The organism is Cupriavidus sp. 21MJTG02-4, assembly GCF_057798975.1.
The window spans coordinates 1-115,343 of the sequence record NZ_JBYOJP010000019.1 but is presented as its reverse complement, the minus strand read 5'-3'; the positions used below and the strand labels follow the sequence as shown (position 1 = coordinate 115,343).

93 protein-coding genes and 7 pseudogenes are annotated in these 115,343 nt (G+C 59.8%); 56 read left to right on the top strand and 44 right to left on the bottom strand.

Going from position 1 to position 115,343, the window contains the following annotated elements; translation table 11 throughout:
• Window positions 1-353 precede the first annotated feature (353 nt).
• Window positions 354-1,094 (bottom strand): GNAT family N-acetyltransferase, encoded by a 741-nt coding sequence (locus tag AC3FKH_RS29030; protein WP_488679145.1) that lies wholly within the window; start codon window positions 1,092-1,094, stop codon window positions 354-356.
• 507 nt (window positions 1,095-1,601) lie between these two features.
• Here AC3FKH_RS29030 and AC3FKH_RS29025 point away from each other — a divergent pair.
• The 4 genes from AC3FKH_RS29025 (at window position 1,602) to AC3FKH_RS29010 (ending at window position 4,187) form a co-directional block, all read left to right on the top strand.
• Window positions 1,602-2,570: a Bug family tripartite tricarboxylate transporter substrate binding protein gene (locus AC3FKH_RS29025; protein WP_488679144.1), complete on the top strand. Its 969-nt coding sequence runs from the start codon at window positions 1,602-1,604 to the stop codon at window positions 2,568-2,570.
• Window positions 2,571-2,687: 117 nt separating this feature from the next.
• The gene (locus AC3FKH_RS29020; protein WP_488679143.1) at window positions 2,688-3,197 is read left to right on the top strand and encodes an amidohydrolase family protein; all 510 of its coding nucleotides are present in this window, start codon (window positions 2,688-2,690) and stop codon (window positions 3,195-3,197) included.
• A complete protein-coding gene (locus AC3FKH_RS29015; protein WP_488679168.1) occupies window positions 3,089-3,712 on the top strand; it encodes a hypothetical protein in 624 nt (207 codons plus the stop codon). Before AC3FKH_RS29020 ends, AC3FKH_RS29015 begins: the two co-directional genes overlap by 109 nt.
• On the top strand, window positions 3,636-4,187 hold the full coding sequence (locus AC3FKH_RS29010; RefSeq protein ID WP_488679142.1) for an amidohydrolase family protein: 552 nt from the start codon (window positions 3,636-3,638) through the stop codon (window positions 4,185-4,187). The genes AC3FKH_RS29015 and AC3FKH_RS29010 overlap by 77 nt, the downstream gene beginning before the upstream one ends.
• A gap of 538 nt (window positions 4,188-4,725) precedes the next feature.
• On the opposite strand, the gene AC3FKH_RS29005 is transcribed toward AC3FKH_RS29010, so the two are convergent.
• Both AC3FKH_RS29005 and AC3FKH_RS29000 read right to left on the bottom strand, forming a co-directional pair.
• A complete protein-coding gene (locus AC3FKH_RS29005) occupies window positions 4,726-5,163 on the bottom strand; it encodes a pyridoxamine 5'-phosphate oxidase family protein (RefSeq protein ID WP_488679165.1) in 438 nt (145 codons plus the stop codon).
• Window positions 5,164-5,406: 243 nt separating this feature from the next.
• Complete coding sequence (locus AC3FKH_RS29000; RefSeq protein WP_488679167.1) at window positions 5,407-5,706, bottom strand: hypothetical protein; 300 nt, start codon at window positions 5,704-5,706, stop codon at window positions 5,407-5,409.
• A 12-nt stretch (window positions 5,707-5,718) separates the two neighbouring features.
• On the opposite strand from AC3FKH_RS29000, the gene pdxR reads away from it, so the two are divergent.
• Together pdxR and AC3FKH_RS28990 are read left to right on the top strand one after the other, a co-directional pair.
• Window positions 5,719-7,164 (top strand): MocR-like pyridoxine biosynthesis transcription factor PdxR, encoded by a 1,446-nt coding sequence (pdxR, locus tag AC3FKH_RS28995; RefSeq protein WP_488679164.1) that lies wholly within the window; start codon window positions 5,719-5,721, stop codon window positions 7,162-7,164.
• Between the two features lie 255 nt (window positions 7,165-7,419).
• A complete protein-coding gene (locus AC3FKH_RS28990) occupies window positions 7,420-8,178 on the top strand; it encodes a maleate cis-trans isomerase family protein (protein ID WP_488679141.1) in 759 nt (252 codons plus the stop codon).
• Between the two features lie 161 nt (window positions 8,179-8,339).
• Here the strand turns inward: AC3FKH_RS28990 and ilvA are convergent, their stop codons facing one another.
• Both ilvA and AC3FKH_RS28980 read right to left on the bottom strand, forming a co-directional pair.
• Window positions 8,340-9,899, bottom strand: a complete 1,560-nt coding sequence (gene ilvA, locus AC3FKH_RS28985) for a threonine ammonia-lyase, biosynthetic (protein WP_488679140.1) — start codon at window positions 9,897-9,899, stop codon at window positions 8,340-8,342.
• Between the two features lie 122 nt (window positions 9,900-10,021).
• The gene (locus AC3FKH_RS28980; protein WP_488679139.1) at window positions 10,022-10,945 is read right to left on the bottom strand and encodes a nitrilase-related carbon-nitrogen hydrolase; all 924 of its coding nucleotides are present in this window, start codon (window positions 10,943-10,945) and stop codon (window positions 10,022-10,024) included.
• A 387-nt stretch (window positions 10,946-11,332) separates the two neighbouring features.
• Here AC3FKH_RS28980 and proC point away from each other — a divergent pair, with 387 nt between their 5' ends.
• Both proC and AC3FKH_RS28970 read left to right on the top strand, forming a co-directional pair.
• Window positions 11,333-12,166 (top strand): pyrroline-5-carboxylate reductase, encoded by an 834-nt coding sequence (gene proC, locus AC3FKH_RS28975; protein WP_488679138.1) that lies wholly within the window; start codon window positions 11,333-11,335, stop codon window positions 12,164-12,166.
• Between the two features lie 299 nt (window positions 12,167-12,465).
• Window positions 12,466-13,373: pseudogene (locus AC3FKH_RS28970) on the top strand (ABC transporter substrate-binding protein).
• Window positions 13,374-14,742: 1,369 nt separating this feature from the next.
• Here AC3FKH_RS28970 and AC3FKH_RS28965 read toward each other — a convergent pair.
• Genes AC3FKH_RS28965 through AC3FKH_RS28955 form a run of 3 tightly spaced genes read right to left on the bottom strand, consistent with a single transcriptional unit; the run spans window position 14,743 to window position 18,050 of the window.
• On the bottom strand, window positions 14,743-15,729 hold the full coding sequence (locus AC3FKH_RS28965; RefSeq protein ID WP_488679137.1) for a tripartite tricarboxylate transporter substrate-binding protein: 987 nt from the start codon (window positions 15,727-15,729) through the stop codon (window positions 14,743-14,745).
• A gap of 29 nt (window positions 15,730-15,758) precedes the next feature.
• A complete protein-coding gene (locus tag AC3FKH_RS28960; RefSeq protein WP_488679136.1) occupies window positions 15,759-16,937 on the bottom strand; it encodes a M24 family metallopeptidase in 1,179 nt (392 codons plus the stop codon).
• Window positions 16,938-16,976: 39 nt separating this feature from the next.
• Window positions 16,977-18,050 carry a threonine aldolase family protein gene (locus tag AC3FKH_RS28955; protein ID WP_488679135.1) on the bottom strand — a complete coding sequence of 358 codons (1,074 nt, stop codon included), beginning with the start codon at window positions 18,048-18,050 and terminating at the stop codon, window positions 16,977-16,979.
• Window positions 18,051-18,181: 131 nt separating this feature from the next.
• On the opposite strand from AC3FKH_RS28955, the gene AC3FKH_RS28950 reads away from it, so the two are divergent.
• Both AC3FKH_RS28950 and AC3FKH_RS28945 read left to right on the top strand, forming a co-directional pair.
• The gene (locus AC3FKH_RS28950) at window positions 18,182-19,054 is read left to right on the top strand and encodes a LysR family transcriptional regulator (RefSeq protein ID WP_488679134.1); all 873 of its coding nucleotides are present in this window, start codon (window positions 18,182-18,184) and stop codon (window positions 19,052-19,054) included.
• A 1,016-nt stretch (window positions 19,055-20,070) separates the two neighbouring features.
• A complete protein-coding gene (locus AC3FKH_RS28945) occupies window positions 20,071-20,268 on the top strand; it encodes an H-NS family nucleoid-associated regulatory protein (protein WP_488679133.1) in 198 nt (65 codons plus the stop codon).
• A 249-nt stretch (window positions 20,269-20,517) separates the two neighbouring features.
• On the opposite strand, the gene AC3FKH_RS28940 is transcribed toward AC3FKH_RS28945, so the two are convergent.
• On the bottom strand, window positions 20,518-21,195 hold the full coding sequence (locus AC3FKH_RS28940; protein ID WP_488679132.1) for a GntR family transcriptional regulator: 678 nt from the start codon (window positions 21,193-21,195) through the stop codon (window positions 20,518-20,520).
• Window positions 21,196-21,339: 144 nt separating this feature from the next.
• Between AC3FKH_RS28940 and AC3FKH_RS28935 the strand changes: the two genes are divergently transcribed.
• The 5 genes and pseudogenes from AC3FKH_RS28935 to AC3FKH_RS28915 all read left to right on the top strand — a co-directional run.
• Window positions 21,340-21,756, top strand: a complete 417-nt coding sequence (locus AC3FKH_RS28935; protein WP_488679131.1) for a tautomerase family protein — start codon at window positions 21,340-21,342, stop codon at window positions 21,754-21,756.
• A 16-nt stretch (window positions 21,757-21,772) separates the two neighbouring features.
• Complete coding sequence (locus AC3FKH_RS28930; protein ID WP_488679130.1) at window positions 21,773-23,095, top strand: MFS transporter; 1,323 nt, start codon at window positions 21,773-21,775, stop codon at window positions 23,093-23,095.
• Window positions 23,096-23,106: 11 nt separating this feature from the next.
• Window positions 23,107-23,496, top strand: a complete 390-nt coding sequence (locus AC3FKH_RS28925; RefSeq protein WP_488679129.1) for a tautomerase family protein — start codon at window positions 23,107-23,109, stop codon at window positions 23,494-23,496.
• A 78-nt stretch (window positions 23,497-23,574) separates the two neighbouring features.
• Window positions 23,575-24,900: a fumarylacetoacetase gene (gene fahA / locus AC3FKH_RS28920; protein WP_488679128.1), complete on the top strand. Its 1,326-nt coding sequence runs from the start codon at window positions 23,575-23,577 to the stop codon at window positions 24,898-24,900.
• 138 nt (window positions 24,901-25,038) lie between these two features.
• Window positions 25,039-25,257 (top strand): annotated as a pseudogene (locus AC3FKH_RS28915) (IS66 family transposase); the annotation flags it as partial.
• 634 nt (window positions 25,258-25,891) lie between these two features.
• On the opposite strand, the gene AC3FKH_RS28910 reads toward AC3FKH_RS28915, so the two are convergent.
• Window positions 25,892-26,953 (bottom strand): AraC family transcriptional regulator, encoded by a 1,062-nt coding sequence (locus AC3FKH_RS28910; RefSeq protein ID WP_488679163.1) that lies wholly within the window; start codon window positions 26,951-26,953, stop codon window positions 25,892-25,894.
• Between the two features lie 587 nt (window positions 26,954-27,540).
• Between AC3FKH_RS28910 and AC3FKH_RS28905 the strand changes: the two genes are divergently transcribed.
• From AC3FKH_RS28905 to AC3FKH_RS28885, 5 genes are all read left to right on the top strand, one after another.
• Window positions 27,541-28,029: a tautomerase family protein gene (locus AC3FKH_RS28905; RefSeq protein ID WP_039013847.1), complete on the top strand. Its 489-nt coding sequence runs from the start codon at window positions 27,541-27,543 to the stop codon at window positions 28,027-28,029.
• Window positions 28,030-28,318: 289 nt separating this feature from the next.
• Entirely contained in the window at window positions 28,319-29,257 is a 939-nt protein-coding gene (kce, locus tag AC3FKH_RS28900) for a 3,5-dioxohexanoate:acetyl-CoA acetone transferase (protein ID WP_488679127.1), read from the top strand.
• 370 nt (window positions 29,258-29,627) lie between these two features.
• Window positions 29,628-30,536 (top strand): alpha/beta hydrolase, encoded by a 909-nt coding sequence (locus AC3FKH_RS28895; protein ID WP_488679126.1) that lies wholly within the window; start codon window positions 29,628-29,630, stop codon window positions 30,534-30,536.
• A gap of 56 nt (window positions 30,537-30,592) precedes the next feature.
• Window positions 30,593-31,396 (top strand): enoyl-CoA hydratase/isomerase family protein, encoded by an 804-nt coding sequence (locus AC3FKH_RS28890; protein WP_488679125.1) that lies wholly within the window; start codon window positions 30,593-30,595, stop codon window positions 31,394-31,396.
• Between the two features lie 723 nt (window positions 31,397-32,119).
• Window positions 32,120-32,887 (top strand): OmpW/AlkL family protein, encoded by a 768-nt coding sequence (locus AC3FKH_RS28885; protein ID WP_488679124.1) that lies wholly within the window; start codon window positions 32,120-32,122, stop codon window positions 32,885-32,887.
• 341 nt (window positions 32,888-33,228) lie between these two features.
• Here the strand turns inward: AC3FKH_RS28885 and AC3FKH_RS28880 are convergent.
• Together AC3FKH_RS28880 and AC3FKH_RS28875 are read right to left on the bottom strand one after the other, a co-directional pair.
• Window positions 33,229-33,804 (bottom strand): annotated as a pseudogene (locus AC3FKH_RS28880) (IS4 family transposase); the annotation flags it as partial.
• The gene (locus AC3FKH_RS28875) at window positions 33,782-34,864 is read right to left on the bottom strand and encodes an ISL3 family transposase (protein ID WP_488679123.1); all 1,083 of its coding nucleotides are present in this window, start codon (window positions 34,862-34,864) and stop codon (window positions 33,782-33,784) included. The gene AC3FKH_RS28875 and the pseudogene AC3FKH_RS28880, both read right to left, overlap by 23 nt.
• A 107-nt stretch (window positions 34,865-34,971) precedes the next feature.
• Here AC3FKH_RS28875 and AC3FKH_RS28870 point away from each other — a divergent pair.
• Window positions 34,972-35,462: pseudogene (locus AC3FKH_RS28870) on the top strand (ISKra4-like element ISBugl3 family transposase); the annotation flags it as partial.
• 433 nt (window positions 35,463-35,895) lie between these two features.
• On the opposite strand, the gene AC3FKH_RS28865 reads toward AC3FKH_RS28870, so the two are convergent.
• The 12 genes and pseudogenes from AC3FKH_RS28865 to AC3FKH_RS28810 all read right to left on the bottom strand — a co-directional run bounded on the left by AC3FKH_RS28865 (window position 35,896) and on the right by AC3FKH_RS28810 (window position 47,108).
• Window positions 35,896-37,128 (bottom strand): CaiB/BaiF CoA transferase family protein, encoded by a 1,233-nt coding sequence (locus tag AC3FKH_RS28865; protein ID WP_488679122.1) that lies wholly within the window; start codon window positions 37,126-37,128, stop codon window positions 35,896-35,898.
• 120 nt (window positions 37,129-37,248) lie between these two features.
• A complete protein-coding gene (locus tag AC3FKH_RS28860; protein ID WP_488679121.1) occupies window positions 37,249-38,223 on the bottom strand; it encodes a Bug family tripartite tricarboxylate transporter substrate binding protein in 975 nt (324 codons plus the stop codon).
• Between the two features lie 294 nt (window positions 38,224-38,517).
• On the bottom strand, window positions 38,518-39,465 hold the full coding sequence (locus AC3FKH_RS28855) for a LysR substrate-binding domain-containing protein (protein WP_488679120.1): 948 nt from the start codon (window positions 39,463-39,465) through the stop codon (window positions 38,518-38,520).
• Complete coding sequence (gene trxB / locus AC3FKH_RS28850) at window positions 39,425-40,447, bottom strand: thioredoxin-disulfide reductase (protein ID WP_488679119.1); 1,023 nt, start codon at window positions 40,445-40,447, stop codon at window positions 39,425-39,427. Before trxB ends, AC3FKH_RS28855 begins: the two co-directional genes overlap by 41 nt.
• Before the next feature lie 87 nt (window positions 40,448-40,534).
• Window positions 40,535-41,305: a glutaredoxin domain-containing protein gene (locus AC3FKH_RS28845; protein ID WP_488679118.1), complete on the bottom strand. Its 771-nt coding sequence runs from the start codon at window positions 41,303-41,305 to the stop codon at window positions 40,535-40,537.
• A gap of 174 nt (window positions 41,306-41,479) precedes the next feature.
• Window positions 41,480-41,726: pseudogene (locus tag AC3FKH_RS28840) on the bottom strand (transposase); the annotation flags it as partial.
• A 48-nt stretch (window positions 41,727-41,774) separates the two neighbouring features.
• The gene (locus tag AC3FKH_RS28835) at window positions 41,775-42,605 is read right to left on the bottom strand and encodes a Crp/Fnr family transcriptional regulator (RefSeq protein ID WP_488679117.1); all 831 of its coding nucleotides are present in this window, start codon (window positions 42,603-42,605) and stop codon (window positions 41,775-41,777) included.
• Window positions 42,606-42,651: 46 nt separating this feature from the next.
• The gene (locus tag AC3FKH_RS28830; RefSeq protein ID WP_488679116.1) at window positions 42,652-43,026 is read right to left on the bottom strand and encodes a PaaI family thioesterase; all 375 of its coding nucleotides are present in this window, start codon (window positions 43,024-43,026) and stop codon (window positions 42,652-42,654) included.
• Window positions 43,023-43,196 carry a hypothetical protein gene (locus tag AC3FKH_RS28825; RefSeq protein ID WP_488679115.1) on the bottom strand — a complete coding sequence of 58 codons (174 nt, stop codon included), beginning with the start codon at window positions 43,194-43,196 and terminating at the stop codon, window positions 43,023-43,025. The genes AC3FKH_RS28830 and AC3FKH_RS28825 overlap by 4 nt, the downstream gene beginning before the upstream one ends.
• Before the next feature lie 29 nt (window positions 43,197-43,225).
• Window positions 43,226-44,701 (bottom strand): DHA2 family efflux MFS transporter permease subunit, encoded by a 1,476-nt coding sequence (locus AC3FKH_RS28820; protein WP_488679114.1) that lies wholly within the window; start codon window positions 44,699-44,701, stop codon window positions 43,226-43,228.
• Window positions 44,702-44,750: 49 nt separating this feature from the next.
• Entirely contained in the window at window positions 44,751-45,557 is an 807-nt protein-coding gene (locus AC3FKH_RS28815; protein ID WP_488679113.1) for an oxidoreductase, read from the bottom strand.
• A gap of 90 nt (window positions 45,558-45,647) precedes the next feature.
• The gene (locus tag AC3FKH_RS28810) at window positions 45,648-47,108 is read right to left on the bottom strand and encodes an efflux transporter outer membrane subunit (RefSeq protein ID WP_488679112.1); all 1,461 of its coding nucleotides are present in this window, start codon (window positions 47,106-47,108) and stop codon (window positions 45,648-45,650) included.
• 87 nt (window positions 47,109-47,195) lie between these two features.
• Here AC3FKH_RS28810 and AC3FKH_RS28805 point away from each other — a divergent pair, with 87 nt between their 5' ends.
• The 3 genes from AC3FKH_RS28805 (at window position 47,196) to AC3FKH_RS28795 (ending at window position 52,128) form a co-directional block, all read left to right on the top strand.
• On the top strand, window positions 47,196-47,810 hold the full coding sequence (locus AC3FKH_RS28805; RefSeq protein ID WP_488679111.1) for a TetR/AcrR family transcriptional regulator: 615 nt from the start codon (window positions 47,196-47,198) through the stop codon (window positions 47,808-47,810).
• Window positions 47,811-47,896: 86 nt separating this feature from the next.
• On the top strand, window positions 47,897-49,009 hold the full coding sequence (locus tag AC3FKH_RS28800; protein ID WP_488679110.1) for an efflux RND transporter periplasmic adaptor subunit: 1,113 nt from the start codon (window positions 47,897-47,899) through the stop codon (window positions 49,007-49,009).
• Window positions 49,006-52,128, top strand: a complete 3,123-nt coding sequence (locus AC3FKH_RS28795) for an efflux RND transporter permease subunit (RefSeq protein WP_488679109.1) — start codon at window positions 49,006-49,008, stop codon at window positions 52,126-52,128. Before AC3FKH_RS28800 ends, AC3FKH_RS28795 begins: the two co-directional genes overlap by 4 nt.
• Before the next feature lie 344 nt (window positions 52,129-52,472).
• Here the strand turns inward: AC3FKH_RS28795 and AC3FKH_RS28790 are convergent, their stop codons facing one another.
• On the bottom strand, window positions 52,473-53,072 hold the full coding sequence (locus tag AC3FKH_RS28790) for a TetR/AcrR family transcriptional regulator (protein ID WP_488679108.1): 600 nt from the start codon (window positions 53,070-53,072) through the stop codon (window positions 52,473-52,475).
• Between the two features lie 232 nt (window positions 53,073-53,304).
• Between AC3FKH_RS28790 and AC3FKH_RS28785 the strand changes: the two genes are divergently transcribed.
• The 13 genes and pseudogenes from AC3FKH_RS28785 (at window position 53,305) to ltrA (ending at window position 70,026) form a co-directional block, all read left to right on the top strand.
• Window positions 53,305-54,081: an enoyl-CoA hydratase/isomerase family protein gene (locus AC3FKH_RS28785; RefSeq protein WP_488679107.1), complete on the top strand. Its 777-nt coding sequence runs from the start codon at window positions 53,305-53,307 to the stop codon at window positions 54,079-54,081.
• Window positions 54,082-54,094: 13 nt separating this feature from the next.
• Complete coding sequence (locus AC3FKH_RS28780) at window positions 54,095-54,886, top strand: enoyl-CoA hydratase-related protein (protein ID WP_488679106.1); 792 nt, start codon at window positions 54,095-54,097, stop codon at window positions 54,884-54,886.
• Window positions 54,879-56,717, top strand: coding sequence for an acyclic terpene utilization AtuA family protein (locus AC3FKH_RS28775; protein WP_488679105.1), 1,839 nt, complete (start codon window positions 54,879-54,881; stop codon window positions 56,715-56,717). The genes AC3FKH_RS28780 and AC3FKH_RS28775 overlap by 8 nt, the downstream gene beginning before the upstream one ends.
• 5 nt (window positions 56,718-56,722) lie before the next feature.
• Window positions 56,723-58,210: an acetyl-CoA carboxylase biotin carboxylase subunit gene (locus tag AC3FKH_RS28770; RefSeq protein WP_488679104.1), complete on the top strand. Its 1,488-nt coding sequence runs from the start codon at window positions 56,723-56,725 to the stop codon at window positions 58,208-58,210.
• Entirely contained in the window at window positions 58,198-58,707 is a 510-nt protein-coding gene (locus AC3FKH_RS28765) for an acyl-CoA carboxylase biotin carboxyl carrier protein subunit (protein WP_488679162.1), read from the top strand. The genes AC3FKH_RS28770 and AC3FKH_RS28765 overlap by 13 nt, the downstream gene beginning before the upstream one ends.
• 2 nt (window positions 58,708-58,709) lie before the next feature.
• Entirely contained in the window at window positions 58,710-60,311 is a 1,602-nt protein-coding gene (locus tag AC3FKH_RS28760) for an acyl-CoA carboxylase subunit beta (protein ID WP_488679103.1), read from the top strand.
• Window positions 60,312-60,340: 29 nt separating this feature from the next.
• The gene (locus AC3FKH_RS28755) at window positions 60,341-61,528 is read left to right on the top strand and encodes an acyl-CoA dehydrogenase family protein (RefSeq protein ID WP_488679102.1); all 1,188 of its coding nucleotides are present in this window, start codon (window positions 60,341-60,343) and stop codon (window positions 61,526-61,528) included.
• 39 nt (window positions 61,529-61,567) lie between these two features.
• Window positions 61,568-62,389 (top strand): SDR family oxidoreductase, encoded by an 822-nt coding sequence (locus AC3FKH_RS28750; RefSeq protein ID WP_133092956.1) that lies wholly within the window; start codon window positions 61,568-61,570, stop codon window positions 62,387-62,389.
• 45 nt (window positions 62,390-62,434) lie between these two features.
• On the top strand, window positions 62,435-64,099 hold the full coding sequence (locus tag AC3FKH_RS28745) for a class I adenylate-forming enzyme family protein (RefSeq protein ID WP_488679101.1): 1,665 nt from the start codon (window positions 62,435-62,437) through the stop codon (window positions 64,097-64,099).
• A complete protein-coding gene (locus AC3FKH_RS28740; protein ID WP_488679100.1) occupies window positions 64,092-65,678 on the top strand; it encodes a class I adenylate-forming enzyme family protein in 1,587 nt (528 codons plus the stop codon). The genes AC3FKH_RS28745 and AC3FKH_RS28740 overlap by 8 nt, the downstream gene beginning before the upstream one ends.
• 274 nt (window positions 65,679-65,952) lie before the next feature.
• Window positions 65,953-67,582 (top strand): annotated as a pseudogene (locus AC3FKH_RS28735) (ISL3 family transposase).
• A 214-nt stretch (window positions 67,583-67,796) separates the two neighbouring features.
• Window positions 67,797-68,114: a hypothetical protein gene (locus AC3FKH_RS28730; RefSeq protein ID WP_488679099.1), complete on the top strand. Its 318-nt coding sequence runs from the start codon at window positions 67,797-67,799 to the stop codon at window positions 68,112-68,114.
• 565 nt (window positions 68,115-68,679) lie between these two features.
• Window positions 68,680-70,026 (top strand): group II intron reverse transcriptase/maturase, encoded by a 1,347-nt coding sequence (gene ltrA / locus AC3FKH_RS28725; RefSeq protein ID WP_488679098.1) that lies wholly within the window; start codon window positions 68,680-68,682, stop codon window positions 70,024-70,026.
• Window positions 70,027-70,356: 330 nt separating this feature from the next.
• Here the strand turns inward: ltrA and AC3FKH_RS28720 are convergent, their stop codons facing one another.
• The gene (locus tag AC3FKH_RS28720) at window positions 70,357-71,520 is read right to left on the bottom strand and encodes a porin (protein ID WP_488679097.1); all 1,164 of its coding nucleotides are present in this window, start codon (window positions 71,518-71,520) and stop codon (window positions 70,357-70,359) included.
• A gap of 377 nt (window positions 71,521-71,897) precedes the next feature.
• On the opposite strand from AC3FKH_RS28720, the gene AC3FKH_RS28715 reads away from it, so the two are divergent.
• The 7 genes from AC3FKH_RS28715 (at window position 71,898) to AC3FKH_RS28685 (ending at window position 82,502) form a co-directional block, all read left to right on the top strand.
• Window positions 71,898-72,113, top strand: a complete 216-nt coding sequence (locus tag AC3FKH_RS28715) for a hypothetical protein (protein ID WP_488679096.1) — start codon at window positions 71,898-71,900, stop codon at window positions 72,111-72,113.
• A complete protein-coding gene (locus AC3FKH_RS28710; RefSeq protein WP_488679095.1) occupies window positions 72,110-72,907 on the top strand; it encodes an enoyl-CoA hydratase/isomerase family protein in 798 nt (265 codons plus the stop codon). The genes AC3FKH_RS28715 and AC3FKH_RS28710 overlap by 4 nt, the downstream gene beginning before the upstream one ends.
• An 82-nt stretch (window positions 72,908-72,989) precedes the next feature.
• On the top strand, window positions 72,990-74,786 hold the full coding sequence (locus AC3FKH_RS28705) for an acyl-CoA dehydrogenase (RefSeq protein WP_488679094.1): 1,797 nt from the start codon (window positions 72,990-72,992) through the stop codon (window positions 74,784-74,786).
• 43 nt (window positions 74,787-74,829) lie between these two features.
• Window positions 74,830-76,017, top strand: coding sequence for an acetyl-CoA C-acyltransferase (locus AC3FKH_RS28700; RefSeq protein ID WP_488679093.1), 1,188 nt, complete (start codon window positions 74,830-74,832; stop codon window positions 76,015-76,017).
• Window positions 76,014-76,895 (top strand): SDR family oxidoreductase, encoded by an 882-nt coding sequence (locus AC3FKH_RS28695; protein WP_488679092.1) that lies wholly within the window; start codon window positions 76,014-76,016, stop codon window positions 76,893-76,895. The genes AC3FKH_RS28700 and AC3FKH_RS28695 overlap by 4 nt, the downstream gene beginning before the upstream one ends.
• Before the next feature lie 20 nt (window positions 76,896-76,915).
• Entirely contained in the window at window positions 76,916-79,018 is a 2,103-nt protein-coding gene (locus AC3FKH_RS28690; RefSeq protein WP_488679091.1) for a 3-hydroxyacyl-CoA dehydrogenase NAD-binding domain-containing protein, read from the top strand.
• A 730-nt stretch (window positions 79,019-79,748) separates the two neighbouring features.
• Complete coding sequence (locus tag AC3FKH_RS28685) at window positions 79,749-82,502, top strand: winged helix-turn-helix domain-containing protein (RefSeq protein ID WP_488679090.1); 2,754 nt, start codon at window positions 79,749-79,751, stop codon at window positions 82,500-82,502.
• Here AC3FKH_RS28685 and AC3FKH_RS28680 read toward each other — a convergent pair.
• The 12 genes from AC3FKH_RS28680 to AC3FKH_RS28625 all read right to left on the bottom strand — a co-directional run bounded on the left by AC3FKH_RS28680 (window position 82,487) and on the right by AC3FKH_RS28625 (window position 94,543).
• Window positions 82,487-83,536: an MBL fold metallo-hydrolase gene (locus AC3FKH_RS28680; RefSeq protein WP_488679089.1), complete on the bottom strand. Its 1,050-nt coding sequence runs from the start codon at window positions 83,534-83,536 to the stop codon at window positions 82,487-82,489. The two genes, AC3FKH_RS28685 and AC3FKH_RS28680, sit on opposite strands and share 16 nt — an antisense overlap.
• A 5-nt stretch (window positions 83,537-83,541) precedes the next feature.
• The gene (locus AC3FKH_RS28675; RefSeq protein WP_488679088.1) at window positions 83,542-85,122 is read right to left on the bottom strand and encodes an AMP-binding protein; all 1,581 of its coding nucleotides are present in this window, start codon (window positions 85,120-85,122) and stop codon (window positions 83,542-83,544) included.
• Between the two features lie 15 nt (window positions 85,123-85,137).
• A complete protein-coding gene (locus tag AC3FKH_RS28670) occupies window positions 85,138-86,343 on the bottom strand; it encodes an ABC transporter substrate-binding protein (protein ID WP_488679087.1) in 1,206 nt (401 codons plus the stop codon).
• Between the two features lie 75 nt (window positions 86,344-86,418).
• Window positions 86,419-87,426 (bottom strand): branched-chain amino acid ABC transporter permease, encoded by a 1,008-nt coding sequence (locus AC3FKH_RS28665; RefSeq protein ID WP_488679086.1) that lies wholly within the window; start codon window positions 87,424-87,426, stop codon window positions 86,419-86,421.
• A gap of 15 nt (window positions 87,427-87,441) precedes the next feature.
• On the bottom strand, window positions 87,442-88,332 hold the full coding sequence (locus AC3FKH_RS28660; RefSeq protein ID WP_488679085.1) for a branched-chain amino acid ABC transporter permease: 891 nt from the start codon (window positions 88,330-88,332) through the stop codon (window positions 87,442-87,444).
• Between the two features lies 1 nt (window position 88,333).
• Window positions 88,334-89,056 (bottom strand): ABC transporter ATP-binding protein, encoded by a 723-nt coding sequence (locus AC3FKH_RS28655; protein WP_488679084.1) that lies wholly within the window; start codon window positions 89,054-89,056, stop codon window positions 88,334-88,336.
• Complete coding sequence (locus AC3FKH_RS28650) at window positions 89,053-89,832, bottom strand: ABC transporter ATP-binding protein (protein WP_488679083.1); 780 nt, start codon at window positions 89,830-89,832, stop codon at window positions 89,053-89,055. Before AC3FKH_RS28650 ends, AC3FKH_RS28655 begins: the two co-directional genes overlap by 4 nt.
• 18 nt (window positions 89,833-89,850) lie before the next feature.
• Window positions 89,851-90,990, bottom strand: coding sequence for a CaiB/BaiF CoA transferase family protein (locus tag AC3FKH_RS28645; protein WP_488679082.1), 1,140 nt, complete (start codon window positions 90,988-90,990; stop codon window positions 89,851-89,853).
• Window positions 90,991-91,027: 37 nt separating this feature from the next.
• Window positions 91,028-91,819, bottom strand: a complete 792-nt coding sequence (locus tag AC3FKH_RS28640; RefSeq protein WP_488679081.1) for an enoyl-CoA hydratase/isomerase family protein — start codon at window positions 91,817-91,819, stop codon at window positions 91,028-91,030.
• Between the two features lie 2 nt (window positions 91,820-91,821).
• Window positions 91,822-92,298 (bottom strand): Zn-ribbon domain-containing OB-fold protein, encoded by a 477-nt coding sequence (locus AC3FKH_RS28635; RefSeq protein ID WP_488679080.1) that lies wholly within the window; start codon window positions 92,296-92,298, stop codon window positions 91,822-91,824.
• Window positions 92,299-92,318: 20 nt separating this feature from the next.
• Window positions 92,319-93,506, bottom strand: coding sequence for a thiolase family protein (locus tag AC3FKH_RS28630; RefSeq protein ID WP_488679078.1), 1,188 nt, complete (start codon window positions 93,504-93,506; stop codon window positions 92,319-92,321).
• Window positions 93,503-94,543: a thiolase family protein gene (locus AC3FKH_RS28625; RefSeq protein WP_488679077.1), complete on the bottom strand. Its 1,041-nt coding sequence runs from the start codon at window positions 94,541-94,543 to the stop codon at window positions 93,503-93,505. Before AC3FKH_RS28625 ends, AC3FKH_RS28630 begins: the two co-directional genes overlap by 4 nt.
• A 539-nt stretch (window positions 94,544-95,082) precedes the next feature.
• Here AC3FKH_RS28625 and AC3FKH_RS28620 point away from each other — a divergent pair.
• Window positions 95,083-95,832, top strand: a complete 750-nt coding sequence (locus AC3FKH_RS28620; RefSeq protein WP_488679076.1) for a hypothetical protein — start codon at window positions 95,083-95,085, stop codon at window positions 95,830-95,832.
• Window positions 95,833-95,870: 38 nt separating this feature from the next.
• Here AC3FKH_RS28620 and AC3FKH_RS28615 read toward each other — a convergent pair.
• A pseudogene (locus AC3FKH_RS28615) lies at window positions 95,871-97,009 on the bottom strand (IS3 family transposase); the annotation flags it as partial.
• A gap of 202 nt (window positions 97,010-97,211) precedes the next feature.
• On the opposite strand from AC3FKH_RS28615, the gene AC3FKH_RS28610 reads away from it, so the two are divergent.
• On the top strand, window positions 97,212-98,237 hold the full coding sequence (locus tag AC3FKH_RS28610; protein ID WP_488679075.1) for an IS110 family RNA-guided transposase: 1,026 nt from the start codon (window positions 97,212-97,214) through the stop codon (window positions 98,235-98,237).
• Between the two features lie 608 nt (window positions 98,238-98,845).
• Here the strand turns inward: AC3FKH_RS28610 and AC3FKH_RS28605 are convergent.
• A complete protein-coding gene (locus AC3FKH_RS28605; protein ID WP_488679074.1) occupies window positions 98,846-99,208 on the bottom strand; it encodes a DUF3307 domain-containing protein in 363 nt (120 codons plus the stop codon).
• Window positions 99,209-99,677: 469 nt separating this feature from the next.
• On the opposite strand from AC3FKH_RS28605, the gene AC3FKH_RS28600 reads away from it, so the two are divergent.
• Complete coding sequence (locus tag AC3FKH_RS28600; protein WP_488679073.1) at window positions 99,678-100,493, top strand: alpha/beta hydrolase; 816 nt, start codon at window positions 99,678-99,680, stop codon at window positions 100,491-100,493.
• Between the two features lie 119 nt (window positions 100,494-100,612).
• Here the strand turns inward: AC3FKH_RS28600 and AC3FKH_RS28595 are convergent, their stop codons facing one another.
• Window positions 100,613-101,932 (bottom strand): cytochrome P450, encoded by a 1,320-nt coding sequence (locus AC3FKH_RS28595; RefSeq protein ID WP_488679072.1) that lies wholly within the window; start codon window positions 101,930-101,932, stop codon window positions 100,613-100,615.
• A gap of 106 nt (window positions 101,933-102,038) precedes the next feature.
• On the bottom strand, window positions 102,039-103,262 hold the full coding sequence (locus tag AC3FKH_RS28590) for an 8-amino-7-oxononanoate synthase (protein ID WP_488679071.1): 1,224 nt from the start codon (window positions 103,260-103,262) through the stop codon (window positions 102,039-102,041).
• Between the two features lie 336 nt (window positions 103,263-103,598).
• On the opposite strand from AC3FKH_RS28590, the gene AC3FKH_RS28585 reads away from it, so the two are divergent.
• Window positions 103,599-103,727, top strand: coding sequence for a hypothetical protein (locus AC3FKH_RS28585; protein ID WP_488679070.1), 129 nt, complete (start codon window positions 103,599-103,601; stop codon window positions 103,725-103,727).
• Between the two features lie 154 nt (window positions 103,728-103,881).
• Here the strand turns inward: AC3FKH_RS28585 and AC3FKH_RS28580 are convergent, their stop codons facing one another.
• Window positions 103,882-104,028 (bottom strand): hypothetical protein, encoded by a 147-nt coding sequence (locus tag AC3FKH_RS28580; protein WP_488679069.1) that lies wholly within the window; start codon window positions 104,026-104,028, stop codon window positions 103,882-103,884.
• 210 nt (window positions 104,029-104,238) lie between these two features.
• On the opposite strand from AC3FKH_RS28580, the gene AC3FKH_RS28575 reads away from it, so the two are divergent.
• Complete coding sequence (locus AC3FKH_RS28575) at window positions 104,239-104,712, top strand: helix-turn-helix domain-containing protein (protein WP_488679068.1); 474 nt, start codon at window positions 104,239-104,241, stop codon at window positions 104,710-104,712.
• Between the two features lie 203 nt (window positions 104,713-104,915).
• Here the strand turns inward: AC3FKH_RS28575 and AC3FKH_RS28570 are convergent, their stop codons facing one another.
• A complete protein-coding gene (locus AC3FKH_RS28570; protein WP_488679067.1) occupies window positions 104,916-105,530 on the bottom strand; it encodes a TetR/AcrR family transcriptional regulator in 615 nt (204 codons plus the stop codon).
• Window positions 105,531-105,713: 183 nt separating this feature from the next.
• On the opposite strand from AC3FKH_RS28570, the gene AC3FKH_RS28565 reads away from it, so the two are divergent.
• The 7 genes from AC3FKH_RS28565 (at window position 105,714) to AC3FKH_RS28535 (ending at window position 114,760) form a co-directional block, all read left to right on the top strand.
• Window positions 105,714-107,615 (top strand): thiamine pyrophosphate-binding protein, encoded by a 1,902-nt coding sequence (locus AC3FKH_RS28565; protein ID WP_488679066.1) that lies wholly within the window; start codon window positions 105,714-105,716, stop codon window positions 107,613-107,615.
• On the top strand, window positions 107,612-108,406 hold the full coding sequence (locus AC3FKH_RS28560; protein WP_488679065.1) for an enoyl-CoA hydratase/isomerase family protein: 795 nt from the start codon (window positions 107,612-107,614) through the stop codon (window positions 108,404-108,406). The genes AC3FKH_RS28565 and AC3FKH_RS28560 overlap by 4 nt, the downstream gene beginning before the upstream one ends.
• A gap of 160 nt (window positions 108,407-108,566) precedes the next feature.
• Window positions 108,567-109,754 carry an acetyl-CoA C-acyltransferase family protein gene (locus tag AC3FKH_RS28555; protein ID WP_488679064.1) on the top strand — a complete coding sequence of 396 codons (1,188 nt, stop codon included), beginning with the start codon at window positions 108,567-108,569 and terminating at the stop codon, window positions 109,752-109,754.
• Window positions 109,755-109,764: 10 nt separating this feature from the next.
• A complete protein-coding gene (locus AC3FKH_RS28550) occupies window positions 109,765-110,613 on the top strand; it encodes a 3-hydroxybutyryl-CoA dehydrogenase (RefSeq protein ID WP_488679063.1) in 849 nt (282 codons plus the stop codon).
• Window positions 110,614-110,759: 146 nt separating this feature from the next.
• Entirely contained in the window at window positions 110,760-112,397 is a 1,638-nt protein-coding gene (locus AC3FKH_RS28545) for a long-chain fatty acid--CoA ligase (RefSeq protein ID WP_488679062.1), read from the top strand.
• A gap of 47 nt (window positions 112,398-112,444) precedes the next feature.
• The gene (locus AC3FKH_RS28540) at window positions 112,445-113,791 is read left to right on the top strand and encodes an MFS transporter (RefSeq protein ID WP_488679061.1); all 1,347 of its coding nucleotides are present in this window, start codon (window positions 112,445-112,447) and stop codon (window positions 113,789-113,791) included.
• A 672-nt stretch (window positions 113,792-114,463) separates the two neighbouring features.
• Window positions 114,464-114,760 carry a hypothetical protein gene (locus AC3FKH_RS28535; RefSeq protein ID WP_488679166.1) on the top strand — a complete coding sequence of 99 codons (297 nt, stop codon included), beginning with the start codon at window positions 114,464-114,466 and terminating at the stop codon, window positions 114,758-114,760.
• Window positions 114,761-115,343: the final 583 nt, after the last annotated feature.

Genomic DNA, 115,343 nt, shown 5'->3' with positions numbered 1-115,343 from the left:
CTCGCCAGCGAGGGCCATACGGCGCCACTTGAAGACCTGATTCGTGTTGAGGCCGTTGCCAGCGCAATCGCCGAGACCGACGCATTGGGCTGCATGCACCGCGCGGCGACATCGCGCTTGAAAGCCTCGGAGAACCGGCGTCGCTGGATGCGACCCTCCGAAGTAGGACCGGGCAGTGGCTTCATAGGTGTCCGCCTAATTTAAGCGGACGCCTATGCGACCCGCGAAGACACCCGAGCTTGCCTATACCGCCTCAATTGCAGAAGACGGTGCTAGCCGGACCGTTACCGACGTACGTGGGGCGAGGGCGACAAGCTGACGCGGCCGGTTGGCGGCCATGGGCGCGACCCAAGTCACTGCTCAACTGGATCTCCGAATCGGATCTCTTGGGCGATGAGCGTGCGCAGCGTCTCCAATTGATTCCCCTTCCCATCAAAATTGGATGGTGCCAGCCATCGGTCGTACGCCCGGCGTAGGGTCGGGTATTCGCCGTCGACGACGGAATACCATGCGGAATCGCGGTTGCGCCCGCGGGTAACAATAGCCTGGCGGAAAATCCCTTCAAATGTGAGGCCATAGCGCAGGGCGGCTGCGCGGGACGGCGCGTTCAGCGAGTCGCATTTCCACTCGAAACGGCGATAGCCAAGATCTTCAAAAACGTACTTGAGCAAAACCGCCATGGCTTCGGTGGAGAGGCGCGTGCGCTTCATCCGGGGAGAGTACGCAATATTCCCCACTTCAATCACACCGTTCGGCGCATCGATGCGCATGAGGGCGAGAGTGCCGACTGCTTTTCCACTGGCCAAGTCGATCACGGCGTGATGCATTGGATCCGGCAGCGTGGCGACCCCGGTTAGATAGGTGCGGTAACCCTCGAATGTGTCGAACGGGCCCACAAAGAGATAGGTCCAGTCGCGTCCATCAGTAGCGTCTTGGTAAGCCTCATAGAGGTCTGACGCATGCCGCTCAACGTCAATGCGCTCGAGCTTGCAATAGCGCCCCACGAGCCCATGAGCGCCGGGAAGCTGCGCACCTTGCCACCCCGGGAGAGCTGCGCCAATCGGCTGCTGGAATTCATTCAATCTGACTGTCACTGCATTCCCCTGATTGTTGGGTTTCGATTGGTGGCTTGTTCCCCCAAAGATTCTGCAACAAGTATCTCAGGAAGATTCGGAATCTCATACTTACGTCGACCCCCGATCCGGGTACCAGAGTCGTGGCATGGTGCCAGGCAGACGAGGTGACGTCCATCGATGGGGCACTTTCGACACGGGCACGGGTACCGCGCCCATCCGCCGGAATTTGTTGAATGCGCATTATCGCTGATCGCGTTGCTGTTGAGAGCCTGCCCATTGAGGACGCGCTTCACGAGCTCAGTTCGGCATCACGCAGACAGCAAAGCGCAGCGCGACCTCGTCTTCCCACCAATGCACTGCAAACGTGCGCCTATGCACCGGATCCGGCGCCGCAAATGCACTATCCGAGCGCCTCGAAATTCCCTGGTCAACTGGTCTCCGATTTCCATAGAAAGTGGCATACACAACGGCGGATCTTCGCCTGTAGATTTGCTTAATCGCTACAAGAACCTTAAGGAGTCCACCGTGAATCTACGCAAAGTCGTACTCAGCGCTGTCTTGGCTGCTTTCATTCTGCCGGTATCTGCACAACCTAACTATCCAGAGCGACCCATCAGGCTTATCGTGCCTTGGGCCGGTGGAGGTAACACCGATGGTATTGCACGCCTGATGGCCGAAAAGCTCTCCGCGCGGGTTAACCAGCAGGTGGTGGTAGAGAACAAGCCAGGAGCCAACGGTATCCTTGGCTCGACCATGGCCGCTCGTGCGAAGCCTGATGGATACACCCTCCTGCTGGCGCTTCCGGAAACGAATGTGCTCAATCCGTTGGTGTACAAGAACATCAGCTACACCGCCAAGGATTTTGACGCCGTGGCCTTCATCGGCGTGTTGCCGTTTGCGCTTGTCGCCAAGCCCACCTTGAAAGCCAACACGGTACCTGAACTTGTGAGGCTCGCGAAAGACAAGCCAGGTTCAATATCGGCTTTCAGCTGGGGCATCGGGAGCACCGCGCATACGGCAATCGCCCTGATGGAGCAGGCCACGGGTGTGAACCTTTTGCACGTCCCGTACCCCGGAACCGCCCCAGCGCTTGCGCAACTCATTGGCGGTCAGGGTGACCTCATGTTCCTTTCGGCCGAGCGGGCCGTAACGTACGCCAAGCAAGGGCAAATGAAAGTACTGGGCGTTACCTCCGCGAAGCGCATGGACGCGTATCCGGAGATTCCGACGTTCGCGGAGCAGGGACTACCTGAAGTTGATGTCGCGCTCTGGTACGGGATCGTGGCACCGGCAAAGACGCCGGCGGCTATCAAGGACTATTTGGCCAAGGAGATCCAGGCAGTTCTGCAGGATCCGGCTGTGCTGAGTAACTTGCGGACTCGCGGGATGGTGGTCCAGCCGCAATCTCCGACGCAGTTCGCGCAGTTCCTGCGGGACGAAGATGCACGCTGGGCCAAAGTGATCAAATCCAAAAACATTCACGTCGAGAACTGAGGAGAATAACGTTGGATATCGACTTCCTGCTTGTCGGCGGCCAAGTGGTCGCTGGTCACGGCCAGTCAGCACCATTCTTGGGAACTGTGGCGGTAGGTTGCGAACGTAATCCTTTGTGTGGCGCAGGGCATCGTCGATGTGGGCGGTCTGCGCGAGAAGATTGATTGCACCGGACTCATCGTCACGCCCGGCTTCATTGACATCCATACGCACTCGGACGCTGCACTGCTAGAAGACTCGCGTGTCCAGAGCCAGATCAGTCAAGGCGTCACAACCGAGATCACCGGCAACCGCAGCGCCAGCTGCGCACCCTGCAACGACCCCGCATTGCTGCGGACGCACTTGTTTGGCATCCTGGATTCGACAGAGATCACCTGGCGAACATTCCACGAGTACATGGACGCACTCGAGGCCACGCAGCCTGTCATGAACGTCGCGTCGTATGTGGGCATGGCACAGTGCGCCTTGCTGTCAAAGGAACGTCGAGCTCCGCGGCCAGCGCAGACGAATTGGCGACGATGGGTACGTATCTTCGTGATGCCCTCGATGCTGGAACAATCGGCATCTCAACGGGGCTCGAGTACGCGCGCGGAATGTATGCGGGTCCGGCCGAGCTGCTTCAGGTAGGTGCGATCACCGCGGAGTTCGACGCCATCCACGCGACCCATGTCCGCAACCGGGACTGGCTGATCGAGATGGGCATCGGAGAAGCGCTCGGAGTGGCACGAGCGAGCAAGTCGAAACTCCAGCTTTCGCACGCTGCGCGCAAGTACGGTGCGCCACAGGGCGCCACCGATCGCCTTCTCGACATGGTGCGTTGGGCCCGCGAGGACGGCGTCGACGTGGGTTTCGACGTCATTCCACACGAGTGGGGACCTACCAAGGTCATTGCTTCCCTTCCGTCCTTGGCGCTCGAACTGCAGAATCACGAGCTTCGGTCGCGGCTAAAGCCGGGGCCTTCTCGTCAGCGATTGCAGGTCAACGCGTTCCCCCAATTGGAAGCTTCTCACCGATGGCAGATGGGATCTTTTGGTGCTTTACCAGAGCGAGGCAAATCCGACCGACATGGGGAAGACGATCGAGCAGATCGCTGCCCAACGCGGGACATCCCCGTGGGACTGCATTTGCGATCTTCTGTTTGAAGAAGGAGCCGGGTTCTCGAACCTGATGTGGTGCGGCCGGGTATCGCAACGCGCGGATATCGACAAGTTGATCCAGGAACCGGATTGCATGGTGATCTCGGACGGGGTGTCTGTCAGTGAAGACGGGCCGTTGAAGGACTTCCGAATTTCGCCGATCGCGTTTTCCTGGGCAGCATCATTCCTGCAGAGCTACGTACGGGAGCAGCGTGTGCTCGGTGTGGGAGAGGCTATCGGCCGACTGACCTGGACGCCCGCAAGAAGGTTCAACCTCAAGGAGAGGGGAGAACTCAAGGCAGGCTACTTTGCAGACGTGGCGGTTTTCGATCTGGACCGAATCACCAGTCACTGCACGCTGGAAAGTCCGAACGTGAAATCGTCCGGCATGGTTCACGTCTTCGTCAACGGAGCCCTCGTGATGCACGACACAACGCTGACTGACGCCCGCCCCGGCAAAGTCCTACGACGCGGCGCCTGACAGCGTTACCTACAAGCCGTCCGTAGTTTATCCGCACATCGCCCGCTCCGATCCTTAGCCCATGCAATGCCTTGGCTGCTCATTTTAGGTGGAGTCAGTGAAGGGAGCAGCAGGGTTACCACCAACTCGCGTGCTATGGCTGAGTGCCCGCATCCACGCTAAGTGCTCGCACCTGTAGTTCCCAAGGGAAACGGCGCTGCCACGGGGCACCCTTGGAGCAACATGCCGAGCTCCGGGCTATCGTTGCCGCCCTCCAGGCAAATATGGGGGCATGGCCAGGACCCTGGCCATGCCCTCATATCCGGGAAGCTGTCTCGCACGCAACAGCGCCATTCTTTGCTGAGCGATTACAGGCTTACTGAGCGATTACAGGCTGTCCGAGCTGTTGGCGACTGTGTGTGACGCAACTACGGGGTTGACTTCGTAGTCTTTCACGTAATCAGGCGTCGGCACGTCCTGCCGGCCATTCGGGTCCTTGATGGTCCCGGCGCAGACCTGCTTGATCAGCTGCTCACCCGCCCAACACTCCCGATCAAGATCATGGTCGAAATCGGTGGGAGGACCGGAGCGCATTTTCGCAACGGCCTCGGTGATCGATCCGCATTACGGTAGTGCTATTCAGTTCCTTGTCGCTCGGCGGCCGAACGTCCTGAAACCTGCCGGGCAATACATGGCGTGCATAGGCCTCAAAAGAAGCGCACTTTTCGTCTTTGTCCGTAACTTCCTCGGGCCGACCAAAAATCACTACAGACCGATAGTTGACCGAATGATTGTAAAGTGCCCGGGCAAGAACCAAGCCGTCAACGTGAGTAACTAGAACACACACGTCGCCGCTCAACGCCGCCTTCAACATCGTGCTTTGGTTCGAACCGTGGATATAGATGTTGTCGCCAATACGGCCGTGGCCCGTTGGCAGCACGCGGGGCGATCCTTCGTGGATGTACGCCACGTTGCACATATATCCTTGGTCGAGAATGGCAGAATGGCGTCCTTGTCATAAATGCCTCTGTGTGGCCTGCGGGTCCGAGTGGTTCTGGAGGTGGTTTCGTATTTGTCGCTCATCATTGTTTCCAATTTTCAATGAAATTCAGTGTAGAGGGCCAGGACTGTTTCCCTTTGGAAATAGGACCAGTAGGGGATTCGCGAGTGAGCCACTCGGTCCATTGGGAAACGCGCCCTTCCGCCTGACACCATCGCGCTCTCCATTCCGCCATGCCGCTCAAGAGAGAGTGATCGTCTGCAGACGCAGCGCCAGATTCAGGGTTGACAAACCGGCATGCCACTTGCTAGGTTTGTCACGCGACTCGCGGCCAGCCACTTTCTCTAACAATCCGTCGGTCAAGGCCATTTCGAGAGAGAGGAACAGTGCGTGGGTAAGCCACTTGTTGAAGTTGCAGCAAGCCACTTGGAGCAGCAACCGAGAAGCAATCGCAAACCGAGAGCGTCCAAGGCAAGGTTGCTCGACCTGGTCACGGTAGATCGGTCGAACGACTCGACTATCGTTGACCAAATCGTTCACGCTGTCCGCCGCATGATCGCCAGTGGATCGCTGCAGCCGGGCGATCTACTGCCGTCTACCCGGGAGATGTCCCGGACTTTGCACATCGCGAGAACGACGGCTCTGGCGGTCTTCACGCGCCTGGATGAGCAGGGGTTTATCGAGACGCGTGTCGGCTCTGGCGCTCGAGTGCGCGCGAGGCAGTCCGACCATCTGCCAGATTTGAACATGCCAATACGCACTGGCATATCTGCGGCTCGCCCCAAGCTCCATCGTGAGGGGAGCGCATCGGCATATGATTTAAGAGACAAACTTCCCAGGCATGTTCTGATCGGTAACGCTCAGCAAATGAACATGCAAATGCTGTCCAGTGCAACCCCCTTTGCGCCTGGAATGCCGGCGATCGACCAATTCCCCTATCGGGAGTGGAGCGAATACGGCGCGAAGGCCTGGAGGAACGCGACTTCGGCGCTGCTAGAAAGTCGGGATCCCGCTGGTTACCGACCCCTCCGAGAAGCGCTCGCTGCCTATCTGGGAAGTGCTCGGGGCGTCCGATGTACTCCGGACCAAATCATCATCGTTTCGGGGGCTCAGCACGCGTTCGACCTGACTTTACGCGTCCTGACAGAGCCGGGTGACACTGCTTTGATAGAAGACCCCGGCTTTCTCGGGGCGCGAAATGCAATGCTTTCGGCCGGACTCACGCTAAGGGGAATTCCTGTCGATGATCAAGGCGTGATGGTCCCTTCCGACGCGGACTCTGCGGGAGTGCGGTTGCTCTATACAACGCCTTCGCATCAATATCCGATGGGCGTAACCATGAGCGTGCCTCGACGTGCCGCCTTGTTGGACTGGGCGTATCGTCAGCGATGTTTCATTTTCGAAGACGACTACAGTAGTGAGTTCCGGTATGGATGTGCGCCACTGCCAGCGCTCCAGGGCGCGGACGAAGCTTCACAAGTCATCTACGCGGGGACCTTCAACAAAATCATGTTCCCTTCCTTGCGAGTTGGCTACCTGGTAGTGCCTGACCGGCTGATAGACGTCTTTCTGAGTATGCGAACCTGGTCCGACAGTTGTCCCCCAGGTGCCATCCAGGCGGCCATGCTCGAATTCATTGAGCGGGGCACACTCTATTCACACATTCGGCGCATGCGTGAGATCTATGCCGGCCGTCACGCACTGCTGCGGGAGATGATCAGGGGCCGATTTGGATCCTTACTGTCCGTGGTTTCGGACGCTGCCGGACTCAACGTGGCAGCTGTTGCGAAGTGTCCGATAGACGATCTGGCCTTCTTTCGTTGCGCTCTCGATGCAAACATCGTGTGCCCCCCGTTATCGCAGTATTTCCTTGAAGCAGAACCGGTTCGAGGATTCCAGCTCGGATTCGCCGCGAGTAACGAAGCCCAGATGAAGATGGCGATGGACCGCCTTGAGGTTGTCTGGAACCGGAGCGACCTGGGCCAGCCTGCACTCTAGAGTGGTGTGGACATGTTGCTGTAGCTGTCGATGGGAGCGCGATCTGGCGTACGGCGGGAAAGTGAATCCCGGAAACGCCCGGCGCTCGACGCAGCCACAGATTGCACCGTCGAGCCAGGCGGGCATAAGCAAACCGGCTTGCCATGGAGGGGCGATGGGTCGCTGCAAATGGCCTGCACGGTTTGAAGTAACTGGCCCGTCGACCGGTATTCGGATGCCGTATCCTCCAGAGACTCACAACTCAGGATGCGCGCTATGCAGCAGACACGAATCGGATACGAGTTTCGAACCGATATCGAAACAATGGCCAAGCTGGCTCTGATTGTACTCAGGACTGATCGGACGCTCGAAGGCGAGATCCGGAGGAGCTTGCCTCCCAGTCCTGTCGCGCTATACCACAGCCGTATTTTCAACGAGTTCGACATCACGCCAGAGAGCCTGGCGGCAATGGCGGATCATCTGGGTCCCACCGCCGCCCTTTTTCCACGAGATTTCAACGCGCAGGTTGTCGCCTTTGGCTGCACCTCGGGCACCATGGTTCTTGGCGAGAAGAAGGTAGCCGACATCATCCGTAGCGTCCATCCGGAAGCGGCCGTCACGGAACCCGTATCGGCGTGTCTCGCTGCATGTACCGCCCTTCGGATGCGGCGAATCAGACTTGTCACGCCCTATCGGGCGGACGTTAACCGCAAGATCGTCGATGGGTTGCGTGCGCGCGGCCTCGAAGTCGATTCGATCGTGTCGTTTGAAGAGCCAGACGACAGAAAGGTGGGCCTGATCGCGACCCAGAGCGTGGTAGAGGCAGCTGTTCACGGTGGTGGTCCCATGTCTGCGGACGTAGACGGGGTCTTCATTTCTTGTACGACTCTGCCCACCTTTGAGGCCCTTCCTGCAATCGAAAGTCTTACCGGAAAGCCTGCGACGTCAAGCAATCATGCCTTGGCGTGGCACATGCAGAAGCTTGCTGGAATTGAACAGAAGCGACCATCGCTTGGTCGGCTTTTCGATCTTTGAAGCAGGGCCACCTCGTCGAGCCAATGTCGATGCTGCTCAGCGCTCCCTCGCAGGCGTCGGGGTCTCCCAGAAGCAGGAGCGCTGAGTCAGTGAGCCGAAAGCCGGAGACCTACATTGGGGCGATCCTGCTCTGCTATTAGCTTCCAGCCCTCCATTGAGACTCAACGCAAGAACATCTGATAAGCGGCGTTGTTTGTGTGATTGGTGAATTGATAAGGTTGATTTACGAGGAATTCCTGGAACTGGGCACGACCGTCGTACGACACTTGAATCCCAACTAGCACGCGCCCGAAATCAGCGCCCTGGTTGCGATAGTGAAAGAGGCTTATGTTCCATTCCGAATCAAGCTTCGAGAGGAACGTTGACAGAGCCCCTGGCTTTTCAGGAAAGATGAATTCAATCAGTTGCTCGTCTTCCGATTGCGCTGACGGTCCGGCGACCAGGTGCCGCAGGTGCTCCTTCGTCAGTTCATCGTCTGTGAGATCCAAAGTCCTGTAACCATTGTCAGAGAAGATGCTAGCGACGCGGGCAATCTCTTCCCGGGCAGCTATCGACAGCCGAACCAGCACGCGGGCGTCAGGTCTTTCAGACATACGATAGTTGAGTTCGGTCACGCTCTTCGTCCCAAGCAGTTGGCAGAACTTCTTGAGCGCGCCTCGCCGTTCCTCCATCGTGACCGCGAAAATGGCCTCCCGCTCTTCACCAATGACCGCTCGCTCGGCGACGAAGCGCAGGCGCTCGAAGTTCATATTGGCACCGCTGGTGATGGCGATGAACGTCTGGCCGATACCATTCCCGCGCGCTACGTACTGCTTTACCGCAGCGACGGCCATGGCGCCAGACGGCTCGAGAATCCCCCGTGTGTCTTCATAGACATCCTTGATTGCAGCGCATACGGCGTCGGTGTCCACAAGGACGAACTCGTCCACCAATTCGCGCACAAGGCGGTAGGTCTCGTTGCCAACCAGCTTCACGGCCGTTCCGTCGCAAAACAAGCCTACCTCATCGAGTTGCACGCGCATCCCCGCACTGACGGACTTCAGCATGGCGCTCGAGTCGATCGACTGCACGCCGATCATCTTTATCTCCGGTCGAACGGCTTTCACATAGCTGGCGACACCCGCAATCAGCCCGCCCCCGCCAACCGGGCAAAAGATCGCGTCGATGGGGCCCTGATGCTGGCGCAGGATTTCCATCCCGACGGTTCCCTGACCGGCGATAACCTCCGGATCATCGAACGGGTGTACAAAGGTGAGGTTCTCCGCTTCCTGGAGCATTACGGCGTGCTGGTATGCGTCGGTATAGCTGTCGCCAAACAGGACAGCTTCGCCACCGAGCGCGAGGACACCGTCTACCTTCACCTCAGGCGTTGTTGTTGGCATGACTATCACCGCACGGCACCGTAGCTTGCGCGCCGCCAGGGCAACGCCCTGAGCGTGGTTTCCCGCCGAGGAACAGATCACCCCGCGGGCGAGCTCCGCAGGCGTGAGTCGCGCCATTTTGTTGTACGCGCCCCGAACCTTGAAGCTGAAGACGGATTGCGTGTCCTCTCGTTTCAGCAGCACGGTGTGACGTAGACGCTCCGACAGCTTGCGCGCCTCCATGAGCTCGGACTCGGATGCAACGTCGTATACCTTCGCGGTCAGAATCTTCCGCAGATATTCGGCTCGGCTAAGCGGGGGAGACGGCGGGGATGCTGTCGTCTTCGGTAATTCGTTCATGTTGGTTTCTGCCGAGGCAATTAGTTAAAGGCGATACCGTTCAGAAAAATCGACGGTCGGATGGGGTTGGGAGGAATCGGCCGGCGACGCGGTTCGTATCGGATCAGAACCCGTGAGCGACATTACTGCGCATTTGGCGGGACTATCGCCAACGCTCCCGCACGCTTGACTTCGAACTGAGGACTCGGCCGCCATGCCCCCGGCCACACCCGCGCCCCTCCCTTGCGCATGGTGCGTATGACCGAAAGGGGGACGTCGGCAACGTGAAGCCCCAGGTATTCCGCCTTCTCCGCGGACGCACTGGGCGCGACGTCTAAGAGAACTCCGTCGCAACCTAACAGTTCCTCGCATGGTACGAAGATAGCCGCCCCGGAGAAGTTCGTGGCATGAAACGGCGTGTACGGAGTATTTCCAACGGCACCAACCACGCACACAGCAGCCTGAAGCTCGACGGCTCGGCTCTTTGCACAGCTGAATACTCGGTGGTAGCCATCGGGCGTCATTGTCATGCTCGGCACGAGTACCAGATCGATATCGAGTTGACTGACCTGGCAAGAAAGCCACGGTTGCTCGATATCCAGACATGTCAGGATGACGCATCTCCAGCCGTGGATGTCAAAGACCGAAAGACTGTCCCCGGCTTGGATCTGAAACTCGTTTCTCTCGACCGGCGTAAGACACAGTTTTTCGTGCGTAGCGACGACTCCGTGCCCGTCGACGAGAATGGCCTGGTTAGCCAAGCGATTTTCGACAATACGCGGAAAACTGCCTGCCAGAATCGAGATATTGTTTCGACGGGAGATCTCCGTGAGGTCGGAAATCAGCGAAGGAGACGCGCCGGCAATGGCCAAAATGATTTCCGCCGCAGATGCCGAAGGTCTCGATTGTAGATAGCTTGCCCAGTGCAAGCCGACAAGTTCTGGCAGTATCAAAAGTTTTGCATCGGCACTGGCGCAGGCTCCAGCGTATTTCTCAACGGAGCTCAGCCAATCTGCGTAGGAACTGCACGGCCCTTCGAGGTCATAGATCCATAGTGCGATCTTCATGTGAAATCCTGGTGTCCGCTGCGGCGCTGTCGCGCCCGACGGCGTCTTGTCGAGTCACCTGTTGTTACGGAAGATGGCTTCTGACTCAGTGGGTGAGTCCGGGTAATCCACCATAGTCAACGCAAATTGAATTGCTGGTACGGACAGTCCTTGATAGTCCGTCGGAGGCTTGCTCGCCTGAGTCTCTCATCGCGGAAACGTGTCTGACTGAGCCACTTCGAATTTCTTCAACAAACCAGTTCGGTTTGGACTACGTGGATGGAGTGCCTGGGCTGGTGTTCTCCGGAATTGAGTATTCGACAAAATTGGCTGCCGAATTCAGAATCGACTGGACGGAACGACAGCTCGGATTCACTTTCTACAATGCCCGCAACGGATGGAACAGACATGAAACTTGAGGAACGCGACGCCACTTCGAATGGACCCTTGACCTTCATTGGTGGGGGGCAGATGGCAACGGCGATGATTACCGGACTGATAAAATGCGGATGGCCCTGCAAGTCGCTATCGGCGGTGGAACCAGACCCAGCGCAGCGCGATTACCTGAGAACGCTGGGGATCGAGGCTGTCGAGCAAGCCAACGGGCAGGTCCGTGATGCCAGCGTGGTGATTTGGGCTGTCAAACCGCAAGTGTTGCGACAAGCATTTGAGGACGCGCGTCCTCATCTAGGTACCCCGCTGCATCTAAGCATTGCGGCAGGGTTGTCGCTCACCACCCTGAGACGTTGGCTCGGCACCGACCGGGTAGTACGCGCAATGCCCAACATGGGTGCCTTGATCGGCGAAGGCGTTACGGCTATGGCCGCTTCAGACGCTGTGTCTAAAGCGGACAGGGCGATAGCTGAACGCGTGTTGGCCTCGACCGGCTACTGCTTCTGGGTCGATTCGGATGAAAGGTTGGATGCGGTCACCGCCGTAAGCGGGAGCGGGCCGGCCTATGTGTTTCACTTTCTCGAGGCCTTTCAACAGGCCGCCCAGGCACAAGGATTCGAGCCAGCGGTGGCACGTGAACTCGTCCTTCGAACGGCTGCTGGCGCGATAGGGCAGGCGAAGCTCGGAGAAGGCTTCGATGTACTGCGAACTCGCGTCACCTCCAAACGAGGAACTACCGAGGCGGCTTTAAGTGTCCTGGACGAGCGGGGAACGCAGCAGGCGATGCATGACGCCGTCAACGCGGCTTTCGTGAGAGCGGGAGAATTGGCCCGCGCACTGGATACGTAGAAGCGGTGGCTATGGACGGCCGTGGATAGGGGCGGTGAGGCCTCGCATTTAATCACCGCAAGACCGAACGCTTGCTCCTCGGCCCGAAGACGTGAAACGGCTGGCGCAAGGTGAACGACAATCCGGCAACTGCCGCTGACCGAGGTCGTTGACCGCGACACACCCGGCGCGACGCCCGCCCGCAGTGGATCGCAGGCACCGCTATTGACGGGCGCCCGCATCCAGACGGTACTGACCGTGCGCGCGAAACACGTGATGCGCAAGCCGGGCGAGTTTCACGGTGACGACATCCGTCTCGCCTGCGGGCCGGGTACCGGCATCGACACGAAGGGCGGTGTCAAGGGCGTGTTGCACCTGCCGCGCGGTTTCTACGAACGGCTGTACATCTACGTGCACAGCGATCGCGCGCGCAAGCGTCGTCAACTGGCAGACGGCGGCGATCACTTCGACCAGCCACTCTTTCTGAGCCATCGCGGTGCGCCGCTCTACGAGGATCGCGCGACGCGCGGCCCGGTCAGCACTGGTCCGCAGGTGCGCCGGCGTTTGCAGCCGCCCGGAAAACCGTTGCCGATGCCGGGGGAAAAGTCCTGGGCGAAGTGAAATTCCCGCTCCATTCTCCCGTCCTCAGCTCTTATCTGATTCAGGCTCAGAACTCCGGGGCGAAAGTTGTGGTCTCCGCGAGTGCCGGTAGCGATATGGTTCAACTGTGAAGCAGGCCGCCGAGTTCGGTATCACGCGAAAGCAAGCCCTAGCCGCCCCAGCAGTCTTTCTTACTGACGTAAAGAGCATGGGTCTCAAGAGCGCCCAGGGCCTTCAGTTCTTGACTGCGTTCTATTGGGATCGCAACGACGCCACGCGCGCCTGGTCGATCAAGTTCTTTGATCGCCGGAAGGCAATGCCAACGATGACGCAAGCTGGCGTGTACTCTGCGGTGCGCCACTACCTCAAGGCGATTGAAGCAGCGAAGACCGACGACGCGACGGCAATCGCCGCGAAGATGCGCGAGCTTCCAGTCCAGGATATGTACACCGAGAACGGGTGGGTTCGCGAGGATGGGCAGGTAATGCATGACATGTATCTCGTGGAAGTCAAGAAGCCAGCCGAATCCAAAGGCGCATGGGACTACTACAGGATCCTGGAAACGGTACCGGCCAAAGTCGCTTTTCTTCCCTTGGCTGATAGCGCTTGCCCGCTCGTGCGCAAGTGATCCTGCCCCGAACATACTTTCCCATTCCCAAGGAGATCTGCTGTGCAATATGATGTCCAGTTGTCGCTTGACGACGTCCATGCCCTGACCAAACGCCTGCTGCTTGCGCAGGGCTTTAATGACCGGCATGCCACTGCCATTGCAATACAGTAACGGCGGCAGAACGCGACGAGTGCCGCCACCACGGGCTTTTCCGGATACCGTTCTATGTGAATGCACTCCGCGCCGGTCGGGCATCGGGCGATGCGGAGCCGACCGTGTCGAAGTTGGCGCCCGCAATCATCAAAAATCAAGGACTCGCTTATGACAACGCGATCGCCGATTGCCGCCATGACTCGCTCACTGATTTAGCGGGTAAGGGAACGACGTCACCGTCGCCCCCTCCCCAAAGAACCGTACGTGCGAGTTTCCTCGCATACGGCTCGCGCATGGCTAAAGCACCGTTGCCAGGTGCCGGCCTTGCCATACAGCACAAGACCTCCGCTTACGTCATATCGTTGGCCCATCTCATTGCTGAGACGGGGGCGCTGAACTGCCGTAAAACAACGACAGTCTCTTCCAAGCTGCCCCACGTTGGACCGCAAATACTGGCTCGCGACAGCCACACCTCGCGCAAGTCTGCACCCTTTCAGGTCAGAGCAAAGTTTGAACTCCTATCCGGACAATTACAGTCTGGCATTCGCTTTTTGCGCGTTCTCTTACCCGCTTCCCCAACAGCTTCCCTCACGGGTCGCTTGCCAACGATTCGATGTTCTGAATGTTGGCAGAGAATCGGGCTTACCACGTTCCCGTTCTGGCCGACCTCGGCGATACCTCCAGCCCGAGGGCTCTCCGTTTAGCGCCCGCCTATCCCCCGGCAGCCCTGATGACGACGTGCCCCTACTGATCAAAGGAGCAACCGGCTGCTTACCTTTTGGTCAGGGCCTACCAGCCGCTTTGGCCCATTGGAATTGACGAGGTTTATCAGCGATTCACATCTATTGCGCATGCGGAAATTTCCTAGTCCCTACACCGCGTTGCGGCTTGCAGCATCGCCACCATTCGTCGCCGAATCATGACGTCTTTCGACGGGTACATTGTCCCCGGAGCTTCAGACCCGACGATTACTCATCGCGCCTGTCCAGGTAGGAAACTGCTGGTCGTACAGCAGGTCACAGCACGCTAGTACCGTATGTGACAAGACAAGAACGAACTTCGCTGCCCGCTGAAACTTAAATACCGACACGCCGCGGGCAAGCAGCACGTGTCGCACAATCAGCACTTCCCTAAAGGGTTTTGCACCTCATTCTAGAGACCGCCCTGTGAGCCAATCGGCTGCATGCAGGCTCGACTCTGTCTTGTCGAAATGGAGCGGGAGAACTTAGGGGCTTTAACGAGTAAGACGTTCGATTTCGCGCAGTTCTGCGGCGAATACCGGCTCGAATTTCTCGCCCGCGGTGCCCACCGAGAGGTCAGTCAGCTTGTTCTTCTCAAGATACTCCGTGTACATCTGGCTGGTGCGTGCTTTCAGAAGTGCTTGTTGCAGCTCCTGGTATGCCTTCGGATTCTTCTCGGCAAATTCGGCCGACACCACATACACTCCATATCGTTGCAGGAACGTTGGGGAGGGCATTGACACGCCGTAGGCCGTCAGCAAATTCTTGAGCGTGTCGGCTTCTGGCCAACGCGGGCTCTTCCGGTCCCCGCCGATGAATAGCGCGGTCGTCTTGGAACGCAGGTTGAAGCGATTGAAGTCGTCACCAAGGTTGGCGGTGACGTCTCCGGCCAGCAGTGCGTTAATAGCTTCCGAACCGCCCTTGTAATTGACAATCGTGACATCAATCTTGAGCTGCTTCACGAGCCATTGCGCGTAGGTCTCCTGGGCGGTATTTCCGGCTACGGAAATCGACAGTTGGCCGGGATTTGCCTTCGCCTCGGCGACGAACTTGGCGAACGTGTTCAGCGTTGAATCGTTCCGAACGAGAAACACGCGAGGTTCATGCAAGTCTACAAGAATCGTGCGGAACTCATTGCCCTTGAAGTTTCCGGTCCCCTTCGCAATCACGAGACTCAAGTCCGGTTGATTGATAGCGAGGATGGAGGAACCGTCCTTGCCCTCGCGCAGGAGCGCGCTGGCAGCTATCTGGCCGCCAGCACCTGGTTGATTCCGAACGACAACGTTTCGACCCAGTACAGACTGGAGGGGAGCGGAAATCAAGCGTGCGAATGCATCCGTGCTGCCACCGGGCGGATACCCGACGATGATTTGAAGCGGCTTCTCGCCTTGCGCTGACGCCACACGAGGCAATACCGTTGCAAGTGCCGCTGCGCCAATCGCCGCAGTGAACTGTCGGCGGCCTTTCGATGCTTGATTCATTGCTTGCTCTCCGCTGATTGAAGACAGATTTAGCCCAGGAGGCGCTCGTCGTACGGGGTCGTGTTCAGTTGCTCGAAGCCATTGGCGGTGACAACCACCACATCCTCCAAGTGCGCTCCGCCCACCTCCGGCTGGTCCGGGAGCACGATGCGCGGCTCGAGGCACATGACCATGTTTTCTTCGACGACAAAGTCGACACGACGGTCAACGAGCGGCTCGCCATGAAGGCCATAGCCCAGTTGATGGCCCGTGTTGCCGGTGTAGACGTAGTCACCCCAGCCAGAATCCGCGATAACCTCGCGCGCCCGCGCATCAATCTCCTTTCCGGTCACTCCGGGGCGAATCATCTTCTTCGCTTCTTGAAGGGCGAGGTAGGTGGCGCGGTAGACCTCGCGTTGCTTCGCGGTGGGCTCTCCACAGATGACGGTACGGCCAAGGTCCGCCGTGTAACCCTTAACGACAGCGCCCAGGTCGAATATCACCATTTCGCCTGCCTGGATGATTTTCTCGGTCGCGATGCGCTCGAACATGGATGCATTTGCCCCGGAGGCCACCAGCGGGATGAAGGGCTCAAACTCGGAGCCTGCCCGACGCATCGCATACACGGCCTCCCCTGCAACGGAATGCTCGCTTACGCCTGGCTTGATTGCCTTGATGGCAGCCAGGGCACCCAGGTCAGCGACCCGCAGCGAATTGCGAATCAGGTTGACTTCAATCGGGTCCTTCACTGCAGTCAGTTGAAGCCACATGGACGAGACGTCGCCAATCTCCAGGTTGGGACAGGTCTCGCTGAGCCCCTTGTAGACCATGTGAGGCATGATGTCAGTAGCGACGCGGCCGTTCGCCACGCCGTAGTCGGACAACATCTTTGCAATGGTCTCGTGCCACTTCGACACGTGCGGGAGGCGACGTGCATCCTCAATGTCCGACTTGAAGCGGATACGCAGGTCATCGCTACCCGAGATGTAGCCGACAACCGGCGGCTTTCCCTTGACGACAAGAGCGACGTATTCGGGCTCCAGAAAAGGGCGAAATCCCTTCACGTAGAAATCTGACACCCAGCGGACGGCTTCTGCCTTGAAGAACAGGAAAGCGTCGAAGCCCGAGGTTTCCAGAGCCTTTTGAAGCTTCTTCTGTTTGATGGCATGCAGAGCGTCGCCGGCGTAGAAGCTGGGCGGCTGCTTCTCGAATTGGATTTCCTTGTTCATTTGGGGAACTCTCTTGATGAAAAGTTGAAATCTGGTCCGTTAGGATTTGCTGTCTCGGATCGCGGCCACCGCGGCGACCGCTGCGATGGCCTGGAAGGCCTGTACGGCCGCAGTGATGGACGACCCATCTATATGTCGGTGAGTAACGCAGCGGAGCAAGCTGGGCCCCCAAGGCCGTACCAACACATTGCGTGCGCGCAATTGGGCTTCCCAGTCCTTCGCGCTCATACCAGTGTTCGATACCTCCACCTGGACAATGTTGGTCTGCGGCTGTCGAATGCGAAGACCTTGAACGCTTTTCAGTCGGCAAGCCAGAGCTTTCGCGTGCTCGTGGTCCTCGCTCAAACGGTCAACCATGGTGTCGAGCGCCTCGAGTCCCATGGCAGCGGCGATACCAACCTGGCGTTGTGCGCCGCCAAGCAGTTTGCGAAGCCAGCGCGCCTTGCGAATGGTCTCCTCGGGGCCGACGAGTACAGCACCCATCGGTGCGCTCAGGCCTTTCGAAAGGCAGACCGAGATCGTATCTGCCTGATCACAGACGGCGGATGCCGGGACTTGCAACGCGACAGCGGCATTGAAGAGTCGAGCACCGTCCAGATGGACGTTGACGCCGGCTGCGTTGCAGGTCTCGTAGACCTTGCGCATCTGCTCGATCGAGGCTACGGACCCACCCTCGTTGTTGTGGGAGGTCTCCACACATACGAGACGGGTTCGCAGATTGCCCTTCGTCGAAGCAAGGGTTGCCGCCAACGCCGTGAGATCCAACGCTCCGTTGGGGTCCGGAATTGCTTGGTAGAAGGCGCCTGTAACGGTTGCTGCGCCGCGCTCCGCTGTGTAGATGTGCGATGCGGCGCCTGCCAATACCATCTCCTGCCGTTCTACTTGCGCGAGGATGGCCAGAAGGTTCGCCATGGTTGCGCTAGGAGCGTACAGGCCTGCTTCTTTGCCCAGAATAATAGCGGTGGATTGTTCGAGCGCTTGCGCGGTTGGGTCTCCGTCGAGACCATCGTCCCCAAGCGGGGCAGCCAGGACGCGCTCGTACATCGAGGTTGTCGGCAATGTCACCGTGTCGCTGCGCAAGTCGACGTGTGTAAAGGGTTGGGGCTGGGTCATGCTTTCTCGGCTCAAGGAGTTGGTGAGCGGCCTGTCTGTCAACGCTTTCCGGCCTTGGGTAGAGCAAAGTTTAGGGGTCCGTGAATTTGAAGAGAAGTGATAAACTAAAATTTCAACTTTGAGTTTTTCTTATGAATCTGAGTGCGTTTAATACACTTCGCGCGATCCTGGTGCATGGCAACTTCACTGCTGCAGGAGTGGCCGTGGGCTGTACTCCCAGCGCCGTGAGCCTTCAGATCAAGCAGCTCGAGCAGTATCTGGGGCAGCCGCTTTTCGACCGAAGTACCCGCATTGTTCGCCCCACGCCTTTCGCCATCGAAGTCGCGTCGGCAGCTTCAGAGTTCGGTGACCGCATTGAGGCAATGCGGTCCCGCCCCTCTCTCAAGGTGGAGGGCAAGCTCCGGCTAGGGGTTATTACCAGCATGCAGAGCGACCTGCTGCCCGCCGCGCTTCAGGCGCTGCGAGAGAACCACCCGGCACTGGACGTACGCATCCCGCCGCTCAACGACACCGATGAACTACTGGTTGAACTGCGCGCTGGACGGATAGATGCGGCGTTGCTGGTTAGGCCGGAAAACGGCGGTTCCACCAGGATGGCGTGGCATGACATTTGGCGGCAACCATATGTCATGCTGGCGCCGCCTCAGGTCTCAGGCATCGAACCCAAAGCGCTTCTGAGTAAATTCGGCTGGATTGGCTATGACACAAGCTTGTCCGGCGGTCGGGTGGCCGCACGCCACGTGCGTTCGCTCGTGCCCGGTCTCTCTCCGACGCTAGAACTTAGGTCGATGGATGCGATCGTGTCGATGGTCTCGCTTGGAATGGGCGTTACGGTGGTGCCACAACCGCGAAGGCCGCTTATCGACGCCTACTCGGTTACGGAAATCAGTTTGGGGCGCAGCGCACCATTTCGACGCATATCGCTCGTCTGGCGGCGCTCGGACGACGGTGACCGAAAAATCGAGGCAGTTGCGACCGTATTCGCGCGTATAGGTGGGCGATAAGGCACGTGCGGGCAGGAGACGTCCATAGTTGGGGCTGGATAGGAGGAGCGCAGCAGAGGCGAAGCGCGCTGCAACGAGGCGCTCTCGAGAAGTCTCAGTCGCGCCATCGTATCGGATCGGTTCAGTAGGGCTCAGGGACACACCGTCGGAACGGCGCTCGCAGAGGCTGCTGAACCCTCCGAATGCTGACCAAGCCGGGCATGTACGCGCAATGCCGCCAGGAAGGACGGTATGTTACAAAAATTATCCTTTCTAGGTGGGGAGGAAAACTCGGGTCGTCAAACGGCCAAATTCCATTCGATTACCCCGTCGCGCAGGAGCGGGCTAGCGCCACCGAGCGCCGCGCGCTGCTCGAGATCGACCAGGAGCGCACGCTGCGCCAGAAGGCTGAGCAGGCGCTCGCGGACCTGCGCGCTGAGCTGGCGGCGGTGAGGTGCGGGCGCAAGACGCCGCCGTCGCCGGCGCCGAGGCGTGGCGCGGCTGTTGGCCGAGCGCGACACGCTCAGCCGGCAACTGGCGGAGGCAGAGCAGGCGCTCGGGCGAGGGCAGGCGGCCCAAGACGAGCTGCGGGCGGAACTGGCAACGGCAGTACGGCGGGCCGAGCGGGCCGAGCGGGCCGATGCGGAAGCCACCGCGACGCGACGCCTAGTGTCGCCCAGGCGCCGGGTGCCAGCGACGAAAACCAAGTTCAAGCCGGGGCCAGCCTGAGGGGGGCCCCCGAGGGCAGGGATTTTTCCACCGCGAGATGGGATAAGCCTGTGGACAAACCGCACGAGGACAGATGCCCGGCGGGCTCCTCGAGTCTGATTAGTTTTTGAGCGGCGGGGTGACCACGTGATTCCCAATCCCCAAGGGAGCAGGTTGCTTTACACCAGCGATCCGCCGGAACAATGCCCAACGGTCTTTGAAACGACAACGCAGGATCCTGCTCCGCAGCTTCGTCAAATCTGTGCACCTAGAATGAAGTCGATCGAAATCGAGCGCGCCGAAGCAATTACCTGGGGATCCGCATCCAGATGGCCCAGCACGGCCTGACCCTGGCTCATCTGAAGGCCGCCGGCTGTTTAGCCGAGCCGCCACCGGCGACGTTGCCTGGGGCGGTGCGCTATCGCAACGCGCACGGGCAGGGCTGGGACGGCCGCGGCGCGATGCCGGACTGGCTGCAGCGGGCCGTCAATGCGGGGCAGAACGTAAAGTTCTTCTGGGTAGGATAAGAGCCTTCAAGCCAAGCACAAAGCGGGGTGCCGGAGTGCCGAAGCGAAGCACCGCCGCCGCCAGTGCCTCCAGCGTCAGCCCGTAGATTTCAGCTATTGCCTCTACAGTCCACGTGCGACGCGCTGACTTAGACGGGAGCGGCGTGATATCGGGCGCCACACCACTTCCCGTGTAGCGTGGCAGCACAGGACAGCAGAAGAAGGAGGAGAAGTCGTTCTGCCTGCGAAGACGCTCCGTATGCGTCTATGTCAATCAGCCCCGAGTGATCGTAGCGTGAGCGTTTCCGTATGCCGCAGGTGATGCTCAACTAGTTCGCAGGTTCTTTCGACGTTACGGCTGATCGCCATGCCAGCGATCTCACGATGCTCTTCTCGCAAGTCACGGCTTTCGTCCGACATTCGAACGTTGATCCAACGATAGCGCTCGCCTTGGACAACAAGCTGCTCGCGCACCCGCAATAGCCATGTGCTGTCGCACGCCCGGACGAGCGAATCATGAAATTGCGTGTGGGCGTCAATCCATCCCTCATCCAGTTCCGCAGGATTTGAAGGCGTTCGATTAAGTTGGTGCAGGGCAGAGACAACGCCCGCCTCCCACGCTACATCGCCGCGAGCGATTGAACGCCGAAGGCATACAAGTTCAACTTCGACCCGCGCTACCGTGAGATCTCGCACTTCGTCGGCCGTAACCGGAGTGACGCGAAATCCCCGCTGCGGCGAGGCCACAACAAGTCTTTCCGCAGCAAGCCGAGAAAGAGCCTCACGAATCACTCCCTGACTCACCTCCAGCTGCTCCGAAAGCTCTTGAATTTTGAGCTTATGGCCTGGCTTTTGCCTGCCGGACAGCACCTCAGCCCTAAGACGGCGATACGTGGAGTAGGTCAGGCTGGTGGCGTCGGCTGGGGGGTCGAGGGGTATTGTAGACATTCTTGGATCATACAGAGATTCCAGTCGCCCATCAATGAAAGTGTGAAATATCGATAATTTACTTGTTCGTCCTATTTTCGTGTGCTACGGTTGCAAGACGATAGCGAATCGACGCTACAAGGCGCCCTTCATAAGGAGACACACATGCCGCTAGTTCGTATCTCTCTTAACAAGTCCACGCCCGAGTTCACTCGCGGTGTTGCCGACGCCATCCATCAATCGATGGTTGACACGATTGGCATTCCAGTTGGCGACCGGTTTCAGATCGTCACGCAGCATGAGCCTGGTGAGCTCATCTATGACCCTGGCTTTTATGAGATTGACCGCACTGACGGCTTCATGGCCATACAGATCACGCTCGCCGCAGGAAGGTCGCATGATGTAAAGGCCGCTTTGTACCGGCGCATGGCCGAGCTGCTATCCGAGCGCCTTGCAGTCCGTCCGCAAGATGTCTTTGTCAGTTTGCTAGAGGTGGGGCCCGAGGACTTTTCGCTCGGAAACGGCAGGGCTCAATTTGCTGAGAATCTGCCGCCTCATCTCAAAGCTCTCAAGGCCAATTGATCCCGGAGTTAGCCACATGTCCACGACTACTGTTGGTACTCGGATGGGGCGCGTTGCGACGGCGAGTTTGGTGGGGACGGTCATTGAGTTCTATGACTTCACCATCTTCGGGACGTCTGCCGCGCTTGTCTTCGACAAGATCTTCTTTCCATCACTGGGAACAGCTGCTGCAATTGCTGTTGCGCTCGCAACTTTTGGCGTCGCGTTCGTCATCCGGCCGTTTGGGGCTGTCCTTTTCGGACATTTCGGTGACAGGCTTGGCCGCAAGAACACCCTAGTTGCGACGCTACTCCTAATGGGTCTGTCAACTGTGGGAATCGGACTTCTCCCGACCGCTCAGACCGTCGGCCCGATGGCTGCAGTACTGTTAGTCATCCTTAGATGCGTACAAGGCCTTGCAATGGGCGGAGAGTGGGCGGGCGCGAGTCTCGTGACGACCGAGAGTGCGCCCGCTCATGAGCGAGGCAAGTACGGGATGTTTCCCCAACTCGGACCTGCGATTGGCTTCCTACTCTCCAGCGCCACCTTTCTCATTACGTCCTCCACGCTGACAAACGCTGAGTTCTTGTCGTGGGGGTGGAGAATCCCATTCTTGACCAGTGCGGCCCTGATTGTTGTAGGGCTCATTATTCGGGTAACTCTCGAAGAGACTGACGTCTTCCAACACAAAGTCGTTGAGAAATCGGGCGTCGTCAAACTCCCCGTAGTCGAGTTGTTCACCACGCAGCGTAGAGAGCTGGTTCTCGCGACTGGCAGCACCATCGCGGTGTTCGGTCTCTTCTATCTCGGCATCACATACCTGATGAGCTATGGAACGCTAAATCTTGGTCTTAATCGCACTACTGTCCTATTAATAGGCATGGCAGGGGGTGTGTCGCTGGCAGTCACGACAATCCTTGGCGCCGTCTGGTCCGACAAGATCGGTCGCAAGCGAGTCCTGATCATTGGCAACAGCTTGTGTCTGATGGCAGCTCTTGGCCTTTTTCCGCTCATTCAAGGCGGCGGCACGGTTGCACTGCTGGCTGGCGTGATTGTTCTGCAAGCCGCGATTGGCCTCGCATACGGCCCGCTCGGTGCATATCTTCCCGAGCTCTTCGCACCCCGCTTTCGATACACAGGAGCAGGTCTCTCCTACAACATTGCCACGGTACTGGGCGGCGCTATCACCCCGATCGTGGCGAGCCAGCTATTAGAACGCTTTGGACCGCTTTCCATTGGCATCTATATGGCCGCGCTTTGTGGCATTTCGCTTCTAGCACTGCTGTTGTCAAAGGAAACGCGTTCCTCTCATCTAGGCGATGAAAACCACGCGTCAGACGTTGAATCTGTCCCGACTTAAAGGAGAAGACTATGCCCTTCTATCAATTCACCGTAACGGCAGGGAGCATTAGTGCTCAGCGCAAGGCAGAGATTGCTCGTGCCGTCACCACCACACATTGTGAGGTCACGGGAGCACCGTCCGACTATGTCAGTTGCTCCTTCGTTGAGGTGCCGCAAGGCAACTTGTTCCTTGCGGGGGAAGCCACACCAGGGACTCGTATGGTCGGCCTGATCCGACGTCGTTCAGAGGAGCTCAAGCGCGAGCTGCTGCTAAAGCTTGCGCAAGCTTGGAGTTCCGCGACAGGCGAACCCATTACCGAAGTGGTGATGTTCCTCGTCGACATTCCTGGCTACCAGGCGTTCGAGAACGGCGTCCTTCTTCCCGAAGCCGATCAAGATGTACTTTTTGCCGCGAAGTGAGGTCATTCGCCATCCCGGACACGGGAAGGATGAGGCCTGAATGACTAGTGATGCTGCTAAAACTCTTGAGGTGAAAGCATGACTGCAGTGCCCCTGAACGAAACGCATGACCCGGCCAGAAAAAGCTGGATCGAATCTGCGAACGACCCTGCCGGAGATTTTCCAATCCAAAATCTTCCCCTTGGAATCTTTAGCTGGGGTTCGGAAGATGCTCCCCGTCCGGGAATCGCGATTGGCGACCAGATTCTTGACCTCGTGGAAGCTCACAAACTAGGGCTACTGCCGAATTCGCTTCCAGAGGAAGCAGTACACTCATCGTCCTTGAATGCGCTGATTTCACTAGGACAGCCGGCGCTCTCGCAACTCCGCCGACACGTGGGAGAAGTGCTCGACGCTCACCAATCGGGCGAAGGTGTTCGCTCACATGCAACGCGTCTACTGCACGAGATGTCGGCCTGCAAGCTCCATAGGCCGACCTCAATTTCGAACTATACGGACTTCTATGCGGGGATTTACCATGCTATCGCTGCTGGTGCGCAGTTAACACCAGACGACCCGTTGCCGACCAATTACAAGTGGGTACCTATCGCGTATCACGGCCGAGCTTCGTCAGTGCAGGTGAGCGGCGCTATGGTGCGCAGACCTCTCGGTCAACGCCCGCCAAAATCGCGTGGTGAAGCGCCTGGATTTGGACCATGCGAGCGGCTCGACTTCGAATTGGAGATTGGATTCTACGTTGGGACCGGAAATCCTCAAGGCACCTCCGTGCCAATTGGCTCTGCCAGCAAACAGATTGCTGGCTTCTCACTCCTCAATGATTGGTCGGCGCGCGATATTCAGCGATGGGAGATGTTTCCATTGGGACCCTTCTTGAGCAAAAGTTTCGCGACGACCGTGTCACCGTGGATTGTAACCGCCGAGGCACTACTACCGTTTCGGGTACCCGTGCTGGCGCGTAGAGCCGACGAGCCCAATCCGCTCCCGTATTTATTTGATTCTGAAGATCAGGAATCCGGCGCTTATGACATCGGACTTCGCGTTCTTCTGTCCACGGAAAAGATGCGTGAGCGTGGGGATCTAGCCGTGGAAATTCTTAACTCAAACTCCCGGCATCTCTACTGGACACCCGCACAGATGGTTGCGCACCATACAGTCAATGGCTGCAATCTGTTGCCTGGAGACTTGATTGGTACAGGTACGATCTCCGGCCCGACGAACGCCGAACTGGGCAGCATGCTGGAACTGACGGTCGGGGGGCAGCAGCCAATCAACCTTCCAAATGGTGAGCGTCGAGCGTTCTTGCTTGAAGGGGACGAAGTCACTCTGCAAGGGCGATGCGAGAGGACGGGCTTTGCCTCCATTGGATTCGGATCATGTGCCGCGACAATTGTTGCGAGTCCGTGACTAGCGCGCGTCCACACTGAGCCCACTCATGCGAAAGCAGAGACGCCCAGCAGGCGAGCGAGCAGAGCGCGTCTCCGGAACAGGAGCCACGCAAACTACTCCCGGAGGCCGGCTGGCACATATTCCACGGCAGCCACGAAACTGCATGCCGACGATGCGCCAGTGCCGGTGCTTGCGCCGGGCAATGGCAAGAGGAAGACCGGACGGCTGTGGGTCTACGTGCGCGACGACCGGGACTCAGGCGACATGACGCCGCCGGCGGTCTGGTTCGCCTATACACCGGATTGCAAGGCCATCCACCCGCAGCAGTACCTCGGATCGTTCAACGGCACGCTGCAAGCCAATGCCTACGCTGGGGAAATCCGCACGCTACGTTCTGTGGGAACCGGAGGCGGGTGACTGCTTCCGGTGACCCGGTGCTGGGGGTGAAACTCCCCCGGCCTACTGTGTGTCCAGCGCAGGCTGGCGTGTTCAGCAGGGGTTAGTCCTGCCGGGGTAAGAGTCAGGCGCCCCGTAGCTTGGATAGCAGGGTGACGGGAAACCAAAACTCTGGAGCCTAGCGACAAGCTTCTCCTTGGGAGGCGTGCGAGTCATCGGGCCGTAACAACAGTGAACGTGATGTGGCCTTGAAAAGGGGAAGATCCGAGGGCCGAGCCTCCAGTAGACGGGCGAAGGAGGACGTAACACGCCGGGAAGCCGCCGAGATCGAATTGGCACATCAAGCGTCGCTTTTCGGCAGTGCAAGCTGAGCGAGCGCAATCATGACGAGCGACGAGTTAAACCGTCTGTTGGGTCATAAGTAGCTCCGTCAGTTCGGACTGTCGCCGCTCTGCTGACGTTTTTACGGCTCTCCCGCGCGCGTGGCGGCACTCACGCGAACGAACGCTATGGACTGAACGTTCGCGACCGTGCGCTGCCGCGCGGCATTGCGCGGGCGTGTTCCTACTCGTTGATTAGCAGGTAAGCAAACGCAGTTCAGTTTCTAGCCAGCTCAAAGGCGCGGATTTGAATTGAACGACGCCTCGGACGGTGGTTGCGAGACGTTCTTGTCCTCCGGATGTCTCACGTCACTCGGCGTCCGGCCTGTCCACCTTTTGAAAGCCTTACGGAAGTTGGACGCGTCTGAGAATCCTGTCTGCTCCGCTATCTGCTCGATCGTCATCGTGGTTTGCTTAAGGAACCGGAAGGCCAGTCTTTGGCGCACCTCATCAACGATTGACTTATATGTGACGCCTCCGGCCGCGAGGCGGCGATGCAGCGTCCGCAGGGACAGTCCCAGTCTTTCGGCTACAGAATCGATGTTTCCAATGTCACCCTTTTGATTCATAAGCATGGCGGTGATGGTAGATACCAGGTCAAGGCCTTTGGCTTCGTCTATTAGTGGCGGATCCCACGAGAAAGACTGAAGGATGCTCGTGGTCATCGGATTCGCGTTCGGCAGCACCAGATCACGCGCTAGCGCGTCGTAGTGCCATTCGTTGACCCCCGCATCGAATTCGATGGGGCAGCCGAACTGCGTCTCGTACTCGCGCCAATACGAGGGGGCGGGATAAGAGACGAGCATCCGAATCGAGGGAAAGGGCGCCTCCAAAATATTGCAAAACAAACCATTCATCGAGCTGCACCAAAACTCGCTAACAAACGGCAATGCGTCTCCTAAAAACGTGGCATTGGGCGCGAACAAAATGCCGAGGTCGCCTTCGATGCGAGAACCTAGTGGAACGGTATGCGTGGCGCGCGGAAACTGCTTTAGGCCCAGATCGAGTGCGTCCCCCAGCGTGCGGCAGCTTGCCATTGCGTATCCGAAGACGCAGAAATCGCTCATGCGTTGTCTTTTACCAGCGTAGATCCCTAGATCCGGCCGACCGGATAGACGATGCGCATTGTCATAGACTACTAGCCGTTGTCGGCGCGAGACCAGGGATCGGGGGTCACTTAGCTGGTTAGTCGTTATCCCAGAGCCCGCCAGCAACTGGTCGGCCGGCACGCCTTGGTCTGCGAGTTCTGCAAATAATGCGCGTAACCCAAACACCCTCTGCGTTGGAGCATCCATCGCCAAATTTCGCAGGTAGTCGGGAGAGGCCGGCGGCGGGTCATCCGATGACATGTTAAGCACAAGGTTTCTCCGAAGAAAGGTCCGGGCTCGCTGATTTCACAAGAAGTGTTCGATGCTATCGGTTACAAGCTACGTCCAGTTGAGTCGTTGTCGCCGCCCTTGCACTGATTCAATATCGCGCCGCCACTGTCGGTAATTTGACACCAAATGACCTCTACGTTGGCACCGTCGAACCTCGCCGGGTCTCATAGCGCTACGTATCATCCGCTCATAAGGTAACGGTTTCCTATCAGGGATAGCCCCTAAGAGATCGACAACCATAGAACTGTCTTTCACCCATCGGTGACGCGATCGCCACACATTTACTGGTCGAATGAGCTTAAGAAGATGATTTCGGCTGATTAATCGGTCAACCGCTATTCGCAGGCGTGAGTGCGTCGTTAATGGCGAGCACGCGTCAATCGTTACTCAATGACGAACAGGTAGGTGAGGGTTAAAAGTTAGTCGCGGCAGGTAGCGACGGGTTCCTTGCTAGAAGCAAGGTAGTTGTTAATACGTTGGTCGACATGGACTGGAGAGAGACTATGCCATTGTGGAAGATTTATCACCCGGCCGGGGCTTACGCTGCCGAGGACAAGAAGGCTATGTCCAAGGTAATTACCGAGGCGTACGCGCAGATACCGATTCCGCGGTTTTATGTTGTCGTAATCTTCGAGGAGCTAGAAGAAGGTTCGTGCTTCGTTGGCGGAGAACCACGCAACAACTTTGTTCGGTTCAAGATCGACCAGATTGCAAGGACGATCCCAAGCCCGATTGGGCGGGAGTTTTGGATGAGGACGATCGACGAACTCGTTGCGCCCTGGGTGCGAGATCGAGGTTTCGACCGCGAGTTCTCGATTGCCGAACTGCCTGTTGACCTGTGGACGGTTCAGGGCGAAATTCCTCCTCCCTTTGAATCTGTAGCCGAGAAGCGGTGGATCGAAGAAAACAAGGCCGGTCCGTTTACTTTCGCGGAAAAGATCCCCGCGAACATGAAGTCTCTGGGGACAGGGCCCGGAATGACCGGAGCCTAGCGGATTGATAAGCGCCCAGCGGCTGGGCGCTTCCCAATTGCCCGAATCAGGCTTTGGCGCCCCGTGCGAAAAGTAATGCGATCAGCCATTTCCATAGTTAGTCCAGCATACAACACCTGCGCGCAAAAGTGACAAGTGAGGTGAAGTCCGCCGCGGCATGTCTTGGCTCATTTTCGAACTGCTACGGGCCGGAGACAGGTCACATACCTGCCGCCCCGGACTGCCGTTCTAATCACCGGCGACAACGTCCCGCGCATATCAAGTTTGTGATCCTCCGAGGAGACGCTCCATGAGCGCAGAAAAACGCAAGGTAATCATTACCTGCGCCGTAACCGGCTCTATACATACACCGACGATGTCGGAGTACTTGCCGATTACTCCAGAACAGATCGCAGTACAGTCTATTGAAGCGTTCGAAGCCGGCGCCGCTATTCTTCACTTGCACGCTCGCAATCCGATAGATGGACGCCCTTCGCCCGCCCCGGAGTTGTTTGAACAGTTTGTCCCTCGAATAGCCGCCGAGACCGACGCCATCATCAACATCACAACGGGGGGGGGCTCCTCTATGACGCTGGCCGAACGACTCGCATATCCGCGAATTGCTAGGCCAGAGATGTGTTCTCTTAACATGGGTTCCATGAATTTTTCGATTCATCCGATCGCAAGCAAGATCAGGAAATGGAAATACGACTGGGAAGGCCCAGCGGTCCAAGCGACCGAAGACGCGATTTTTAAGAACACGTTCAAGGACATAAAAAACATCGTCACAGAACTGAGCGAGCACGGCACTCGCTTTGAGCTCGAGTGTTACGACGTCGGCCATCTCTACAACCTTGCGCACTTTGTCGATGAAGGGTTGATTAAACCGCCTTTTTTCATCCAGTCCATTTACGGCATTTTGGGCGGTCTCGGCCCGGATCCTGAAAATATCACAATGATGCGCACTGTCGCGGATCGCCTTTTCGGTCGGGAATCGTATGAATTCTCTGTACTAGGCGCGGGCCGCCATCAGATGACACTGCTTACCGCTGGGGCAATCATGGGTGGCAACGTCCGGGTCGGCTTGGAAGATAGTATCTTCATTGAAAAGGGCAAGATGGCTCGTTCGAACGCAGAACAAGTCAAAAAGATTCGTCGGATCTTAGAAGAGCTTTCCTTCGACATTGCTACACCAGCAGAGGCTCGTGAAATCCTCCGGCTGAAAGGCCGAGAGCACGTCGGGTTCTAACTGACCTTGACGATTCTCGCTCGCCCGAGGCGATGCTGAGCGAACCGGATGAGCGGACGTGCGCAAGCGTCTTCGCGCCGTCATTGCGGTGCTGCGGGTAGCTGCATTGGCACCAACTCACCCCATTTTTGGCATTCCTCAACCTTGTGACGCCCGTCTCACGGTCACAGAATCACTACGCCGGCTTATGGATGCGGCGCGGCGCAAAGCGTGCCGTCGTCCTGCATTGGAAGGTGCGGGCGCTTCGCGTCATCCTTCGGATTGTTCGAAGGCGGCTTAACGAGAGCGGGGAGATGGCCGTTATGGTCCGAGAGTAATCGGTCCACCACGGTGTAGATAAAACCACACAAATAGCTAGGAGGCACGTGCTGTGAGACAAGATGTTAGCTTTAACGCAGAGGGCGTGACATTGCGGGGATGGCTTTACAAACCAGGCAGCGGGACGTCGGCATGCGCCGCCGTCGTGATGGCACACGGCTATTCAGCGGTGAAAGAAATGTATCTCGATAGCTATGCCGACGCTTTCTGCGATGCCGGTTTTGCCGTCCTGGTTTTCGACAATCGAAACTTCGGAGCTAGCGACGGTACTCCTCGATACGAAATTGACCCAATACAACAGGTTCGGGACTATCGTAATGCCATTTCTTTTATAAGCAGTTTGGATGGCATTGATAAGAATCGGATTGGCGTATGGGGATCTAGTTACAGCGGTGGTCACGTCCTGATGCTCGGCGCGATCGATAGGCGAGTCAAATGCGTCGTGTCACAAGTTCCCTTTGTGTCGGGGAAGCAGCTCATTGATCGAGCTGTCCGCCCTGACCATCTTCCTGCGCTGCGGGCCACGCTCGACGAAGACCGAATGCGCCGTTTCTCTGGTCAGATTCCCGCAATGATTCCGGCGGTAAGTGAAGATCCGGCCTTACCAAGCGCGATGCCTCAATCGGACGCGTGGGAATGGTTCTCTGTAACGGCGCAGTCTCGCGCACCGGCATGGAAAAACGAGGTGACCCTTCGGTCAATCGAAATGTTGATGGAGTATGAACCGGGCTGTTACGTGTCTGCCATTTCTCCGACTCCACTCCTCATGGTTGTGGCGGCTGCCGATCACGTGAACCCCGGCGACTTGCAGCTAGGCGCATTCAATCGGGCACTCGAGCCCAAGAAGCTTGTTGTAATTCCAGGTGGTCATTTCGATGCGTATGTGGGGCCCAGTTTCGATGTCAGTAGTAGTGCGGCAGTGGGCTGGTTCAAGCAGCATCTCTCGCCGACTGTATCGTGATGTCCGCGACTGGCGATCAAGGTTGGGGGCGCGGCGATAAAACAATGGAGACAACGATGGGAAAAGTTTCATTTGAAATCAATAATCAAATTGCGGTCGTCAAATTCTGCAATCCGAACAAAGGATTCATGGACTTTGACATGCTCGCCCAGCTTAATGGGGTTATGGACACGCTAGAGGCCGACCCCAACGTGCGTGCAATTATCTTCACCGGCGGACAACCGGAAGAGTTTGTTCGGCATGTGTCCGTTGAGGATTTGCTTGCATTTGGCCAAATGGTCCGCACTGGCCGGGAAGCTGGCCTGCCGGACCCGTTGGGTGCGCGCAGCCCGCTGCGGGCTGGTTGGGAAAAGATTGAACATTCTCAAAAGCCTACGATTGCCGCTATTAACGGCTACTGCATGGGTGGCGGACTCGAAATTGCGCTTTGTTGCGACATTCGGATCGCAGGACCCGGTACATACACAATAGGACAACCGGAGATCCAGATTGGCCTTATAACGGGTGCCGGCGCTTCAGTGAGGCTCGCTCGAGCAGTGGGTGCTGGGAAAGCTCTCGAATGGGTGTTACGTGGCCGCCTTTTTTATCCCGAAGAAGCTGCGAAAGAAGGTCTGGTTCACCACTATGTGACTGAAGACGTGGTCACGGCAGCGCTGCAGATAGCGAACGAGTTTCTCGACAAGCCCGCCGCAGCGCTCTCATTCTACAAACAGCTTGTACGTTCGAGCGAGGATCTACCCCTGTCGGAGAGTCTAGACCGTGAAGCTGCTGGCTTCATACACATGATGTCCTACGACAAACAGGCGATACAAATGATGAAGGACTATGTTGCAGGAGGCCACAAGCTCAAGAAGGTCTAGCGGTCAATATGACTGCACCGGCCCCAAACAACCGCGTTTGATATCGGGCCGTTGCCTTGGGCAAGGGTCACTAAGTGAGCAACTGATAAGCGCCTGAAGCGGTCCGTGAGTTGGTTGGGAGCCGTCTCAAACGCCCCCGTCACGACGCCCTGTGCAAAGGCCGAAAAGATGGCACTTACGATCCAACAGCTGGATGGGACGATCTGGAAGAAACTCAATGATCGTCGACTCGTTCTTGGGCAACGATCTGCCTTGTAGTGCCGACGTATTAATAAGCTATGCGAAGGAGGTGCTGACGGTTTGGAAGCCAAAATCGTTGCGCACGATGGGCCCCTGATTGGCTCGAGCCGGATCCCGTGACAGGAATTCGAATTACGGAGTTCAGGAACAGGTGAGCCAAACGACAATGCTATGTCAGGGTTGAGACGGTCAAAGATGAAATGGCGGTCGCTTTGTATTTCTTCCGTCATGAAGACGGCCCCCGTGGCGCGTTTTTCCACCGGCTCCAGAGCGTCCCGCAATGCGCCTGATATGAACTGCGAGAACGGTCTCAATCAAGAGCGCGAGAGGGAAGCGAGTGGACGATGCCTACGAATTGTGGCGGTGGATTGGGTGTGAACGATTAGCTGGCCGGTAGGCCGATTTTTCCTGAAAGCACATACCGCGTGGCGCAACGAAGCTGTGGCGTCGGACAAAGGATCGATAAAAACATTGGAGACGGCTTTGAAGCATTTGAAAACAATGACTACGTTCTGCATGGTGGCCGCAACTCTTCATCCATGTTGTGTTCGTGCGCAAAGTGCAGGAAGCTTTGTGACTACGTTGGGTGCATCATGGCTCGATTTTCCGAACTCAAGATCGCAACCGATTGTCAGCTCTTCGGTATTTGGGACTTTTACGTCGCCGGGAACAAATACTGTAGTTCATAACGCGGTTATGCCTTCGATGCTTTTTACCTATTTCATAACCGATCATCTGGCAGTGGAAGGAGCCGTAGCTGTGCCGCCAAAGCTGGAAGTTGGTGCCCAGGGAAATGTGGCGGCTTTCGGAGTCGGGGGTCCTGTTTTACCGCTTGGTGAAATTCAACCACTCTTCACCGTGCGGGCGTGGGCGCCTATAGTTGTCGCGAAGTACTACTTTGGAGGGGCGGAGAACAAGATAAGGCCCTTCTTGGGAGTCGGCGTTAACTATTCATGGTTCAGATCGGTCCAATTGAATCCGCTATTTTCCGGAGCATTAAGTCAGCTCGCAGGTCCGGGCGGAAGCGTCGAGACGTCGTTGAGTTCGTCGTGGAATCCGGTGCTTGCGGCTGGCTGGGCGTATCGGATCAACGTGCGCTGGATGCTCACCGGGTCGATGACCTGGTTTCCGCTCAAAACCAATGCGAGCTTCAATGCAGTAAATGCGAACGGGCAAGTCGTTCTTTCGAACAGGACCCGCATGTCGGCGGCTCCACTAATTGTGAACGTCGGTGTCGGATACGAATTTTGAAGATGCGACATAAGGCGCTTTTCCGGTCGTCTTCGGACGCGAAGACAGTGGTTGATAAGCCGAAGATCGGACCGAAGCGCTTGATGTCCTGACCAGAGAACAATGATGACGAACGTGTCGACGTTGATTCGATCGACTGGAGAAATGTGCTGCCGGACTACGTGCAGGACCAGAGGATCCTCAGTGGTAAATGGGGACCCTGTCCGTTCTGCTCTGGCAATTCGACGTTTCGAGTTGTCTGGGAACGTCGCGGGAAGGGTGGTTCGGGATGGTATTGCGCCAAGTGCGAAACCGGTGGGGATCTAGTGCATCCCCTTATACACCATTTGATTACACACATCTCAGTCGTCAAGTTCACGGGCGTACCGAAGACCGGCGGCGAAATCCACCACTCGCTGCAGGCCTTGCCAGATAGTCTTGACTCCGGGTTCGCCGTCGCCTTTGCGCGCCAGGAAGCCGCCGAGCATAGCGACCAAGCGCACGACCTCATTCAGACGCGGTGACGTCTTCGGCGGCTTCTTCTTGTTGAGAATGAATGCCGCGCGCCATTCATCGCGCTCGAACAACAGCCCTGCATCCAGGTCCGGGCAAGTTCGACCCAGTCGCATCAACCGAGCGATGCGCCATGCCACCACCATGAACAGCGCCAAGGCACGCTCAAGCCGTGCCATCGATGCGAGTTGCAACGCCTCGACTCGACAGCCGTTCTTGAGCACATGAAAGAACAATTCCACCTCCCAACGCGCGCGGTACCAGTCAATAAGCTGTGCGGCCGCGTCAAGGTCGTCCACCTCGCGATTACTCAGCAGTCGCCATTCAATCGGCTTGACGCCTGCCGGCGGGTCGACCTCCCGGGCGACGATACAAGTGGCACTCACCACGCCGCCTGCAGCGTCAGGCAGGACTGCCCTTATAGCCGCGCTGCTTGAGTTCTTGCCAGATCAGTTCAGGAAAGCGACAGCCCTGGATGATTCGTTCCTCGATATAGTCGCGATAGGGATCCAAAGGCGTCGGACCCCGCGCCTTGGATGCGCGCTCGAGGAATGCCCCAGCATGGACGAACTTCTGCACGGTTGCTGCGCTGATTGAGAGTTCACGCGCGATTCCTCTGATCGTGCCGCCCTGGGCGCGTAGCGCCATCACCTGCTTGTACAACGCCAGCCGTGTGGCGCGTCGCTGATCGCTCAGACGCTCCCATGACCGTTGTGAGCTTCGGCGCAGACCCTGCCGGCCCAGGGTCACCCTACTGACGTTTACTTGCTGGGCGGCTTGGCGCATTTGTGGCCCGAGTCGGTATAGCAGCCGCTCGACGTTGTCGCGCAGGTTGCTCAGCAAATGCCAGCGATCCGAGACTTGCTTGGCTGCCGGCAGCGCGAGGTCGACCGCTTCGGAATAGGCCCCGGCCCGGTCCCTGGCGACGATCTCGATCGATGGGTGCGCACGCATCCACGCAGCCACCGCAATGGCGTCCCTACCTGCGAACACTTCGATCGGCTCACGTCGCTCCAAGTCGACGATGATCGTTCCGTACTGGTGACCGCGCGCGATCGCCCAGTCATCGATGCCGACGACCCGCGGTTGTGGTTTGCGCTTGCGCTCAGGTACTCTGCGCAATTCTCGCAGCACGGTGTCAGCACTGGTGCGCAAGCCCAAGGCGTCGGCAAGCCGGGCTGCTGCCTCACCACCGAGGGCGTGGCCCAGCGCGTACAACGCCCGAGCCTGCGATCGCGTACGACGCTGATACCGACCGGCCAATGCGTGGATATTCTCGGCAAACGTACGACGGGGGCAGTTGGCGTTCATACACTTGAAGCGACGCACCTCAATAGCGAGAACGACCCGCTGCTCGAGCATTGGACGTTCTTCCAGCTTGCGCACATAGCGGCCGTGGAGTCGGTGACTCCAACTATGGCAGGCCGGACACGGTGCTCCGCGGACTGTACTGCAGGCTTCGACAGTAATGGTCTCCCCTTGCACGTCCTGGAGACGAAGCGCTTACCCACACGGGCGAGAATACGATCGATCCCACCGAGAACTTGCCTCATGGTAACGATCAACGTACGGCCAAACCGGCGGGAAATCAAGCCCTCGACTCGGCCGTCACACAAAGTGCGGGAGACCCACGATTACTACAGTTCACGCGGTGCGAAAAGATATGGCGCAAAATACGAGATGCACTGTGGAGAGGCCGAGCGGCAATAGGTATAGAGTTGACCAGGACGCGCGCCGGACGTTGGCTGCCTCCATGAAAGAGGAGGCGTTGAAGCGTGAAAGCTTCTATGGCCCTGCCGCAGCGACTACATTCGGTGCTGCCAATCGACTCCTCAGTTTTCTCCAGAACAACGCAGCCATCCTTGTTGACTATGCGCGCGCAAGGCGGGCGGGGAGGCGAATCTCTACCGCTCCGGCAGAATCACTGATGAATCATTTGATCAACCGTCGCCTGTCCAAACGTCAGCAGATGCGGTGGTCTGTCAACGGTGCGCACTACCTTCTCCAAGCGCGAGTCGAACTGCTGGGTGGCAAGCTGGAGGAGCAATTCATCTACAAGTACCCACACTTTCGGTCGCCGTAGATCCAACTGAGCACGTAGACGGGCGCATCCCCCAACTTAGTTCCACTCCCCCAATCCCTCGCGCTGGTGGCCAACTACGCGTTCTCCAAGCGGACCGACGTCTACCTGACCACGGCCCGCCGGACTGATGAATTCTGTCGCGCAGACCGCCACGGACGAGGCGGCGCGCCAGGCTGTAAGACTCGACATCGGTAAGCAATCCAGCTTGCTGCGGTGGCCCCGTCGATGCCTTGCCGCATTGCGTGGGTACAGCCGCGCAACTCATGCATGTCCGACCGTCGTGTTCACTGTTGCTATTCTTCTACGGCACATGAGCAGCAATGCTGCAGTCATTGATTTCTTCAACCTTGTCTCCTGTTCCCGATATTTCCGAACCAGCAGGAATGTCGTCAGGCTTCATGCGCGATCACGCCGGTATCACGTGGTGGCAGGGTCAATCCTTGTGGCCAGCCACCGGTTGGGCGATCCCGGGGTTGCATTGCCTGGCCACGATGGCATCCACGTCGCTTGCGGCACAACCGGCGGACTCAAGCACCTCACGGGTGTGCTGACCAATGCGTGCGATCGGCATGCGAGGCTGCAGCCGTGCGCCATCCAGGGTGAAAGGCAGCAGGGGAACTTCAGTGGTGGTGCCGTCATCGACCTGAAGCTTCGCCAGCCCGCCACTCTCCTTGAGATGTGGATCGTCGAAGAGTTCTTCGGGACGGGTGATTTCGGCGAACGGTACGTTGCCAGCTTCAAACGCGGCCGTCAGCTTTTCGGGACGGAATGCCTTCAGCGTTTCTCCAAGCGTCGGCAACAGCCAGTCTCTTGCCAGTACCCTGTTGTTATTGGACGCCAGGCGCTGGTCCTCAAGCAGATCGTCCCTGCCGATGATGCGACAGAAAGTCCGCCACTGGGCGTCGCCCGTGGCGGCAATAAACATCTGGTGGCCATCGCCCAGCTCGAACACGTCGTAGACGGCCCAGGCACTGATCCGTGCCGGCATGGGGGCTGCCGGCTTCCCGGTCACTGCGTACTGTTGCATCTGTTGCGCAGACAGGAGGACGCAGTTCTCGAAAAGGCCAGATTGAATCTCCTTGCCTGTTCCGGTGGCGTTGCGTTCGTACAGGGCCGCGAGGACGCCAATGGCGCCGAACATGCCACCCATGATGTCATTGACTGAGCTGCCGGCACGCAAGGGGCGTCCGATCGGGCCTGTCATATAGGCCAGCCCCGCCATCATCTGTACGACTTCGTCGAGAGCAAGACGCTTTTCGTATGGCCCGCTGAGAAATCCCTTGTGCGAGACATAGATCAACTTCGGGTTGCGCTTGCGAAGTGTTTCATAGTCCAGGCCCAGGTCTTTCATGCGGCCAGGCTTGAAGTTTTCAAGAAAGACATCGGCGCTGTCGATCAGCTTCAGCAAGGCTTCCATGTCCTTGCTTTCGCTCACCTCGACCGCCACGCTTTTCTTGTTCCGGTTGAACGCCCGAAAGAACCCTGCGCCCGCGCCGAGCAAACGGCGAGTGCCGTCACCTTTCGGCGGCTCGACCTTGATGACCTCCGCTCCGAGGTCAGCAAGGACGAGCCCGCATGCCGGACCCATGACCATGTGAGTCATTTCAATGACTCGAATTCCGCTTAGCGGCAGACGTTGGGCTGCCGAAGAATTTTCGCTACGCATTGATGTGCTCCGTATGCGCCAAGGCTTTGGGGAAATGCACCCGGTAGCAGGCGGGGGCGGGCCAGGAGCCATGCGGTGGTGCACGCTCAAATTCCCACAAACGATCTGGGCCTCCCCGCACTAGTTGTCTAGTTTCACCCCCGACTGCGCGACGATTTCCTTCCACTTGACGTAGTCTGCCTGAACGAAATCGGCAAACTCCTTCGGTGACATCTGCTTAGGCTCCGCGCCCTGCTCATGGATGGCTCGAATCACCGAAGGAGAAGAGAGAACCTTGTTGACCTCGGCGTTGATGCGGTTCACGATCTCCGGCGGGGTCTTCGCCGGCGCAAATAGTCCATACCACGTGCTCACATCTACCTCTTTGTACCCGCTTTCGGCGACGGTCGGGACGTCTGGGAGAGAGGAACTTCGCTTCGCAGAGGTGACAGCTATCGGTCGCAGTGTGCCCGCTTTGATTTGCGCAAGGACGGACGGGACCGAGGCCACCATCAAGTCAACGTTTCCGGCGATGGTGTCCGGGATCCCGGCACTCGATCCCTTGTACGGAACATGCAATAGTTTGATGCCCGCTGCACGGCTGAAGATCTCGGCCGCCAGATGGATCGTTGTACCACTCCCGGCAGAACCGTACTTAAGCGAGCCCGGCGCGGCGCGCGCAGCGTTCACGACGTCAGCAAGTGTCTTGAGCTTGGAATTGACCGATGTAACCATGACAATGGGCGTATAGGCTACATGGCTGACCGCGACAAGATCGCGGCCTGGTACATAGGTTACGGACTTGTAGATCCACGGAGCCACCGACAGATTGTCCTTCTGGCCCATAACCAGGTCATAGCCGCCTGGCGCGGACCTTACAACGTCTGCGATCCCGACGGTCCCGCCAGCCCCAGGCTTGTTCTCTGGCACGAAGTTCCATTTCGTCGCCTGTGACACTTCTGTAGTCACCAATCGAGTCAGAATGTCCGAGCCACCTCCAGGCGTCCATGGAATCACGACACGGATTGGCCTCGTCGGCCAAGGTGAATTGGCCTGCGCTTGCGCGCTGGTGAGTCCGCACGCCATCAGAAAGATGGCAAAGATTGTCTTTATCATCTTGTGTCTCCTTTAGTTTAAGTCGTGATGCCGCGGAGCATTTTTGGCTCGATGGCATTGCGGTGTACTGCGCGGTGCGAGGTCGTCAGCCGAAAGCCCGCTGCTGAGGGCGATAGGATCGTTTAGCGGCCTCAGATTGATTTCTGGAAACCCTTCAGCTTTAATTTCTCGGGGGGGTCGTCTCACGCTTGCCGGGCTTTGGCTAGGTGTAGCTCAGTTCCATGTCATCTGGCTGCCTTCAACCTGAATTCCGTCTAGTCATTGGTTCCTTGGATACTTGAAACGGTAACCGCGTTAGCCGCCTGATAACGTTCTGAGACTGGTCCCCTGCCAGATTCGATCCTTGACCAGATCCGTCATAACGCCTTGGAGCAGCTCATAGACCGCCTCAGTCGCAGCGCTGGATGCATTGAGAGAGGAGGTACAAATTGAGAGGGGACGCGTGAATTGCTGGGTACGCACCTTCAACACCTGTACGTCACCGGCAGCTTCCTCCTTCGCGACCACTGCCCATGGAAGGAATGTCGAGGCGATGTTCTGAACCACACACGCCTTCAACAGCGTGAGCGAATCCAATTCCGCAATCGGCTTGAAACTAAGCTCAGCGATCGTACAGGCGGTATCCACCACCAGACGCATGCTATTGCCAACGGCAGGCATCACGAGTTTTGTCTCCAACGCCTCTTCCAGGCTGATACCCGTCCGCACCTTATCCACGAAACGGCTATTCGGTGGGCAAACATAGAAGAGCTCCTCATCCAGCACTGTCTGAATATCAAGTCCTCTTGGCGCATGATCGAGGAACAAGATAGACATATCGAGTCGACCGCTTAACGTGAACTCTTGTAGCAGAACACTCAATCCTTCGACAATCTGCAGGCGCACCAGCGGAAGCTGCTCCTGGCATGCACGGATCATTGCAATGCCAAGTAGCTCTGCCATGGCGGAGGGTAATCCGAGGGACACTGTGCCGCATGGTTCGGCACTAGCGTTGGCCACGTCCTCTTGCGCGATCTCCGCCTGACGTTGAATCAGCCGAGCGTGGCGATACAGAAGACGCCCGGGCTCCGTCAACGTTACACCTGTGGAGCGACGCAGGAACAGTTGGTTGTGGAGTTCGCTCTCCAGTGCAGCGATTTGGGTGCTGATTGCCGATTGGGCAACGTGCAGTTGGTCGCTAGCCTTGGATATGCTTCCCAAATCAGCAACTTTCAGAAAGTACTTCAGTTGTCGCAAGTCCATCGTCGTCTGCCTTTCCAGCCGCCGGGCCGTGTGCATATTCCTCGAGGTAGCGATGCGCATCGAGGGCAGCCATGCAGCCTGTCGCGGCGCTAGTAATAGCTTGACGATACACCTGATCCTGAACGTCGCCCGCTGCAAACACCCCCGGGACGCTGGTCATGGTCGCGTAGCCATTGAGGCCTGACCGCGTGATGATGTAGCCATTGTCCATCTCTAACTTGCCAGCGAAGATGCCGGTATTCGGGGAATGACCGATGGCAATGAAACAGCCCTTTAGGGGTACCTCTTCAGTTTTACCATCGGCAAGTTGGCTGAGGCGCACTGCGGAGACGCCGTCCTCGTTCCCTAGGACCTCATCGAGGACGGCACCAAGCTTCAAGGAGACGACACCCTCTCGCACTTTGTCCATCAGGCGAGCAACGAGAATCGGCTCGGCCCTGAGCTTGTCCCTCCGATGGACGAGAGTGACCCGGCTGGCAATGTTCGATAGCAGCAGTGCTTCCTCGACTGCGGTGTTTCCACCACCGATCACGCAGACGTCTTCACCCTGGTAGAAAAACCCGTCACATGTGGCGCATCCGGAAACGCCGCGCCCCATGTAGTCCTTTTCCGATGGCAATCCAAGCCACTTGGCAGATGCGCCAGTCGCGATAATGAGCGTGTCACATGTGTAAGTTCCACCCTCGCCGTGAAGCGTGAATGGTCTTTCCTCGAGCGATACAGAGCGGACGTGATCCTCCACAATCGTCGTTTCGAACCGTGCAGCATGGTCGCGCAACCGCTGCATGAGCTCCGGACCTTGTACGCCGTTTACATCGCCAGGCCAATTCTCCACGTCCGTCGTCGTGGTCAACTGCCCGCCCGGCTCCCGCCCGGCGATGAGCATCGGTTTGAGATTCGCTCGGGCCGCATATAGGGCGGCGGTGTATCCGGCAGGCCCCGAACCGACGATGGCGACCTTGGCATGTTTGATAGCGTTCATGCTGCAATCCTGATGACAATCGATTCGAACCGCTCTTTCTCGAGGCGGCCGCGATTTAATGAAATTCGCTGTGTGAGGTGGTGCGGATTATTCCCACAGACCTTGCGGCATTGGCAGGCCTTCGTAGTCCTCCTCAGACAGGGTCACTGGCAGCTCAACCCCCTTTTCCGTGAGCAAGGCAATCAATTGGCGCGTATGCTGGGCAGAGTGCCACGTGGAGCGCTCCAGGAATTGGTGCAGCGGATGTTCGCCGTAGAACATTTTCAGCACCTGGGTGCATGACTTATCGTCAAGCTTTGCCCACCATGCCTCCACCCTTGCCTTGAGTTCAGTGCCCTCTCGAAGGATGGCGTCGATGCTCCTGATGCGGTCCGGTGCGTCAACGTTGGCAACGATTGTCCAGTCTTCGAGCCCCTCGAGTACCGTTTGGAGAAATGCATCTACGACCTGGAAGATGTGATAGCTTAGGTCCCGGTAGGTACGCGGCCGGCCCGGAAATACGGGGCTGTTGAACAATTCCTCCGGCATCTGCGGTGTGATGGCGAGCGCGACGGTTAGTACCTTCATCCACTTCTTTACCAAGACGTCGGGTGGCAGCCGGTCCATGACAGCATCGAGTCGGTCAACGAAGCGTGCCACGTCCTCGATAGACTGCGCGTAGACGTATTGGTCCCCTTTCGAAACCACTGGAACCGACCTCGCGCCGAGCCGGCGCAATTCATTTCGACCATCGGTATCCGACAGCACGTTGACGGACTTGAACGGGATTTCGAGGTGGGTCAAAAACTCCTTGACGCGGACACAGCTCGAGCAGCCGGGTTGCCAGAAAACGCTATACGGGTGGGTGGCACTGTCCATTTGTACTTCCTCTCGCTTAATAGGTTGGTAGAAGTATCGTAGCCATGAGCTCTTTCCCTCGGAAGCATGGTTTCCCGATGCCACTATCTGAAAAACAGATGGCGGTTAGGGTCACCCCGGGCGATCCTGGTCCATAGCTGTCCGGTAAATGTGTCGCAAAGAACATATTTTGAGCTTGGTGAGGGTGTGAAACGGGTGCTCCACCTCGGCGCGGATGCGAGCTTTGACCCGTTCGAGTTCATCGCGCAGCTTGCCCACCGGCGCCTACCTATCCAACGAGCGGCGCTTGTCCGGGGCGCATCGCCACATGCCAGTTGACCGTGATGTCTTGCGCCTCAATGCGCCTTTCAACGCCTTGGTATCCGGCATCACTGAACACATTGCTTTCCTCCCCATGCAGCAGCGCATGAGCTTGCGTGACATGGTGGCCTCCGAGGCGCGGTACAAGCCGACAAACCTGCGATAAGGTTCAATCCCCCGAATGCGCGAACTTTCTCAGGCCTTCAATGTTCAGGATTTGCACCGCTCCGTATTCGGCGTGGATGAGACCCGCATCAGCCAATTTGCGAAGAGCTCGATTTGCGTTTTGACGAGAAAGGCCAGAGAGTCTGCCGATCTCCTCTTGGGAGTAGGCCAACGTCATCGAGGTACCAGGATGCAGCTGCCGGTTAAAGAGCTCGCTCAAGCAAAACGCTATGCGGGTCGGGGCGTCGTGTATGCGCAGATGGTGGACTAGACCAATGTAATAGCTGCATCGGGCATTGAGCTGGTCAATGATGTAGCGGCTGAACGTGTGGCTATTCTCGAGGAGCCACAGAAAGGTCGAGCGAGGCATCAAGGCCAATCGACTGTCCCGGACTGCGGTGACAGAGTAGCCGCGAGGTTCGTCTTTCAAGACGCTGCCTTCCCCGAACCAAGAGCCTGCTGGGATGCCAGCAAACGTTACTATACGACCCTCTTTCGAGCCGGTATCGACTTTGACTATTCCTTCGATTACACCGAGCCAGTGGTCCGCGGCGTCACCCCGATGGCAGAGGATTGCACCGGGACTGTACGACCGATCAAAGCAATCGCGCTTTACCACCTCCCTTTGGCCGGCGGTCAGACTGCTGTACCAGGAACATCGCATTAGGAAGTCGTCAACGGAAAGGTCTTTGGATTTGCCAAGATCTCCGTCGCTTCTGCGTGCGCTGAGCTCCGTCGAGCGACCAGGCGTTATGCCCACGGCCAGAGACGCCTCTTCCCGCTTTACCGAACCCATTTCCCGCATCGCCTGATCGATTGCGCTTCCGGTTTTCATTACATGGCCCTCCAATTTTTCAAAGCCGCCTTGCAGAACCTTGCTGTCAAGCCGCTGGTACATCGAAGACAAAGCAGGTGGTGGTCGCATGAGCGTAGAGCTTGCCTTTCGCATCTTCGATGCGCGCCTCCGCGGTTGCTACCTGACGACCCGCGTGAACAACCGTGGCGATGGCACACAGCGGACCAGTCTTGTGCGAGGCTGACCGTACGATCTTTATGCTGAGTTCAACCGTCGTGTAGGTACGCCCTGCCGGCAGCGTGGTTTGTACTGCACAGCCAAGTGCCGAGTCCAGAAGGGTGGCAAACCAGCCACCATGCACCGTGCCCAGCGGGTTGTAGTGCTGCAGCAGCGGGATACCTTGGAACATGGCGCGGCCATCGCCCACCTCCAGCAACGTCATGTTCATGGTTTCATTCATGGGGGATACGGCAATTCGCCAGACATCATGGCGTCCAGAATCTCTCGGCCGCTTTTGCCGGCGATCTGCCCCATTCGGGCGAGGCCTGCTACTCCACCGCCTTCGTGTATGCTTCGCTTTGCGTCGGACAACTGGTTTATCCAGGCAAGTGATTTCTGATCGTTTTCCATCGATGTCTCCAAGGCGGTATGCAGGAATTTCACCCCGTGGCTTCGTGACTCGATACCGAATCAGGCGTTTTGGCGATGGCCGGGGGCAACGTGTTGACGGGCAGGCACAGCGCCGCGGTCAGAAGGGCCAAGCTCATATGGCACAGGTAGAGCGCATTGAAGTCGGCACGTTGCAGACTCGCGTTACCAAGCAGCAGCACTGTCAGGGCCACTCCCATGACGGATCCGATTTGCCGTATTGCCTGATTGATTGCACCGCCCACCGCGTAGTGGTCCGCAGGCAAGCGACTGACTGCGGCACCCGACAGTGACGGCAATACCATGCCCACACCGACACCACTGAGCAGCATGCCTGGCAGCCACCGTGTGAAATAAGCCGGTTCTGTTCCTGGCACCAGCAAGAACCACACTGCACTGGTCGCGTAGAGCACGCTGCCCGCAACCAACAATGGACGGTGGCCATGCTTACTGGCAATTCGGCCTGACAGAGTGGCCACTGGAATCACTAGCAGCGGCCCCGGCGTGATGGCAAGGCCCGCCATCGGCAACGAGTAATGCCAGATCGACTTCATGTAGAAGAAGAAGGCGAAGAACATCATCGAAAACGCGATGCCGAAAGTCAACGTTGCCAGGTTGACGTAACGGTAGGTCCGGTTACGGAACAAGCCCAAGTCCACCAGCGGTGCGGTGGCAACGCGCGCCCAGGCCACAAATCCGAGGATGCACATCAGCCCAATGCCGGCAAAACCGAGCAGTTCATGGCGCGACCACCTGGTCGACTCCGATTGCACAATCGACAGTGCCAAAGCGCCAGTCCCGACACTCAGCAGGCCCATTCCGAACAGGTCGAGCGGGCGGTTGCTGGTGTGCTGCTTTGTCTCGGTCAGCAGTGTCGCGCCGCGCCACATGGCAGCCAGGCCTAAAGGCACATTCAGGTAAAAGGCCCATTGCCAGCCGACCGATGCGATCACGAATGCCCCGAGGCTGGGGCCTACCGCTGCGGCCAGGGCACCGACGGCTCCCCATAGACCGATTGCCACGGCGCGCTTGCTGCTCGGAAACGCCGCCAGCACAAGCGAAAGCGACGCGGGTGTCAGCAAGGCAGCGCCAATGGCTTGCAACACGCGTGCCGCAACGAGCCACGCCACGCTGGCGGCCAAACCGCACGCAACAGAGGCCGCCAGAAACAACGCAACACCGCCCAGAAACACCTTCTTGCGCCCATGCCGATCCGCCAATCCGCCCGACGGAATGAGCGTTGCAGCGTAGGCGACGGTGTAGGCATTGAGCACCCAGGAAAGGTCCGCCGCCGTGGCTTGAGGAAACCCTGCGCGTAAGGCACTGAAGGCGGCGAACAGCATCGTGCCGTCCATCGAGACAAGGAACACCGCCACGCTTGCGATCCAGAACACCGGCCAAGGTGATGCAGTGTTGAGCTGCGCGTTGGGTAAAGCCGGAGCAATCGTGGCGGAGGTCGCAGTTGCTGAACTGTCTGGATTTGTCATGGGGCTCTTCCGATGATGTATGCGCAGGATCTGTTTGGGGTGACGCGCTTCAGGAGAGCCCGAACGTCTTCCGCAGGCTTGCGTCGACGGGGCCCGCCGGCATGAAACGGCGCAGCTTGCTCAGAAGGGCGGCCTCGCCTTTGGGTGTACGGCGCATTTTCCACGCGCCCAAGGCGGCGTCGACGACCGTGCTCGCGACGCCGTCGGGCGCCGGTGCTTTTTGGACACTTTCTTGAATTGCCTGCGAAACGACGCTGCGCTCGTCGTCGTAGGCGGAGACTTTGGAAACCGCATGGGGGGCATTGATATCCAGGCTGGTCTTGGTAAATGAGGGTTCCACAAGCACCACGCGGATGCCGAAATTGCGCACCTCATGGTCCAACGTCTCGGACATCCCCTCCACGGCGTGTTTGGACGCCGAATAGAGACCCATGTACGGCGCCGGCAGAAAGCCGAGCACCGAGCTGATGTTGATGATTCTTCCCGAACGTTGCGCGCGCATGTGCGGCAATACGGCTTGCGTGGTGCGCAAGATGCCAAACACGTTGGTGTCGAACAGCGCCTGCGCTTCGGCGATCGACGTTTCCTCGGTCGCGCCGAGCAGCGTCACGCCGGCACTGTTGACCAGCACATCGATGCGCTTGGCCTGCGCGATGATGCTCTGGATTCCATGCTGAACCGACGCTTGATCGCAGATATCCATCTCGACCAGTTCAACGCCCGGTATCGGCTGCGCTTTTGCGAGGTTGCGCACGGTGCCGAACACCCGACAGCCCCGCAACGCAAACTTCGCCGCGGTGGCACGGCCGATGCCCGAAGACACACCGGTAATCACGACAACTTTGGAATTGGACATGACAGTTACTTTCTGTGTAGTGAATTGGCGCTGCGGCAAATCGGCTGTTGCGATGAGCCGTGCCGGATGCGCAGCCTCTTCGCTGGTCGACTATTTGCTTGCAACGGCGGTCGATTCGTCCGGCTGCCAGCCACCGCCCAGCGCTTTGAATGCCGCGACTGCGGCGCGCGCGGATTCCGCTTGCGCCTGGGCGCGCGCGTCTGATGCACGCAACAGGCTTTCATCGGCTTGCAGAACTTCGATCAGGCTGACGACGCCTTTCTGGTAGGCGGCAAACGAAGCGTTTCGCGCGCGGCCGAGTGAATCAACCCCTTGTGTGAGCACGGCCGTTTGCTCCTCGCGCTTGACCAGGGCAGAGAAGGCGTCTTCCACGTCCTCCGTGGCGCGCAGCACGGCGAGCCGGTATGCGGCCAGCATCTCCGCCTCTTGACCCTTGGCTTGATCGATTTGCGCATTGATGCGGCCGAAATCGAACAGACGCCAGCGCAGGCCCAGCACGCCGGCAAATTGACTGGCGCCGCTGCTGAACAGGCTTCCGGCGCCCACGGATGTGGCGCTGCCGAGCAGGCCGCCCAGCGAGAACTTCGGGTAGTACTCGGCAATGGCGACGCCAATGCGCGCATTGGAGGCCGCCAGGCGACGCTCGGCGACGATGAGGTCGGGGCGGCGCCTCAGCAGCTCGCCCGGCGATCCGTCGATCGCAATTTGCGGAACGGCCGGGATGTCACCGCCTTCTGCCAGTTCGGCCCGGTGCGTGCCCGGCAGCGAGCCAAGCATCACGTCCAGCGCGTTCATCGTCGCATCCAGACCCGTTTCAAGCTGGGGGATGGAAGCGCGAACCTGGGCGAGTGCGCCTTCGGCCTGCCTGACCTGAAGCTCGGCCGCCAGTCCTTTGCCGTACAGCAGGTTAACGGTGGAGAGCAATTCCTCTTGCGTCTTTACCTGGTGGCGGGCCACCTTCAGGCGCGTCTGCAAGCCGCGGATGGTGATGTAAATATCGGCAGTCTGTGCGGCCACGGCCAGCCGTGTGGCGACGGCGCCCGCCTGGGAGGCCTGGTAGTCGGCCAGTGCCGCCTCCCGGCCACGGCGCAGGCCGCCGAATACGTCCAATTCCCAGCTTGCGGTGACGTCGGCCTCAAAAGCGTTGCCGTAGCGGTCGAAGCCGGGTCTCGAATTCAAGACGCGGCCCAACGGGGTTTCGACAGACTGGTACGCGCGCGCAGCCTGACCGGAGATGTTGCCGGAGGGCAGCAACGCGGCATTGGCAGCGCCAAGGCCCGCACGGGCTTGCGTGACGCGGGCGAAGGCCTGTGCAAGGTCCAGGTTCTGATCCAGCGCGAGCCGCACGAACGGCGTGAGTTGCGGATCGCCAAAGCCAGACCACCATGCGGACAGATCGGCCCCGGCATCGGATGTGCGCTGCTCGACCGCCGTCTGGCCTTGGAATCGTTCCGGAACCGGCACATCAGGCTTTATATAGTCGGGGCCGACGGCACAGCCCGTTACCAGGCTGGCAACGAAGAGGGCCACAACGGAGTGTTTTGGCAACATGGGGTTATTTCATCGGAATTTTCAGTGACTATAGTACAAAATGGTTACTAGTTGTTCAACTTTCGCGACTCGCGTAAGCTGGAGCCCATGAAGACCACCCCTTACCCCGTTCCCGCCCGCGGCCCGGCCGACCATGACGTGCGAGACCAGATCGTTGCCGCCGCTACCGAGCACTTCAGCCGCTACGGCTACGAGAAGACCGCCGTTTCCGATCTGGCCAAGGCCATCGGTTTTTCCAAGGCCTATATCTACAAGTTCTTCGAATCCAAGCAGGCCATTGGCGAGATGATCTGCGCCAACTGCCTGCGCGAGATCGAGGCCGACGTCAACGCTGCCCTGGCCGAGGCCAACTCCCCGCCCGAGAAGCTCCGGCGCCTGTTCAAAGCCTTGACTGAAGCCAGCCTTCGGTTGTTTTCCCACGACCGCAAGCTGTACGAGATCGCCGCCTCGGCGGCGACAGAGCGCTGGCAGGCAGTGATCGCCTACGAAGAGCGCATCCAGCAGGTGCTGCGCGATGTGCTGCAGGAAGGCCGCGAGACAGGGGACTTCGAGCGCAAGACGCCGTTGGATGAGGCTACGACGGCCATCTACCTCGTCATGCGCCCGTACATGAATCCATTGCTTTTGCAGTACAGCTTTGACTACACGGAAAGTGCGCCCGGGTTGCTCTCCAGCCTTGTGCTTCGGAGCCTTTCCCCCTGACGTGCAGATTTCTCTATGTGACTATTGACTAAAATGGTCACAAGAACCAGAATGAAAGCCCGGATCACCTTGTCGAGGGGGCTTTCATGCTTTCGCGTCGCTTTGTTACCTCTACCGTTATTTGTGCGTTGCCGCTCGCTTTGGGCGCTTGCGGCGGGAGGGCCCCTGCCGATCCGCGCACTGAGGCGCCTTTGGTGCGCGCCACGATCGTTCAGCCAGTCGCTTCCGCATCGCGCTCATTTACGGGCGTCGTCGCTGCCCGGGTGCAGAGTGACCTCGGATTCCGTGTGTCGGGCAAGGTGCTGGAACGGCTCGTGGATGCGGGGCAAACCGTCAAGCGCGGGCAGCCGCTCATGCGCATCGACCCTGTCGATCTGAAGCTCGCCGCGCAGGCACAACAAGAAGCCGTGAGTGCCGCACGGGCACGCGCGAAACAGACGATGGAAGACGAAGCCCGCTACCGCGACTTGCGCGGAACGGGCGCAATTTCGGCCTCGGCCTATGACCAGGCCAAGGCTGCGGCGGACGCCGCCAAAGCCCAGTTGAGCGCGGCGGAAGCGCAGGCCGATGTCGCGCGTAACGCCAGCCGTTACGCGGAGCTCGTTGCCGATGGCGACGGCGTGGTCATGGAAACGCTGGCCGAGCCCGGTCAGGTCGTCAACGCCGGGCAGGCCGTCGTACGGCTGGCCCACGCCGGCCGTCGCGAGGCAGTTGTCCAGTTGCCCGAAACGCTCCGGCCGGCGCTTGGCTCTGTCGCACAGGCCACACTTTTCGGTAAGGAAAGCGCCGGCGTACCTGCCAAGCTGCGGCAGCTGTCGGATGCGGCCGATCGGCTCACCCGCACTTATGAGGCGCGCTATGTGCTCGATGGCGAACTGGCCAATGCACCGCTGGGCGCCACGGTGACGATCCAGATTCCCGATCGGCTTGCCACTGCGCAAGGCGATCTGCAGGTGCCGCTGGGTGCCGTGTTCGATGCAGGCAAGGGCCCGGGCGTGTGGGTTATCCAGGGGGATCCGGCCAAGGTGTCGTGGCGATTCGTCACCATCGAACGCTTCGGCGACGAAAGCGCCCAGGTTACTGGCCCAGTCAAGCAAGGAGACCGGATCGTCGCGCTTGGCGCACAACTGCTGCGTGAAGGCCAGCAAGTTCGTGTGGCAGGTCAGGGCCCCAGCACCATCGCGGAGGTGCGCCGGTGAGCCAAGGTCGTTTCAACCTATCGGCCCTCGCCGTGCGCGAGCGCGCCGTCACGCTGTTCCTCATCTGCCTGATCTCGCTGGCGGGGCTCATTTCCTTCTTCAAGCTGGGTCGTGCGGAAGACCCGGCGTTTACAGTCAAGGTGATGACCATCATCACCGCGTGGCCGGGCGCGACCGCCCAGGAAATGCAAGACCAGGTGGCCGAGAAAATTGAAAAGCGCATGCAGGAGCTGCGCTGGTACGACCGTACGGAAACGTACACCCGGCCGGGCCTGGCGGTCACAACCTTAACCTTGCTCGACAGCACGCCGCCATCGGAAGTCCAGGAGGAGTTCTATCAAGCGCGCAAGAAGGTCAGCGACGAGGTGGTCAATTTGCCGCCCGGCGTGATCGGACCGATGGTCAATGACGAATATGCGGACGTGACCTTTGCCCTGTTTGCGCTCAAGGCGCAGGGCGAGCCGCAACGCGCGCTCGTGCGCGACGCGGAGACGCTGCGCCAGCGCTTGCTGCACGTGCCTGGTGTGAAGAAGGTCAACGTCATTGGCGAACAGTCGGAACGCATTTATATCGAGTTTTCACATGATCGACTGGCGACGCTTGGCGTGAGTCCACAAGACGTCTTTGCCGCGCTCAACAGCCAGAACGCCCTGACGGCTGCCGGTTCAGTAGAGACGAAAGGGCCGCAGGTCTTCATCCGCCTGGACGGTGCGTTCGACGGGCTGCAGAAGATTCGTGATACACCCGTTGTATCACAAGGGCGCACGCTGAAGCTGTCGGACATTGCCACGGTCAAGCGCGGCTATGAAGACCCCGCCACGTTCATGGTGCGCAGCGGGGGGCAACCCGCCTTGCTGCTGGGCATCGTCATGCGCGAAGGGTGGAACGGCCTGGACCTGGGCAAAGCGCTGGACGAGGAGGTCGGCACCATCAACGCTGAAATGCCGCTTGGCATGAGCTTGACCAAGGTGACGGACCAGGGGGTCAACATCAGCGCTGCCGTCGATGAGTTCATGCTCAAGTTCTTCGCCGCGCTGCTGGTGGTCATGCTAGTGAGTTTCGTCAGCATGGGCTGGCGCGCTGGCTTGGTTGTCGCCGCAGCCGTGCCATTGACACTGGCGGTCGTCTTCGTGGTGATGGCTGCAACGGGCAAGAACTTCGACCGCATCACGCTTGGGTCTTTGATTCTGGCGCTGGGCCTGCTGGTGGATGACGCCATCATCGCGATCGAAATGATGGTGGTGAAGATGGAAGAGGGCTACAGCCGCGTCGCTGCTTCGGCCTATGCGTGGAGCCACACCGCCGCGCCCATGCTGTCGGGCACGCTGGTCACTGCCGTCGGCTTCATGCCCAACGGCTTTGCCCGTTCCACCGCAGGCGAATACACCAGCAACATGTTCTGGATCGTGGGCATTGCGCTAATTGCCTCCTGGGTCGTCGCGGTGGTGTTCACGCCTTACTTGGGCGTGAAAATGCTGCCAGACGTCAAGAAGAACGAAGGTGGTCACGATGCGATTTACGACACGCCGCGCTACAACCGCTTCCGTGCATTGTTGGGGCGCGTCATTGCCCGCAAATGGCTGGTCGCGGGCTCGGTAGTGGGTCTCTTTGTCTTGGCCATCCTTGGCATGGCGGTGGTCAAGAAACAGTTCTTCCCGGTCTCGGATCGCCCCGAAGTGCTGGTCGAGGTGCAGATGCCCTATGGCACGTCGATCAACCAGACTAGCGCTACCACCTTAAAGCTGGAAGCGTGGCTTGCCAAACAGAAGGAAGCCAAGATCGTGACGTCGTATGTTGGCCAGGGAGCGCCTCGCTTCTATCTGGCGATGGGGCCGGAACTGCCGGATCCGTCGTTCGCCAAGATCGTGATACGCACCGATAGCCAGGAAGAGCGTGACGCGTTGAAGCAGCGCCTGCGCCAGGCCATTGCAGATGGTCTGGCCCCCGAGGCGCGCGTGCGTGTCACGCAACTCGTGTTCGGTCCGTATTCGCCGTTCCCGGTCGCCTACCGCGTGACTGGTCCGGATGCCCAGACGTTGCAGCGTATCGCGGCCGATGTCCGGCAAATCATGGATGCCAGCCCGATGATGCGCACCGTCAACACCGACTGGGGGATGCGCGTACCCACGCTGCACTTCACTTTGCAGCAAGATCGCTTGCAGGCCGTGGGATTGACCTCCAGCGCCGTCGCGCAACAACTCCAATTCCTGCTCAACGGCATTCCGGTAACGGCCGTGCGGGAGGACATCCGCACCGTGCAGGTGACCGCGCGCTCGGCGGGAGACGTTCGGCTCGACCCCTCCAAGATTGGCGACTTCACGCTGGCTGGCGCCAACGGGCAACGCATTCCGCTCTCGCAGGTCGGAAAGATCGACGTTCGCATGGAAGAGCCCATCATCCGCCGGCGCGACCGCATGCCGACCATCACGGTGCGCGGCGATATTGCCGATGGGCTGCAACCGCCTGATGTGTCGACAGCCATCAGCAAGCAGCTTCAGCCGATCATTGAGAAGCTGCCAAGCGGATATCGCATTGAACAAGCAGGATCGATCGAAGAGTCGGGCAAAGCAACGAAAGCCATGCTCCCGCTGTTCCCGATCATGCTTGCGGTGACCCTGCTGATTCTCATCTTTCAGGTGCGGTCCATCCCGGCGATGGTCATGGTGTTCCTGACCAGCCCGCTGGGGTTGATTGGCGTGGTGCCAACCTTGATTCTGTTCGGGCAGCCGTTCGGCATCAACGCGCTGGTCGGCTTGATCGCTTTGTCGGGAATCTTGATGCGCAATACGCTGATCCTGATCGGGCAGATTCAGCACAACAAAGACGAAGGACTGGATCCGTTCAGAGCCGTTGTTGAAGCGACCGTCCAGCGTGCGCGACCCGTGATTCTCACCGCATTGGCCGCCATCCTTGCCTTCATTCCGCTCACCCATTCGGTGTTCTGGGGGGCACTCGCTTACACCCTCATCGGCGGGACGCTCGCCGGAACGATCCTGACCCTGGTGTTCCTGCCGGCTATGTATTCCATCTGGTTCAGGATCCGGCCCGGCAATGCGGCCGATGCCCAGCACGAACGGCATGCGGCTGCGCAGTCCGCTGGACAGCTGGTGCCCGAGTAAGCCTGAGTTGCAAGGGCATGTGCCGACCACCGTTGCCCTTGATTCACTTCACTTGTGCCGAACTTGTCGGCGGGACATCAAAAATCAACTTACTTGGCCTGACGTTGGCGCCTTCTACGTTAGGCGTGATCAAAACTCTTTTGCCCCGCCTGCCCATTTCTACCTCCGTGGTCTCTCTTCCTGCGGGCAGGCGGCTCTTTATACCAATGATGCTATCTCCTCAACAATGGCATGGCATGCCGTGGTCAACGGTGCGAGCCTGCCTTGCAGCACGGAGCACAATGCTGTTGTTCGATAGAGGCATCGGCCTGCGGTCCAGTCGCAGGTGTCGCCATCAACATAGGTCAGGATCCGGGGTTTTCGCATAGCGTACAAGCCACGAGTTCATCTGCAATCTCGTCAGGCGATAAAGGACCTTCCGGGCTGTACCAACGTACCGTGCCATGCAACGCGCTGAGGAAGAAGCGGCAGGCCATCGCGTCAGCACGTCTGATGTGGCCGGCATCCTTGAGTCGGGCGAACGCGGCTTGCCACAATGCCTCGAAGCGATGGCGTATCGCCAGCACGGCTTCGAGATGCGGGCCTTCCAAGTAGCGCCATTCATCGACCACCATCGGAACCATCCCTCCCTGCGTTTCGAGCAAGCGTCGAAGATGGGCGCGCGCCAGCGCGCGGAAGTAATCCCGTGCCGACATTGCCTGCGGATCGATCGCCTCAAGGTCGGCCAGGCATCCCAGCAGTCCTTCTTCCACGCCGGCGAACAGCAGATCCTGCTTAGTGGCGAAATGATAGAAGGGGCTGCCCGCCTGCATGTTGATGGCCCGCGCGATATCGCGCATGGTCGTGCCGTGGTAGCCCTTCTCCTTGAACAGCAGCGCCGCCGCGATGACGAGGTCATTGCGGCGGTTGACGTCATTGATGTCTTCGCGTTTCGGTCGCGCCATATCTCTTGCTCGATATCACTCAGTTGGGGGCGGGCGTCATTCTAGACGGGACGCCTGATGCCATCGCTTTAGGACATGTTTTTGACCCAGCTCCCCTCGGTACCACGGTCTGAAGTGTAGTCCACAATTAAACCAATCGCTTGCTTTTTTAATTCCGCACTCCTAGACTTCCTCACACCTCAACCGGGGGCGCGTCACTCGCGCCCGAGTCCGACCAGAAGGAGGAGGCAAGTTGAACGAGGATTTCCGCGCTGAACGCAGTGGGCATGTGCTTACGGTGACGTTCGGATCGCTCGAAGCACGCAACGTGATGAACGAGGCGTGGTTTTGCGAACTTGAGCTGCGCCTCTTTGAGGCGCAGCGGGACGAGCAGACCCGCGTGGTTCTGCTGCGCGCGCAGGGCGAAGCATTTTGTGCCGGCGGAGACCTGCGTGGCTTTCAGGCCGGGCCGCTGCCGGAGGGCTATGTCCGCTCGGCCTTCGCTCGGCTGCTGATGCGCCTGGACGACTTTGACAAGCCCATCGTTGCCGCCGTGCACGGCAGTGCGATCGGCGGCGGCACGACGCTTCTGTTGCATTGCGACTTCGTTTTCGCGGCCGCCGGGACGACGTTCCAATTGCCATTTACAAAACTTGGCCTGGTGCCCGAATTTGGCTCCAGCTACCTGCTGTCGCTGCATGCCGGCATGCGGCTGGCGAACGAACTGGTCCTGCTGGCCCAGCCTTTTGATGCCGAGAAGGCCTTGCGCGCCGGCATCGTGAATGAAGTGCTGCCTCCGGATGCGTTGATGGCACGGGCCAATGCGACGGCGGCGGCACTGGCAGCGCTCCCGCCCGCCTCCATGCGGGCCAGCAAGCGCCTGCTCCGGATGGGCCACCGCGCGGGCCTGGCCGCCGCCATAGCGGCCGAAGGTAAAGCGCTCGAGACCTGCTTTGCCTCCGAGGAAATGCAGGAATCCATCGCCGCCTTCTTCGCACGGCGCCAGCCCGATTTCTCGCGTTTTTCCTGATTGGAGAAAGTCGATGTCTGAATCCATTGTTGTCGAGCGCCGGGACAACGCGCTTTGGCTCACCCTAAACCGGCCGGACGCCCACAACTCGCTGAATCGCGCTATGACCGGGCAACTGGCCGACGCGTTCCGTGACGCGGCCCGCGACGACGCCATTCGCGCGGTGGTGCTGACCGCGGCGGGGGACCGCACCTTCTGCGCGGGGGCCGACCTGAAGGGCGATGCCGGCAGCACGTTCGCCACGGGGCGCGCGGAGAATCCGCTGGTTCAGGTGTACCGGGCCATGCGCGCCTGCCACAAGCCGATCATCGGGCGCATCAATGGCAGCGCCCTGGGCGGCGGGCTGGGGCTGGTCTCGGCCTGCGACCTCGCGCTTGCCGCGGCACACGCACGCTTTGGCACGCCAGAAGTCAAGGTAGGCGTGTTCCCGATGATGATCACCACCTACCTGATCCGCCAGCTGCCACGACGCCGCTATTGGGAGATGGCCTTTCTGGGCGAGCCCCTGAGCGCGGAAGAGGCCGAGCGTTACCACCTGATCAATCGTGCCGTGCCGGCCGAGGACCTGGACCGCCATGTCGCGGACGTCATTGCCCGGCTCGAAGCGAACTCGCCCAATGCGCTGCGACTGGGCAAGCAGGCACTTGACCTGATGCAGGACATGTCCGTGGACCAGACCCTCGCCTACGCCGAACTGATGATCGAGCGGCTTGCCAGCAGCGAAGAGGCCCGCGAAGGCATGGCCGCCTTCGCCGAGAAGCGCAAGCCGCGCTGGGTGCATGGCTCGGAGACTCATCATGGCTGAGCGCAAAGTTGCCATTGGCTGCTCTTCGGGCTTCTGGGGAGACAGCAGGCAAGCTGCGGCGCAACTGGTCGGCAGCGGCCGGATTAACTACCTGGTGTCGGACTATCTGGCCGAGATCACCATGTCGCTGCTCGCGCGCGCCAGGGCGAAGAACCCGGCGCTGGGCTATCCCCCGGATTTCGTCGAGACCCTGGCCCCGCTGCTCCCCGCCATTGCCGAACGCGGTATTCGCGTTGTTTCGAACGCCGGCGGGGTCAATCCGCGCGCCTGCAGGGAGGCGCTCGCCGAGGCGGCAAGAGCGGTCGGCGTGGCGCTGCGCATCGCCGTGGTCGAGGGCGATGACCTGATGCCGCGCATCGATGAGATCAAGACCCTCGCGCCGGCGGAAATGTTCACGGGGGCGCCGTTCCCCGAGCGCCTGCAGAGCTGCAACGCTTATCTGGGCGCACGCGCCATTGCCACCGCGCTGGATGCCGGCGCCGATGTTGTGCTGACCGGCCGTTGCGTCGATTCGGCGGTGACGCTAGGCATCCTGATGCACGAATTCGGCTGGCGCGATACCGACTACGACTTGCTGGCCGCCGGCAGCCTGGCCGGCCATGTCATCGAATGCGGTCCGCAATGCACGGGCGGCCTCTTTACCGACTGGGCCGAGGTGCCGGGCTGGGAAGACATGGGCTATCCCATTGTCGAGTGCTCGGCCGACGGCGCCTTTACTGTGACCAAGCCGGCTGGCACCGGCGGCCTGGTCACGCCCGCCACCGTGGCGGAACAGATCGTCTACGAGATCGGCGACCCTGCCGCCTACATCCTGCCGGACGCGGTCTGCGATTTCACAGACGTAAGACTGGTGCAGGACGGCACTGACCGCGTGCACGTGAGCGGCGCCCGCGGCCGCGCCCCGACGCCGACCTACAAGGTCAGCGCCACCTACGCTGACGGCTGGCGCGTGATCGCCACCATGATGGTGGCCGGGCACGATGCGGCGGCCAAGGCGCGCCGCATGGGGCAGGCCATTATCGAGCGCACGCGCCGGCTCAACCTGGCGGCCGGGCGCGCGGATTATCGCGAGACCTCGGTCGAGGTGATCGGCGCCGAAGATACCTATGGGGAAACCGGCCGCTTTGCCGCCTCCGCCCGCGAAGTGGTGCTGAAGATCGGCCTGCGCCACGACGACAAGACCGCACTTGAAGTCTTCAGCCGCGAGATGACACAGGCCGGCGTGGCCATGGCGCAGGGCACGACCGGGCTGTTCGGCGGACGGCCGTCACCGTCGCCGGTGGTGCGGCTGTTCTCCTTCCTGCTCGACAAGGGCCGGGTGCCGGTGCAGGTTGAACTGGACGGCACCGCGACCTCCGTGACGGTCGCGCCCGGCCAGCCGCTGGAATGGCGCGAACCGGCGGCAGGGGCCGATGAACCTGTCCCCGCGGATGCCGTGGAAGTGCCGCTGATCGCCCTGGCCTGGGGCCGCAGCGGCGACAAGGGCAACGACGCCAATATCGGTGTCATCGCACGCCGCCCGGAATTCCTGCCGGTGCTGCGCCGCGAACTGACCACGGAACGGGTCGGTGCCTTCTTCGGGCACTACATCACCGGCGCCGTGCGCCGCTGGGAGCTGCCCGGCTTCCACGCGCTGAATTTCCTGCTGACCGGGGCGTTGGGTGGCGGCGGTATCGCCTCGCTGCGCTATGACCCGCAGGGCAAGAGCTACGCGCAGATGCTGATGGACCTGCCGGTCCGCGTGCCAGCCGCCTGGCTCACGGCGCAGGGGCCGCTCGCGCTGTACGCGGCGGGCGCCAAATCAACGAACGTCAAGAAAATCGGAGCCTGACAGCCATGCCTGCCATCCATACGGTGCTGATCGCCAACCGCGGCGAGATCGCGGCGCGCATCATCCGCACTTGCCGGCGCCTGGGCAAGCGCGCGGTAATCGTCTATCACGAGGCGGACCAGGACTCGCTCGCGGTGCGGCTGGCCGACCAGGCCTACCGTATCGACGGCCCGACGCCCGTGGCCGCCTACCTGTTGATCGACAATATCCTTTCCGCATGCCGCGCCACCGGCGCGGATGCGGTGCATCCCGGCTTTGGCTTCCTTTCCGAGAACGCGGACTTCGCCCGCGCGCTCGACGCCGCGGGCATACGCTTCATCGGCCCGGGCGCCGATGCCATCGACGCCATGGGCGACAAGATCCGCTCCAAGCGCCTCGCCACGCAGGCCGGGGTCAACACCATTCCCGGCTATGACGGCGAAATCCGCGATGCCGACCATGCACTCGACGTGGCAACCGCGATCGGCTTTCCGGTCATCCTCAAGGCCAGCGCCGGCGGCGGCGGCAAAGGCATGCGCGTGATCCACGACGCGGACCCTGCAGCCTGCCGTGCCGCCTTCGAGCGCACCACGAGCGAGGCGCAGGCCGCGTTCGGCGATGCGCGAGTGTTCCTGGAAAAATACATCGAGCGCCCGCGCCATATCGAGATCCAGGTACTGGGCGACTGCCACGGCAATATCGTTCACCTCGGCGAGCGGGAGTGCTCGATCCAGCGCCGCCACCAGAAGGTGATAGAGGAAGCGCCCTCTGCGTTTGTCCACGAGCCGCTGCGGCAGGCAATGGGCGCCCAGGCGGTGGCGCTGGCCAAGGCCGTCGGCTATGCGTCGGCGGGTACCGTGGAGTTTGTGGTCGATACCTCGGGTGCGTTCTACTTCCTGGAAATGAACACCCGCATCCAGGTGGAGCATCCCGTCACCGAAATGATCACCGGCCTGGATATCGTTGCCGAGCAGATCCGCATTGCCGAAGACGATCCGCTGGGTTTCGGCCAGGATGAGGTCCGGTTAAAGGGACATGCCATTGAGTGCCGCCTGTGCGCCGAAGACGCCGAGCGCGATTTCATGCCGGCCACCGGCAAGCTGCGGGTATTCCGCCCGCCGGAGGCAGACGGGTTCCGCCTGGATGCCGGCGTGCAGGAGGGCGACACCGTGACCTCGGCGTTCGACCCGATGCTGGCCAAGCTGATCGTGCGCGGCGCCACCCGTGCAGAGGCGATCGAACGCATGCGCGCCGTGCTGGAGCAGACCATTGCGCTGGGTGTCACCACCAACGCCGCCTACCTCGAACGCGTACTGGCCCATCCTGAGTTCGTGGCCGGCAATACCTACACCAGCTTCCTGGAAGAGCACAAGCCGGCGCTGCAGGTTCCGGCGCCTACGCCGGAACAGGCCGCCGTGGTGCTTGCCGCGGCCTTGCTGACCAACCGCACGCTGACCGATTCACGCTTTGCGCCGCCTGCGGTGCATGGCGCTATGCATGCCTGGAGAAACTGATGAAGCTGACAGCGGAAGTTGGCGCCGGTGCGCGCCACCAGGTCGCGCTGGTGCGCGATGCACGTGGCGGCCGGGTCGAGGTCGACGGCGCAGTGTTTGACGTAATGATGGAGAACAAGCCGGATGGCGCGCTGGGGCTCACGCTGGACGGCCGCACCCATGCCGTGTGGGTTGCCCAGCATGGCGAGACCGCCTATGTGCATGCCTTCGGGCGTGCCTGGACCGTCACGCTGCGCGATCCGGTCCGGGGCGGCGGGGCGGATGCCGAGGAGGGCGATCTCTGCGTGGCTCCAATGCCGGGCACCGTGATCGAGGTCGCGGTCGCCGTGGGCGACCGCGTGAGCGCGGGGCAAACCATGATCGTGATCGAGAGTATGAAGATGCAACTCAACCTGGAAGCGGCCCGCGATGGCGTGGTCGCGGAAATTCCCTGTGCAAAGGGTGACCTGTTCGATCGGGACGCCTTGCTGGTGCGGCTCGAAGCAGGGAAGGAGTAAACATGCGCCGCATCGAATCCCGTATCAACACGCGTTCCGAGTCCTTCCAGGCCAACCGTGCGCACAACCTGCGCGTGCGCGAGGAATTCCTGGCGATGATGCAGGACGTCCGCCACCACCGGGCAGAGCGCGACATCAAGCGCCTGCGTGACCAGGGCAAGCTGCTGGTGCGCGAGCGCCTGGACCTGCTGCTGGATCCCGGCACCCCGTTCCTGGAACTGTCAGCGCTCGCGGCCAACCATGCCAAGTACGACGCGCACATCAAGGGCGCCGGCGTGGTCTCCGGCATCGGCGTGGTCAACGGCCGCGAAGTGATGGTGCTGGCCAATGACAGCACCATCAAGGGTGGTGCGGTCTATCCGCTCGGCGCAAAAAAATCCATCCGCGCGCTCAAGATCGCACTGGAGAACCGTCTGCCAATCGTGCACCTGGTCGACAGCGCGGGCGCTTACCTGCCCATGCAGATGGATATCTTCCATGAGGGCGGCCATATGTTCTACAGCCAGTGCCGCCTGTCGGCCGCCGGCGTGGAACAGGTCGCCGTGGCCATGGGCCATTGCACTGCTGGCGGCGCCTACGTGCCCACGCTGTCCGACTACTCGATCATGGTGCGCGGCTCCAGCGGCGTCTTCCTGGGTGGCCCGCCGCTGGTCAAGGCCGCCACCGGCGAAGACATCAGCGCGGCCGAACTGGGCGGCGCGGATGTGCACACGCGCATCTCGGGCACGGCCGACTACGCGGTGGACTCGGAAACCCAGGGCATCGCGCTGGCTCGCGAGATCGTCGGCACCCTGCGCCGCCGCCCCAAGCAGGCGGTGGACATGCGTGAGCCGGAAGCGCCGTACTACGACCCGGAAGAGCTCTACGGCATCATCCCGGACGACATCAAGAAGCAGTTCGACATGCGCGAGGTCATCGCGCGCCTGGTCGACGGCAGCCTGTTCCACGAATACAAGCCCGACTACGGCACCACGCTGGTGTGCGGCTACGCCTACCTGTGGGGCTACAAGATCGGCATCCTCGCCAATAACGGCGTGCTGTTCAGCGAGGCGGCAGAGAAGGCCACCAACTTCATGGAGCTGTGCGACCGCGACGGCGTGCCGCTGCTGTTCCTGCACAACATCACCGGCTTCATGATCGGGCGAGACTACGAGCATCGCGGCATCACCAAGGACGGCGCCAAGATGATCATGGTCCAGAGCAATGTGCGCGTGCCCAAGTTCAGCGTCCTGTGCCACGCCTCCTTCGGCGCCGGCAACTACGGTATGGCCGGGCGCGGCTACGATCCGCGCTTCCTGTTCGCCTGGCCGCATTCGCAGTGCGCGACCATGGGTGCAGAGCAGGCCGCCAAGACGCTCTCGCAGATCAGGATCGCCGCGCTGGCGCGGGAAGGCAAGCAGCCCGATCCCGCCGAGATCCAGGCGATCCATGACCAGATTCAGCAGGACTACACCCGCAGCAACAGCGTGTACTACCAGACCTCCGAGCTGCGCGACGATGGCGTGCTCGATATGGTCGATACGCGCAACGCGCTGGGGGTCGCGCTGTCCGCATCACTCAACGCGCCATTCGCCGAGCGGCAGCAGGGAATTCTGCGCATCTGAGCCGTATCCGCAAGAAGAAAGGAGACGCTGTGACGACATCACTTTCCCAGTTCGAGCGCTCGCCGGAACAGCGCGAGGTTTACGAGCAGGCTTTCCGCTTCGCCAAGGCCGAACTGGCGCCGCTGCTGCCGCGCATGGACGACGAAGACTGGTACCCCGAGCAGTTGATGCCGATGCTTGGCGCCGCCGGCTACCTTGGTATTACCGCACCGCCAGAATACGGCGGATCCGGCATGGACCTGTTCTCCGCCGGCATGGTGGCGGAGGCGTTTGGCTACTGGAACGCCAACGCCGGTTTCATCTGGGGGCCGCACGAGAACCTCTGCCTGAACAACATCCTGCGCAATGGCAACGACGAGCAGAGGCAGCGCTACCTGCCGCGGCTCTGTTCGGGCGAGTGGGTGGGGGCGCTGGCCCTGACCGAACCGGGGGCCGGCTCGGATGCGCTGGGCAGCATGCGCACCACGGCGCGGAAGGACGGCGACGACTACGTGCTCAACGGCCGCAAGATGTTCATCTCGAACGGGCCGGTGGCCGACGTGATTCTGGTCTACGCCAAGACCGATCCGGCGCAAGGTGCCAAGGGCATCTCGGCGTTCATCGTGGAAAGGGATTTCCCTGGCTTCAGCGTCGCGCAGAAGCTCACCAAGATGGGCTGGCGGGGCGCCCCGACTGGCGAACTGGTGTTCGACGAGTGCCGGGTGCCAGCCCGCAACCTGATCGGCGGCGAGAACCGCGGCGTGGCGGTGGTGATGAGCGGGCTCGACATCGAGCGTGCCTTCCTGGCGCTGCCGTGCATCGGCGAGGCGCAGCGCTGCCTCGACCTGTCGCTCGACTATGCCAATACGCGGCAGCAGTTCGGCAAGCCGATCGGATCGTTCCAGATGGTGCAGGCGATGCTGGCCGACATGTACACGGAGCTGGAAGCGGCACGTTCGCTGGCCTATCGCGCGCTGATGGCGTGCAACGCGCTGGAGCAGGGCGGTGGTGGACGGGGCGATCTGCACAAGCTGTGCGCGGCCTCGATCCTGCGGGTCGGGGAGATGCTGCTGCACGTGACCGACAAGGCGGTGCAGATCCACGGCGGCACCGGCTTTATCTGGGAGACCGAGGTCAACCGCCACTACCGCAACGCCAAGCTCGCCACCATCGGCGGCGGCACCAGCGAGGTTCGCCGCATGATCATCGCCGAGGAATTGCTGCGCGCCGCCCGCTGACCCGCACCCGTAACCAGCCGCTTTCGACAGGACATTGCCATGACCGTATCCTTTGACTTCGCCGGCCGCCACGTCTTCGTGTTCGGCGGCACCACCGGCATCAACCTCGGCATTGCCCATGCCTTTGCCCGGCACGGCGCCAATGTGACCGTGGCCAGCCGCAAGCAGGAAAACGTGGACGCTGCGGTCGCCGCGCTGGCGGCGCACGGCGCCGGGGTGCTGGGCGTGACCGCCGACGTGCGCGACTTCGACGCGGTCGGCCGCGCCTTCACCGCTGCGCACGACCGCTTCGGCAAGATCGACGTGCTGGTCTCCGGTGCCGCCGGCAACTTCCTGGCCGAGCTCAACCAGCTCTCGTCCAACGGCTTCAAGGTGGTGGTCGATATCGACCTCAACGGCACCTTCCACGTGATGCGACAGGCCTTCCCCTACCTGGCCAGCCCCGGCGCCTCGGTCATCAATATCACCGCGCCACAGGGTGCGATCCCGATCCGCTACCAGGCCCACGTCTGCGCGGCCAAGGCCGGGGTGGACCAGCTCACGCGCGTGCTGGCGATGGAGTGGGGCGCCGCCGGCGTGCGGGTCAATGCCATCTCGCCGGGGCCCATCGCCGACACCGAGGGCATGCGCCGGCTCTCGCCGCAGGGCACGGAGGGCGGGGCGCAGGTGCGGGCAATGGTGCCGCTTGGGCGGCTGGGCACCAGCGAAGACATCGCCAACCTCGCCATGTTCCTTGGTTCGCCGGCGGCATCATTTATCTCGGGCGCGATCATCCCGTGCGACGGCGGCGGCGCCATCGACAGCGTCAAGCCGATGATCGAGGCCGCGGCCAGAGAGCAGGCGGCGCGCCCGGCTGGCTGATTCCGCCGGGAGAGCGGGACACTACAACATCAAGAGGAGACAACCATGCAAGTACCAGAGGCATCGGCAGTAAGCCGTCGCATTCGCCGCGTAGCACTGGGCGACATCGTGCATCGCACGGCCGTCAAGTACGGAGGCCGCACTGCCGTGGTCGATGGCGAGCAACGCCTGAGCTACAGCGAACTGGACGCACTCAGCTCGCAGTTCGCCCACTACCTGCTTGAGGCGCATGGCAGCGGGATCCAGGTCGCCACGCTGTGCGCCAATTCGATCGACATGCTGGCCGCGCTCAATGGCATCCACAAGTCAGCCAATGTCTGGGTGCCGGTCAATATCCAGCTCGACACGGAGCAGATCGGGTACATCCTGCGCCATGCCGAAGTCTCCTGCGTCGTTGCCGACGAGGCCATTTGCCAACAGCCGCAGATGGCAGCGTTGCTGCGGGATCTGGGGCTGCCTGTCGTCGTCACCATGAGCAGTGCGTCGGGCACGGCCGGCTTGAAGTGGCCGGCGCTGGCAGCGCTGACACAGGGTCGCCCTGCCACGCTGCCGGAGGTGGACATCGACGGCGACCAGCCCGCGCTGATCATGTACACCAGCGGCACCACCGGCAACCCGAAGGGCGTGGTGCATTCGCATGCCTCGGTCTGCAGCGCGGTGATCGGCAACCTCTCGACCTTCGGCTTTACCGAGCAGGACGTGGTGACGGGCATCCTGCCGCTGTTCCACTGCGGCCAGCATGTGGTGGCCGCGTCCACCTGTGCCGCCGGCGCCTGCGTGGTGATCAGCCGGGGCTTCCAGCCGGGCCTTGTCGTCGACAGCGTCGCCAAGGAGCGCATTTCCGTGCTGGTGGCGCTGCCGATGATGTACGGGGCCATCCTGTCCGATCCCAGGGCCGCCACGGCGGACTTCTCGTCGCTGCGCCTGTGCGTCTACGCCATGGCGCCGATGCCGCGTCCGCTGGTGGACCGGATCGCGTCGAGGCTAAGCCCCAACATCATGCTCGTGACGGGCCAGACAGAGATCTATCCGGTCACCATGAACTTCCGCCCGATCGAGCATCCGCAGCGCGATGCCAACTATTGGGGCGTTTCGACCGTGGGCTGCGAAACCGCGATCATGGATGACGACGGTAAGTTGCTGGCGCGGGGAGACGTGGGCGAGATTGTGCATCGCGGGCCCAACGTCATGCTTGGCTATTTCAAGGATCCCGCAGCGACCGAAGCGGCGCAGCGGTACGGCTGGCACCATACGGGCGACCTTGGCACGATCGATGACGGCGGGCAGTTGCTTTTCCTCGATCGCAAGAAGGACATGATCAAGACTGGCGGCGAAAACGTGGCCAGCATCAAGATCGAGTCAGCGATTCTCGGTCATCCCGCGGTCGCTGGCGTCGCCGTGGTTGGGCTCGCTCATCCCCATTGGAGCGAAGCCATCTGTGCGATCGTCGTGCTCAAGCCGGGGGCCATGTGTAGCGAAGAGGAGCTGATCGCCCATTGCCGCGCCAATCTTGGCAAGTTCGAGGTCCCCAAAGCGGTGAAGTTCCTCGACGCGCTTCCCACAACTGCCACCGGGAAGATCCAGAAGCATGTCTTGCGCAAGCGGTATGAAGACTGCTTCGCGAATGAGGACCGTGAACCGCAGGTGGCTCCACCAGGACGCATCATCATTAAGGGACATACGCGCATATCAGGGAGCGAGCATGATTGAATCGACCACCATCGATCGCGTCTGGATGGCACTCAAGCGGAATGTGGCCCTGCAACCGGACCGGGCCGCACTGATTTACCAGGGGCGTGCAGTCACGTTTGCGGACCTCGACCGGGATTCGGATCGTCTTGCGTGCGGCCTGCTCGAGCTGGGCTTTGGCAAAGGCGACAGGCTGGGGATGCTTGGTCTCAACCAACCGGAATGGCTGCTGGCGTACCTGGCGGCGGCGAAGATCGGGGCAATCCTGGTCGGGCTCAGTGTGCGGTACCGTGATAGCGAGATCGAATACATCATCAACCATGCGAAGGTGAGGGCGATCATAGCGCCAGCGATGGCGGGTGACATGGATTACGTCGCCTACTTCGCGAGCATGGGCGAACGGCTACCTACCGTGCAGCACTACTTCTTCATGGGAAGTTCCGCCGTGCCGGCTGACCAGCGGTTTGACTCGCTGCTCGCCACGGTGGTAGAGCAGACCAGGATTGACCGAGCTCAGTCCGGCATAGCTCCGGAAGATCCGCTGGTAATCATCTACACGTCCGGAACCACAGGCCGGCCAAAAGAGGCGTTGATTACGCACCGCAGTCAGCTTGCCTCGGCGTCAGCCCAATGCAACCACCTGGGGCTGAGTCCGGGCGACCTGATGACGCTTGCTTTGCCGCTCAACCACGTCGGTGGCCTGACCTGCGGCTTCCTTGCCATGCTGTTGGGTGGAGGCACCAGCCTGCTGATTCCGGCCTTCAGTCCCAAGCAGGTCATTTCGGAGATGCTGTCATTTCCGCCCACTATCATCGTCGGCGTGCCGACCATGCACACGCTGCTGTTGCGGGAGGAAGCAATTGAGCAGCTCGATCGGCAGCGAGTCAGGCTCGTGATAACGGGTGGCGCGAATGCGGACCCCAAACTCTTGCAGCAACTTCAGCAAACTTTTCCACAGGCAAAAGTGATGAATCTCTACGGCTTGTCGGAAACTTCCGGGGCCGCGTTGATGTCGCCATGGGACAGCGATTTCGAGGCGACTGTTCGCTCTGTCGGCAAGCCGCTGCCGGGCGTCGAATTGCGGATCATGACCCCTGACGGGCGCGATGCGGCCGCAGGGGAACCGGGAGAACTGTGGATCCGTGGTGAGCTGACCGTTGTCGGGTATCTGGATTTGCCGGCCGAATCGGCCGCCGCCTTCTCCGACGGGTGGCTACGTACCGGAGATGTCGGTTGTCGTGATGACGATGGTCTCGTGACGCTGATGGGACGAAGCAAGGAGATGTATGTGCAGGGCGGCTTCAATGTCTACCCGATCGAAGTGGAGAATGTGTTGTTGCGTCATCCGGATGTGCTCATGGTCGCTGGCATTGGCGTTCCCGATCCGGTGCTGGGAGAAGTAGGGCACTACTATGTTGTGCCTAAGCCGGGCGCGCAGCCATCAGAGCAATCTCTGATCGATTATTGCCGCACACTGCTGGCCGACTACAAGGCACCACGACAAATTATATTCCGCGATTCCCTGCCAATGACACCAACGGGAAAAATCGCGAAGGCCAGGCTTTTGGAAGAACCTCCGGCAACTTCGGCCAGCACTTAAGGCTGATGCAAGGACGGCACGCGCGGGATGGTGCTGTCGAGCTGACGGGGAAGTCAAGCGAACAGAACGGGGCATGAAGAAAGTCCCCGTTTCTGTTCTGCCGTCGGACGACGCACCGATTTCGTTTGGCGGCGAACGAATAACTGGAGTCGACTATCGAGAGCACAGGGCGCTGAGCAATCGTGCAAAGGAATTCTGGGTCTCCCGCACTTTGTGTGACGGCCACGTCGAGGGCTTGATTTCGGGCCGATCTGGCCCCATGTTCGTTGTTACCATGAGCCGAGTTCTCGGTGGGATCGATCGTATTCTCGCTCGTGTGGGTAAGCGCTTTGTCCCTAGCGACGCGTGCGGGGAGACCATCACTGTCGAAGCCTGCAGTACGGTTCGCGCGGCACCTTGTCCTGCCTGCCATCGTTGGAGTCACCGAATCCACGGCCGCTATGTGCGCAAGCTGGAAGAACGTCCAATGCTCGAGCAGCGGGTCGTTCTCGCTATTGAAGTGCGTCGCTTCAAGTGTACGAACGCCAATTGCCCCGTCGTACGTTTGCCGAGAACGTCCACGCCCTGGCCGGGCGGTATCAACGTCGTACGCGATCGCAGGCTCGGGCGTTGCACGCGCTGGGCCACGCCCTCGGTGGTGAGGCGGCAGCCCGGCTTGCCGACGCCTTGGGCTTGCGCACCAGTGCTGACACCGTGCTGCGGGAGTTGCGCAGAGCTTCTGGGCGCAAGCGCAAACCACGACCGCGGGTCGTCGGCATCGATGATTGGGCGATCGCGCGCGGTCACCAGTACGGAACGATCATCGTCGACCTGGAGCGACGTGAGCCGATCGAAGTGTTCGCCGGCAGGGAATCCATTGCAGTAGCAGCTTGGATGCGTGCGCACCCATCGATCGAGATCGTCGCCAGGGACCGGGCCGGGGCCTACTCCGACGCGGTCGACATCGCGCTGCCGGCAGCCCAGCAAGTCTCGGATCGCTGGCATTTGCTGAGCAACCTGCGCGACAACGTCGAGAGGCTGCTGTACCGACTCGGGCCGCAACTGCGCCAAGCCGCGCAGCAGGTCGAGGTCGCTGGCGTGACCCTGGGCCGGCAGCGAGTGCTGAGCCGCGATTCACTGTGGTCATGGCAGCGCCAGAGCGATCAGAGCCGCGCCGCGCGGCTGGCGCTGTACGAGCGGGTGATGGCGCTACATGCCCAGGGCGGCACGATGAAAGGAATCGGGCTCGAGCTCTCGATTGACCAACGAACCGTGCGCAACTTCGTCACTGCGGGAGCCTTTCCGGAGCGCGCACCGAGGGCGCGGGGTCCGACGCCTTTGGATCCCTGTCTCAGCTATATCGAGGAACGAATCGCCCACGGCTGTCGCTGTCCTGAACTGATCTGGCAAGAACTCAAACAGCGAGGCTATATGGGCGGTTGCGCCGCCGTGCGGAATTGCGTGATTCGCCTTCTCTTTCCGCAGGGTAAGGAGCCGCTTGCCCAAGCACCCGCGCGCACGATGCCGTGCCCATCGTCCAGGCGCGTGTTCGGATGGCTTGTCGGATGGAGGAGGCTCGCGGTCGAGGAGCCCAGGAGCGCTTCGTGCAGGCGCTGTGCAAGATCGAACCCGTGGTCGGCGAGATCCGCAGCCTCGCGCGGGAGTTTCTCGGGCTTATGCACCGGAGAAGTCCGCGGCAGTTCGATCGATGGTTGAAGCGTCTGTCTCGCTGTGACGCAGCGGAAATGCGCAGGTTCGCGAAAAGCCTGCGCGCCGACTTACCGGCGGTGCGGGCGGCCTTCAGGCTGCCATGGAGCAATGGCCAGACCGAGGACCATGTCAATCGGCTCAAGTTCCTCAAGCGCCAGATGTATGGCCGCGCGAATATCGAGCTTCTGCGGCTGCGGGTATTGAAGCCAAACTGAATAGCGGGCTGCGCTGCCTTGTCCTACTGGACACGCTAGACCGATCGCCATCGCGGGCGAGTGAGCTCGCGCAGCCGGCACGAGGCTGGCGGGCTCGCCCACGTTTTTCAACAAGCAGAAGAATGGTGGTAGGGGGGGAGACGACGGCAAGGTCCTCCAAGCGAGTTCGCCGTCGTCACACAAATTGCGGAAGACCCCAGAGGGGAGGACCTGCGTGGATAAAGCAAAGCCGTTTTGTATTTCCAAACGTGAAGTGTGGGAAGCGTATCAACAGGTGAAGGCCAACCGTGGGGCGGCGGGCGTGGACGGACAGTCGATGAGGGAATTCGAGGCAGATCTGAAGAACAATCTGTACTACGGTCGGTTCTATCGGTCTGCGCTGGTGCAGGTGCTGCGTTCGGTTGACGCTGCGTTGGTCCGCTGGGCCCAGCGGAAATACAAACATCTTCATGGTCGCAAGGTGCGTGCAGCGGCCTGGCTGAAGGACGTCAAGTCTCGACAGCCGCGCCTGTTCGCGCACTGGGCCATGTAGACGACGGTGGACGATAAGAGCCGGATGAATCGAGAGGTTCATGTCCGGATCTGTGAGGGTTGCGCCTTGCAAGCGCATGAAATTCAGTTGCCTGAAATGGCAGCCGCGGCAAAGCCTAGCCAGCAGCCGCGTACCGAGTCTTGCGTGGTGCCCGGTAACGGTCACTGCGAAGCGTAGACAGGGAGGTTGTAGGCCGGAACATCAGTGAACGGAAAGATAGCCCCGAAATCGATCGTGGTCGAAGTAGCCGACTCTATCTCTCTATGGGGAAGGCGGAATTCCGGTACACGTCATGGCAAGTGTACTGGGGTGCTTCCGGGGTTCGTACCGCCAGCATGCAACCGAAGGATTTTATGTGAACAAGGGAGATCCGTCAGGTTCAAGCGATGTCTGCTTGTAAGGCCAGACGAGCCGAGAAGGTAGAACGGCCTGATGACCTGACGGAAGTCAGACTGGCTGATAGTACTCCGAGGTCGGGAGAACCGATTACATGGGGAAGCGGCCAGCAGAAGTTGAATCGTTCGTGGGCAACATGGACTCCATACAAAGGGAGATAAGGTCTTTTATGCAAAGAGAAGAATCACCGGCCATGGAAACGGGACTCGAACGAGTAGCAGCGAAAGCTCGGTGTGAACCAGCCCTCCGATTTACCTCGTTGGCCCATTACATCACGAAGGACCGGGTGTGGGCGAATCTGTGGAAGATTCCGAGCCACTCGGCCGCAGGGGTGGATGGCCAGAAGGTAGCGGAGGCGAAGGAGAGCTTTGATGGCTGGATTGAGCCGATGCTTCAATCTGTCCACCGCCGGGGATATCAGGCGCCCAATATCCGGCGTGTGTATATCCCCAAGCCCGGCAAGCAGGAGATGCGCCCGTTGGGTGTGCCGACTGTCGCTGATCGGGCGCTCCAGCGAAGCGCCGCCGAGGTTCTGTCCGCCATCTATGAACAGGATTTTCTGCCGTGTTCATTTGGCGGGCGACCGGAGCGGAGTGCTCACAAGGCATTGGCAACTCTCAATGAAGTGATTGCCGGTGGCAAGGTTAGTTGGGTGCTGGAGGCGGATTTGAAGAACTTCTTCGGGAGTCTGGATCATTCGTGGATACTCCGGTTTGTTGAGCACCGAGTCGGGGATCCGCGCTTGATCAGTCTGATCCGGCGCTGGCTGAAAGCAGGCATTCTGGAAGATGGGAAGGTGCATCAAAACGAAGAGGGGACCCCGCAAGGCGGTTCGATTAGTGTCCTTTTGAGCAACGTGTATCTGCATTACGTACTTGACCTGTGGTTTGAACGTGTGGTCAAGCGTCACCTGCAGGGCGAGGCTTATCTGGTGCGCTATATCGACGATTTTGTGATGTGTTTCCAAAATCAGGCCGATGCACTTCGTGTTCAGGATGCCCTGCGCAAACGATTGGAGAGATTTGGTCTGGCGCTCGAACCGACCAAAACCAAGCTCGTGGCATTTGGTCGTTTTGCACAACGGTACGCAAGCCATCACGGGAAGCGGCGTCCAGAGACGATTTACTTTCTGGGCTTCACCCTGTACTGCACGCGCAACCTGAAAGGCAATTTCAAGATAGGGATGCGTACGGAAAAGTCTCGACTCCGGCGTAGTCTGGCTAGCTTGCAAGACCTGATGCGGCAAGTGAGGCATTTATCGATTCGAGAGCAAGCTGAAAAGCTCAATCGGGTATTACGCGGCCACTACGCCTACTATGGCATTGCCGGGAACTTCCGGGCGTTGCAGAAGGTACATAGAGCAGTGGAGCGTTACTGGCGCAAAATGCTGAGTAGCCGGAGTCGTTCAGGCGGCATCACCTGGGAGGCATTCCAGGAAATCAAGAAGCGGTTCCCATTAATGCGACCAAAGCTGCATCTTCCCTATCGGGCGTTGCAAGCTATCGCGGTGCTGTGAATCAACTGCTGAAGAGCGTAGTGCGGGAAATCCGCACGCTACGTTCTGTGGGAACCGGAGGCGGGTGACTGCCTCCGGTCACCCGGTCGTGCGGGTGCGATTCCCGTGCGCTACTCGACATCTGGCGGTAGCCAGCCGGGGAGCCGCTTGCAGCAAGGCTTCGTGGCCGTCCGCACTTTGTGCGGCAGCTGTTCTTGCAAACCATTGATCTGTATGAATTTTTGGTGACCAACCGCCAGATTTCGCACCGATAGTACGATCACCCCAAGACGGACCTTGACTGAACGGCATTACACCCGATGGGGCCCTCTTCATTCAAACGAAGTGCACTCAGAACTTGTGGCGGATACCGATGGCAGCGCCGAGCATCGAGCTCTGGCCATTGGCCAGCGCATAGCTGTTGCCAAGGGAAAGGCTGGTGGCGTACGTGGTTGCCAGCGATTCCATCGTGAGGCCGGCGTTCCTGGCGTAGGCCGTGCTCAGGTAGACATCGGTACGCTTGGAGAAGGAGTAGCTCGCAATGAAGGCGATTTGCCACGGGTTGGCAACGTGCGTGTCGCCGAACAGGCTCTTGATGTTGTCGTAGTTGTACTCGAGCGTCAGGCCGACGGACGGGGTGACCTGGTAGTTGGCGCCGATCCAGTAGAAGTCGTCACGCTGGATCAGCACGTCTACGTTGTTCTTTTGCTGGCCCCAACGGTAGCCGCCCATGATCTTGGCCGGACCCCACGAATAGCTTCCTGCGACCGAAGCCTTCTTGACGGTGCCGTTGCCGGTACCGATGGTCGGATTCCACTGGTCGTAGCCAACGGTTGCGCCGAACGGGCCTGCAAGGTAGGTGACAGCCGCACCGTAGCCCGTATCGCGCCGGAACGCGCCCGGGACTTCACCGTTGCCGCCGATCGGAGTTGCCACGCCAACCGTAGCCGGCAAGGCTACGCCAGTGCCGAACGACCAGTGGGCCCCCGCCGTGAACGGACCAAACTTGCCCGTGTACTTGATGGTGTTGTCTTCGCGGTAGTTCGGGCCTTGCTGCAGCACCACAGGTTCGTACTGGGTGGCGTAGGCAGTCGGCGAGAAGTTGGCCAGGGCGTCGAACATCGAGACGTACTGGCGGCCGAAGGTGAACTGCCCAACGCTATCGCTTTGCAGACCCACGAAGGACTGGCGACCAAACAGGCGGCCACTTTGCTGCAGGCCGCCGCTGTCGCTGCTGAAGCCGCTTTCGAGCACGAACACGGCCTTCAGGCCGCCGCCGAGATCCTCAGTGCCGCGCAGGCCCCAGCGCGAGCCGGACAGGCCGCCCGCATCCATACGGGTAACGGAATGGGCCGGGCCGCGATTGAAGCCGTTTGCGGCAACGGGTACAGCACCAACGTTGTTGACGTATTCGATGTTGGCGTCCACCACGCCGTAAAGCGTCACGCTCGATTGTGCTTGTGCCGCACCGGCAAACGCGCCCAATGCTGCCAGCGCGATTAGCGATTTTTTCATGCTCAAGGATCTCCATTGATGATTGTTATATGGCTGCAGGGAGACCTCCTTAGTCTCCATTCCCTACTGCCAAACTTTATAAGTCGCTTCGAAATACTTGACCATCCGGTAACACCCCCCCGCCAAAGTGGCGGGGAACCGGATAGGGATATAGACGCTATGGTTGAGGTATCTAGAAGGTAGGCAACACATGAATCCAGACGTACTTGGAACGCCGACACACCCGCTGCGCCGCTCACCTCGGGCCTGGTCGGCGAGACGATAGAGAGCGCACCATGATCCGCCCTTTGCTGGAAGCAGCTTGAGAAAAGCCTGCGGGAAGCGAACTGCACGGCCGACTAGCGCCGCTTATCCGCTTCAAGCTGAGGAATTCCACCATGATCAGCGATACGTTCCTTGCGCCCAGTTTGTTCTGGGGCGCGATATTAACCGTGCCGTCCATCGCCGCTGGGCTGCTGATGCTCCGCTTGTGGCGCGGCAGCGTATTCGGTCGGCATCAAGGTGAAGCGTTTTCTCACTGGTCTGGGGCTCGGCCACCCCAGCGCGGCCTACCAATTTTTGCGACAAGAATTCTTGAAAACTATCTAATATGACTCGTACCGCCACCGATACCTTGCCTCCTCTCCTGCTTGAACGGCGGGGCGCTATTGCCACACTGCGCTTTAACAGGCCCGATACAATCAACGCCATCGATGTACCCTTGGCCCGGGCCCTTTTGGCGGCCGTGCAGACCATCGCCGCCGACCACACCGTGCGCGCCGTTGTCCTACGCGGAAATGGCCGGGGCTTCATGGCGGGTGGTGACCTGGCCACGCTGCGTGCCGACCCAGTGCAGGGCGCCACTGAGCTGCTCACGCTGCTCAACGAAGCGCTGCCCCTGCTCATGGGCATGAACGCTCCCGTAATAGCTCAGGTACACGGCGTTGCAGCTGGTGCGGGCCTGAGCCTGATGCTCATGGCAGACTACGTACTAGCGGCCGAAAGCACAAAGTTCAATCTCGCCTACATACATCTAGGCACGAGCTGCGACGTGGGTGCTTCGTGGGCGCTGCCGCGTCTTGTAGGCACTCGAAAGGCACTGGAGATTGCATTACTCAGCGAGCCGTTCTTGGCAGATGAAGCCCTGCGCCTGGGGCTCATTAACCGGGTCGTACCGGCCGCCGATCTTGACGCGGCAACCGACGCCATCGCCGAACGCCTCGCCTGCGGCCCAACGCTGGCTTATGGGGCGATGAAGCGGCTCATTCGCAGCTCCATGAATCGCACACTGCAAGAGCAGTTGTCAGCAGAAGCACAAGATTTTGTGTACTGCGCGGGCACACAAGACTTTCGGGCTGGTGTGGATGGGTTCTATGCGCGCGCGCCTGCGCTCTTTCACGGAGCTTAGGCGCAGCCATCAGCAAACACCCCGCCACAAAAATGCCGAGCAAGCGCCCGCATTCCTATTTCAATCACGGAGATAACGTTTCATGGCCGCCACCATCAGCGAGCGCGAGCTCTCGTTTCTGCTCTATGAGTTTTTGGACACCGAGTCCCTGCTGCAGCGCGAGCGTTACGCCGATCATTCACGCGAGGTGTTCGACGCGACGTTAGAGACGGCACGTCAGCTGGCCGAGGAGCTGCTGGCGCCGCACCTTCGTGACGGTGACGAGCACGAGCCACAATTCATAGGCGGAAAAGCCAAACTGATTCAACCCACTGCGACCGCTTGGAAAGCCGTGGCGGATGCGGGCTTCATGAGCGCGCACTGGGACAACGAAGAAGGTGGCCTGCAACTGCCGGAGGTGGTATTGCGCGCCGCGATGAGCGCCTTCTATGCAGCCAACGTAGGCACGGCGGCTTACCCAATGCTCACGATCGGCGCGGCCAATCTGCTGCGCAGCTTCGGCAGCGATGCCTTGAAGGACCGTTACTTGGCGCCGATGGGCGATGGTCGCTTCGCGGGTACGATGGCTCTGACGGAACCGTCTCAGGGCTCGGCGCTGGGGGATATCAAGACCACGGCAGTGCCGCAAGCCGATGGCAGCTACCGCATCTTCGGTCAGAAGATGTTCATCTCCGGGGGCGACCAGGACCTGACAGAGAATATCGTGCACATGGTGCTGGCACGCATTCAGGGCGCGCCGGCGGGCGTCAAGGGCATCTCACTGTTTTTGGTGCCCAAGACTCTGCCCGGTGAAGACGGCGGTGCCGGCGCACGCAACGACGTAGCATTGGCCGGTCTGCTTCACAAGATGGGGTGGCGCAACACCACCTCCGCCGTGCTGTCGTTCGGCGAGACGGATGGCGCAGTGGGTTGGCTGGTCGGCCGCGAGCACCAAGGCCTGGCGCACATGTTTCAGATGATGAACGAGGCGCGCATCGGCGTGGGCGTCATGGCGTCTAGCATTGCCTGGCGAGGCTTCAGCGAGTCGCTCAACTACGCTCGCGAACGCCCACAGGGCAGGCTACCGTCGAGCAAAGATCCGCTGTCACCACAGGTCAGGCTGATCGAGCACGCCGACGTGCGCCGTCTGCTGTTGGCGCAAAAGGCCTATGCGGAAGGAGGCTTGGCCCTCTGCCTGTACGCCTGCCATCTGTTCGAGGATCAGCATACACATCCGGACGAGGTCGCGCGCGGCGACGCCCGACGGCTGTTGGACGTGCTCACGCCTGTGGTCAAGTCTTGGCCGGCGCGCTATGGCGCGGCTGCCAACGACATGGCGATCCAGGTGCTAGGCGGCGCAGGCTATACACGCGACTATCCCCTGGAGCAGCTCTATCGTGACCAGCGCCTGAACATGATCCACGAAGGGGCTGAAGCCATCCACGGCATCGACCTGTTGGGACGCAAGGTGGTGATGGAACAGGGCGCCGGGCTGCGGCAGTTCATCGACATCGTGCGGCGCGACGCGCAGCGTGCAGCCGAGGTCGGACTCAAGGACGAGGCACGCGCATTGAGTGCTTCTTTGGATCGGTTGGCGGGGATCAGTGACCAGTTGGTGGGACTGCAGCGCAGCGAGCCGGACTTGGCGCTAGCCAATGCGACCGTGTACCTCGATGCGTTCGGCCGCGTGGCTCTGGCGTGGATCTGGCTGCAGCAAGGGTACGTGGCGACGCTTGCATTGCCGGGCGCCACCGTGGAAGCGACGGACCACTACTGTGGCAAGTTGCAGGCCATGCGCTACTTTTTCCAGTGGGAGCTTCCCCAGACCGAAGCCCAATGGACCTTACTCGCGCAAGTTGATCGCAGCGCGTTCGATATGCACGACGACTGGTTCGCTTGAACCGCGTCGCACTCCCTTCCTCCCAAAATCGATTGCAAACCTCATGAGTCAAGCCGTCATTGTTTCCACTGCGCGCACCCCCATCGGCCGCTCCTACAAAGGGGCATTCAATGCCATCAAGTCACCCACGCTACTGGGCCATGCCATCGAACATGCCGTGGCGCGCAGCGGCGTCGTTGCGGATGAGATCGACGACGTGGTGGTCGGTACGGTGCTGGCCGCCGGCACCGCGGGTATGAACCTGGCGCGCAACGGCGCATTCGCCGCCGGACTGGGTGTCGGCGTCAGCGGCCAAACGATAGATCGGCAGTGTGCATCCGGCCTGATGGCGGTGGCCACTGCAGCCAAGCAGATCATCGTGGACGGCATGCGGGTTGTGGTTGCGGGCGGCCAGGAGAACATCTCCGCGGTGCAGAAGCAATACTTTGACTGGGCTTCTGCGCAAGCCGACCCCGCGGTCAAGGCCAAGGCGGCGCACGCCTACATGCCCATGCTGCTGACAGCCGAGTTCGTGGCGAACAAGTACGGGATCAGCCGCGAGGCGCAGGATCTCTATGCGCTGCAGTCGCAGCAGCGCACGGCAGCCGCGCAGCAGGCGGGCCGTTTCAACGACGAAATCGTGCCGCTGATCTCACACATGGCCGTGGTGGACAAGGAAACCCAGGCTGTCAGCTACCGCGAGATGACCCTGACCAAGGACGAGGGCAACCGCCCCGAAACCACGCTGGAGAGCCTGTCCGCGCTCAAGCCGGTAATTGAGGGGGGGAGCGTCACTGCCGGAAACGCCAGCCAACTGTCCGACGGGGCTTCCGCTTGCGTGCTGATGGACGACGCGCTGGCGGCGCAGCGCGGCCTCAAGCCGCTGGGCATCTATCGCGGCATTGCCGTGGCAGGCCTGGCGCCGGAAGAGATGGGAATTGGCCCGGTTTTGGCCATACCCAAGCTGCTCAAACAACACCGCCTGTCGGTCGACGACATCGGTCTTTGGGAGTTGAACGAGGCCTTTGCGTGTCAGGCGCTGTACTGCCGTGACAAACTGGGCATCGATCCCGAGCGCTACAACGTCAACGGCGGTGGCATTTCGGTGGGGCACCCCTATGGCATGACGGGAGCTCGGCTGGTGGGTCACGCACTCATCGAGGGGCGTCGGCGCGGCGCCAAGTACGTGGTGGTCACAATGTGCGTGGGCGGTGGAATGGGTGCAGCCGGACTGTTCGAGGTGGTGGCATGAGCGGCGTCAAGAAGCCCCTGGCGGGCAAGACCCTGTTTATCACCGGTGCAAGCAGGGGCATCGGACTTGCGATCGCGCTACGGGCCGCGCGAGACGGGGCCAACGTGGCCATCGCAGCGAAAACCACCGAGCCGCATCCAAAATTGCCCGGCACCATCTACACCGCGGCCGAAGAGATCGTGAAGGCTGGCGGTCAAGCCCTGCCGCTGGTAGTGGACGTGCGCGACGAAGAACAGGTCCAAGCAGCTGTGACCCAGACCGCTGAGCGCTTCGGCGGCATCGACGTCTGCATCAACAACGCCTCGGCCATCAACCTGGCAAAAACCGAGGACATCGATCTAAGGCGCTTCGATCTGATCCAGCAGATCAACATGCGTGGCACATTCGTCACGTCCCGCGCCTGCATTCCCTACCTGCGCCACAGCAGCAACCCGCACATCCTGGCACTATCGCCGCCGTTGAACATGCGCGCCGACTGGTTCGCGCAGCACTTGCCTTACACGATGTCCAAGTACGGCATGTCAATGGTGATGTTCGGGCTGGCTGAGGAACTGCGTGAGGCCGGCATCGCCTGCAACGCGCTTTGGCCGCGCACCACCGTGGCGACTGCTGCGGTGGAGTTCGCGCTTGGCGGAGACGACATGCTACGGCAGTCTCGCAACCCGGAGATCATGGCCGACGCGGCCTACGCTATCCTTTGCCGCCCCTCGCGCAGCTTCACTGGCCGCTTCGTACACGACGACGAGGTATTGGCCGACGAAGGCATCTCCAACTTCGATCTTTACCGCAACGATCCTACCAGCCCATTGCTGGCCGACATCTTCGTCGATCCGCTGGCACCGCTTCCGCCCGGCTCCAGCTACTTGGCCATCAATTGAACCGCCCGCTGCTTGCTGCCATGACATCACCCATTACCTTCACACAAGAAGGCCGTATCGGCCTGATTCTGATCGACACCCCCCCCGTCAACGCCATCTCTGGCCCATTCATCACCGGCCTGGCCGAAGCCCTGGACCGCTTCGAGGCGGCGGATCACCTTGACGCCGTGGTGCTTTACTGCGCAGGGCGTACCTTTGTTGCCGGTGCCGACATCGCTTCGTTCGAGGATCCTGCTGGTTTCTCCGCCAAACCCTTCAACACGGTGCTGGCGCGCCTGGAGGCCCAGGCGCGGCCGGTGATTGCAGCGCTGCATGGCACCGTGCTCGGCGGCGGGCTGGAACTGGCAGTGGCCTGCCACTACCGGGTCGCCCGTCCCGGCACGCGTCTGGGCCTTCCCGAGGTGAAGATTGGCATCATCCCCGGTTCGCTCGGAACACAGCGCCTGCCCCGCCTCGTGGGAGCCGAGTTGGCCCTGGAGCTGGTCACCACGGGCCGCATGATTGGCGTGCAACAGGCCCTGCGGGCCGGCCTGGTCGATACGGTCACCGAGGGTGAGCCACGTGACATTGGCCTGGCGGCCGCCGAAGCACTGCTGGCGACAGAATCGCCGGTCCGGCGCACCAGCGAACTTGACGTGTCGCCTGCGCCTGCCGAGGCGCTGGCGAAGGCCGAGGCCGCAGCGGCGAAAAGGCCCGGCTGGCCCCAACTCGCGGCGGCGGTGCGCTGCGTGCGCGCGGCCCAGGAACTGCCGTTCGCCGAGGGCGAGGCCGTCGAGGCCGCCGAGTTCGCGCGCCTGCTGCCCACGCCCTCGTCGAGAGCGCTGCGCCACCTGTTCTTCGCCGAGCGCGAGGCGGCCAAGATCCCCGGCCTGCCGCGCAATGCGGCGCTGCGTCCCATCCGCAAGGTCGGCATCGTCGGTGCCGGCACGATGGGCGGCGGCATCGCGATGAACTTCGCCAACGCCGGCATTCCTACCGTCATCATCGAGGTGTCCGACGCCGCGCTGCAGCGCGGCCTGGGTCTGGTGCGCAAGAACTACGAGGCCAGTGCCGCAAAGGGCCGGCTCACAGCCGGGCAAGTGGACGAGCGGATGAGCCTGCTGCAGGGCGCGCTCGACTACGCCGCGCTAGCCGACTGCGATTTGGTGGTCGAGGCCGTGTTCGAGAACATGGCGCTCAAGCAGGAGATCTGCGCCAAGCTGGGCGCCGTGGCCAAGCCCGGCGCCATCATCGCCACCAACACCTCCACGCTGGACGTGAACGTGCTGGCGCAGGCCACCGGCCGGCCAGCTGACGTTGTGGGCATGCATTTCTTCAGCCCGGCCAACGTGATGCGACTGCTCGAGGTAGTACGGGGCGCCGCCACCGCGCCAGATGTATTGGCGACCGTAATGAAGCTGGCCACCACGATTGGCAAGGTGCCCGTGGTCTCAGGTGTGTGCTACGGCTTCATTGGTAATCGCATGGCCGAGGTCTACATGCGCGAGGCCGAGTTCCTGATCATGGAAGGGGCCGAACCCGCTGACGTGGACGCTGCGGTGGAATCGCTGGGCTTCGCAATGGGCCCGTGCCGCATGCTGGACATGGCCGGCGTGGATGTGGGGGCCAAGACCGTCATCGAGTACGGCAAGGCCGGTGGGCTACCGGACGATCCGGGCTATCGGGCGCTTGTGCAGAAGCTATTCGCAATGGGCCGTCACGGTCAGAAAGCCGGTGCAGGCTACTATCGCTATGAAGGCCGGTCGCCCTCGCCCGATCCGCAGGTCAAGGCCATCGCGGAGCAACTGGCAGACCAGCACGGAATCGCGCGCCGCCAGAACATTGGCCGCGAAGAGATCACAGAGCGGATGTTGTATCCCCTCATCAACGAGGGGCTGAAGATACTAGAAGAGGGAATCGCGTACCGCCCCGGCGACATCGATGTGGTCTGGGTGGCTGGCTATGGATTCCCGGACTTCCGTGGCGGACCGATGTGGATGGCTGACAGCATCGGGTGGGACGTCATCGCCCAGCGACTGGCGCACTACGCTGGGCAGCGCGGTGATGCATACGGATACTGGAGGCCGGCCACATTGCTTGGGCAGCTTTGCGGCGGCATGCGCCCGGTGCATTGGAAAGCTTAGGTTTTGCACCGAGGCCCCTCGACAGGGCAAAGCATTGCTCCGCCGGACGGCAACCCATATCGCCCGAGCAATTTTGATGGCGGCGCCCTGTCGCACTGGGGTGCCAATCGTGGATTCAAGCCGTGGGCGGGGTGGACCGAAGACGAATCGTGTGGCAACTTCGCAAGTGATTTATCGTATTCTTGGAGCGGAGAACTCGATGAAGAAGCGAATTTCCGACGAGCAGATCATCTGACGGCTTGAAGGAGTTCAGCCGAGAAACATGAACATTCCAACGGGCCGGCGCGAGGCGCTGGAAGTCCCGACTCGGCGAGATCGCTCGCAAACTTCTTCGGCTGCCTGAACTCATAGGTTGCCAACCAGCGGCCGAGTCCCCGGTAACGACATGCCTTTCGACAGGCGCCTGTGCAACGGGGTGCTGGCGGCATCGTCGTCAGCATTTCTCGGCCGTTTCATCGCCGAAACCTTGCAGGTGCTGACATCTTGTATAGTTCCGAAACGTTTTCCGCCGCCGGAACTCGGACGCCAAGTGTGGAACGCAGAGGCTTGCTCGCCAGGCTCGATGCTCTCGCAAATCGCAAGCTGACGATTATTCGGGAGGAGCTAGCTTCGGCAAGACAACGCTCTTGAGCTATTAGAAGCCCACATGCTTGGCATCACTTTCGTCTAGAGGCTGGGAGTCCAAGACCATGTAACTCTAGACTGACGAATACCGACAAAGGGGACAACCATGTCGTCAGCAGATTTCTCGCCCGTTCCACCGACGGCACCCATTGATGCGGAGCATGCTCAGGTGCTGACATCTTGGATAGTTCCGACACGCTTTGCGCCGCCGGAACTCAGAGACCAAGCCGTGGAGCGCAGAGGCTTGCTCGCCAAGCTCGATGCTCTCGCAAATCGCAAGCTGACGATTATTCTGGGAGGAGCCGGCTTTGGCAAGACAACGCTTTTGAGCCAGTGGCGAGAGCAATGCATTTCAGCCAAGCGTGAAGACGTGGCCTGGCTCACCGTGGGAAGCGGCGAAGGCGATCTAAGAAGCTTCTTTGCATACGCTTTTGAATCGCTACAGCGTGCAGGGGTCGAGTTTGGTCAGATCCTACCAGTCTCGCTCTTTAGCACAGACAAGGTAGGCATGCTCGCGTTCGTATCTGCGCTGGTGAATGCGATTGCGGAGCACCCAAAGAACCTTCACCTGATCGTGGATGACGCGCATCATCTCACCGATCCGCTGGCCCGATCTGCTTTGGGTGAGTTGCTGGAACAGTCTACAGACAACTTCCGGGTCACGCTGGCAGGGCGCCAGGTCCCGGCGTTTCCCGTTAGCCGATTGCGTCTACGAGAGCAGGTGGGAGAGATCGGTCCGGATTTGCTCGCGTTCGATGCCAACGAGACAGCAACCTTCTTCCAAGAGCGGGTCCCGACGCCATTCTCGATGCAGCAGTTGCATCACGTGCGAGAGGCGTTGGAAGGTTGGCCTGCGGGGATGCAACTGCTGTTGCACGCCTTGCTTCGCCACGAGGGCTCTGACAGCATTATGGAACTCCTGCAGCACGATTCAGGGTTTCATGAATACATCACAGAGAACGTCCTTTCGAAACTGTCCTCTCAGCAGGTGAGCTTTCTTGAGAGGCTCTCCACAGTCCCTCGATTTTGCGATCGCCTAGCGGCGGCGGTCACTGGCGATGAGAACTCTGAGCAGAAAATTCAGGAATTGGTTCAACTTCACCTGTTCGTTTCCAAGTTTGAGCTCTCAGAAGGAGAGACCTGGTACAGCATGCACCTGTTGTTTGCGGAGCCACTTCGGACGCGACTAGCTGCCCGGGAAGCGGACATGCGTGAATGCCACTGGCGCGCTGCGGCCTGGTTCGCTGCGAACGGCTTTTTGTTGGACGCTGTCGGCCACGCAAAGGCTGCAGGCATGACTTCCTCGATCGACAAGCTGATTGAAGACTCGCCAATGAGCCTGCGAAGTCTTTCAGGGCTCGGCAGCATGCGGCGCATTTTTGATGCCATCGACCCGGCCACGCTGGCCACCAACTCGAAGCTGCTTCCGATGGGAGCCTGGGCATTCTTGCTGACCGCGCAGATACGCCGAGCCAACAGGTGGATCGAATTCATCGCACCTGATGGAGACAGGGAGAGCATGCTGCAGAGGCAGATTCTCGAGGCGGGCGTCGCCCTGTACGAAGACGACACTCCACGTGTGCGGCGTATCGCCATGGGATTGCATCCGGCAGACATAAAGCAACCATTTCTCAGCCAGTGCCTGGCAACGGAGTTGATCTCGGCGGCTCAAGGAGCCGGGGACTATGACGAGGCCGATCGGGTGACGGCGGAACTTGCGTCCTCCCTGCGTCATGAGAAGCACGAGATGGCGTTAATTGTTCACGCGCTCGGTATCGTCAGTCGACTGGAAGCAGGCCAAGCCTTGTCAGCCGAGCAGCACGGGCTGAAGGTGTTGCGACAGGCAGAGGCGGTTGCTGGCCGCCGCTCGGTGAGCTCAGCAATTGCTGCGGCCTTCCTTGCGGATGCGCAATACGAACTCGGTAAGCTCGCGGAGGCGCGACAGACCCTGGCAGGGCGTTGGGACATGGTCTACTGGTCGCCCCCGGATGCCATGGTTCGCGGTGTCATCACGCAGGTCAGACTTGCAGCCGATTTCGGCGGTCCTCCCGCCGCCTTCAATCTGATCGATTCCGTGCTGCCTCGGTTTCAGGGACGAGGCTCGGATCGTGCGGTTGCCTGTTTGCTCGAGGAGCGGTGCCGCCTGGAACTGGAGCAAGGCAGGTTGGGGTCGGTAAACCTGACTATGATGGCTCTGGATCAACTGGCGACGCGCAATGCCGGCAACCAGGGGTTCGCGTCGGAGATTGAACTGATCTGGGAAGTCACACAGGCGCGGGCACTTCTCGGTGAGGATCGACTTCTGGAAGCATTGGCTCACCTGAAGTCTGCAAGAGAAAAGGCATCATCGCTGCGGCGCACTCGATCACTTGTCACCGTATTGCTCCTGGAGGCGCAATGCCACTCCCGACTGAAGCAGATGCGGGAGGCCGACGCGGAAGCACAACAGGCAATTGATCTCTGTGAGGCAGGTGGACTGCGTCAGTCAATGCTCCGTGCAGGGGCGGAACCGGCGAACCTGCTGCTGGGGCGTGCTTCCAAGCTGAGGTTGTCTCACGAGCTGCAAGAGTTTCTGAGTGTTCACAAGCACAAACTGAACATTTCGCCGGCCTCTGGCGTGCCAGGCGCTGATGGGCTGCTTGAGAAACTCACTCCTAGGGAGGTGGAAATCATCCGGCTCCTTGGACAATCGATGTCCAACAAGCGCATTGGCGCGACATTGGGCATTGCCCCTGCGACCGTCAAGTGGAACCTGCAGAACGTGTTCCTCAAGCTAGGCCTTAACACCCGGTACGACGTGCTCGCCTGGATGCGCAATGCCGAAGCAGCCTCCGATTTGCAGTCTCACGCAAGTCGGTAGCGCACCGAGCCGTCTTCGTCCGCTGTCGCCACGATTTCTCCGCGCTCGGCGAGATAATTTAAGTGGGCGAGTGTCTCTCCGGTGGCGAGATTGAGGTGCATCTGTTCTGCAACTACAGATGATCGGTACAGGGAGCGAACCAGGTCGATGACTTTCAAAGGCTGAGTGAGTTGTTGCCTGACGCGATCGGTTCCTCTCAGGGCGCTCGCACGCAGTTGCTCCAGCCTGACGTGCAAACCATGAAAGGGCTCGTTGTGGGCAGGCAGGACCAAGGCGCTGTCCGGCACTCGCTGCATGAGCCGGTCGATGGAATCGAGCCATCCCTGCAGGGGGTTCGCCTGAGGCTCCGTAGGATAGACGGACGTGTTAGAGCTGATCCTGGGCAGAACCTGATCCCCCGATATCAATAGATCCAGTTCGCGCGAGTAGAAGGATGCGTGCTCGGGTGAATGGCCTGTGCCGACAATGACTTCCCATTCCTGGTCCCCGATCCGCAGCATTTTTCCGTCCGTGAGCCGCACGAAGCTGTCAGGCAGAGGATGGATCATCTTGCCGAAATCACCGAACCGTGTGCGGTACTCGTCCACCTCGGTTTCGCTCCATCCAGCCCTTCGATAGAAGCGAACGCCATCAATCGGAGCCTCTCGGCCTGTGTCGGCGAGCATCACCCGGCAGCTCAGGTACTCGTCCCGCGTCATCCATAGCGCGCTATCGAAGCGACGCGTCAGCCAGCCGGCCATGCCCACATGATCCGGGTGCATGTGCGTCGCCATCACGCGGGAGATTGGACGGCCGGCAAGCGGGCCTGGTGGCGCGAGCAACGTCATCCATGCCTTTCTCACCTCCACGCTGCAAATGCCCGTGTCCACAATGGTCCAGCCAGAACCATCGCTCAGTGCCCATAGGTTGATGTGATCCAGGGCGAAGGGAAGTGGCATGCGCAGCCACAGCACACCTGGTTTGATTTCCGTGGCGTGGCCGGGATGCGGAACATCCTGGAACGGATACGAGAGTGCTGCTGCTGCGTCGGTCATGATGGTCAGTTCACGCTGCGTTGGCTGTCCTTCCAGTATTTTTCCCTCACAAGCCTGCGCAGCACCTTGCCGGCAGAAGACAACGGCAGCTCCTGCACAATAGCGATGGTCTTCGGAGCCTTGTAGCTAAGCTTCTGTTTGCTAAAGGCGACCAACTCCTCTGGCGTCACAGTCTTCCCCGGTCGAAGCACAACTTCTGCATGGACGGCTTCCCCCCATTCCGCATGCGGAACACCGACAACGGCACTTGCGGAGACGGCAGGATGCTCGCTAAGTGCGGCCTCCACCTCGACGGCGTAGACGTTGAAGCCACCAGTAATGATCATGTCCTTCTTGCGGTCGACGATGAAGAGGTACCCGTCCTCGTCGAGATATCCCATGTCGCCAGACAGCCAGAAGCCGTTGGCCAGTTCACGAGCGGTGGCTTCCGGGTTTTCATAGTACCCACGGATCGTCGCCCGGCAGCGGATTCGGATTTCGCCCACTTTGCCGGCTGGCAGTTCATTGCCGTCGTTATCCGAGATATAGAGTTCCACGCCAGGGGTGACGCGGCCTGCCGAAGAGAGACGCGTGACAGCGCGCTCGTCTGCCAGTACGTGGTTGGACTTGGGCAGCGATGTAACGAACTGGATGGATTCTGTGGCTCCGTACAGTTGGATGAAGATCGAACCGAATTCCTCGATCAGTTGCGACAGACGCGCAGGGGCCATCGGCGCAGCACCGTAGGCAAGCAGCCTCAGCGAGCTCAGGTTGTAGCGCCGTCCGGCCTCGGAATCGGCCAACCTGTACATCAACGTCGGCACCAAGAAGCCGTGCGTGATTTTCTCGCGCTGCACGATCTCACACCACAGTTCCAAGTCCGGCATGTTCATCGTGTACGTGGTGCCACCGGCGAAGAATGTCGGCCAGAAGAACAGGATGCTGCCGTGAGAGATTGGCGTGAGATGCAGAAACCGGGTGTCCGATCCGAAGCTGAAGTCGCCGCAGGCGTAGGCTGCGTCCCTAGTGCCTGAGAAATTGTCGATAGAGTACATCGCGCACTTTCCCTTCCCTGTCGTGCCCCCGGTGAAACGCAAGACAGGCACATGCTCATGCACGTCCAATTCGATACCCGGGTTCGCATCGGAAGCTGCATTGACGAGATCCCAGAATGACAGGACACCAGGTAGCCGCTCTGCATCACTCAGCGGATCCATGGCCACCATCGTGCATCCACGTTGTGTGAGGTCGGCATGGTAGAGAGGAACGAGCTTGTTCTCCAGGAATGCCACCTTCGCCTTGACCAGATCGACCTGCCACAGGTGCTCCGTATGGCTGTCTCGGAAATTGCTGAAGGCGACGGTAGCCTCTTGCTTAAACACCGTAGGGAAGTGCAGCAGGGTGAGGTTGTCGTTGTCCACCATGGCGATGGCGACATCGCCCTTCCCAAGTCCCAACGGTCCGCGCATCGCGTTGGCGGCTCGATTGGTCACGCGATGGTATTCATCAAAGGTGAAGCTGCGTTCGCGCTCCACGTTGACCACCGCCTTGGCGTCCCGAAACCGGGTAGCCATCAAACCCATCACTCGACTGAAGTCCATTTTCATGACAATTGCTCCTGCTTATTTACCGTTCTTGGCCGCCGCACACTTGCCTTCGGCAATGCCGGGAAAGGCATCTCCACCGGGCACTTCGGAGAGAACCTTCAGAAGGTCAAACTGACTCTTCGACTCTGCAGGCGTCTTGACTTGAACGAGGTAGAAGTTGTGCAGCACACGACCATCAGCGCGCACGCGCACATTCGAATTCCAGAAGTCGTTTACCGGCAACTCTTTCATCTTCTGCGTGACGGCACGAGCGTCGACACTCCCGCTTGCCTGCACTGCCTTCAGATAATGCAAAACGCCAGAATACGACGCGGCGTGGGTCATCTCCGGCGCAAAGCCCGTACGTTGCTGAAACCGGCGAGCGAAGGTTCGCGTGGCCTCGTTCATATCCCAATAGAACGGGGTGGCAGCATACAACTTTTGCGCGATGGGCAAACCCATGGCTTTGATATCTGACAAGAACAGAAGGGACGTCGCCATCGCCTGCTTGCCATCCTGACCGACCTGGAACTCCGCAGCCTGCTTCATCGTATTGATCGTGTCTTTGCCGGCGTTGGCAGCAACAATTACTTTTGCCTTGGATGCCTGGGCCTGCAGAAGGTACGACGAGAAGTCCGTAGCTTGGAACGGGTGGAGCACACTGCCTACGACTTTACCATTCATCTTCTCGACCAGAGGCACGATGGAAGATTGCAGAGCATGTCCGCCGGCGTAATCCGCGGTGACGAAATACCAAGTGTCCCTCCCTTGCTTGACCAGGGGGCCGACAATGGTACGAGCGACAGCATTCGTGTCGTATCCGAAGTGCACGCCGCTGTCAGAGCACTGCTCGTTGGTGAAGACCGGCGATCCCGCTGAGGTGACCAGCATCACCCGATTCTTGGCCTTTGCTGCGGCCAAGGCAGCTGCCGTGGTGGCCGAGTTCGTACCTTCGGCCAACGCTTGAACGGTTCCTTCCTCGAGCCATTTCCTGGCCACCGCGCCGGCGATGTCGGACTTGTTTTGGTGGTCTGCCGTGATGATGTCCACAGGCCGGTTGAGCACCTTGCCGCCGAAGTCGTCAATCGCCATCTTGGCTGCTTCGATCGATCCTTTCCCCGTGATGGCCGAGTACGTTCCCGACATATCGGTAATGATGCCGATAGTGAAAGGAGCGGTACTCTGAGCGGCGGCGACGCTGGCTAGCATCGATACGCCAATAGCGGCGATAGTCCTTTTCATGTCATTGTCTCCTATATGTTTCTTTTATGGCTCTGGTTTTACTAACGATGAAAGTAGGAATGCAGGCTGGCTTATCTACTCGGCGCCGCCATGTTGGCAGGGAGGAGACTGCGAAATTGAGGAACGGCGAGTTTCATCTTCAACCAGCAATCGGGCCTGTCTGCGGTGAATCCACTCCCCATAGATTCCCCGCCTGAACAACACAACGCACAACACAAAAATGATTCCGATGACCATTTGCGCTGGAAGATTGACCTCGGCAGAGTAGCTCTCGACACCAGTAAGAAGGACTCCTCCCAAAATGGGGCCTGCCAACGTTCCAATTCCCCCAAGCAGCGTTGTCAGAACCACTTCGCCCGAGACATGCCAAGACAGATCTGCAAGCACTGCGAACTGAAAGGCCAGCGCTTTCAATGCACCAGCCAGGCCGCTGAAGGCGGCGGAAAGAACGAACGCAATCAATTTATAGCGCTGCGTGTGGTAGCCAAGCGAGGTTGCTCGCTGCTCGTTCTCTCGGATCGCGAGAAGAACCTCTCCGAAAGGCGACTGGACGATCCGACGGATTGCGAGGATCGCAATGACGACGATGGCCGCGATCACGTAGTAAGTCGTCAACGTATCTCGCAGGTCAAGGACACCGAGCAGCATTCCTCTTGGAATGTCCTGCACACCGTCTTCTCCCTGCGTGTACTGATTCAGCGGGGGCTGCAATGCCAGGAAGAAAACCAGTTGACTCAGCGCCAGGGTCACCATGGCAAAGCCGATGCCATGGCGTTTGATGGCGACGAGACCAAACGCAAGGCCCAGTAGCGCTGCTGTAATCGTTCCCACTGCCACCGCCGTAAGTGGTTCGAGTTGATGGCTTTTGGCGACGAAGGCGAAAGCATAGGCGCCGGTTCCAAAAAACGCTGCATGGCCGAATGACATTACGCCGGCATACCCGAGCAGCAGGTTGAACGCACAGGCAAACAGGGCGAGGCAAAAGGCCTTCATCAAGAAGCCCGGATACACGAAATGCGGCACGAGCACGATGGCAGCCCCCACCAGGACCACAAAGAGAATGTTGCGAAAAGATGCTTTCAAGGTGAGTCTCCCATTCTATTCTTGGCGCCCGAACAGCCCTTGAGGCCTCACGGTCAGTACAAGAATCATGACCACGAACACGATCACGGATGAAGCCGGTGGATACAGCACCTTCGTGAGTCCCTCGATCAGCCCCAGCGCTAGGCCCGACACAGTCGCGCCCAGTATGGAGTTCATGCCTCCGATCACTATTGCGGCGAAGACGGTGATGAGCAGCCCTGATCCCATGGAAAAACTGACGCCATAAATGGGGGCGGCAAGTACGCCGGCGAGCGCGGCAAGGCCTGCGCCAGCGCCATAGGTCAGGGTCAGCATCAGCGGCACGTTCAGACCGAAGTTCTGGACAAGAACAGGGTTATCAGTGGCCGCACGCAGGTAGGAACCTAGCCGCGTGCGCTCGAGCGCAAGCCACACTGCGACGCACAGGACGAGAGATACGCAAACGATCCAGGCACGATAGGTCGGCAGGAACATGAAGCTGAGCTTAGTCCCGCCCTTCAAACTGTCCGGCATTGGATATGGAATGGCAGTGGCTCCCAGCCAGTGGAGAATTGCGCTCTCCGCGATCAGCGCAAGACCGAAAGTCATCAGCAACCCATAGAGCGGGTCGGTGCCAGTGAGCCGGCGCAACAGCAGCCGCTCAATCACCATACCCGCAGCGGCGACCAGAGCCGGAGCAATGATCATCGCTCCCCAGTAGCCAATACCCAGGTGCGTGAGAAGGAAGTAGGCGAGGACCGCGCCAAGCATGTACTGAGCACCGTGTGCGAAGTTGATTATCCTTAGCATGCCGAACACGAGCGAAAGCCCCAAGCACATGACTGCGTAGAACGCTCCATTGATCAGCCCGACGAGGATCTGGCCGAACAACACCGGCAATGAGATTGAAGTAAAGACTCCGTCCATGTCAAACTCCCAGGGCCTGCTCGAGCGACTCTCGGCGCGACGACAGTTCATTGCTGCCCATTTCGTCGACGACCCTTCCCTTCTCCAAGACGTAGAACCGATCCGAAACGGCTGCTGCCACGTCGAAGTTCTGCTCCACGAGCAACACAGTGAATCCTTTGCGCTTCAACTCGCCGATGGCCGCCGCGATCTCCTCAACCACAATGGGAGCGAGGCCCTCGGTCGGCTCATCGAGCAGGATGAATCGGGCTCCGGTCCGTAACACGCGGCCGATGGCGAGCATCTGCTGCTCGCCTCCCGACAGACGAGTACCCGAGGTGTTGCCTCGCCCCTTGAGGTTGGGAAATAGGCGATATACCTCCTCCACCGAAAGGCCTCCTTTGTGGAACGACGGCGGGAGCACCAGGTTCTCGCTGACACTCAGCGATGAGAAGATTCCGCGCTCCTCGGGGACATAGCCAATACCAAGACGGGGGATCCGATACATCGGCATTGACAAGAGATCGACGTCGCGAAACCGGATCTCTCCCTCGCGGCGAACGTAGGCCCCCATGATGGACCGCAGGACCGTGGTCTTCCCAGCGCCGTTGCGCCCCAGCAGAGACACTGTTTCACCCTCATGGATCTGTATGTCGACCCCATGAAGTACATGGCTCTGCCCGTAGTACGCATGCATCCCTCGGACTTGAAGCAGCGGGAGATTTGTCGAAGTACTGGTGGTCATTTCTTCGCTTCTCCAGAGCCCAGCGTCCCACGTCCCAGATACGCGCGACGAACGTCGTCGTGTCGCGCTACATCGTTGTAGGTGCCCGTGATCAAAACTTGGCCGCGGTTCAACACAGTCACCCTATCGCACAGTTCGGCGATCGCGGGTAGGTGGTGCTCGACTAGAACCACTGTGCGCCCATCCGCAAATCTCCGGATCAGCGCCGCCAGGCGAGGTATTTCCTCAACACCCAGGCCCGCCATGGGCTCATCGAGCAGGAGTACTCGTGGATCCGCAGCCAACGTCGTTGCAAACTCCAGAGCCCGCTTTCGGCCATACGAAAGTTGCGCTGCTGGACGCTTGGCGAATGTGTCGAGGCCGACATCGTGCAAGAGCGCCATTGCGCGCTCATCCAGGTGGCGCAATGCCTTGGAGTGCGTCCAGAAAGCGGAGCTCCCGCCTTTGACGCGTTGCAACGCCAAGCGCACGTTCTGTAGCACGGTCAGAAGGGGAAAGACGGCGCATATCTGGAACGAGCGCACGAGCCCGAGTTCCGCCACCTTTGCTGCTGGATGGTCAGTGACGTCTTTGCCATCCAGGCAAACGCGGCCCTGGCTCGGGCGCACAGTGCAAGTCAGGACGTTCATCAACGTCGACTTTCCAGCGCCGTTGGGTCCAATGACGCCGTGGATAGAGCCTTGGCGCACGTCGAGATCGACGTTGCACAATGCCTGGAAGCCCTTATAGTTTTTGCTTACCTTTTGCGCGCTGAGCACGGTGGTGCTTGTCTCCACTGTTCTTCCTTTTTTTGATCAGATCACGCTCTTGTTTCGCAACGCCTCCATTGCCAGATCCGACAAACCCAGCTCTTGCAGAATCTCGACGGTGTCGGCGCCCGGTAGTGGCGCTTCCCTGACCGCTCCTGAGTGCGCATCTCCGGAAAAGCGCGGTGCCGGCGCGGCCTCCAAGAAGCCGCGGCTACTGGAATAGATACCGCGGGCGACGTTGTGCGGATGTCCCGCAGCTTCGCCGGGAGTAAGAACGGGAGCGAAGCACGCATCCGTTCCCTCGAGCCTGTCGCACCATGTGTCACGCGTCGCGCTCGCGAAGATCTCAGCCAGCCTTTGTTCCATCCTGGGCCAGGTGGAATGATCGAATTGGGCACTAGGTCCGAACTCCGCCTCCAAGTCAAGCAAACGCATAAGCGTTCCAAAGAACTGAGGCTCCAGCGCACCAACCGAGACGAACTTCCCGTCTTTGCAGGGGTAGCACCGATACCACGGGCTGCCGTCGATCCAGCTGCGCCCTCGCTCGTCCGACAATTGGCCTGCCGCCCTGAGCGAGAGCAGTAGCGTACTCAGGTGTGCAGCTCCATCGACGATCGCTGCGTCCACCACCTGCCCGATGCCTGTCGACCGGGCATTGAGCAAGGCGGCGAGCACGCCGACGGCGAGGTACATGGCACCACCGCCGAGGTCGCCCACCAAGGTGGGGGGCGGAACAGGTGGCATACCGGCTGTCCCTGCGAACCACGCTGCGCCGGAAAGCGCAAGGTAGTTCAGGTCGTGCCCGGCTGCCGCTGCCAGCGGACCGCTCTGCCCCCAACCGGTCATCCTGCCGTAGACCATCCGGGGATTTAATTCCCTGAAGGCCTCCGGGCCGAGTCCAAGCCGTTCGGCTACACCTGGCCGCATGCCTTCAATGAGGGCATCGCATTTCGCGCCGAGCTTCAGGGCAAGTTCAACGCCATCGCCGCTCTTGAGATCTAGCGTCAGCGAACGCTTCCCTCGGTTCATCAGGCGTGCTGTCACATCCTGACTCCGATTTGCCGCGCCGGCCCTTTCAATCACGATGACATCCGCCCCAAGATCGGCCAGCAAGGTCCCGCAAAAAGGCACCGGGCCAATTCCGGCCAACTCAAGGATTGTTACGCCAGAAAGGATTGCACTCATGGTTATGCCTTCCGAGCAACGCTGCGATTGATCGCTTTCATAGCCGCTTGAACTTGGGAGCGCGTTTGTCGATGAACGCTTGCATGCCTTCCTGGACATCGCCACCTGTCAAGTGCCCAATCGTCAGGGCGAGCTCGTAGCGTGTCGAGGCTTCCCAGGGCATCTCCGCTTCGTCGTTGGCCATTTGCTTCATGCGTGCCAACCCTGCGGGACTGCGCTGCGCCAGGAGCTCCACCAGTTCATCGACGGCCTCTTGCAGTTGGACTGCAGGAACGACCTTGTTTACGAGTCCCCAATCGAGCAACTGCTGTGCGGTATATCTGCCGCCCGTGAACATCATTTCCTTTGCGCGCATCATGCCAAGCGTACGGATCAGTCCCTGTGCGCCACCGACGGCCGGGAGCAGTCCGAAAGTCGCATGCTGATCGCCCATCAACGCGCCTTCGACAGCGACGACAAGATCGCAGCAAAGGAGTGTTTCCATGCCGCCCGCCATGCAGAAGCCATTCACAGCTGCGATGACTGGCTTTCGGCTTTCACGATACCTGCGAAGAAGCTGCTTCAGGGGAACCAGGAACTCGTTGACCACCCGGTCTACATCGTCTGCCAGCAGTTCGCTGTTGACCTTCAAGTTGGCGCCTGCGCAGAAGGCACGCCCTGTTCCAGTCAGTACGACAACCGCGACATCAGGGTCTCGCTCAGCGATTGTGAGCGCTTCGCCAACCTCTGCAATCTGCGTCGGAGAAATGGCGTTCATGTTCTCTGGATCGTTGTAGACAATCCACGCGGCCCGGCCGCGGCGTTCGTATTTGATCAGACTGAAATTCATGCTTAGGCTCCTTCGTCGGTAAGCTCGAAGCTGAAATCGGTGATACGACCTTCACGCTTGGAGCTGAAGACGACGCGAACGCGTGTACCTGGAACTATGCGTTTCATGGCGACCTTCGGGTCGCTCAGATCCAGTCCATCCACGTAGTTGGCAATCGCAGAATCCGTCCCGTCCAGACGCACGAAAGCGATCGCCTGGGGCGTCTTACGCTTGCCCTCATAGCCGCGAATGACAATGGTAGATTGCTCAATTACGCCACTGTGGCCAGCCTCGACCCATGCGTCGCAGGGTTCGAAGGATTGCTCACAGAAGCTGCGCGGGGGCAGGTACGTCAGACCGGATTTGGAGCAGTGCGTGGCGAGGATTTTGCCCTCCTTGAGGGCGTCCATGAACTTGCCAGCCACCTCTCCGAGGGCGTAGTTATAGCGCAGGGAGATGGTGTCCGAGATCACTTGATCTTGGTTGTTGGAGTCAGTCATCGCATTCCTTCCGACGTGGTTCAATGAGAGGTCGGCTCGGCGCCGAAAATACTTACGCTGGCAAACTGACCGATCCCGCCAAGGGCGGTGGACAGCGCGTTGCGCACGTTAGGGACTTGCATGCTGCCTGCGGTCCCCATGATCTGAGATGCTGCATCGATCGCTCTGACTAGGCCAGTGATCGCGATAGGATTCGTGCACAACGTGCCGCCAGACGGATTCACGGCGACCTGCCCGCCTTTGACGTCCCAGACATGCTCTCGATCAAGGCGAGCAGCAATTCCGGGTGCACAGAATCCGAAATGTTCCAGTTGTTGGTAGCCGACGCAACTGTAAGGGTCGTACAATTCGACCAGTTGAATTTCCCGCATGGGGTCGGTGATCCCCGCACGCGCAAACGCTCGCTTTGCAGCAATCTCGGTAACCTTGAGGCTGCTCCAGTCTGTGCGGGACGTAGGGGTGATTCGATCGCCGATCCAGTATGTGTCTGTCACGCCACCAATTCCATTGATGAAGGCGGGTCGGGTCTGAAACCGCTTCGCGACAGACTCGTCCCCGACAATCATTGCCGCCGAACCCGAGGACCGTGGGCAGATATCAAACAGCTTGAGCGGCAGTGCGATCGGCGTGGAATTCATCACGTCATCGATCGTGATCTCTCCTTTGAGGTGCGCATGCGGGTTGGCCAAAGCATTGCGCCGTTGCCGCACCACCGACTGCGCCATGTCCTCCTCCGTGAGGCCATGGGTCTGCAGATACCGGCTCAGCTGAAGGGCGACGCTGGTGTTCGTGGACAGCGGCATATCCCGTTCGTAGAAGGCGTCGAAGATGAGGTTCAGAACCTTCTGGGCATCGGGCGTTTCAGCGATACGCTCCGCTCCGACAATGAGAACCGAGCGTGCGAATCCCGAGGACACCAGCGCATGCGCGGCATGCACAGCCGAGCCTCCCGTGGCGCCCCCCGTGTGAACACGGAAGATCGGCTTGCCTGCGGCGAAGACGTGATCCACACTCCAACGGTCCGCATCGGCCACGCCCATGAAGAATGTCGGCGCCAGCGAAAAGACCACCGCATCAATGTCGTCGGGAGTCATCCCCACCGACCTCATTGCACCGACGGCAGCCTCCTGGGCTTGCTCGGGGAAGGTCTTGCTTGAATCGCTCGTCTTGAAATCGGACTGGTACGTTGCGATGACGGCGACACTCATGACTTGGACTCCACACTTTCAAAACATACGATCGAGTTGCCCTGCTGTGCATATCCGTGGCACGAATGGGCTGCGGCACGCCTCACGTTTGGTCGCTGTACGCCTCCAGCGCGACCGCCAACCTGCAGCGCAGCCTCGACGGCACCGATCAGGCCCGTGCAGAACAGTGGATTCTGTGCAAAGGGACCGCCCGATGGAGACACTTTGACCTCATCCTGAATGCCGAGCGCGCGCACGAATGCAGCCTCGTGCCAACCGGTCTGACTCTCGAGTTCGATCACATCGAAATCGTCCGAGGACTTCGCCCCAGATTGAGCCATGGCTTGAGCCCAAGCCTTCTGAAGCGATTGCATTGATCGCAGGCGTGAGGCACTCAGTCGGTACGAATCGGACGCCCAGCCGACACCGGTGATGCGTGCGAGCGGCTTCAAATGCTTGTTGCGCCGAACGAAATCCTCAGAGGCCAGGACGAGCGTCGCAGCCCCGTCTGTCATTGGTGCTCGATGCAGAGCGCGCAACGGCGTTGCCGCATACTCCGAGTCCAGCACTTGCGACATGCTTGGCACTTCGTGCCGCAGAGAACGAGGGTTGCGTCGAGCACGCTCGAATCCTGCGACCGCCCGTTGTGCAGCCTCCAGCTCTGTTACGCCGAAGGCCTCGGAAACGGCCTGTGCCAGCAGGCCATCGGCCATGGTCATATCAAGCCCGATGGGCCGGGAGAAGAAGGGGTCTCCCCGCAGCCGCATGATGTAGTCAACGTCGGTCTTCGACGTCTTGCACCAGCTGGAGACCAGGCCAAGGTGGAACTCACCGCTCTTGATGCGGGCATACCCTAGGCACAGGGCCATGGCCCCGCTGTCGGTGACCTTCATTTCGTCGGTAAGAAATCCGCCCGCTGGTGCGGCCATTAGCATGCTCGAGATGGGACGCCCATCCAACTCATCACATGCACCGATCGTCAGATGATCGAGTTGCTTGCGACTCACACCTGCATCGTCCAGCGCCGCGTGCGCGGTGTGAAATGCAATCTCTTCCAAGCGCTTTCCGCGGTGGTCCATTGCCGGCGGGTGTGTCGCCGTTCCAAGTACGTATACGTTCATGTGTTGTCTACCTGATGTATGCGCAAAGCATAGCTTTGCGGTACCTAGATGGCTCCCCGCCGCTTTGGCGGGGGCGTTTGCCCCGACACCCAGATTGTCGGCAGAAGCCAGCTGCTTCGGCTTGTCGTGTTCGCGGCCATCGGAGGCAGATTCAAGCAACCCCCAGCTTTCAGATCCTGGATCCTCAGTCCGGTTGCCACCGTGGAGAACCGCAAGACGCCCTCTTGAGCTTCGCCAGAAGCCGCGCCGTTGGCGCAGCCGAGCCAACCCTGACGCTGCCGTCGAAGTACGCAAGACGTGGTCGGGTCGCGGTCGCATGCTGAGCTTGCTGGATAAGAGCCGCGCAGCAAATAGAGGTCGGTACGGCGACCCTGGGGCGGCAGGGCGGCGGACTAAGCCGCTTCAACTCACTCAGGTCATGGGAGCGTCTGAGCGATCAGAGATGCGCCTCGCGGCTGGCGCTGTACGAGCGGGTGATGGCGCTGCGCGCCCAGGGCGGCTCGATCAAAGGAATCGCGCGCGAGCTTTCAATTGACCAACGAACCGTGCGCAAGTTCGTCACTGGGGAGGGATTCCCCGAGCGCGCACCCAAGGCGCGGGGTCCGACGCCTTTGGACCCCTATCGCGACTATATCGAGGAACGAATCCTCCAGGGCTGTCGCTTTCCTGAACTAATCTGGCAAGAACTCAAGCAGCGAGGCTATAAGGGCAGTCCCGCCTGCCTGCAGAGTTGCATGGCCCGCCTTCTCTTTCCGCTGGGCAAGACGCCGCATGTCCAGAAGCGCGTGCAAACGATGCCAATTCCGTCGGCCCGGCGCGTGTTCGGATGGCTTGTCGGATGGAGAAAGCTCGCTGTCGAGGAACCAAAGAGCGCGGACCACGAGCGGTTCGTGCAGGCGCCGTGCAAGATCGAACCTGTGGTGGGCGAGGTCCGCAGTCTCGCGCGGGAGTTTCTGGGGCTCATGCATCGGCGAAGTGTGCGACATTTCGATCGATGGTTGAAACGTCTGTCGTGCTGCGACGCTGCGGAAATGCGTGGGTTCGCGCAAAGCCTGCGCGCCGACTTACCGGCTGTACGGGCGGCTTTCACGCTGCCATGGAGCAATGGCCAGACCGAGGGTCATGTCAAACGGCTCAAGCTCCTCTGGGGTTGCCCCGCTTCATCGGACAGATCTGCATTTGAATTTTATGTCGATGGGTTTTCTCCTTGTGATGGGGCAGTGTAGGCCCGGTGTAGCGCCGGATTCCTGCCATTGACGGGCAGCTTTTCAAATTCCTGCGGAGACCGATAGCCCAGAGCGCTGTGCAAGCGATGCGGGTTGTACCAGCCCTCGATCCAAGTGAACAGTGCCCGGCGTGCGTGATCGTGCGTGGCGAAGCGCGAACGCATCAGCAACTCGCATTCGAGCGTGGCGAAGAAGGACTCACACATGGCGTTATCGTAGGCATCGCCCACCGAGCCCATCGAAGGCTGAACACCGGCGTCCCGGCAACGTCGCCCGAAGGCAACAGACGTGTATTGGCAGCCTTGATCCGAGTGGTGAATGACATCCTCTGGGCGGCGCTGCGCGAGCGCCATATCCAGTGCCTGCAACATCAGCTCGGTACGCAGATGGCTGCCCATGGCCCAGCCCACAATGCGCCGGCTGTACACATCCAACACCACTGTGAGATAGAAGAAGCCCGCAGCGGTCGGAATGTAGGTCGCATCGGCGACCCACAGACGGTTCGGCACGTCAGCTTGGAAGTGGCGCTGCACCAGATCCGGAGCCGGTCGTGCACCAGGTGCTCGCCGCGTGGTCTTTACCCAGCGTCGCCGGCTCACGCCGCGCAGGCCCGCTTCACGCATCAGGCGTGCCACGCGCTTGCGCCCGACGTGTATGCCTTGCCGGGCCAGCGTCGCGTGAATGCGCGGCATGCCATAGGTGCCGTGCGAGCGCGTGTAGATGGCCCGGATGCGTGCCAGCAGGTCCCTATCCCGCTGTGCATGGGCCGATGGTCGGCGTTGATTCCACGCATGGAAACCGCTGCGCGAGACCTTGAGCAGCCGTGCCATGGTCGCCAAGGGCCAGGTGGCCTGATTCGCCTTCATGAATTCGAACCCTTGTCGGGTACCGTTCCGGTCTCCCGGGCGAACCAAGCCGCGGCTTTTGCCAATATATCGCGCTCCATCTTGACCTGCCGAAGCTCTCTACGAAGATGGGTCAGTTCCTGGCGTTCGGCTGTGCTCAGGCCATCGTGACGTTTGCCCGCGTCACGGTCAGCCTGTGCGACCCAGTTGTAGATGGTCTGGGCAGTGGGTTCAAATTCCTTGGCCAGGTCTTCCGGCGTTCGGCCGGCGTGGACGAGGTCAATCATTTGCTGCCGGAAAGCAGCGGCATACGGCGCTCGAGTCTTGGCCATGATGGGTACCCCCTACGGTTCAAGATAGCGGGTGTCCAAAAAAGATGGAATGAACGCGCCCCGGCCCTTCCCGATGAAAGGCGCTGTGGTTCAGTTGCACATCTGGCAAAGATGACAGGGTAGGCGGGTCCCCCATCACGAAACGGCATCGATGTGCCAGAGTGGAAGTTGTCACAATCCACACAGGATGGAGGAACCCAAGATGAATACTACGTCCTACGGCCTGGACATCGCAAAAACTGTCTTCCAGCTCTATTGGGTCGAGCCTGACGGGAAGTGTTTCAACCGACATTTCAGTCGACCGAAACTGATCGAATTCCTCGCCCGACGTGAGCCGGGACGCATCGCGCTGGAAGCATGCGGCAGCGCACACTGGTGGGCTCGCCAGCTACGAGCCATGGGCCATGAACCGGTGCTGCTGCATGCCCAGTACGTACGCCCGTTCGTGCAGACCAACAAGACCGATGCGGCCGATGCCAAGGCCATCTGGACCGCGGCTCAGCAGCCAGGCATGCCCGTCGTGGCGCCCAAGACCGAGTCCCAACAATGCGTGCTAAGCCTGCACGCCATGCGTCAGCTGCGCGTGAAGATGCGCACCATGCTGGTCAACCAGCTGCGCGGCATGCTGTTCGAGTTCGGCGTTCATTTTCGGCGTGGACTGCGAACAGGCCTACATGAAATCGTCGAGCGCATGGCCGAAATCGAGCAAGACGTGCCGCCTATGCTGTTCGAGTTCGTGCGCGAACAATTGCTAAGCATCGAGCAGCTCGACCAAGAGATTGCCCGCCTCGATCAACGCATCGACGCCTGGGCGCGGCAGAATCGCGCCTGCCATGCGATTCTCGCCATCCCCGGCATCGGCATGCTCACCGCTACCGCCATGATCGCAACCATTGGCGACGTGCACACCTTCAAGTCCGGCCGGCAACTGGCGGCCTATTTTGGCCTGGTGCCGAAACAGACCGGCACTGGTGGCAAGGTCTGGCTGGGCGGCATCAGCAAACGTGGCGACCCCTACGTGCGCACTTTGCTCATTCATGGCGCTCGGGCCGTGCTGAATCATCTGCGCAGGAAGAATCAGCCCGGCTGGAGCCTGAGGCTCGCGCAGCGACGGCCTGCAAACGTCGTTGCCGTCGCCATGGCCAACAAGATGGCACGCACAGTCTGGGCGCTGTTGGCGCATGACCGAGCTTATGACCGAGACTATGTCTCGGTCAGGCCTGCCTGACCGGCAGGCCCGGCTGGCAGGGAAGAAAGGCAGGACCCCCGTCCACAGGTTGCGACGGTTAGATGAACATCATGGCAAGACAGGTCGGACCGCGGGAGCGCAAGCCCAATGACTCGCAGGTGCCTCAAAGCACGAAAAAAAGGTAGGGACGCTCCCGGCGGAATATCCATGATGGCCCGCAGGCGTCGCCTGCAACCCAAGGCCGGATATAAGTCTGCAACCAGTCCTGCTCAAGCCAAGCGATGGTCGTCTTACCTTGCAAGCCGGGGCGCGTTCATATAAACCAGTCCTGCTCAAGCCAAGCGATGGTCGTCTTACCTTGCAAGCCGGGGCGCGTTCATATAAGCGGGTCATCTCCAATTACCCGGCAAAGGGATTCACATGGCCGCACTGGTGGCCGCAATTGCCGCCATGGGCGCGACGAGTGCGGCTCCCTACCCGGAACACCCTGTCGAGCTTGTGGTGCCAAGCGCAGCGGGCGGTGGTACTGACACGGTCGCGCGAGCCTTCAGCGAAGCCATGCGAAAGTACCTGTCGCAGCCTCTAACCGTCGTCCGCCACGTCAACGTCGGCGCGACGCTCGCCGATGGGCGACGGACTTGCTGGAATCAGTTCAGCCTTCCAACCAGCCAGACTATGGCAAGGTAGGTCAGCACGTGCGCGTACTGGTCCAGGCCAAATGCCCACCAGAACTGCGGCAGATTCGGCGTCAACTTTGCGCGTCTGCCGAGGCGCACCTTCGAGCGGTCGACCATGTAGTGGATGACAGTGTCGAAGATGCCCAGCCAGAGCCAGTGGGTTACACCGAATCCTCCGAGCAGCGCAGCCGTACAAAGGCCATGCAGGCCCGCGTGGGCATAGCCGCCCGGGCTCCGGAAGTCACCCTTGCCGGCTAGCATCCAGCTCGGCTGCCACAGGAAGTCGCATACGAGGTGCTTGGTAAACAGCGCGAATAGCAGCAACAACGCCATGATCAGCCCTCCACCCGATGTTATGCCGGACCGTGCCTCTCTCGGCCCAGACCGACATCGTCACGCCGCTGGCCGATCCGAACCCGAGGCCATTGCCGACTAGATTGCGCGTGACAACCTGCGCCGGGCGCTGTCCTTCGGAAAGAACTGCGCGATCGCTCCCTGAGCCTCGCCACATTCTGCCGGCGGTTCCGCTGGCGCCACGCTATGAAGCCGGGGCATCCGGTACCGCGGCCACGGCAACTGCCAGATCTACTACCTCGTGGTCGGCGATCCCCGTGCGCGCATCGACGCGCTGCACGCCTGCATAGTGGCCCACAACTACGCCGCGCTGTTGTTCAACTTACGCGCGCCGCGCCGCAGGCAAGGTTGGTGCCGGCGTACGATAACCTGTGGACCGGTAGCTCGGAGGGATCTCTTACTTTCCGAAGCGAGCTGGTGTGTATCACGTTAAGCAAAGACTCTTCCTATGCAAGTTCGGCTGGCCTTACGAAACGCTCTGTACATTGCTGTGCTGGTCTATTGCCTGTTATTGGGGTGGGTGTATGTGCGCCAAGACCACTTCATCTACTTCCCGATAACGACCGAGGCATCACTGTGGCGGGAAAGGGCCGTGCATGCCGGGGCTCAGATTATTCCAGGCGTTAACGCGATTGTGGTGGAGCCTCCAGTCGTTGACGCATCGACGAAAACAGCCCTCTTCTTTCACGGAAACGACGGCGATGCCTTCGAGCGGCTCAGCCTGGCCAAGGTCTTCAACAATCGGGGGTACCGCCTTGTTCTGGCAGAGTATCCCGGGTATGGCCCCAACCCGGGAAAGCCTTCACAGGCCACCATTGTTCCCGCTGCGATGGCTTTGATGCGTGAGATTTCCCAACGCTGGCCTGGCCGCGTGACGCTGGTTGGTGAGTCCCTGGGGAGTGGCGTGGCGGCGCAAACTGCGGCTGCCATGCCTGAGAGCGTAGACAAGCTGGTGCTCATCACGCCGTTCACAAGTCTGCGAGAGACGGCGGCTCGGAAAATGTGGTTTGTTCCAGTCAGCCTGCTATTGAAATCTCCGTTTGATTCCAGCGCGGCGCTCAAGAGTTATCACGGGCCTTCTTCCGTGCTGGTAGCGGGTCAGGACGAGCTGGTCGGCCCTCAGGCGGGGCTAACACTTTACAAGCAACTCGCCAGCCAGGGGGCGTCCAACTTACTGGTATTGCCCCAGGCGAGACACAACACTTGGATGTCTGGCCTTACAGAGGAGCACTGGGACCTGCTGCTACGGCCCGCGCCTCGATAACCTCCTCAGGTGGCGCAGTTGTCAGGTGGCGCATGGATTGCTTGACGGTTTTGGTCGCCACCCGACATCTACACCTCTTGCCCTCATTTCCGAAGCAGCTAGACAGCGCACGGAGGAAGTCAGCTGCGACGAGCCACCCTAAGTTTGGCCAATCCCCGGTAGACCGGGTTGCCGTTCCAGTGCGGTTCGGTGTCTACGAGCGAAAGCGCGGGCCAATGGCGCAGAATCGCCCGGAATACGATCTCCGCCTCCATCAGTGTCAGCGCGGCGCCGATGCAGACATGTGGGCCATGCCCGAACGAAAGGTGGGAGCCTTCGCGTCGAGTGATGTCCAGCTCGTCCGGGTTGCGGAAGCGTGCCGGGTCGCGATTAGCGGCGCCGATCAGGACAACGACCAGATCGCCGCGCCGCAGCTGCCGGCCATGCAGCATCAGGTCTGTGGCAACCCGGCGTCCTGTGTACTGGACCGGGCTCTCATAGCGCAGCAACTCGCGCAGGGCGCTGGGCAGCAATTCCGGGGTCTGCTGCAAGCGCTGCCATTGCTCGGGATGGCTCAGCAGCGCGTGCAGTCCGTTGCCAAGCAGATTGCGCGTCGTTTCATGACCGGCAAACAGTAGCATCGCGCATTGCGCCAGTAGTTCGGCGCCGGCCTCGATTTTGCCTTCGGCCTCGGCGTACAGCAGATGCCCGATCAGGTCCCGGTGTTGCGGCTGCGAGAGATCCGTATCCCGTGCCTTGCGCCGTGCCAGCATTGATTCAAAGGCGGCCGCCATCTTGAGCAGGCTGACCTGGGCGCGTCGTTTCAGTGCCGCGTCGGGATCCGGTGCGCCAATGAAGGCGGCCAGGTCTTCGGACCAGGCGAGGAAGTCCGGCTGGTTCTCGGCGTCCATGCCGAGCAGCCTCGCGATGACCATCGCCGGCAGCGGCCTGGCGATCGACTCCATGAAATCGAACTCCTCGGCACCTGCGAGCTGCGCAATCAGCCCGGCGGTCAATTGCTCGATGGTACCGGCGAAAGCGCGCAGGGCAGCCGGACGGAAGGCGGCATTGAGCACTTGTCGCAGCCTCGTATGATCGGGCGCGTCCAGGAACAGCATGGCCCGGCTGAACAAGCGCTGGAAGGGGCAAAGCTCCTGGCGCTCGCCTTCGCTGCCACGCATCACCCAGCCTCCCGTACGCCGCGCGGAATACCGGGGGTCGCGCAGCACGGCTTCCACATCCTCGTGCCGGGTCAGTAGCCACGCACCCCCGAAGAACTCTTCACTCCAATGGATGGGCCCGAGCGCGCGCAGCGCGTGGTAGGCAGGGTAGGGGTCACGCAGGAAGGCGCCGTCGACCAGGCGGTCGCAGGGGACCGACGCTCCGGCCATCGATGCCTGGCTGTGGGACCGGTGTAGAGCCCTCGAGGCGAGAGTGGTGTCCGGGTTGGTAGCAGTCATGCTGTCGGCAATCCTGGTCATTGTGGGATCCTGCTTTGGCAGCCAGACACTGTCGGGGTTCGGTCTGGCTCAATTCGGAAGCGACGGCAATGAGGCGAGAGATTTTTCATGCCTCTCCCCGCCGGGCCATGATGGCGGATAGGCTATCCAGCAAGCGTGTCACGTCGGCTGCGGTATGCGACGCCGATAGTGTGATGCGCAGGCGCGACGTACCACTGGGCACGGTGGGCGGGCGGATCGCGGTAACGCGGATGCCGTCGTTCTCAAGCGCTTCGGATAGCAACAGCGCGGCCTCGTTGTCGCCGACGATCAAGGGCTGGATGGGTGTACTGCTGTCGGCGAGTTGCCAGCCGGCCTGCGGATGCCGGACTTGAAGGGTTTGAAGGCCATTGCGCAACTGCCCGATCAATTGCACCAGGTGGCCGCGGCGCTCGCGTCCTTCATGGCCTGCGATCAGCGCCAGGCTGCTCAGGAGCGCATGGACGATCGCCGGCGGCGCAGCCGCGCTGTGGAGGTAAGGACGGGCCTCGTTGGCCAGATGCTCCACAATCGTCCGGTGCGCAGCGACAAACGCTCCCGCCACGCCCGCTGCCTTGCCCAGCGTGCCGACATAGATCAGGCGCTCGGAGGTCAGCCCCAGGTGCTCCAGGGCACCGCGGCCTCGCTCCCCCAGCACGCCAAAGCCGTGGGCATCGTCCACCACGATCCAGGCGTCATGGTGCTCGGCCAGCGCCAGCATTTCGGCGAGCGGTGCCATGTCGCCATCCATGCTGAATACGCTGTCGGTCACGATCAGCTTGAGCGGGCTGCTGCAGGCAGCCAACTGCCTGGCGAGCGCGGTGATGTCGCAGTGTGGGTACCTTTTCATCGTGGCGCGAGCCAGCAGCGCGCCATCGATCAACGAGGCATGGACGAGCTTGTCGCAAAACAGGGTGGCGTCGGCCGCGCCCAGCGCGCTCAGCACTGCCAGGTTGGCCATATAGCCGGTGCAGAAGTAGAGCGCCTGCACGTTGGGAATATTTGGCGCGAACCACCGGGCCAACTCGATTTCCAGTTGCTTGTGGGCGAGCGAAGGCGCATTGGCGAGGGGGAAAGCGCCGCTACCCGCACCGTAGCGCTGGGCCCCGTCCGCAAAAGCCGCGATCACCGCCGGGTGGCTTGCCAGCCCGAGGTAGTCGTTGCTGCAAAAGCTCAGCAGAGGACGTGCTTGACCGTCCTTGACGCTAACCGTCTGGTGCGGCGCGCAGGCGGTGTGCGCAGCGCGCCGGCGGCGCGTCAAGGCACCGGCGGCCCGCTCGGCCGCGGCCTGGTTCAGTTGGTCAATCAGCAATGGCCGAACTCCTGCACTACAGGCTGCTCCGCAGGTAGTGCAGCCAGCGCATCGCGGCGGTCCAGCATGCGGGTATGTCGGCCGCTTGTGGATGTATTTCCCATCTCACCTCCTGTTTCGGGTCATCCTCGGCGCGGTCGTTTCACGAAAAGGCCGAGCACTGGCATGAATAGGAGAGGGGATGTTAGTCGGGGCCCTCGAGTGCCGCAAACTGGCGCACTCAAGCGAGTTGAGAGCGGGACGGTGATAAAAAACCGACAAAGCCGACAAATGGAAGGGCGATGCGGCAATTGGGCTTCATGCAGCACTGCGGCTCCCTCGGGTCGATTGGTCTTCATGAACGTCACGGAATATAAAGCGCAACTAACCGCCAGGACAAGAAAATCTACAACCTATGTGCCGGCAGGCGACCAGCCCTTCGTTGCCGTTGCGGTCATGGCCGCCAACACCTACGCCAAGGCGTAAGCGGAAAGAACATGGAAGCACGCGGTCGCAGGCACAACGCGCTCGGGACCCTTGATTTTCAAGAACGCTGCCTTGGCTTGTTGCCTGCGACCGACGGATTCCAGCTGCCAGCGCTGGTTCCCCTGCGCGTCGCGCGCAGGGGATCTCAGTGCTTTCAGTCCAGCCTCCCAACCAGCCAGACAATGGCAAGATAGGTCAGCACGTGCGCGTACTGGTCCAGGCCAAATGCCCACCAGAACTGCGGCAGATTCGGTGTCAACTTGGCGCGTCGGCCGAGACGCACCTTCCAGCGATCGATCATGTAGTGAACGACAGCGTCGATGATTCCTAGCCGGGGTGATCGTACTTTTGGTGCAGATTGATACGGCGACCGTCCGGAAAGCCGCTCGCGACACGGCTTCCCGACTTTCCTTTATCTCGAAAATGTCGTTGACTTTCGTCAGCGTGCGGCCGTGTCTTTTCGTCAGCGGTGCGCTACGGAGCACTTATCAAGCAGTATGTCAAAGCTCTCATGTCGGACATCGTCGCCGATGACTCCATCGTGCGAGAGGGGCTCACCGCAGGCCACTGGGCAAGCAATTTGGCCTTCTCCTTGCTGTGGGTTCAGGAGAACGCAGCAGGGATTGCTAGAGCGCCCCGCCTAGATGACATCCCAACGTTCATGGATGCGGTCATCTCTTACGTGAACGACAACATAGCGTCCGAGCTGGCCAGAGAAGACTTAGTGGTGGTCAGTGGTGTCCCGTCCAGAACCTTGCATTATTGGTTTAAGAAGATCTTCAACACTGGACCCATGGAATACGTCAGAGAGGTGCGCCTGCGAAACGTGAGAGAGGAGCTCATGCGATCCCAACCACGGGACGTCTCCGTCGGTGATGTGGCTGCCCGATGGGGCTTCTACGACGGAAGCCGGTTTGCTGCGAACTATCGCCAGTTCTTCGGCGAGTTACCATCAGATACGCTCCGACGCCACCATCTCAACTGACTGCCATGGCCTATCCGACTATGGCCTGTATTTTATGTCCTTAGCGGGCGCGTAGCCGCGCAAGCATGCGCGACAAGGTTGAGTTCTGAGTGGCTTACCATTGGCGTAGTCTGTACGCCTTTCCCCACCTCGGACGTGGAGCTGCGACAAGGCAGCGTACCGCGGGTACTGCACCTGGAGCTAAGCTCCACATGGAAGTAACCTTACGGCGATTTGCTTGCGCGGCTGCGAGCCCGCGCTTGTGGTCGTTCCAGCGCACCGGCTAGGAGAAGCGCTGCCAAGTTGTCAGCTACCTGGTCGAGTGTCTCACGCTCCGGCCTGAACCATTCGAACGTCCAGTTCGCCGCACCAAAGAAAAACATGGCAAGGTGCCGCGCCGGAATGGTGCCAGTGTGCGGCTCGCCGCCCGACAACAGTTTGATCCAGAAATTTTCATAGGCGCGCCGGCCGGGCCGTACAGCATCGCGCAGATGCTGAGGGACGTGCGCGTAGATCCGGATGTTGGCCGCCGGAAAGCTTCCGGGTTCGAATAACGCAGCAATATGTGCCCGCACAGCCGCACGAATGGCCGTGCTCCTGTCGGCATCCGAAGGTAGGGACCTAATCGCGCGCTCCACCTCCTCGTACACCCGCTTGTGTCCTGTATCTAGGATCTCTAAGACTATCTCTTCCTTGTCGCGAAAGTAGTGATAGAGACTACCTGTCGTCACGCCTGCTTCAGCCGCAATCGACCTTAGGGTCACTGCAGAGTACCCCTTCTCTTGGAACTGACGCGCTGTCGTCCGCAACAGCACTTCCTTCAAGTCCGTCTCGCTCATCCCCTGCTCCCTCGCTTAAGCGCCCGACTAAGTGCATCTCTCGCACCAATTATAACAATCGTTCGGTACCGTGTTTCCGCCTCTTGACGCCGTTGGTCTCAATGCCTATAGTCCATAACACACGTTACGTAACATACGTTATGACGCGTAAGCGTATTTATCAATCACTTATAGAGGTGGCAAATGGGAGACCAAGGAAATACTGTTGAGCGCCAAACTGGCGGGACCGTTGTCGCACGAACTCTTCTGGAGAACGGCGTCACACACATGTTCGGCATTCATGGGTATATCAACAATGTCCTCGAAGAAGCCTGCCGACTCGGCGTGACGAACATCCACTTCCGTCATGAGCAGTCAGCAGGTTTCGCGGCCGATGCGTACGGTCGCATTAAGCAAAAGGCAGGAGTATGCTACGCATCCTCCTCAGGCGGCATGTCCAACTACTTGGCGCCCCTGTCGCAAGGCATCGGTGCATTGAGCCCGATGGTGCTGCTGGTAGGCCAGCATGGCACCGCGGGTGACGGCCTGGAAGTCTTGCAAGAAGGTTACGCTGCCGACTGTTTTAAGTCCGTCACGAAGTGGACCAAGCGTCTGACGGACTGGGAGATGAATTCCTACTGGACCCAAAAGGCGTTGCGCGACGCGGTTAGCTATCCGCCGGGTCCGATCTGCTTGGAAATTCCCCTCAACAACCAATGGCGCTTCGGCCCCGAGCCCCAACGCAAATACCTCCCTGCGGGAGAACAGCCGCGAGTGCCGCTGTCCGCGGGCGATCCGGAGACAGTTGCTCGTATTGCAGATCTTCTGATGTCGGCGAAACGACCGTTGATCGTCGCCGGAGACGGTCTCTACTGGTCCCAAGGCGCTGACGCGCTCCTGTCGTTGGCAACAGCTTTGGAGATTCCAGTAAACTCCCGCCGCACTGCTCGCGGCGCCGTATCAGAAGAGCATTTCCTTGGCCTGCCATCATCTGCTCGCGGCGCGATGCTGGCCGACGCCGACCTCGTTGTCTTGATCGGCATGCGCGCCGGCGAACTGGAGTCGTGGTTCGAAGCGCCTGACTGGCCGCGGCGCAGTGTCACATATGTGCAGATCAACGAAACAGGCCAAGAACTCTGGCACGCACTGCCGACGAAGGAAATGGTTGTTGGTTCGGCACGACTGGTAATCGAACAACTTCTGGCCCTATGCGTGACTTCTGGAACGAAGCACGCAGACCGCAGCGAATGGATGGCAAAGCTGGAAAAGGTCCGAGCAGACGTCGCAAACAAGCGCGCGAAACTTCTTCAAAAATACCAAAACCAGACGCCTATCCATACCTTCGAGCTGACGCACGTGCTTGCCGACGTTGTCGACAAGGACGCATCGATCATCTATGACTCGTACTCAGGCTCGCTCTACCTCACCGATGCCGTACGAGCTCGATTCGCCGGTCAGATCCTCGATGCCGGTCCCCGAGTGGCACTGGGTCAGGGTATCGGCATGGCGATCGGCGCAGCCGCCGCACGTCCGGGTAAGCAGGTGGTCACCCTGGTCGGTGATGGCGGCATCGGCATTTCTGGACCCGATATCGAGACCATGATTCACTACAATATCCCGGCCGTCGTAGTTGTGCTAAATAACAGCTCTTGGGGCGGAAACTCGCTCCAAGGTGACGATATTCACCCGAACATCGACTGGTCCGTCGGGCAGAACAACCGCTGGGACAAGGCATTCCAGGCGCTGGGCGCCCACGGCGAATACGTGGAACGAGCGGAAGATTTGGCACCTGCGATGCGGCGAGCGCTGGAGAGCGGTAAGCCAGCAGTGGTCAATGTAGTCGCCGACTGCGATGGCACCGAATACTCGCAAGCCTGGCTGCGTCTGAAATCGGGCGATATGTACTCCCGAGGTTTGGAAAATATCGGCGAGAACATCCGACAGCATTTCAAAGTGTCACCCGTCAACGCACTGCGAATTCGCAAGGCAGCCGAAGACAACGGAACCCAGATCCCGTTGGAATTCATTGCCGAACTTACCGGCAACCAAGTGGAAGAGCTGCGCAAAGTCGCCGCGGATCGGTTCTACGACTTGGGAGGCGCGTGAGCCAAATTTTAACTGCTGACACGATGGATGTCGTCAGCCGGCTCGACGGGGCGGTTGCTCACATCCGTTTCAACCGCCCCAACAAGCTCAATGCCATCAACCTGATCATGGCCGCTCAGTTCAGGCAAGCTTGTGAAACGCTGACCGCGGATCGCCGGGTTCGGGCTATCGTCGTAAGCGGCGAAGGACGCGCATTTATGGCAGGCGGCGACATTGCCGAGATGCATGCCGATTCCACTGTGGCGGGTCGCCTAATTGCGGACATGCATCACAGCTTGACGTTGCTGTCGCATGCCTCGGTTCCGGTGATTGCCAGCGTGCATGGCTCAGTCGCCGGCGCAGGGTTGGGAATAGCGCTTTCTTGCGACCTATGCGTTGCGGCCGAGGATACATCGTTCTGCATGGCATACCCCCTTATCGGTGTTAGCGCCGATTGCGGGGCAACCTGGGGCCTTGCTCGCTTGGTCGGCTTACGCAAAGCGATGGAAATTGCGCTGCTGAGTGAGTCGATCAGAGCAGAGCAAGCGCGCGATATGGGACTCGTGAACATTCTTGTCCCTCAAGCGGATCTTTTCGACGCAACGAAACGACTGGCTGACCGACTTGCGGAGGGGCCGACAAAGGCGTACGGGCAAATCAAAGCCTTACTCCGGGAAGCAGCTTCACGCGATTTTGTCGGACACCTGAAAGCTGAGGCTGCATCCTTCTCTCGCTGCGAAAGTACAGCGGACTTTCAGGAAGGAACGAAGGCTTTCTTAGAAAGACGACGACCTCGTTTTTGTGGGCGCTAACCCGACCCGACAGGCCTGCTAATGGGCCTGTCGGGCGGCATCATCCTAACCCAGGGGAATAGTGGTTAAGGCAAGCAGGAGCGACGCCATCATAGATCGTCCTTCTGTCAAAGCTCTATTCATCCGGACTAACGGTAATGGCAGTTGGAGTGTATTGACGATGAGAAACAATGACGTTTTCGTTGTGGGTATGGCTCGCACGGCAATCGGCAGCTTCGGGGGCGCGCTCAAGAAGAGCCCTTTGACCCAGTTGGCTACGACTGTGGTATCGGCCTCGTTGGACCGGTCTGGAGTGGACCGCGCCGAAGTCGGCCACGTCGTCATGGGCAACGTTATTCCGACGGAACCCAAAGATGCCTATCTCAGCCGAGTTGCCGCATTGGATGCGGGCATCCCCAAAGAGACGCCGGCTTTCAATGTGAACCGATTGTGCGGATCCGGGCTCCAAGCAATCATATCGGCCGCTCAAACGATCATGTTAGGGGACGCATCACTCGCGGTCGGCGGAGGCGCTGAGTCCATGAGCCGAGGCCCGTATATTGTTCCTGACTTGCGGTGGGGCACACGCCTGCTCGACACGAAATTGATCGACGCCATGAACGGCGTCTTGCACGACCCGTGGAAGACCGTACACATGGGAGTCACTGCTGAAAATGTCGCAAAGCGCTACCACATCAGTCGTGAATCCCAAGACGAACTGGCGCTCGAAAGTCAACGGCGCGCGGCACATGCTATCGCTGACGGACGATTCAAAGATCAGATTGTTCCCATCGACGTTACCGTCAAGAAAGAAGTTCGGCACTTCGACACAGACGAGCATGTCAGGCCAAATGTCACCTTCGAAGATTTGGCGAAGATGCGGCCCTTGTTCGCGTCGGATGATGGAACGGTCACCGCCGGAAACTCCTCCGGCATCAACGACGGTGCCGCCGCCATTGTACTCTCCAGTGAGGAACACGTTCGATCTGCTAGCCTCCGTCCCCTCGCACGACTTGTCGGCTATGCGCACGCAGGGGTTGAATCCGATTATATGGGTATTGGGCCTATTCCCGCGGTCCAGCTAGTACTGAAGCGGACCGGTCTGCGCCTCCAGGATCTCGACGTCATCGAATCCAACGAGGCATTCGCTGCCCAGGCCTGCGCTGTCATCCAGGAACTAGGATTTGACCCCTCAAAAGTTAATCCTAACGGCTCGGGCATCTCACTAGGGCACCCCGTCGGAGCTACCGGTGCGATCCTGACGATCAAAGCTATTTCGGAGTTGCATAGAAGCAAAAGCCGCTATGCCCTCGTGACAATGTGCATTGGTGGTGGACAAGGAATCGCGGCAATCTTCGAACGAGTATAAGGAAACCGCCATGGACATTCGTAATATTGGCATCGTCGGCGCTGGCACCATGGGCAATGGCATAGCGCAGATTTGCGCTTCCGCCGGCTTCAACGTCGTCATGGTTGACGTATCGCAAGCGGCAATCGATTCCGGGATCGCCACACTGACCTCGAATCTCGATCGCATGGTAAAAAAAGAAAAACTTAATTCTGATGATAAGAAAGACATCATCGGTCGAATCAAAGGCGGAACAGACTATCGATTTTTCTCCGGAACCGACCTTGTAATCGAAGCGGTAACAGAAAATGAGTCGTTGAAGGCGAGAATCCTGAAAGATGTCGACGCGAACATCAGCGCAACGACTTTGATTGCAACGAATACGTCTTCCCTCTCAATCACGAAACTCGGATCCGCGGTAACCCAGCCTGAACGCTTCATTGGGGCGCACTTCTTCAACCCCGTGCCAGTGATGCCGCTCGTTGAGTTGATTCGTGGGCTGCGCACCTCCGTCGACACGCTGAACTCAATGCGCTCTTTTGTCGAGAAGATTGGAAAGACACCAATCGAGGCGCGCAACCGACCGGGATTTGCAGTCAACCGAATTCTGTGCCCCATGATCAATGAAGCGATTTTCGCTCTCGAAGAAGGACTCGCGAACGCTGAGGACATTGATAAGGGCATGAAGCTTGGCGCGAACCATCCCATTGGGCCACTCGCTTTGGCCGACTTGATTGGACTAGACACCCTTCTCTCCGTCCTGAACTCATTCTGTGAGTCCTTTAAGGATTCAAAGTACCGACCCGCCCCACTTCTGGTCGAAATGGTCGACGGTGGATTTCTAGGTAGGAAAAGCGGCCAGGGATTCTTCATATACTGAAATTCAAAGCCTATTTGGATTTCAAGTCAAATAATAGTACGAGGCCATGATATTTACAATAAAGAACCTATTTATATTGTTTTACGATAAATTGACGTAGTTTTATAGCTACATTTAACGCAAAAATATAATGAAAGGAGACTATTATGCTGAAAGGCCTGATGCAGGATCTGCCTCTTATGATCTCAGGACTACTGCAATATGCAGCGGAGAATCATCCTGAGCGGGAGATTGTGAGTAAGCTTCCCGATGGCAGCGTACATCGATACGGATACAAAGACGCACACTCGCGGGCGAAGCGGCTGGCTTCCGCACTCCTCGCGCATGGCATAAAGGAATCAGACCGTGTCGGTACCATCGCGACGAACAGCTACAGGCACTTTGAGTGTTTCTATGCCGTTTCTGGAATTGGCGCCGTCCTTCACACGGTCAATCCGCGGCTTTTTGAAGGGCAGCTTGAGTACATCATTAACCACGCCGAAGACCGTATTATTTTCGTGGATATGCCCTACCTCTCGCTGGCAGAGAAGTTAGCTTCGAAGTTGCCAAGCGTTGAGCGCTACGTCGTTATGACCGATGACGCGTCGATGCCCCAAACCACACTGCCGCAGGCAATCAGCTACGAAGCTTTTATAGCTGATCATGACGATTCTTATGAATGGCCCGTATTCGACGAAAGGGCCGCGTCATCCCTTTGCTATACCTCAGGAACGACGGGCGATCCCAAAGGAGTGCTGTACAGCCACCGGTCGACGCTGCTTCACGCCATGCACGCAGCGCAACCTTCTGTTCTTGGCATTGGACCAACAGAGAATTTGTTTGTGCTGGCTCCGATGTATCACGCAAATGCTTGGTCGGTCCCCTACCTTGCGCCGATGGTCGGCGCAAAGCTGATTCTTCCTGGCATTGATATGAGCGCGCCGGGGCTGCACGAGTTGATGGTCGGCGAACAAGCCACGTTTGCCTGCGCGGTCCCGACTGTCTGGACGACCATGTTGCAGCACGTGGATTCCAACGAATTAACGCTTGGAAAGCTAAGCCGGGCAGCAATCGCCGGCGTTGCAGTCCCTCCGTCCATGATCGACCATCTTCTGGAGAAGCATGGCGTGTCCGTGCTCCAATTCTGGGGCATGACGGAAATGAGCCCGATTGCCACCATCTCTACTGAGGTACCGGCGCTACAGGAGTTGAATGCCGAAGATCGCAAGAAGGAACTCGCCAAGCAGGGCCGGATTGCTTTCGGCGTCCGCCTTAAGCTGGTTGACCCAGAAGGGAAGATTGTGCCCAGGGATGGAAAATCGGTCGGCGACATCTGGGGAAAGGGACCTTGGATCGCAAATGGCTATTTCAAGCGAGAAGAGACTGACGCCCTGGATCGGGATGGTTGGTTGCCCACTGGCGATGTCGGCTTTATGGACAAATTTGGCTATTTGCAGGTGACCGATCGCAGCAAAGACGTCATCAAGTCTGGCGGCGAATGGATTAGCTCCATCGATTTAGAAAATTCCGCCCTACGGCACCCTGCTGTCCTGGAGGCTGCCGTGGTCGGCGTATACCATCCCAAGTGGGATGAGCGTCCCTTGATGATCGTTACCATTAAACCAGGTAAGACATTGGACGAACCCGCTCTGATGGAGCATCTGCTGGGATCCGTTGCCAAATGGTGGCTTCCTGACGCTGTTGTTTTTGCCGACGCATTGCCCTATACCGCCACGGGAAAGATCCGGAAGGCCGATCTGCGGGAGAAATATCGATACCACCTGCATCAACCTCAACATGGTTAATGTCACCAAAATGATTTTTGGTTTCGTATAAACGGAGGAAGGAAAAAATGCAACAAGTCGATATGCTCGAGTTGGCGAATGAATCCACATTCAATGGATTCCACAAGCGGATTCTATTCTGGGGGCTGCTAATCCTTATCTTGGATGGCTATGACCTCGGCGTCGTAGGTGCGGCGCTTCCCTCCATTATGAAAGACATGAAGGTGGACGCCTCACAAGCTGGCTTCATGGCTAGCTCTGCACTGTTCGGCATGATGATAGGTGCAATGACCTTCGGAGCACTCGCCGACAAGATCGGCCGACCGTTGATGCTGGCAATCGGCGTGGGAATGTTCAGCATTTTTACCGCGGCGGCGGGGCTCATGTCGGAGCCACTCTCCTTTAGCGCATGTAGATTCCTTGCCGGGCTTGGTATTGGCGGCGTGCTACCCATCATTACTGCGCAGATGGGAGAGTACGCGCCGGGCAAGATCCGCGCGAGACTCGTCAGCATCATCTTTGCCGGATACTCCATCGGCGGCGTCCTTGTTGCCCTGACAGCAAAAGGCCTAATTGAATCTTACGGTTGGCCGTCGACTTTCTTCGTCGCCGTGATTCCTGTGCTGCTCATCCCCTCCATCCTAAAGTCCATGCCCGAATCTATGGCCCAACTCATCAAGAAGGGCCGGCAGGAAGAGCTGACCGTCATCGCACGGAAACTATCCCCTGGCCGAGGGATCACAGGGGATGAGCAGTTTGTCTTGCCTGCCTCGGAACGTATGGCTGCTGCCCCGCTGGCAATGCTCTTTGCCGAAGGACGATTCTTCAGCACTATCATGATCTGGATCTCCTTTTTCATGGGCCTGTTCATGACCTATGCTTTGGGATCCTGGTTGGCCAAGCTAATGGCCATGGCCGGATATAGCCTCGGATCGGCGCTCAATTTCGTGCTCGTACTGAATGTCGGTGCCATTGTTGGTGCGATAGGTGGAGGTTGGCTGGGTGACAAAACGAACATTAAGTACGTTCTAGTTGGCTTCTATATTCTGGGAGCCCTTTCGCTCGCGTTGATGGGGCTTACCAGGGAAACCTGGCTGCTCTATATCGTCGTATTCATCGTGGGTGGATCGACACTTGGTACGCTTCTAATGTCTTACGCCTACGTTGGAGATTTTTATCCCGTGGCGATCCGATCCACCGGCGTGGGCTTTGCCTCTGGCATGGGGCGGTTTGGTGCCATCATCGCACCGGTCCTCATCGGCTTCTTGGTGTCGCTGGAACTCCCGCTCGAACAGAACTTCTTCGCTATTGCCATCGTGGGTCTGATGGGAAGTATCGCGGTGCTGATGGTCAAAGATTCGATGAGAGTCGGCCGACAACGCGATGAAGCCAAGTCAGCGCAGACTGCCACATAACCGACAACATGCGCGGGCACCCGCGGGTGCCCGGCGATCGTGGTCGACAGCGTCGCTTCCGGCGTGCTCGCTTGCACGGCGCCAGTGATGTCGACCACGAAGCCGACTTCGTTTCGCCCTCGTACGCAGGCTCCCATTCTGAGGGCGAGCATGAAGGTCGGATCCACGGCCCGAGCGACCGCTTCGGTTTGGTCAGGGCCCCGCCCGAGGACATCGAGCCGCTTCTTATTGAAGCCGGTGATCGGTGGACTCTGGAAAGCCACGCGTTTGCGCGGCAAGCGAAAATCCAACTCGGCCACCTCAGGTTGTGCCACCTCAGCTTTGCCGACGTTCTTCACTTCTATGTACGCATCAACGCCGCTTCGGCGAATCCGTCTTCGTTTGTCACGCGCCTGAATGCCATCCAGGACCGGCAGGCTCGCCATGGCACCTGTCGCTGTCGGTGGAGGCTGACCAAGGAGGGACGGCTCTCGCACTGGGTCAGCGTGCGTCCAGAGGAGGGGTCCCGCTGGAGCCTGATCTGTCCATACGATATCGCGCTCAACGAACTTCAACTCGGCTGGGGCCGTTCGGACCTGGCGCTCTCCAATCGGCCGGCGGAGCAGGAAAGGCGGCGCTTTTGCAGCGTTTCTCACGCGATGCGCGACTTGGGCCTCATCCGCTATACGCGGGATGCAGCGGTCGGTAGCGCCGGCGGGCTATCTATATGCCGATCAGGACGTCTGGACCTGCTGCGAGTGGGTTCGGGAGTCGGCGCTAACCGCGGTGCTCGATATGGCGGTCGCGTGGGAAACCGAGCTGACATTCGACGCGTTGACCACTTGGCTAGATGACATCGATCGGGGTGTTGATCCGCTTGAGCGCGACGATTCCAAATCTTGCGTCCGCCTGTGCGAAACCGACGACGGGCTGTTGCTGATCAGATGGACGCAGGCAGAAGGGTCCGCGTCGCAGACGACTCCGTTCTGAGCGCGACGTTGGGCACGAGCTCGGCACGGAGCGGGCCGCCATGGGCCGTATCCAGCGCCGGACGAAGGGCGGCGCCACGAACCTTGATGCCGGCAAAGGGGTTGGCCAACACCTACCGCTGCTGGTCCTGCACGTCGAATCGAGAATCGTTTGCAACTGACGGTCGAACGTAGCCGGCGTCATCACGGCGGTCGAGAGCGACCCGGCGATGTCTGCATCCAGGTGATGGGGCGTGTGCGCGGTCATCATCGCTGACGCACATTGCGTCGGCCGGTGTGGTGCTTGGCTCGCTGTCGCTGCGCATAGTTGAACAGCAGGAGGGCGGTGCACCTCTGGTGGGCGCGGCAGCACGACGATTTTGCTCCAGGGGGCACGGAACAAAATTAGTTTAACAATGGATACAAATTTAGTTTAACCAACGGCGGTGCAGATCAGCGGGGCAATCCAGTTAAATTAATAGACATAAGCGCAGTTATGTCTAAGAATATGCCATTGTGATTGTATAAATCACGTATTACGTAGTAATATATATAGAAATCTCACTCACTTTTTCCCGATGCCGGCCGCCGACCTCGATCTGACT

Coding starts and splice junctions, on each gene's coding strand:
- AC3FKH_RS29015 (WP_488679168.1), top strand. CDS start 3,089: ATGGGTACGTATCTTCGTGATGCCCTCGATGCTGGAACAATCGGCATC.
- AC3FKH_RS29010 (WP_488679142.1), top strand. CDS start 3,636: ATGGGGAAGACGATCGAGCAGATCGCTGCCCAACGCGGGACATCCCCG.
- pdxR (WP_488679164.1), top strand. CDS start 5,719: ATGATCGCCAGTGGATCGCTGCAGCCGGGCGATCTACTGCCGTCTACC.
- AC3FKH_RS28990 (WP_488679141.1), top strand. CDS start 7,420: ATGCAGCAGACACGAATCGGATACGAGTTTCGAACCGATATCGAAACA.
- ilvA (WP_488679140.1), bottom strand. CDS start 9,899: ATGAACGAATTACCGAAGACGACAGCATCCCCGCCGTCTCCCCCGCTT.
- AC3FKH_RS28980 (WP_488679139.1), bottom strand. CDS start 10,945: ATGAAGATCGCACTATGGATCTATGACCTCGAAGGGCCGTGCAGTTCC.
- proC (WP_488679138.1), top strand. CDS start 11,333: ATGAAACTTGAGGAACGCGACGCCACTTCGAATGGACCCTTGACCTTC.
- AC3FKH_RS28965 (WP_488679137.1), bottom strand. CDS start 15,729: ATGAATCAAGCATCGAAAGGCCGCCGACAGTTCACTGCGGCGATTGGC.
- AC3FKH_RS28960 (WP_488679136.1), bottom strand. CDS start 16,937: ATGAACAAGGAAATCCAATTCGAGAAGCAGCCGCCCAGCTTCTACGCC.
- AC3FKH_RS28955 (WP_488679135.1), bottom strand. CDS start 18,050: ATGACCCAGCCCCAACCCTTTACACACGTCGACTTGCGCAGCGACACG.
- AC3FKH_RS28950 (WP_488679134.1), top strand. CDS start 18,182: ATGAATCTGAGTGCGTTTAATACACTTCGCGCGATCCTGGTGCATGGC.
- AC3FKH_RS28945 (WP_488679133.1), top strand. CDS start 20,071: ATGGCCCAGCACGGCCTGACCCTGGCTCATCTGAAGGCCGCCGGCTGT.
- AC3FKH_RS28940 (WP_488679132.1), bottom strand. CDS start 21,195: ATGTCTACAATACCCCTCGACCCCCCAGCCGACGCCACCAGCCTGACC.
- AC3FKH_RS28935 (WP_488679131.1), top strand. CDS start 21,340: ATGCCGCTAGTTCGTATCTCTCTTAACAAGTCCACGCCCGAGTTCACT.
- AC3FKH_RS28930 (WP_488679130.1), top strand. CDS start 21,773: ATGTCCACGACTACTGTTGGTACTCGGATGGGGCGCGTTGCGACGGCG.
- AC3FKH_RS28925 (WP_488679129.1), top strand. CDS start 23,107: ATGCCCTTCTATCAATTCACCGTAACGGCAGGGAGCATTAGTGCTCAG.
- fahA (WP_488679128.1), top strand. CDS start 23,575: ATGACTGCAGTGCCCCTGAACGAAACGCATGACCCGGCCAGAAAAAGC.
- AC3FKH_RS28910 (WP_488679163.1), bottom strand. CDS start 26,953: ATGGATGCTCCAACGCAGAGGGTGTTTGGGTTACGCGCATTATTTGCA.
- AC3FKH_RS28905 (WP_039013847.1), top strand. CDS start 27,541: ATGCCATTGTGGAAGATTTATCACCCGGCCGGGGCTTACGCTGCCGAG.
- kce (WP_488679127.1), top strand. CDS start 28,319: ATGAGCGCAGAAAAACGCAAGGTAATCATTACCTGCGCCGTAACCGGC.
- AC3FKH_RS28890 (WP_488679125.1), top strand. CDS start 30,593: ATGGGAAAAGTTTCATTTGAAATCAATAATCAAATTGCGGTCGTCAAA.
- AC3FKH_RS28865 (WP_488679122.1), bottom strand. CDS start 37,128: ATGCGTAGCGAAAATTCTTCGGCAGCCCAACGTCTGCCGCTAAGCGGA.
- AC3FKH_RS28860 (WP_488679121.1), bottom strand. CDS start 38,223: ATGATAAAGACAATCTTTGCCATCTTTCTGATGGCGTGCGGACTCACC.
- AC3FKH_RS28855 (WP_488679120.1), bottom strand. CDS start 39,465: ATGGACTTGCGACAACTGAAGTACTTTCTGAAAGTTGCTGATTTGGGA.
- trxB (WP_488679119.1), bottom strand. CDS start 40,447: ATGAACGCTATCAAACATGCCAAGGTCGCCATCGTCGGTTCGGGGCCT.
- AC3FKH_RS28845 (WP_488679118.1), bottom strand. CDS start 41,305: ATGGACAGTGCCACCCACCCGTATAGCGTTTTCTGGCAACCCGGCTGC.
- AC3FKH_RS28835 (WP_488679117.1), bottom strand. CDS start 42,605: ATGAAAACCGGAAGCGCAATCGATCAGGCGATGCGGGAAATGGGTTCG.
- AC3FKH_RS28830 (WP_488679116.1), bottom strand. CDS start 43,026: ATGAATGAAACCATGAACATGACGTTGCTGGAGGTGGGCGATGGCCGC.
- AC3FKH_RS28825 (WP_488679115.1), bottom strand. CDS start 43,196: ATGGAAAACGATCAGAAATCACTTGCCTGGATAAACCAGTTGTCCGAC.
- AC3FKH_RS28820 (WP_488679114.1), bottom strand. CDS start 44,701: ATGACAAATCCAGACAGTTCAGCAACTGCGACCTCCGCCACGATTGCT.
- AC3FKH_RS28815 (WP_488679113.1), bottom strand. CDS start 45,557: ATGTCCAATTCCAAAGTTGTCGTGATTACCGGTGTGTCTTCGGGCATC.
- AC3FKH_RS28810 (WP_488679112.1), bottom strand. CDS start 47,108: ATGTTGCCAAAACACTCCGTTGTGGCCCTCTTCGTTGCCAGCCTGGTA.
- AC3FKH_RS28805 (WP_488679111.1), top strand. CDS start 47,196: ATGAAGACCACCCCTTACCCCGTTCCCGCCCGCGGCCCGGCCGACCAT.
- AC3FKH_RS28800 (WP_488679110.1), top strand. CDS start 47,897: ATGCTTTCGCGTCGCTTTGTTACCTCTACCGTTATTTGTGCGTTGCCG.
- AC3FKH_RS28790 (WP_488679108.1), bottom strand. CDS start 53,072: ATGGCGCGACCGAAACGCGAAGACATCAATGACGTCAACCGCCGCAAT.
- AC3FKH_RS28780 (WP_488679106.1), top strand. CDS start 54,095: ATGTCTGAATCCATTGTTGTCGAGCGCCGGGACAACGCGCTTTGGCTC.
- AC3FKH_RS28775 (WP_488679105.1), top strand. CDS start 54,879: ATGGCTGAGCGCAAAGTTGCCATTGGCTGCTCTTCGGGCTTCTGGGGA.
- AC3FKH_RS28770 (WP_488679104.1), top strand. CDS start 56,723: ATGCCTGCCATCCATACGGTGCTGATCGCCAACCGCGGCGAGATCGCG.
- AC3FKH_RS28760 (WP_488679103.1), top strand. CDS start 58,710: ATGCGCCGCATCGAATCCCGTATCAACACGCGTTCCGAGTCCTTCCAG.
- AC3FKH_RS28750 (WP_133092956.1), top strand. CDS start 61,568: ATGACCGTATCCTTTGACTTCGCCGGCCGCCACGTCTTCGTGTTCGGC.
- AC3FKH_RS28745 (WP_488679101.1), top strand. CDS start 62,435: ATGCAAGTACCAGAGGCATCGGCAGTAAGCCGTCGCATTCGCCGCGTA.
- AC3FKH_RS28740 (WP_488679100.1), top strand. CDS start 64,092: ATGATTGAATCGACCACCATCGATCGCGTCTGGATGGCACTCAAGCGG.
- ltrA (WP_488679098.1), top strand. CDS start 68,680: ATGCAAAGAGAAGAATCACCGGCCATGGAAACGGGACTCGAACGAGTA.
- AC3FKH_RS28720 (WP_488679097.1), bottom strand. CDS start 71,520: ATGAAAAAATCGCTAATCGCGCTGGCAGCATTGGGCGCGTTTGCCGGT.
- AC3FKH_RS28715 (WP_488679096.1), top strand. CDS start 71,898: ATGATCAGCGATACGTTCCTTGCGCCCAGTTTGTTCTGGGGCGCGATA.
- AC3FKH_RS28710 (WP_488679095.1), top strand. CDS start 72,110: ATGACTCGTACCGCCACCGATACCTTGCCTCCTCTCCTGCTTGAACGG.
- AC3FKH_RS28705 (WP_488679094.1), top strand. CDS start 72,990: ATGGCCGCCACCATCAGCGAGCGCGAGCTCTCGTTTCTGCTCTATGAG.
- AC3FKH_RS28700 (WP_488679093.1), top strand. CDS start 74,830: ATGAGTCAAGCCGTCATTGTTTCCACTGCGCGCACCCCCATCGGCCGC.
- AC3FKH_RS28695 (WP_488679092.1), top strand. CDS start 76,014: ATGAGCGGCGTCAAGAAGCCCCTGGCGGGCAAGACCCTGTTTATCACC.
- AC3FKH_RS28690 (WP_488679091.1), top strand. CDS start 76,916: ATGACATCACCCATTACCTTCACACAAGAAGGCCGTATCGGCCTGATT.
- AC3FKH_RS28685 (WP_488679090.1), top strand. CDS start 79,749: ATGTCGTCAGCAGATTTCTCGCCCGTTCCACCGACGGCACCCATTGAT.
- AC3FKH_RS28680 (WP_488679089.1), bottom strand. CDS start 83,536: ATGACCGACGCAGCAGCAGCACTCTCGTATCCGTTCCAGGATGTTCCG.
- AC3FKH_RS28675 (WP_488679088.1), bottom strand. CDS start 85,122: ATGAAAATGGACTTCAGTCGAGTGATGGGTTTGATGGCTACCCGGTTT.
- AC3FKH_RS28670 (WP_488679087.1), bottom strand. CDS start 86,343: ATGAAAAGGACTATCGCCGCTATTGGCGTATCGATGCTAGCCAGCGTC.
- AC3FKH_RS28660 (WP_488679085.1), bottom strand. CDS start 88,332: ATGGACGGAGTCTTTACTTCAATCTCATTGCCGGTGTTGTTCGGCCAG.
- AC3FKH_RS28655 (WP_488679084.1), bottom strand. CDS start 89,056: ATGACCACCAGTACTTCGACAAATCTCCCGCTGCTTCAAGTCCGAGGG.
- AC3FKH_RS28645 (WP_488679082.1), bottom strand. CDS start 90,990: ATGAGTGCAATCCTTTCTGGCGTAACAATCCTTGAGTTGGCCGGAATT.
- AC3FKH_RS28640 (WP_488679081.1), bottom strand. CDS start 91,819: ATGAATTTCAGTCTGATCAAATACGAACGCCGCGGCCGGGCCGCGTGG.
- AC3FKH_RS28635 (WP_488679080.1), bottom strand. CDS start 92,298: ATGACTGACTCCAACAACCAAGATCAAGTGATCTCGGACACCATCTCC.
- AC3FKH_RS28630 (WP_488679078.1), bottom strand. CDS start 93,506: ATGAGTGTCGCCGTCATCGCAACGTACCAGTCCGATTTCAAGACGAGC.
- AC3FKH_RS28620 (WP_488679076.1), top strand. CDS start 95,083: ATGGCGCTGCGCGCCCAGGGCGGCTCGATCAAAGGAATCGCGCGCGAG.
- AC3FKH_RS28610 (WP_488679075.1), top strand. CDS start 97,212: ATGAATACTACGTCCTACGGCCTGGACATCGCAAAAACTGTCTTCCAG.
- AC3FKH_RS28605 (WP_488679074.1), bottom strand. CDS start 99,208: ATGGCGTTGTTGCTGCTATTCGCGCTGTTTACCAAGCACCTCGTATGC.
- AC3FKH_RS28600 (WP_488679073.1), top strand. CDS start 99,678: ATGCAAGTTCGGCTGGCCTTACGAAACGCTCTGTACATTGCTGTGCTG.
- AC3FKH_RS28595 (WP_488679072.1), bottom strand. CDS start 101,932: ATGACTGCTACCAACCCGGACACCACTCTCGCCTCGAGGGCTCTACAC.
- AC3FKH_RS28585 (WP_488679070.1), top strand. CDS start 103,599: ATGAACGTCACGGAATATAAAGCGCAACTAACCGCCAGGACAAGAAAA.
- AC3FKH_RS28580 (WP_488679069.1), bottom strand. CDS start 104,028: ATGATCGATCGCTGGAAGGTGCGTCTCGGCCGACGCGCCAAGTTGACA.
- AC3FKH_RS28575 (WP_488679068.1), top strand. CDS start 104,239: ATGTCGGACATCGTCGCCGATGACTCCATCGTGCGAGAGGGGCTCACC.
- AC3FKH_RS28570 (WP_488679067.1), bottom strand. CDS start 105,530: ATGAGCGAGACGGACTTGAAGGAAGTGCTGTTGCGGACGACAGCGCGT.
- AC3FKH_RS28565 (WP_488679066.1), top strand. CDS start 105,714: ATGGGAGACCAAGGAAATACTGTTGAGCGCCAAACTGGCGGGACCGTT.
- AC3FKH_RS28555 (WP_488679064.1), top strand. CDS start 108,567: ATGAGAAACAATGACGTTTTCGTTGTGGGTATGGCTCGCACGGCAATC.
- AC3FKH_RS28550 (WP_488679063.1), top strand. CDS start 109,765: ATGGACATTCGTAATATTGGCATCGTCGGCGCTGGCACCATGGGCAAT.
- AC3FKH_RS28545 (WP_488679062.1), top strand. CDS start 110,760: ATGCTGAAAGGCCTGATGCAGGATCTGCCTCTTATGATCTCAGGACTA.
- AC3FKH_RS28540 (WP_488679061.1), top strand. CDS start 112,445: ATGCAACAAGTCGATATGCTCGAGTTGGCGAATGAATCCACATTCAAT.
- AC3FKH_RS28535 (WP_488679166.1), top strand. CDS start 114,464: ATGCAGCGGTCGGTAGCGCCGGCGGGCTATCTATATGCCGATCAGGAC.